General features: G+C 37.2%; 111 protein-coding genes, 6 tRNA genes and 1 riboswitch (1 of these 118 cut by a window edge). Of the genes, 80 read left to right on the plus strand and 37 right to left on the minus strand.

Going from position 1 to position 115,343, the window contains the following annotated elements; translation table 11 throughout:
- The 17 genes from HHL20_RS18225 to HHL20_RS18305 all read left to right on the plus strand — a co-directional run.
- A protein-coding gene (locus HHL20_RS18225; protein ID WP_027374773.1) for a YeiH family protein crosses the window boundary here: on the plus strand, positions 1 to 876 show its 3' portion. Its footprint begins 111 nt before the window's first position; only the last 876 of its 987 coding nucleotides appear in the window; its start codon lies off the left edge, out of view; its stop codon occupies positions 874 to 876.
- Between the two features lie 61 nt (positions 877 to 937).
- Positions 938 to 1,903, plus strand: coding sequence for a YncE family protein (locus HHL20_RS18230; RefSeq protein WP_027374774.1), 966 nt, complete (start codon positions 938 to 940; stop codon positions 1,901 to 1,903).
- A gap of 29 nt (positions 1,904 to 1,932) precedes the next feature.
- Positions 1,933 to 2,397 (plus strand): hypothetical protein, encoded by a 465-nt coding sequence (locus HHL20_RS18235; protein WP_027374775.1) that lies wholly within the window; start codon positions 1,933 to 1,935, stop codon positions 2,395 to 2,397.
- Between the two features lie 20 nt (positions 2,398 to 2,417).
- Positions 2,418 to 2,483, plus strand: a riboswitch (Fluoride riboswitch).
- Between the two features lie 32 nt (positions 2,484 to 2,515).
- The gene (locus tag HHL20_RS18240) at positions 2,516 to 3,820 is read left to right on the plus strand and encodes a voltage-gated chloride channel family protein (protein ID WP_185194837.1); all 1,305 of its coding nucleotides are present in this window, start codon (positions 2,516 to 2,518) and stop codon (positions 3,818 to 3,820) included.
- Between the two features lie 10 nt (positions 3,821 to 3,830).
- Positions 3,831 to 4,181, plus strand: coding sequence for a DUF190 domain-containing protein (locus tag HHL20_RS18245; protein ID WP_157761371.1), 351 nt, complete (start codon positions 3,831 to 3,833; stop codon positions 4,179 to 4,181).
- 95 nt (positions 4,182 to 4,276) lie between these two features.
- Entirely contained in the window at positions 4,277 to 4,951 is a 675-nt protein-coding gene (locus HHL20_RS18250; protein ID WP_027374778.1) for a response regulator transcription factor, read from the plus strand.
- Positions 4,939 to 6,216 (plus strand): sensor histidine kinase, encoded by a 1,278-nt coding sequence (locus HHL20_RS18255; protein WP_042723206.1) that lies wholly within the window; start codon positions 4,939 to 4,941, stop codon positions 6,214 to 6,216. The genes HHL20_RS18250 and HHL20_RS18255 overlap by 13 nt, the downstream gene beginning before the upstream one ends.
- A gap of 198 nt (positions 6,217 to 6,414) precedes the next feature.
- Positions 6,415 to 8,241 carry an LTA synthase family protein gene (locus HHL20_RS18260; RefSeq protein WP_228375279.1) on the plus strand — a complete coding sequence of 609 codons (1,827 nt, stop codon included), beginning with the start codon at positions 6,415 to 6,417 and terminating at the stop codon, positions 8,239 to 8,241.
- A 55-nt stretch (positions 8,242 to 8,296) separates the two neighbouring features.
- Complete coding sequence (locus tag HHL20_RS18265; RefSeq protein WP_042723207.1) at positions 8,297 to 9,049, plus strand: COG4705 family protein; 753 nt, start codon at positions 8,297 to 8,299, stop codon at positions 9,047 to 9,049.
- Positions 9,050 to 9,112: 63 nt separating this feature from the next.
- The gene (locus HHL20_RS18270; RefSeq protein ID WP_050009682.1) at positions 9,113 to 9,538 is read left to right on the plus strand and encodes a PepSY-like domain-containing protein; all 426 of its coding nucleotides are present in this window, start codon (positions 9,113 to 9,115) and stop codon (positions 9,536 to 9,538) included.
- A 53-nt stretch (positions 9,539 to 9,591) separates the two neighbouring features.
- A complete protein-coding gene (locus HHL20_RS18275) occupies positions 9,592 to 10,878 on the plus strand; it encodes a TolC family protein (protein WP_169232596.1) in 1,287 nt (428 codons plus the stop codon).
- A gap of 7 nt (positions 10,879 to 10,885) precedes the next feature.
- A complete protein-coding gene (locus tag HHL20_RS18280; RefSeq protein ID WP_157761370.1) occupies positions 10,886 to 11,806 on the plus strand; it encodes an efflux RND transporter periplasmic adaptor subunit in 921 nt (306 codons plus the stop codon).
- The gene (locus tag HHL20_RS18285; RefSeq protein ID WP_027374784.1) at positions 11,803 to 14,916 is read left to right on the plus strand and encodes an efflux RND transporter permease subunit; all 3,114 of its coding nucleotides are present in this window, start codon (positions 11,803 to 11,805) and stop codon (positions 14,914 to 14,916) included. Before HHL20_RS18280 ends, HHL20_RS18285 begins: the two co-directional genes overlap by 4 nt.
- Positions 14,917 to 14,919: 3 nt before the next feature.
- A complete protein-coding gene (locus tag HHL20_RS18290) occupies positions 14,920 to 15,618 on the plus strand; it encodes a phosphatase PAP2 family protein (RefSeq protein WP_042723208.1) in 699 nt (232 codons plus the stop codon).
- Between the two features lie 16 nt (positions 15,619 to 15,634).
- Positions 15,635 to 16,207 carry a phosphatase PAP2 family protein gene (locus HHL20_RS18295; protein WP_034722844.1) on the plus strand — a complete coding sequence of 191 codons (573 nt, stop codon included), beginning with the start codon at positions 15,635 to 15,637 and terminating at the stop codon, positions 16,205 to 16,207.
- Positions 16,208 to 16,210: 3 nt separating this feature from the next.
- A complete protein-coding gene (locus tag HHL20_RS18300; protein ID WP_027374786.1) occupies positions 16,211 to 16,627 on the plus strand; it encodes an EamA family transporter in 417 nt (138 codons plus the stop codon).
- Positions 16,628 to 17,128: 501 nt separating this feature from the next.
- On the plus strand, positions 17,129 to 18,706 hold the full coding sequence (locus HHL20_RS18305) for a recombinase family protein (RefSeq protein ID WP_169232597.1): 1,578 nt from the start codon (positions 17,129 to 17,131) through the stop codon (positions 18,704 to 18,706).
- Between the two features lie 425 nt (positions 18,707 to 19,131).
- Here HHL20_RS18305 and HHL20_RS18310 read toward each other — a convergent pair.
- The 3 genes from HHL20_RS18310 to HHL20_RS18320 all read right to left on the minus strand — a co-directional run bounded on the left by HHL20_RS18310 (position 19,132) and on the right by HHL20_RS18320 (position 19,426).
- Positions 19,132 to 19,205: transfer RNA gene (locus tag HHL20_RS18310), tRNA-Arg, on the minus strand.
- Between the two features lie 42 nt (positions 19,206 to 19,247).
- A tRNA-Pro gene (locus HHL20_RS18315) sits at positions 19,248 to 19,322 on the minus strand.
- 19 nt (positions 19,323 to 19,341) lie between these two features.
- Positions 19,342 to 19,426, minus strand: a tRNA-Ser gene (locus HHL20_RS18320).
- A 138-nt stretch (positions 19,427 to 19,564) separates the two neighbouring features.
- Here HHL20_RS18320 and HHL20_RS18325 point away from each other — a divergent pair.
- The 4 genes from HHL20_RS18325 (at position 19,565) to HHL20_RS18340 (ending at position 24,161) form a co-directional block, all read left to right on the plus strand.
- Positions 19,565 to 20,590, plus strand: a complete 1,026-nt coding sequence (locus HHL20_RS18325; RefSeq protein WP_169232598.1) for an N-acetylmuramoyl-L-alanine amidase — start codon at positions 19,565 to 19,567, stop codon at positions 20,588 to 20,590.
- Between the two features lie 111 nt (positions 20,591 to 20,701).
- Entirely contained in the window at positions 20,702 to 22,102 is a 1,401-nt protein-coding gene (aspA, locus tag HHL20_RS18330; RefSeq protein WP_169232599.1) for an aspartate ammonia-lyase, read from the plus strand.
- Positions 22,103 to 22,187: 85 nt separating this feature from the next.
- Positions 22,188 to 23,042: a glycosyltransferase family 2 protein gene (locus tag HHL20_RS18335; protein WP_169232600.1), complete on the plus strand. Its 855-nt coding sequence runs from the start codon at positions 22,188 to 22,190 to the stop codon at positions 23,040 to 23,042.
- Positions 23,043 to 23,093: 51 nt separating this feature from the next.
- On the plus strand, positions 23,094 to 24,161 hold the full coding sequence (locus HHL20_RS18340; protein WP_169232601.1) for a hypothetical protein: 1,068 nt from the start codon (positions 23,094 to 23,096) through the stop codon (positions 24,159 to 24,161).
- Here HHL20_RS18340 and HHL20_RS18345 read toward each other — a convergent pair.
- The 3 genes from HHL20_RS18345 to HHL20_RS18355 form a co-directional block, all read right to left on the minus strand.
- The gene (locus HHL20_RS18345) at positions 24,154 to 25,632 is read right to left on the minus strand and encodes a lipopolysaccharide biosynthesis protein (protein ID WP_169232602.1); all 1,479 of its coding nucleotides are present in this window, start codon (positions 25,630 to 25,632) and stop codon (positions 24,154 to 24,156) included. The genes HHL20_RS18340 and HHL20_RS18345 overlap by 8 nt on opposite strands.
- The gene (locus tag HHL20_RS18350; protein ID WP_169232603.1) at positions 25,629 to 26,429 is read right to left on the minus strand and encodes an FkbM family methyltransferase; all 801 of its coding nucleotides are present in this window, start codon (positions 26,427 to 26,429) and stop codon (positions 25,629 to 25,631) included. Before HHL20_RS18350 ends, HHL20_RS18345 begins: the two co-directional genes overlap by 4 nt.
- A gap of 100 nt (positions 26,430 to 26,529) precedes the next feature.
- Positions 26,530 to 27,195 (minus strand): DUF2461 domain-containing protein, encoded by a 666-nt coding sequence (locus HHL20_RS18355; protein ID WP_169232604.1) that lies wholly within the window; start codon positions 27,193 to 27,195, stop codon positions 26,530 to 26,532.
- A 239-nt stretch (positions 27,196 to 27,434) separates the two neighbouring features.
- On the opposite strand from HHL20_RS18355, the gene HHL20_RS18360 reads away from it, so the two are divergent.
- The 8 genes from HHL20_RS18360 (at position 27,435) to HHL20_RS18395 (ending at position 35,142) form a co-directional block, all read left to right on the plus strand.
- Complete coding sequence (locus HHL20_RS18360; protein ID WP_169232605.1) at positions 27,435 to 29,126, plus strand: DEAD/DEAH box helicase; 1,692 nt, start codon at positions 27,435 to 27,437, stop codon at positions 29,124 to 29,126.
- Positions 29,127 to 29,278: 152 nt separating this feature from the next.
- Positions 29,279 to 29,917, plus strand: coding sequence for a DUF47 domain-containing protein (locus HHL20_RS18365; RefSeq protein ID WP_002981301.1), 639 nt, complete (start codon positions 29,279 to 29,281; stop codon positions 29,915 to 29,917).
- A 20-nt stretch (positions 29,918 to 29,937) separates the two neighbouring features.
- Entirely contained in the window at positions 29,938 to 31,080 is a 1,143-nt protein-coding gene (locus HHL20_RS18370; RefSeq protein ID WP_169232606.1) for an inorganic phosphate transporter, read from the plus strand.
- Positions 31,081 to 31,562: 482 nt separating this feature from the next.
- Positions 31,563 to 32,534 (plus strand): polyprenyl synthetase family protein, encoded by a 972-nt coding sequence (locus HHL20_RS18375; RefSeq protein WP_169232607.1) that lies wholly within the window; start codon positions 31,563 to 31,565, stop codon positions 32,532 to 32,534.
- Between the two features lie 24 nt (positions 32,535 to 32,558).
- Complete coding sequence (locus tag HHL20_RS18380; protein ID WP_169232608.1) at positions 32,559 to 33,509, plus strand: GSCFA domain-containing protein; 951 nt, start codon at positions 32,559 to 32,561, stop codon at positions 33,507 to 33,509.
- 6 nt (positions 33,510 to 33,515) lie between these two features.
- Positions 33,516 to 33,836: a hypothetical protein gene (locus tag HHL20_RS18385; protein WP_169232609.1), complete on the plus strand. Its 321-nt coding sequence runs from the start codon at positions 33,516 to 33,518 to the stop codon at positions 33,834 to 33,836.
- A 12-nt stretch (positions 33,837 to 33,848) separates the two neighbouring features.
- Complete coding sequence (locus HHL20_RS18390) at positions 33,849 to 34,376, plus strand: DUF4269 domain-containing protein (RefSeq protein ID WP_169232610.1); 528 nt, start codon at positions 33,849 to 33,851, stop codon at positions 34,374 to 34,376.
- 4 nt (positions 34,377 to 34,380) lie between these two features.
- Positions 34,381 to 35,142, plus strand: coding sequence for a TatD family hydrolase (locus HHL20_RS18395; RefSeq protein ID WP_169232611.1), 762 nt, complete (start codon positions 34,381 to 34,383; stop codon positions 35,140 to 35,142).
- A 101-nt stretch (positions 35,143 to 35,243) separates the two neighbouring features.
- Here HHL20_RS18395 and HHL20_RS18400 read toward each other — a convergent pair whose 3' ends face one another.
- From HHL20_RS18400 to hpt, 6 genes are all read right to left on the minus strand, one after another.
- Complete coding sequence (locus tag HHL20_RS18400; RefSeq protein ID WP_169232612.1) at positions 35,244 to 36,554, minus strand: DEAD/DEAH box helicase; 1,311 nt, start codon at positions 36,552 to 36,554, stop codon at positions 35,244 to 35,246.
- 89 nt (positions 36,555 to 36,643) lie between these two features.
- Entirely contained in the window at positions 36,644 to 37,132 is a 489-nt protein-coding gene (locus HHL20_RS18405; protein ID WP_169232613.1) for a DUF6438 domain-containing protein, read from the minus strand.
- A 112-nt stretch (positions 37,133 to 37,244) separates the two neighbouring features.
- Positions 37,245 to 37,895 carry a porin family protein gene (locus tag HHL20_RS18410; protein WP_169232614.1) on the minus strand — a complete coding sequence of 217 codons (651 nt, stop codon included), beginning with the start codon at positions 37,893 to 37,895 and terminating at the stop codon, positions 37,245 to 37,247.
- A 115-nt stretch (positions 37,896 to 38,010) separates the two neighbouring features.
- Positions 38,011 to 38,994 carry a GTPase ObgE gene (gene obgE / locus HHL20_RS18415; protein ID WP_169232615.1) on the minus strand — a complete coding sequence of 328 codons (984 nt, stop codon included), beginning with the start codon at positions 38,992 to 38,994 and terminating at the stop codon, positions 38,011 to 38,013.
- 80 nt (positions 38,995 to 39,074) lie between these two features.
- Positions 39,075 to 39,656 carry an adenylate kinase gene (locus HHL20_RS18420; RefSeq protein ID WP_072884751.1) on the minus strand — a complete coding sequence of 194 codons (582 nt, stop codon included), beginning with the start codon at positions 39,654 to 39,656 and terminating at the stop codon, positions 39,075 to 39,077.
- 154 nt (positions 39,657 to 39,810) lie between these two features.
- Positions 39,811 to 40,365, minus strand: a complete 555-nt coding sequence (hpt, locus tag HHL20_RS18425) for a hypoxanthine phosphoribosyltransferase (RefSeq protein WP_062160495.1) — start codon at positions 40,363 to 40,365, stop codon at positions 39,811 to 39,813.
- Positions 40,366 to 40,616: 251 nt separating this feature from the next.
- Here hpt and HHL20_RS18430 point away from each other — a divergent pair, with 251 nt between their 5' ends.
- Positions 40,617 to 42,209, plus strand: a complete 1,593-nt coding sequence (locus tag HHL20_RS18430) for an ABC-F family ATP-binding cassette domain-containing protein (RefSeq protein ID WP_169232616.1) — start codon at positions 40,617 to 40,619, stop codon at positions 42,207 to 42,209.
- Between the two features lie 173 nt (positions 42,210 to 42,382).
- Here HHL20_RS18430 and HHL20_RS18435 read toward each other — a convergent pair whose 3' ends face one another.
- The 3 genes from HHL20_RS18435 to HHL20_RS18445 form a co-directional block, all read right to left on the minus strand.
- Complete coding sequence (locus HHL20_RS18435) at positions 42,383 to 42,778, minus strand: hypothetical protein (RefSeq protein WP_169232617.1); 396 nt, start codon at positions 42,776 to 42,778, stop codon at positions 42,383 to 42,385.
- 33 nt (positions 42,779 to 42,811) lie between these two features.
- Positions 42,812 to 43,399, minus strand: a complete 588-nt coding sequence (locus HHL20_RS18440; protein WP_169232618.1) for a hypothetical protein — start codon at positions 43,397 to 43,399, stop codon at positions 42,812 to 42,814.
- A 242-nt stretch (positions 43,400 to 43,641) separates the two neighbouring features.
- Positions 43,642 to 44,220, minus strand: coding sequence for a hypothetical protein (locus HHL20_RS18445; protein ID WP_169232619.1), 579 nt, complete (start codon positions 44,218 to 44,220; stop codon positions 43,642 to 43,644).
- Positions 44,221 to 44,413: 193 nt separating this feature from the next.
- Here HHL20_RS18445 and HHL20_RS18450 point away from each other — a divergent pair, with 193 nt between their 5' ends.
- The 29 genes from HHL20_RS18450 (at position 44,414) to HHL20_RS18590 (ending at position 67,234) form a co-directional block, all read left to right on the plus strand.
- On the plus strand, positions 44,414 to 45,700 hold the full coding sequence (locus tag HHL20_RS18450; RefSeq protein ID WP_169232620.1) for an adenylosuccinate synthase: 1,287 nt from the start codon (positions 44,414 to 44,416) through the stop codon (positions 45,698 to 45,700).
- Positions 45,701 to 45,964: 264 nt separating this feature from the next.
- Complete coding sequence (locus tag HHL20_RS18455) at positions 45,965 to 46,795, plus strand: energy transducer TonB (RefSeq protein WP_169232621.1); 831 nt, start codon at positions 45,965 to 45,967, stop codon at positions 46,793 to 46,795.
- Between the two features lie 163 nt (positions 46,796 to 46,958).
- Positions 46,959 to 47,732, plus strand: a complete 774-nt coding sequence (locus HHL20_RS18460) for a ParA family protein (RefSeq protein ID WP_169232622.1) — start codon at positions 46,959 to 46,961, stop codon at positions 47,730 to 47,732.
- A gap of 35 nt (positions 47,733 to 47,767) precedes the next feature.
- On the plus strand, positions 47,768 to 48,658 hold the full coding sequence (locus tag HHL20_RS18465) for a ParB/RepB/Spo0J family partition protein (RefSeq protein WP_169232623.1): 891 nt from the start codon (positions 47,768 to 47,770) through the stop codon (positions 48,656 to 48,658).
- Complete coding sequence (locus tag HHL20_RS18470) at positions 48,659 to 49,300, plus strand: DUF5683 domain-containing protein (protein ID WP_169232624.1); 642 nt, start codon at positions 48,659 to 48,661, stop codon at positions 49,298 to 49,300.
- Between the two features lie 137 nt (positions 49,301 to 49,437).
- Positions 49,438 to 50,139 (plus strand): 4-hydroxy-tetrahydrodipicolinate reductase, encoded by a 702-nt coding sequence (dapB, locus tag HHL20_RS18475; protein WP_169232625.1) that lies wholly within the window; start codon positions 49,438 to 49,440, stop codon positions 50,137 to 50,139.
- A 110-nt stretch (positions 50,140 to 50,249) separates the two neighbouring features.
- Positions 50,250 to 51,911, plus strand: coding sequence for a signal peptidase I (lepB, locus tag HHL20_RS18480; RefSeq protein WP_169232626.1), 1,662 nt, complete (start codon positions 50,250 to 50,252; stop codon positions 51,909 to 51,911).
- Positions 51,912 to 52,025: 114 nt separating this feature from the next.
- Positions 52,026 to 52,643 carry a WbqC family protein gene (locus tag HHL20_RS18485; protein WP_169232627.1) on the plus strand — a complete coding sequence of 206 codons (618 nt, stop codon included), beginning with the start codon at positions 52,026 to 52,028 and terminating at the stop codon, positions 52,641 to 52,643.
- A gap of 1 nt (position 52,644) precedes the next feature.
- A complete protein-coding gene (locus HHL20_RS18490) occupies positions 52,645 to 54,321 on the plus strand; it encodes a S8 family serine peptidase (RefSeq protein WP_169232628.1) in 1,677 nt (558 codons plus the stop codon).
- Between the two features lie 126 nt (positions 54,322 to 54,447).
- Entirely contained in the window at positions 54,448 to 54,942 is a 495-nt protein-coding gene (locus tag HHL20_RS18495) for a lipocalin family protein (RefSeq protein WP_169232629.1), read from the plus strand.
- A gap of 41 nt (positions 54,943 to 54,983) precedes the next feature.
- Entirely contained in the window at positions 54,984 to 55,673 is a 690-nt protein-coding gene (locus HHL20_RS18500) for an OmpA family protein (protein ID WP_169232630.1), read from the plus strand.
- Between the two features lie 106 nt (positions 55,674 to 55,779).
- Positions 55,780 to 56,667, plus strand: coding sequence for a decaprenyl-phosphate phosphoribosyltransferase (locus HHL20_RS18505; protein ID WP_169232631.1), 888 nt, complete (start codon positions 55,780 to 55,782; stop codon positions 56,665 to 56,667).
- On the plus strand, positions 56,664 to 57,980 hold the full coding sequence (locus HHL20_RS18510; protein WP_169232632.1) for an FAD-binding oxidoreductase: 1,317 nt from the start codon (positions 56,664 to 56,666) through the stop codon (positions 57,978 to 57,980). The genes HHL20_RS18505 and HHL20_RS18510 overlap by 4 nt, the downstream gene beginning before the upstream one ends.
- A gap of 4 nt (positions 57,981 to 57,984) precedes the next feature.
- Complete coding sequence (locus tag HHL20_RS18515; RefSeq protein ID WP_169232633.1) at positions 57,985 to 58,710, plus strand: SDR family NAD(P)-dependent oxidoreductase; 726 nt, start codon at positions 57,985 to 57,987, stop codon at positions 58,708 to 58,710.
- Positions 58,711 to 58,771: 61 nt separating this feature from the next.
- The gene (locus HHL20_RS18520; RefSeq protein WP_169232634.1) at positions 58,772 to 59,359 is read left to right on the plus strand and encodes an HAD family hydrolase; all 588 of its coding nucleotides are present in this window, start codon (positions 58,772 to 58,774) and stop codon (positions 59,357 to 59,359) included.
- 115 nt (positions 59,360 to 59,474) lie between these two features.
- On the plus strand, positions 59,475 to 60,650 hold the full coding sequence (locus HHL20_RS18525; RefSeq protein ID WP_169232635.1) for a cysteine desulfurase family protein: 1,176 nt from the start codon (positions 59,475 to 59,477) through the stop codon (positions 60,648 to 60,650).
- A gap of 81 nt (positions 60,651 to 60,731) precedes the next feature.
- Positions 60,732 to 61,049 (plus strand): thioredoxin, encoded by a 318-nt coding sequence (gene trxA, locus HHL20_RS18530; protein WP_029296722.1) that lies wholly within the window; start codon positions 60,732 to 60,734, stop codon positions 61,047 to 61,049.
- A gap of 126 nt (positions 61,050 to 61,175) precedes the next feature.
- Positions 61,176 to 61,249 (plus strand) — tRNA-Asp (locus HHL20_RS18535).
- Between the two features lie 30 nt (positions 61,250 to 61,279).
- Positions 61,280 to 61,353, plus strand: a tRNA-Asp gene (locus HHL20_RS18540).
- A 30-nt stretch (positions 61,354 to 61,383) separates the two neighbouring features.
- A tRNA-Asp gene (locus HHL20_RS18545) sits at positions 61,384 to 61,457 on the plus strand.
- Between the two features lie 141 nt (positions 61,458 to 61,598).
- The gene (locus HHL20_RS18550; RefSeq protein WP_169232636.1) at positions 61,599 to 62,192 is read left to right on the plus strand and encodes a sigma-70 family RNA polymerase sigma factor; all 594 of its coding nucleotides are present in this window, start codon (positions 61,599 to 61,601) and stop codon (positions 62,190 to 62,192) included.
- Positions 62,193 to 62,194: 2 nt separating this feature from the next.
- A complete protein-coding gene (locus tag HHL20_RS19485; protein ID WP_185194838.1) occupies positions 62,195 to 62,461 on the plus strand; it encodes a hypothetical protein in 267 nt (88 codons plus the stop codon).
- Between the two features lie 53 nt (positions 62,462 to 62,514).
- On the plus strand, positions 62,515 to 62,964 hold the full coding sequence (locus HHL20_RS18560; protein WP_169232637.1) for a YHS domain-containing (seleno)protein: 450 nt from the start codon (positions 62,515 to 62,517) through the stop codon (positions 62,962 to 62,964).
- Positions 62,965 to 62,971: 7 nt separating this feature from the next.
- Positions 62,972 to 63,400, plus strand: coding sequence for a DM13 domain-containing protein (locus tag HHL20_RS18565; protein ID WP_169232638.1), 429 nt, complete (start codon positions 62,972 to 62,974; stop codon positions 63,398 to 63,400).
- A 2-nt stretch (positions 63,401 to 63,402) separates the two neighbouring features.
- Positions 63,403 to 63,804, plus strand: a complete 402-nt coding sequence (locus HHL20_RS18570) for a DoxX family protein (RefSeq protein ID WP_169232639.1) — start codon at positions 63,403 to 63,405, stop codon at positions 63,802 to 63,804.
- Positions 63,801 to 64,289 carry a DinB family protein gene (locus HHL20_RS18575; protein ID WP_169232640.1) on the plus strand — a complete coding sequence of 163 codons (489 nt, stop codon included), beginning with the start codon at positions 63,801 to 63,803 and terminating at the stop codon, positions 64,287 to 64,289. Before HHL20_RS18570 ends, HHL20_RS18575 begins: the two co-directional genes overlap by 4 nt.
- The gene (locus HHL20_RS18580) at positions 64,277 to 64,993 is read left to right on the plus strand and encodes an NRDE family protein (protein ID WP_169232641.1); all 717 of its coding nucleotides are present in this window, start codon (positions 64,277 to 64,279) and stop codon (positions 64,991 to 64,993) included. The genes HHL20_RS18575 and HHL20_RS18580 overlap by 13 nt, the downstream gene beginning before the upstream one ends.
- Positions 64,986 to 66,020: an ATP-grasp domain-containing protein gene (locus HHL20_RS18585; protein ID WP_169232642.1), complete on the plus strand. Its 1,035-nt coding sequence runs from the start codon at positions 64,986 to 64,988 to the stop codon at positions 66,018 to 66,020. The genes HHL20_RS18580 and HHL20_RS18585 overlap by 8 nt, the downstream gene beginning before the upstream one ends.
- A gap of 176 nt (positions 66,021 to 66,196) precedes the next feature.
- Positions 66,197 to 67,234, plus strand: coding sequence for a L,D-transpeptidase (locus HHL20_RS18590; protein WP_169232643.1), 1,038 nt, complete (start codon positions 66,197 to 66,199; stop codon positions 67,232 to 67,234).
- Here HHL20_RS18590 and HHL20_RS18595 read toward each other — a convergent pair.
- From HHL20_RS18595 to HHL20_RS18605, 3 genes are all read right to left on the minus strand, one after another.
- Positions 67,231 to 67,755 carry a hypothetical protein gene (locus HHL20_RS18595; protein ID WP_169232644.1) on the minus strand — a complete coding sequence of 175 codons (525 nt, stop codon included), beginning with the start codon at positions 67,753 to 67,755 and terminating at the stop codon, positions 67,231 to 67,233. The two genes, HHL20_RS18590 and HHL20_RS18595, sit on opposite strands and share 4 nt — an antisense overlap.
- A gap of 1 nt (position 67,756) precedes the next feature.
- Entirely contained in the window at positions 67,757 to 69,082 is a 1,326-nt protein-coding gene (locus tag HHL20_RS18600) for a PDZ domain-containing protein (protein ID WP_169232645.1), read from the minus strand.
- A 109-nt stretch (positions 69,083 to 69,191) separates the two neighbouring features.
- Positions 69,192 to 69,830 carry an alpha/beta hydrolase gene (locus tag HHL20_RS18605; protein ID WP_169232646.1) on the minus strand — a complete coding sequence of 213 codons (639 nt, stop codon included), beginning with the start codon at positions 69,828 to 69,830 and terminating at the stop codon, positions 69,192 to 69,194.
- A gap of 242 nt (positions 69,831 to 70,072) precedes the next feature.
- On the opposite strand from HHL20_RS18605, the gene HHL20_RS18610 reads away from it, so the two are divergent.
- On the plus strand, positions 70,073 to 70,525 hold the full coding sequence (locus HHL20_RS18610; protein ID WP_169232647.1) for a hypothetical protein: 453 nt from the start codon (positions 70,073 to 70,075) through the stop codon (positions 70,523 to 70,525).
- A gap of 139 nt (positions 70,526 to 70,664) precedes the next feature.
- On the opposite strand, the gene tyrS is transcribed toward HHL20_RS18610, so the two are convergent.
- A complete protein-coding gene (gene tyrS, locus HHL20_RS18615) occupies positions 70,665 to 71,960 on the minus strand; it encodes a tyrosine--tRNA ligase (protein ID WP_169232648.1) in 1,296 nt (431 codons plus the stop codon).
- Between the two features lie 344 nt (positions 71,961 to 72,304).
- On the opposite strand from tyrS, the gene HHL20_RS18620 reads away from it, so the two are divergent.
- Entirely contained in the window at positions 72,305 to 72,865 is a 561-nt protein-coding gene (locus HHL20_RS18620) for an RNA polymerase sigma factor (protein WP_169232649.1), read from the plus strand.
- A gap of 87 nt (positions 72,866 to 72,952) precedes the next feature.
- Here the strand turns inward: HHL20_RS18620 and HHL20_RS18625 are convergent, their stop codons facing one another.
- On the minus strand, positions 72,953 to 73,585 hold the full coding sequence (locus HHL20_RS18625) for a hypothetical protein (protein ID WP_169232650.1): 633 nt from the start codon (positions 73,583 to 73,585) through the stop codon (positions 72,953 to 72,955).
- A 108-nt stretch (positions 73,586 to 73,693) separates the two neighbouring features.
- Between HHL20_RS18625 and lipA the strand changes: the two genes are divergently transcribed.
- Positions 73,694 to 74,560 carry a lipoyl synthase gene (gene lipA, locus HHL20_RS18630; RefSeq protein ID WP_169232651.1) on the plus strand — a complete coding sequence of 289 codons (867 nt, stop codon included), beginning with the start codon at positions 73,694 to 73,696 and terminating at the stop codon, positions 74,558 to 74,560.
- 281 nt (positions 74,561 to 74,841) lie between these two features.
- Complete coding sequence (locus HHL20_RS18635; protein WP_185194839.1) at positions 74,842 to 76,035, plus strand: MFS transporter; 1,194 nt, start codon at positions 74,842 to 74,844, stop codon at positions 76,033 to 76,035.
- Positions 76,036 to 76,092: 57 nt separating this feature from the next.
- Here the strand turns inward: HHL20_RS18635 and HHL20_RS18640 are convergent, their stop codons facing one another.
- The 5 genes from HHL20_RS18640 to HHL20_RS18660 form a co-directional block, all read right to left on the minus strand.
- A complete protein-coding gene (locus HHL20_RS18640) occupies positions 76,093 to 76,473 on the minus strand; it encodes a SpoIIAA family protein (RefSeq protein WP_029296622.1) in 381 nt (126 codons plus the stop codon).
- A 273-nt stretch (positions 76,474 to 76,746) separates the two neighbouring features.
- On the minus strand, positions 76,747 to 77,946 hold the full coding sequence (locus tag HHL20_RS18645) for a VWA domain-containing protein (RefSeq protein WP_169232652.1): 1,200 nt from the start codon (positions 77,944 to 77,946) through the stop codon (positions 76,747 to 76,749).
- A gap of 11 nt (positions 77,947 to 77,957) precedes the next feature.
- Positions 77,958 to 78,632: an SIMPL domain-containing protein gene (locus HHL20_RS18650; protein ID WP_169232653.1), complete on the minus strand. Its 675-nt coding sequence runs from the start codon at positions 78,630 to 78,632 to the stop codon at positions 77,958 to 77,960.
- 270 nt (positions 78,633 to 78,902) lie between these two features.
- A complete protein-coding gene (locus tag HHL20_RS18655; protein WP_169232654.1) occupies positions 78,903 to 79,256 on the minus strand; it encodes a hypothetical protein in 354 nt (117 codons plus the stop codon).
- A 125-nt stretch (positions 79,257 to 79,381) separates the two neighbouring features.
- A complete protein-coding gene (locus HHL20_RS18660) occupies positions 79,382 to 80,767 on the minus strand; it encodes a vWA domain-containing protein (protein ID WP_169232655.1) in 1,386 nt (461 codons plus the stop codon).
- A gap of 130 nt (positions 80,768 to 80,897) precedes the next feature.
- Between HHL20_RS18660 and HHL20_RS18665 the strand changes: the two genes are divergently transcribed.
- The 3 genes from HHL20_RS18665 to HHL20_RS18675 all read left to right on the plus strand — a co-directional run bounded on the left by HHL20_RS18665 (position 80,898) and on the right by HHL20_RS18675 (position 84,120).
- Positions 80,898 to 82,679 (plus strand): tetratricopeptide repeat-containing sensor histidine kinase, encoded by a 1,782-nt coding sequence (locus HHL20_RS18665; RefSeq protein ID WP_169232656.1) that lies wholly within the window; start codon positions 80,898 to 80,900, stop codon positions 82,677 to 82,679.
- Positions 82,676 to 83,410, plus strand: a complete 735-nt coding sequence (locus HHL20_RS18670) for a LytR/AlgR family response regulator transcription factor (RefSeq protein ID WP_169232657.1) — start codon at positions 82,676 to 82,678, stop codon at positions 83,408 to 83,410. The genes HHL20_RS18665 and HHL20_RS18670 overlap by 4 nt, the downstream gene beginning before the upstream one ends.
- 170 nt (positions 83,411 to 83,580) lie before the next feature.
- A complete protein-coding gene (locus HHL20_RS18675) occupies positions 83,581 to 84,120 on the plus strand; it encodes a lipocalin family protein (protein WP_169232658.1) in 540 nt (179 codons plus the stop codon).
- 62 nt (positions 84,121 to 84,182) lie between these two features.
- Here the strand turns inward: HHL20_RS18675 and HHL20_RS18680 are convergent, their stop codons facing one another.
- Positions 84,183 to 84,659: a DUF7832 domain-containing protein gene (locus HHL20_RS18680; protein WP_169232659.1), complete on the minus strand. Its 477-nt coding sequence runs from the start codon at positions 84,657 to 84,659 to the stop codon at positions 84,183 to 84,185.
- A gap of 115 nt (positions 84,660 to 84,774) precedes the next feature.
- Between HHL20_RS18680 and HHL20_RS18685 the strand changes: the two genes are divergently transcribed.
- The 8 genes from HHL20_RS18685 to HHL20_RS18720 all read left to right on the plus strand — a co-directional run bounded on the left by HHL20_RS18685 (position 84,775) and on the right by HHL20_RS18720 (position 97,941).
- Positions 84,775 to 86,025 (plus strand): CinA family nicotinamide mononucleotide deamidase-related protein, encoded by a 1,251-nt coding sequence (locus HHL20_RS18685; protein WP_169232660.1) that lies wholly within the window; start codon positions 84,775 to 84,777, stop codon positions 86,023 to 86,025.
- A gap of 90 nt (positions 86,026 to 86,115) precedes the next feature.
- Positions 86,116 to 89,520, plus strand: a complete 3,405-nt coding sequence (locus tag HHL20_RS18690; protein ID WP_169232661.1) for a polysaccharide deacetylase family protein — start codon at positions 86,116 to 86,118, stop codon at positions 89,518 to 89,520.
- Positions 89,521 to 89,587: 67 nt separating this feature from the next.
- Positions 89,588 to 91,615: a M13 family metallopeptidase gene (locus HHL20_RS18695; protein ID WP_169232662.1), complete on the plus strand. Its 2,028-nt coding sequence runs from the start codon at positions 89,588 to 89,590 to the stop codon at positions 91,613 to 91,615.
- A 508-nt stretch (positions 91,616 to 92,123) separates the two neighbouring features.
- Positions 92,124 to 94,223 carry a M13 family metallopeptidase gene (locus tag HHL20_RS18700; RefSeq protein WP_169232663.1) on the plus strand — a complete coding sequence of 700 codons (2,100 nt, stop codon included), beginning with the start codon at positions 92,124 to 92,126 and terminating at the stop codon, positions 94,221 to 94,223.
- A 257-nt stretch (positions 94,224 to 94,480) separates the two neighbouring features.
- Positions 94,481 to 94,927, plus strand: a complete 447-nt coding sequence (locus tag HHL20_RS18705; RefSeq protein ID WP_169232664.1) for a type VI secretion system contractile sheath small subunit — start codon at positions 94,481 to 94,483, stop codon at positions 94,925 to 94,927.
- Between the two features lie 20 nt (positions 94,928 to 94,947).
- Positions 94,948 to 96,309: a DUF5458 family protein gene (locus HHL20_RS18710; protein ID WP_169232665.1), complete on the plus strand. Its 1,362-nt coding sequence runs from the start codon at positions 94,948 to 94,950 to the stop codon at positions 96,307 to 96,309.
- A 67-nt stretch (positions 96,310 to 96,376) separates the two neighbouring features.
- Positions 96,377 to 96,829: a hypothetical protein gene (locus HHL20_RS18715; protein WP_169232666.1), complete on the plus strand. Its 453-nt coding sequence runs from the start codon at positions 96,377 to 96,379 to the stop codon at positions 96,827 to 96,829.
- 68 nt (positions 96,830 to 96,897) lie between these two features.
- Positions 96,898 to 97,941 (plus strand): A/G-specific adenine glycosylase, encoded by a 1,044-nt coding sequence (locus HHL20_RS18720; protein ID WP_169232667.1) that lies wholly within the window; start codon positions 96,898 to 96,900, stop codon positions 97,939 to 97,941.
- Positions 97,942 to 97,964: 23 nt separating this feature from the next.
- Here HHL20_RS18720 and HHL20_RS18725 read toward each other — a convergent pair whose 3' ends face one another.
- Entirely contained in the window at positions 97,965 to 99,053 is a 1,089-nt protein-coding gene (locus HHL20_RS18725) for an endonuclease/exonuclease/phosphatase family protein (RefSeq protein WP_169232668.1), read from the minus strand.
- A gap of 113 nt (positions 99,054 to 99,166) precedes the next feature.
- Here HHL20_RS18725 and HHL20_RS18730 point away from each other — a divergent pair, with 113 nt between their 5' ends.
- Genes HHL20_RS18730 through bla form a run of 3 tightly spaced genes read left to right on the plus strand, consistent with a single transcriptional unit; the run spans position 99,167 to position 100,878 of the window.
- A complete protein-coding gene (locus tag HHL20_RS18730) occupies positions 99,167 to 99,604 on the plus strand; it encodes a nuclear transport factor 2 family protein (protein ID WP_169232669.1) in 438 nt (145 codons plus the stop codon).
- Positions 99,605 to 99,612: 8 nt separating this feature from the next.
- Entirely contained in the window at positions 99,613 to 99,990 is a 378-nt protein-coding gene (gene gloA2 / locus HHL20_RS18735; protein ID WP_169232670.1) for an SMU1112c/YaeR family gloxylase I-like metalloprotein, read from the plus strand.
- Between the two features lie 12 nt (positions 99,991 to 100,002).
- Entirely contained in the window at positions 100,003 to 100,878 is an 876-nt protein-coding gene (bla, locus tag HHL20_RS18740; protein ID WP_169232671.1) for a subclass B3 metallo-beta-lactamase, read from the plus strand.
- On the opposite strand, the gene HHL20_RS18745 is transcribed toward bla, so the two are convergent.
- Both HHL20_RS18745 and HHL20_RS18750 read right to left on the minus strand, forming a co-directional pair.
- Entirely contained in the window at positions 100,859 to 101,242 is a 384-nt protein-coding gene (locus tag HHL20_RS18745) for a DUF1634 domain-containing protein (protein WP_169232672.1), read from the minus strand. The genes bla and HHL20_RS18745 overlap by 20 nt on opposite strands.
- Positions 101,242 to 102,072 carry a sulfite exporter TauE/SafE family protein gene (locus HHL20_RS18750; protein ID WP_169232673.1) on the minus strand — a complete coding sequence of 277 codons (831 nt, stop codon included), beginning with the start codon at positions 102,070 to 102,072 and terminating at the stop codon, positions 101,242 to 101,244. Before HHL20_RS18750 ends, HHL20_RS18745 begins: the two co-directional genes overlap by 1 nt.
- A gap of 85 nt (positions 102,073 to 102,157) precedes the next feature.
- On the opposite strand from HHL20_RS18750, the gene HHL20_RS18755 reads away from it, so the two are divergent.
- Entirely contained in the window at positions 102,158 to 102,709 is a 552-nt protein-coding gene (locus HHL20_RS18755; RefSeq protein WP_169232674.1) for a DUF1543 domain-containing protein, read from the plus strand.
- Between the two features lie 84 nt (positions 102,710 to 102,793).
- Positions 102,794 to 103,906, plus strand: a complete 1,113-nt coding sequence (locus HHL20_RS18760) for a 5-(carboxyamino)imidazole ribonucleotide synthase (protein ID WP_169232675.1) — start codon at positions 102,794 to 102,796, stop codon at positions 103,904 to 103,906.
- 51 nt (positions 103,907 to 103,957) lie between these two features.
- Here HHL20_RS18760 and HHL20_RS18765 read toward each other — a convergent pair whose 3' ends face one another.
- The 3 genes from HHL20_RS18765 to HHL20_RS18775 all read right to left on the minus strand — a co-directional run bounded on the left by HHL20_RS18765 (position 103,958) and on the right by HHL20_RS18775 (position 107,653).
- A complete protein-coding gene (locus HHL20_RS18765) occupies positions 103,958 to 106,081 on the minus strand; it encodes a cation:proton antiporter (protein WP_169232676.1) in 2,124 nt (707 codons plus the stop codon).
- Between the two features lie 6 nt (positions 106,082 to 106,087).
- Positions 106,088 to 106,651, minus strand: a complete 564-nt coding sequence (locus tag HHL20_RS18770; RefSeq protein ID WP_169232677.1) for a hypothetical protein — start codon at positions 106,649 to 106,651, stop codon at positions 106,088 to 106,090.
- Positions 106,652 to 106,747: 96 nt separating this feature from the next.
- Positions 106,748 to 107,653, minus strand: a complete 906-nt coding sequence (locus tag HHL20_RS18775) for a DMT family transporter (RefSeq protein ID WP_169232678.1) — start codon at positions 107,651 to 107,653, stop codon at positions 106,748 to 106,750.
- A gap of 146 nt (positions 107,654 to 107,799) precedes the next feature.
- Between HHL20_RS18775 and purE the strand changes: the two genes are divergently transcribed.
- On the plus strand, positions 107,800 to 108,303 hold the full coding sequence (gene purE / locus HHL20_RS18780) for a 5-(carboxyamino)imidazole ribonucleotide mutase (protein ID WP_169232679.1): 504 nt from the start codon (positions 107,800 to 107,802) through the stop codon (positions 108,301 to 108,303).
- 57 nt (positions 108,304 to 108,360) lie between these two features.
- On the opposite strand, the gene HHL20_RS18785 is transcribed toward purE, so the two are convergent.
- The 5 genes from HHL20_RS18785 to ahcY all read right to left on the minus strand — a co-directional run bounded on the left by HHL20_RS18785 (position 108,361) and on the right by ahcY (position 115,150).
- On the minus strand, positions 108,361 to 109,740 hold the full coding sequence (locus HHL20_RS18785; RefSeq protein ID WP_169232680.1) for a BspA family leucine-rich repeat surface protein: 1,380 nt from the start codon (positions 109,738 to 109,740) through the stop codon (positions 108,361 to 108,363).
- Positions 109,741 to 109,760: 20 nt separating this feature from the next.
- The gene (locus HHL20_RS18790; protein ID WP_169232681.1) at positions 109,761 to 111,314 is read right to left on the minus strand and encodes a BspA family leucine-rich repeat surface protein; all 1,554 of its coding nucleotides are present in this window, start codon (positions 111,312 to 111,314) and stop codon (positions 109,761 to 109,763) included.
- Positions 111,315 to 111,347: 33 nt separating this feature from the next.
- On the minus strand, positions 111,348 to 113,009 hold the full coding sequence (locus tag HHL20_RS18795; RefSeq protein WP_169232682.1) for a BspA family leucine-rich repeat surface protein: 1,662 nt from the start codon (positions 113,007 to 113,009) through the stop codon (positions 111,348 to 111,350).
- A 215-nt stretch (positions 113,010 to 113,224) separates the two neighbouring features.
- Positions 113,225 to 113,617 carry an inner membrane protein YiaA gene (yiaA, locus tag HHL20_RS18800; RefSeq protein ID WP_169232683.1) on the minus strand — a complete coding sequence of 131 codons (393 nt, stop codon included), beginning with the start codon at positions 113,615 to 113,617 and terminating at the stop codon, positions 113,225 to 113,227.
- Between the two features lie 219 nt (positions 113,618 to 113,836).
- Positions 113,837 to 115,150, minus strand: a complete 1,314-nt coding sequence (ahcY, locus tag HHL20_RS18805) for an adenosylhomocysteinase (protein ID WP_169232684.1) — start codon at positions 115,148 to 115,150, stop codon at positions 113,837 to 113,839.
- Positions 115,151 to 115,343 lie beyond the last annotated feature (193 nt).

Raw genomic sequence — 115,343 nt, forward strand, 5'->3', positions numbered from 1 at the left:
TCTCCTTTAATATCTCCGCCTATTGCATTGTTGATGGGGCTTGTCATCGCACAGTTCATTGGCCATCCTTACCTTCATCTCAATCATAAGGCGACGCACATTCTACTACAGGTTTCAGTGGTTGGTTTAGGATTTGGAATGAACGTGACCAGTGCAATGAAGGCTGGTAAAGAAGGAATCCTTTTCACTATAGTTTCTATTATTGGAACCTTGGTTATAGGATATTTGATGGGAAAATTCCTCAAAATTGACAAAAAGAGTTCCTATCTGATCTCTGCAGGAACCGCTATTTGCGGAGGAAGTGCTATTGCTGCTGTTTCTCCTGTCATTAAAGCTGAGGAAAAACAAATATCAGTGGCATTAGGTACGGTTTTCATTCTTAATTCAATTGCTTTATTCATTTTCCCAATAATTGGTCACGCCCTGAATTTGTCTCAGACCCAGTTTGGTTTATGGAGTGCCATTGCCATTCACGACACCAGTTCAGTAGTGGGAGCAGCAAGCAAATACGGAACTCAGGCTTTGGAAGTAGCAACTACTGTTAAGTTGGCGCGTGCTTTATGGATTATTCCTATAGCATTTCTATCTACATTCCTTTTCAAAAACAAAGGCAGTAAAGTGAAAATCCCCTACTTTATAGGCTTATTTGTTTTGGCTATGATTGTCAATACCTATATTCCTTTTGTTCAGAATTTCAGTCATTACCTTACCGGTATTGCCAAAGCAGGGCTAACCTTAACTTTATTTTTAATTGGCTGCGGTCTGAATAGAAAATTACTGATGAGCGTTGGTTTTAGACCTTTGATTCAGGGCGTTGTACTTTGGGGCATCATTTCTGCTGCTGCATTATGGGCGGTAACTTCTTTTGCCAGTTAAGAATCTATTGCTTAATGTATTTGAACAAATTAATATCATACTTCACTAAACAAGAAATAATATGAAATCACTACCATTTAAAATTTCACTGATACTTTTAAGCTTTACAATAAAAGCGTTCGCACAAGTTCCATTCGATGGGGATATTAAAAATAATTCACTTGCAGTTAGCCCTGATGAAAAAATAGCGGCGGCTTCTTACAGTGATTCTACAGAAATTAAAATTTATGACCTATCCAAAGCCGAGTTAAAAACTACAATCAAAGGTTTTGTCAACCCCAGAAATATCCTTTTCTCTCCGGATGGAAAGCTAATTTACATTACCGATAGTAGTCTTGGATATCTGATGGTTTATAATTCTGACAATTATCAGCTGATTAAAAAATACCCGGTTGGCTATGGTGCATTTGGGACTGCTATCTCAAAAGATGGGAAACAGCTGTTTATCAACAATGAAGCGACTAATACGGTAACCTTGGTCAATCCAGAAACATCTGAGGTCAAGAATATCATTACTGGCTTTCATCAGCCCAGGCAAGGGGTGAAATTTAATCCTGATAATACAAAGCTCTATGTGACCAATTTTGGAAACGACCATATCACCGTTGTTGATGTTAAAACGCTAAAAATAGAAGGAGAAGTGGAGGGTTTCAATAAAATCCGGGCCATCTCGATTAGTAAGGACGGTAAAACCTTATATGCAGCGAACAGCGGAACAAATGAACTGCTTATAGTAGACATCGCCAGTAAAAAGATTGCTTATCGCATTCCTGTTGGGAAAGATAATTACGGAGCAAGTTTGTCTCCAGATGGAAAATTTGTGTTAAGCGGTAACAAAATTGATAATACTATTTCAGTAGTTGACGTTAAAACCAATAAGAATATCCAAACCATCAAAGGTTTTAAAGAACCAAGACAAGCCATCGTTTTTTCGAAATACGGAAAGTTCCTTTATGTTTTGAACAACGATTTAAGTGTGGATAAAGTCAGCATGGCTAACTATAAAATCGTTCAGTCAATGAAATGATCAGGTGATAATAAATATTACTTTTTGAAATGCCAACAGAAATCTTACTGATCACAGAAGCAAAAGCTTCTGATACAAAATCTTTTTACAAATGTAATACACCTTTGTATAGGAGTGTAAAGTCTGCCTTTGAAATGCAATTTGGAAACTTTGAAACCGATATTGATTTTTTAGCATTTTTTAAGGAAATGAAATGCAAAATTGAATATTTGGTGACTGAAGTAATTGACCGAAAGGATAAAAAAATCAGACAAAAACAACGTTCTGAAAGTGTTGACTCGCTTTCGAAAAGATTAAGAATATACCGTCCCAAATGTATTATCATTATAATGAAGGATATTGAAAACTTTGTTTTAATGGCGGTAGAAAGAGCAAATTTACCAGAAGATTTATTTATTAAAAGTGTTCCATTCCCAGCAATGAGTGAAAAAAACAGAATCAATTGTGAGCTTGGAATAGCAAAAATTCTTAAAGATTATGTCGTAGGTCATTGATTTTTATTACCTTTGATTATTCAAAAAAAGGGAATGGTGTCTCCCTTACCCAACCGCCCTAAAAAGCTGATGGCGCCTGATTAAAATTGAATGTTCAATCATTTAGTCAGGATATATTATGCATTATCATCAAAAATCGAAAGGGCAAAAATCCTTTATCAGAACAAAAGCTTTTTTTAGAGCTTATCCATCACTTCCCTATATCATCAAATGGTTATTCATTAGCCTTGTAATAGGTGCTTGTATCGGAACTGCGTCCGCATTATTTTTAAAAACATTAGGCTGGGTTACAGATTTCAGGGAAAATCACCTTTGGTTGATTGCCTTACTTCCGGTTGCAGGGTTCGTAATCGGATATATTTACCATCAATTTGGTAAAGAAGTTGAAGCAGGAAATAATCTGCTGATTGATACTATTCACGACCCTAAAGAAATCATTCCTTTTCGGATGGCGCCTTTTGTTTATCTCGGAACTTTGGCTACCCACCTCTTTGGAGGTTCTGCGGGAAGAGAAGGAACAGCGATACAAATGGCAGGTTCTATTGCCGACCAATTTACCAAGCCACTAAAACTCAATCTAAATGAAAGAAAAGTTTTAATTATTGCCGCCATTGCTGGCGGTTTTGGTTCTGTATTCGGAACGCCGCTAGCCGGAGCCATTTTCGGTCTGGAAGTTTTTCTGATTGGCAGACTAAAATATGATTCGATTTTTCCGGCATTTGCATCGGCAATCATCGCAGACTTAGTCACCAAACTTTGGAAAACCGGACATACCCATTATCATATTCCGACCATTCCTGATTTTTCATTTTTAAATGGTTTATACGCCATTCTTGCCGGAATAGCTTTCGGGCTATGTGCTGCAATTTTCAGCAAAACCATTCATCGTGTGGGTAAAATTTTCAAAGCAAAAATTTCTTACCCACCTTTACGTCCTTTGGTTGGAGGTATTTTAGTTGCAACCGCAGTTTGGGCTTTAGGAACGACAAAATATATCGGTTTAGGAATTCCTACCATTGTTTCGTCTTTTGAACAGCAATTACCAGCCTACGATTTTGCATTAAAAATGATTTTTACCATTGTTACATTAGCCGCAGGATTTAAAGGTGGTGAGGTGACACCTTTATTTTTTATCGGAGCTGCATTGGGAAATTCGCTGGGCTATTTTATTCCTTTACCAACAGGGCTTTTGGCAGGAATGGGCTTTGTAGCAGTTTTTGCAGGCGCTACCAATACACCTCTGGCTTGTAGTATTATGGCAATTGAACTTTTCGGGAGTGATTGTGGGGTTTATGTAGCCATTGCGTGCGTTGTTGCTTATTTATTCTCAGGTCATAGCAGTATTTATGGCAGACAGATGATCGGTGAGCCTAAACACAACAGGTTTGGAAACTACACCGGAAAAAGACTAAATGAACTATAATTTTAAAATTATGAACGCAGAAAATTTAGCCATTGCAAAAATATACTTTAGATACGGACAATCAGTAGTTGGGCAGAACTTTTGGAGGAAACTTTGGAATAATAATCTTGGAGAATATCTTTTGAAAAAGGCGAAACAAAACGCTATCCATCAAGCCAATATTTTTACTGCTAAAAGCGGATATTTAAATAACGGTTCTATCCAATACAATATTTCTGAAATTCCGTCATCTGAAAATCCTGTTTGTTTAGAGTTAGTAGATGAATCCAGTAAGATAAAGGCTTTTTTGAACGAGAATAAAGAAGAATTACAGAAAGTATCTTTGATATTACTGAATGACATGATTATTGAATTAGCATAAATCTCATTTTGAAAAGCTATTTATCCATTCAGAAATACTTCAAAATCCATCGCTTACTTTGTTTATTAAATCGTTAAAATTAATAGAATGAACAGATGAAAATATTAATTATAGAAGATGAAAAGTTATTGGCTGAAAGTATTGCCACTTACTTAAAACAGGAACAATATAATTGTGAATTTGCTTCTACTTTTGATGAAGCTATTGAAAAAACAGGCGTTTACGAATATGATTGCATTTTGTTAGATTTGAATCTTCCTGATGGCGAAGGTCTGGAAATTCTGGAAGCGTTAAAAAAAGAAAGTAAACAGGATGGTGTCATTATTATTTCGGCAAGGGATGCTGTAGATGATAAAATTATAGGGCTCAAATTAGGTGCGGATGATTACCTCCCAAAACCTTTTCATCTTTCAGAACTGAGTGCCAGAATATATTCGGTAATACGAAGAAGACAGTTTTCCAGTACCAATCATTTAGAAATCAATGAACTTTCAATTGATTTGCTTGCGAAAGAAGTACGTGTAAACAATCAAGTGATTACACTTACAAAAAAAGAATATGATTTGCTTATTTTTTTAATTGGCAACAAAAATCGTATTGTATCTAAAGTAGCTTTAGCAGAGCATCTATCAGGAGATATGGCAGATATGTTGGATAATGTAGATTTTGTGTATGCACACGTAAAAAACTTGAAAAAGAAGCTGGCAGATGCTGGTTGCGATGATTATATCAAAACAGTTTATAAAATGGGCTACAAATGGGACGTGTGAATGGCTTACTAAACAAAACATTACTCTATTATACTTTTTTGGCAACATTCGTTCTGTTGTTGAGTGCTCCTTTTTTCTATCTTGTAATGGAAAAGCTATATACGGACGACGTGGATGAAGCGATATACCTGCGAAAAAAAGAATTTGAAATTGACCATCTTAAAACGATTCGTTCTTCTGATATTCATATATGGAACCGCTTCAACAGGGATGTAAGAATTATACCGGATACCATTTCTGGAAACCGCAAAAATAAGATTATTCAGGAAACTATATTCGATGAAGTAGTACCGGAATGGGAACCTTATCGGGTACTATATTCGGATGTGAAGATTGAAGGAAAGCCTTATGTATTAAAAATTCAGCTCAACCTGGTAGAATCCGAAGATTTGATTAAAGCCATTATTTATGTCTATCTGGTCATTCTCGGAGGAATGCTGCTGGTTATATTTTTCATAACCCGTTTTATTGCAAACCGTTTGTGGAAACCATTTTACGAAACATTACAACTGATTGATAAATTTAATATTGAACAACAATCGCTTCCATCATTCAATAAAACCGGAACAAAAGAATTTGACCAACTGAACACAGGAATTGAAAAAATGATTGTTTCTAATGTAAAATCATATAACTCCCAGAAATCCTTTACCCAAAATGCTTCACACGAGTTGCAGACTCCTTTGGCAATTTTTCAATCCAAACTCGATTTACTTTTACAGGATACTTCACTTACCCAGCAACAATCCGTTGTTTTGCAGTCTTTGTACGAAGCCTCGCTGCGTCTATCCCGTATCAATAAAAACCTATTGCTCCTCACCAAAATTGAAAACAGGCAATATGCAGAGGTTTCAACATTTACGGTAAACGAATTGGTCAATGATGTTATTGGCTATTTTGAGGAACAGGCAGAAAATAAAAATTTACGGATAGAAATCGAAGAAAATGCTATCATTGAAATTAACGCCAACAGGGTTTTAACAGAGATATTAATAAATAACCTTATACTAAATGCTATACGGCATAATTTAGAAAATGGAAATATTACCATTCTAATTGAAGATGCCAAATTCAGTATAATCAACACAGGAATTTATAAAGAACTTGACAATGCTATTCTTTTTAAAAGATTTGGCAAGGCAACCACCGATACACGAAGTTCAGGCTTAGGTTTGGCTATCGTGAAGGAGATTGTGGAACAATACAAATGGGATATCAAATACGAGTTTAAAAATAATCTGCATTGTTTTACAGTGCTTTTCTAAAAATTCAGAAAATCTACAAAATCATATATATACTTTGTTCGCATAAAATGAAAAAGTATGTATTTGTTAAAAATATTCAAAAGCCGGTTTTCTATACTCTTTTCCCTGTTCACGCTATACATTACCTTATCGCTGCTTTTAAGAGTAGGGTTGCTTTTATATTCGGTACACAATATTGATTTTACTGTTGCCAATATTATGAAAATACTTTTTTTAGGATTTTCATTCGATATCACAACGGGTCTGTTTTTCATAACAACATATAACATTTTTCTTCTTGCTCTTCCCAAAAAATGGATTGGTAGTTTGCTGGATAAAACATTCACCTATTGTTATTGCTTTATTGTTTTGTTATTGATGTATTTCAGTTTGATGGCAGAAATCCCATTTTGGGATGAATTTGGGGTAAGATTCAATTTCATTGCTGTCGACTATCTTATATACACTTATGAAGTTATTACTAATATCAATCAATCCTATCCACTTCCGCTGATTATAGGGATATTATTAATTCTGATTGTTCTAAGTTTCTATTTATTTCAAGAAAAAAAATTTTTCCTTTATAGTTTTACGAATAAAATGCCATTTCTAAAAAGATTGATAATGAGTGTAAGCCTATTAATATTAACCTTTAGCCTTGGCTTCTTTTTAAAAAATAATTGGGCTGATAACGGAAATAATCTTACGGTAAATGAATTAGGTAAAAATGGGGTGTTTTCATTTTTTGCTGCATTCAGATCGAATGAGCTTGATTATGGAACTTTTTATCCAACAATAAATCAAAGGCAAGCCTATCTGGTTCTAAGAAAAAAACTTTTGCAAAACAACCAGCACTATTTGTCAAAAAGCAACACAGAAATTTTACGAGAAACCGAAGGCGAAACACTTATTAGGCCTAATATTATTTTATTAACCATTGAGAGTTTTAGTGCTGAATTTTTAAAATCATTCGGTAATACCCAAAATCTTACGCCAAACTATGATGCACTATCCGCAGAAAGCATATTTTTTACCAATTTGTTTGCGACTGGTACACGTACTGTGAGGGGAATGGAAGCACTCACCTTATCCATTCCGCCCACTCCTGGAAACAGTATTGTAAGGCGTCCCGATAATCAACATCTTTTTTCTGTGGCCACAATTGTAAGAAACAAAAATTATCATCCATATTTCATTTATGGTGGTGATGGTTATTTCGACAATATGAACAATTTTTTCGGGGGTCAGGGTTTTGATATTGTTGACAGGGATCGTGGCAACACACTTTCAGAAGATATAGCTACCAAACGGTACCGTATTCCAGACAGTGAAGTAAGTTTTGAAAATGCTTGGGGCGTTTGTGATGAAGATCTTTACAAACAGTCCATAAAATATGCAGATATCAACTTTGAAGAAAAAAAACCTTTCTTTCAATTTGTGATGACAACATCTAATCATAAGCCCTATACTTTTCCAAATGGAAAAATAAATCTTCCTCAGGGAGAGCGTGACGCTGCCGTTAAATACACTGATTATGCTTTAGGAAAATTTATTGCTCTTGCAAAAACAAAAGCTTGGTTTAAAAATACAGTTTTTGTCATAGTAGCGGACCATTGTGCCAGTAGCGCAGGAAAATGGGAAATCAACATAAACAAGCATCACATACCTGCAATTATTTATAATTTAAATCAAAAGCCTGAGAAAATTGATAGATTGATGTCTCAAATTGATTTAATGCCAACACTATTCGGTTATTTAGGGTGGGATTACAATACTGCTTTATATGGTAAAGATATTAACCAAACGAAGATTGGGGAAGAACGTGCTTTCATAGGTAATTATCGTACACTTGGTTTGCTAAAAGGAGATATTTTTACCCAAATTAACGACCGTAAAAAAACAGTTCAATATAACTTTGATCAAAAATCCGGGGAGATGAGAGAGGATCAATTTAAAAATAGTGAACTTACTAATGAAACCATTTCCTACTATCAAACTGCAAGCGAAAGGTTTAAAGAAGGGAAAATGAAAGAAATTCAAAAATAAATTCTTCTAAAAATTCAGAAAATCTGCTAAATCCTGTGCGAGCTTTACAGGAAAAATGAAAACTTTAAATAAAGTTGCGTCTGTAACGGTTCTTTTCTGGCTGATGAAAATTGTCGCTACCACTTTGGGAGAAACTTTGGGTGATTTTATATCTATGACTTTGCAATTAGGATACGGAACCGGCATGCTAATTACTGCTATATTTTTCACCATTATATTGTCGATACAGCTAACCTTAAAAAAGTATATTCCGGTTGTATTTTGGATGGTCATCATTGCCACAACCACATTGGGTACAGAAATTTCTGATTTTACTGACCGAACCTTGGGCGCAGGATATTTTTTAGGAAGCGTAATGCTTATAACTTTTCTTTTTCTCACGCTCTTTATTTGGTACAAATCGTATCATAATCTTGAGGTGTATCCAATTTTCCAAAAAAGAAAAGAAGTTTTATACTGGATTGCAATATTGTTTTCTAACAGTTTAGGAACTGCTTTCGGAGATTTTTTAAGTGATAATCTCGGGTTGAGTTATTTAAATGGAGCATTGATTACAGGCTGCATTATTATAGTAGTTGTCCTGCTGCATTATTTTACAAGGCTCAATCACGTATTATTGTTTTGGATCGCCTTCATTTTTACCCGTCCCTTCGGAGCCACTTTTGGAGATTTTCTTACCAAACCCCTTTCAAATGGAGGATTAAATCTCGGAACAGCAAATGCTTCTATCGTGTCTCTGATTTTATTATCGATGATGGTAATATTTTCTCATCTGAATTCTTTCAGAAAAAAATCTTCTACCGTCTAAAATTCAGAAATATTGCTAAATCACTTATGAGCTTTGTACTATAAAATTTTAAAAAATAGTACAATGAAAAAGTTAGCATTTCTATTGGCAGCTACTGCAAGCATAAGCTTTACTTATGCGCAAAAAGTTTCAGAAAAGGAAGTTCCTGCCGTTGTAAAATCGGCATTGCAAAAAGAGTTTCCAACTATCAAAACCATTAGGTGGGAAAAGGAAAAAGACAATTTTGAAGCAGGCTTTATACAAGACCATAAAGACTATTCTGTTCTCATCAACCCTTCAGGCAATATTTTGGAAACTGAAAAGGCTATTCCCGTTAATATGCTTCCTGAAAAAGCCAGAGCGTATATCCATCAAAACTATCCCAGTAAGAAAATAGCGGAGTCCGCAAAAATTACTGATGCTAAAGGTAATCTTACCTATGAAGCCGAGGTAGGCAAAAAAGACCTGATTTTCGATTCTAAAGGCCACTTTATAAAGGTTGCTCAGTAGCCAGAACTGCTTTTTTCAAATCTTTTAAACTTGAATAAAAATGTATCCCGATAATGATTGTTCTTAGATTTCTGTTAGGTATAGCATTCCTATTTCCTGCAATGAGTTATGCTCAGCAAACCCTTGATTACTATATACAAACTGCGAAAAGCAATAGCCCGCTAATAAAGGACAACCAGTTTCAATCAGAAGCTGCACGTCTCGAATTAGAAAGGCTAAAGTCCGTGTATACCAAACCACAGGTAGGTATCGTAGCCAATTATCTTATGGCACCGGTTGTAGCCAATAATAATGGTAAAACTTCGCTTCAGTTAAGCCCGGGAAATGCTGATAGCTATTATGGTCAGGATGCAGGGCTTACGAATGGAGGCTTATACCAAGGATTGGTACAAGTAAACCAACCATTATTTATGAAGTCCAGGTTTTCTGCTATTGCAGATGAAGCCGGTATTGGCATAAAAATAAACCAAAATAATATACGCCTGACCAATTTTGAATTGGAAAAAATAATTACCGACCAGTACATCCTTTGTCTGCAGGATATGCACCAGATTGATTTCTTAACGAAATACATCAACATTCTAAAAGATCAGAAAGAGCTCACAACGAAGTTGGTAAACAGTAGCGTAATCAAGCTTTCAGACCTGTCATTGCTCGATATAGAACTTCAAACTCAACTTATTGCGCAGCAAACAATGCAGGCATCTTACAGCAAGAATATATTGGATATGAATGTACTTGCAGGTATACCAGATAGTAATTCATCAAAGAAAATAACACCTTTAGATTTGTTTTTAAACAATGATAATACGGAATCTTCATTTACCGAAAAATACAATCTAGATAGCTCCAGACTTGTTGCACAGCAAAAAATATTTGAACTTAAATATAAACCACAATGGAATTTGTTTGCAAACGGTGGGTTTAATACAACAGATGCTTCGCTCATTTACAGGCGTATCGGTATCAGTGCAGGGGTTTCCTTTACGATGACCTTATTTGATGGCGGGCAGAAAGCGATTAATCGTACCAGAACAAACTTTTTACTTCAAACTACGCAAGCGTATAAAGAAAATTTCCTTAATCAAAATTCGGTACGGAAAAACAATTTCTTACAGCAAATAAATGCTATCGAAGAAAGAATCAGGCTGACCGAAACCCAGGTAAAAGAATATGATAAGCTGTTAGGATACTATAAACAGGAACTGATAAGAGGGCAAATTTCTGTTATCAATTATGTCAATACGATAAAGAACGCTATTGGTTTGGAAAAAGATTTCATCACGATGCAGACCAACCGTCAGTTACTGATCAATGCTTACAACTACTGGAATAAATAGAAAAACAATGAAATATACCACTCTAATCCTATTGTTCTCAGGATTAATTATTACATCCTGTCATCATACAGCGGAGCAAAATCCAGCCGACATAAAACCCGTTGCTACAGTAGATTATACAACAATAGCTACCAGACCGATGGAAGAACAGACAAAACTCACCGCTACATCAGTTTACTTAAAACGCAGTCAGGTTATTGCGCCTATTGCGGGATTTATTACACACGTGTATACCAAATATGGAGATGCTGTCCAAAAAGGACAGGTACTCTTTGAAATAGAAACCAAAGAAAGGTCTGCCATTGGTAATGATGGTTTGAGTGGTGATAATATGTTAAACAATTTTGGAAAAATAAGCATCAAAGCGCCCACTTCAGGTATGGTTACTATAATAGACCGTCAACAAATCGGGGAATATGTGATGGAAGGAAATCCTTTATGCACAATTGTACAGAATAATGATCTTGCCTTTCAACTCAATATGCCTTATGAGTTTCATAATTCCGCAGAAAGAAACAGGAACTGTTTGCTGGTTTTACCCGATGGTTCTAAGTTAAATGCCACTATTGTAAAGCCGCTTACTACGCTAAATGCAATTGATCAAACACAGGCATACTTGCTAAAACCCTCAAAAAACATATTCCTGCCCGAAGGATTGGTCGCTTCTGTATTGCTTACTACCAACAGCAGACAGCACGCACAGGTGTTACCAAAAACAGCCGTTTTAAGCGATGCTTTACTGCAACACTTTTGGGTGATGAAACTGGCAAACGATACTACAGCCATAAAATTACCGGTTATGATCGGAATGAGAAACAAAGATAATGTAGAAATTATTTCACCTGCTTTTTCTTCAACTGATAGGATACTGACCGAAGGAAACTACGGATTGTCGGATACGGCTTTAGTCAAAATAAAAAAACGATGAACAATATGGAGTATCAGAACTATTTCCGCCAGTTTTCAAAACCCATCATTTTTATCGCGTTGATATTGTTGGTTGCTGGTGTTTATTCTTATACAAAGATGCAAACAGCGCTTTTCCCGGAAGTTACCTTCCCCAAGATCAACCTGATTGTAGATAACGGGCAGCAGCCTATTGACAGGATGATGATAACCGTAACCAAACCTATAGAAAGTGCGGTAAAAAGGGTAAAGGGAGTAACGACTGTGAAAAGCAGTACCAGCAGAGGGAGTTCTGTAATTGAGGTTTATTTCAACTGGGATGTGGATATCTATGCCGCCAAGACACAGATAGAAAGCCGTATCAACGAAATCAAAGCTATGCTTCCGCCGGGTGTTGTTATTTCTGCCGAAGCAATGAACCAATCGCTTTTTCCTGTATATGGCTATACCCTTGAAAGTAAGAGTACTGATCTGGTTACGTTGAAAGACTATGCTAACTTGCATGTACGGCCGCTATTTTCACAAGTACCTGGTATTTCAAACGCCATTGTTAGAGGAGGCAAAGTGAAAGAATATGTGGTAAAGCCAGATGCAGTTAAAATGTCTTCCTTGGGTATTACCCCCAGTACTTTAATTACGGTATTCAACAATACAAATTTTATAGAATCGAACGGCAACCTCTCTGATTTTAGAAGATTGTATCTCAGCCTTACCGAAACACGTGTCAATGATATCGAAGCGTTGGAGAACGTCATCGTCAGGTCCGACAGCAACAGGATTATCAAGCTGAAAGACATTGCTGCAATTGAATTGCAACAACAGCAAGAGTTTGTGATTGTCAATGCGAATGGAAACGATGCTGTATTAATAGACCTTGTAAAACAGCAAGGCATCAACCTGCTGGACTTTTCAAAAAATGTGCAAGCTAAAGCGGATGAAATCAGAAAAATATTACCTCCGGGTGTGGAACTGAAAACCTATTACGATCAGTCTGCTTTTGTGGGAGATAGTATACACAGCGTGGTAAAGACGATATACGAAGGTTTACTCCTTGCTATTTTAGTAATGATTGTATTCCTTCGTTCCTGGCGTGCAAGCTTGGTGGTGTTGCTTACCATCCCAGTTACGATAGCTACATCGCTGCTGTTTTTATACTCATCGGGACTTACCATCAATGTAATGTCGCTTGGAGGAATCGCCGCTGCCATTGGTCTAATTATAGACGATGCGATTGTTATCATTGAACAGATTTACCGCACCCACGAAGAACATCCCGAGAAAGATAATTACAGCATTGTAAAACAAGCCATCAAAGATCTGTTTCCGGCGATGGTGGGTTCTTCCTTATCAACCATTGTTATTTTTATTCCGTTCCGGATGATGAGCGGTTTGGCAGGCAGTTTCTTCAAAGAGTTATCAGATACAATGCAGATTGTATTGGTTTGCTCCTTCCTTGTTACCTGGTTTGTGTTGCCAGTATTGCACCTGGCTATTGGGTTTAAACATTCTTCAAAAACGCAACACCCGCATAGTGTCAATACCCATCAATTAAAATGGCTGACCAATTTATTTCATCGCCCCGTTTATGCTATTGTTTTTGTGCTTGTATTGGCTGGCGGTGCGTGGCTGGTTTCAGGCAAACTGGAAACAGGATTTCTTCCCGACCTGGATGAAGGTACCATTGTGATGGATTATTACTCACCAAGTGGTACCAGCCTTGAAGAAACCGACCGTATGCTGCGTGAAGTAGAGCAACTACTTATTCATCACCCAGAAATAGAAACCTACAGCCGAAGAACAGGGATGCGAATGGCATTCAGAACCGTTCCACAAAATTTCGGCGATTATTCTATTCAGCTAAAACCCAATCATCAGCATACAACGGTGGATGTGATTGATGACCTAAGAAAGAAAATCGAAGCCACGCAACCTTCATTGCACGTATCGTTCGGGCAAAGAATTTCTGATTTACTAGGTGACCTGATGAGTACGCCAAGCCCTGTAGAAATTAAAATCTTTGGTGATGACCAGAAGAAGCTGGAACAATTAGCCGCTCAGGCAGGAAATATCCTTACTCATATCAATGGCATTGCAGATATAGAGAATGGTCTGGTACAGGCAGGCCCCTCAATGGTATTTACTCCCAATGTGGAAAAGCTGGCACAGTTTAATATATCACTTACCGATTTTCAAACGCAGCTTACGGCATATACGGGTGGGGTTCCGTTAGGGATTAATGCCAATGGGCCAACGCTAAACCCTGCTCAGCTGGCGATGGCAGGTGACGTACAGTCCGGCAGTATTCAGGATGGAGAACAAATGCGGAGAATATTGATGCGGTTTACTGATTTTAAGGACAACAGCCTGGAAAAGATAAAAAATGACCTGATATTTCTTCCCGATGGTACGACTAAACCATTATCATTTTTCTGTGAAGTACGAATGATTGATGGTGAAACTGAACTGCGCCGGGAAAACCTGAAATCCAATGTAGTACTCACCGCAAGATTGAACAACAGGGATCTTGGTAGTACCATTCAAGAAATACAGCAAACATTTGCAAAAGAACTATCGTTGCCCCAAGGATATACCATAGAGTATGGAGGAGCTTATTCAGAACAGCAGTCTTCTTTCAAAGAATTACTGTTAATCCTGATTACAGCATCTTTATTGGTCTTTGCCGTATTGCTGTTTTTGTTCCGTCACTGGCTCATTTCATTATCGATTCTACTGGTTTCTGTATTAGGAATTTCAGGCTGCCTGATGGCGTTGTATGTTACGGGTATCCCTTTGAATGTGGGAAGTTATACTGGCATTATTATGATTGTAGGCATCATTGCAGAGAATGCCATTTTCACGGTAAACCAGTTTTTCGCCAACTTAAAATCGGGTGCCAGTGTTGACCAGTCCATTCAATATGCGATTGCTTTACGCATCCGACCAAAACTAATGACGGCTATCGGTGCCATCCTGGCATTAATGCCGCTCGCTTTAGGAATTGGTCTTGGAGCTCAGATGCAACAGCCATTGGCAATCGCCGTAATTGGTGGTTTTGTGGCAGGAATCCCTTTATTGCTTTTTGTTTTCCCAAGTTTTATCAGATTAATATACAGAACAAATAAAAGAGACTGATTTATGAAAAATATTTTGTCAAGATTATGTTTTACATTGATATGCTCCATTTTATTTACAGCAAATGTAGATGCCCAGAAAATGGATAGTATTTACTCGTACAAACCACTTCGCTTTCAACCTAAACAACTTATCATTCCATCAGGACTTATCCTAACAGGGATAGCATTTAATGGCAGCGGTCGCGAATCTGTAAAAAATGAATTTGTTGAAGAACGAAATGAAGCTATACCAAAATTCAGAACAAGATTGGATGACTACCTTCAATTTTCACCCATAGCACTAACTTATGGATTTGAAGCCATCGGAATGAAACCCAAAACAGATATTGCTAATCGCTCGGTCATTTTACTAAAAAGCGAACTGATTATGTTTGCATCGGTTGAACTTCTGAAAAACACAACAAAAACCTTAAGACCCGATGGAAGTGCTTACAATTCTTTTCCTTCCGGTCATACTGCCCAGGCATTTGCAGCTGCAACTTTATTATCTGAAGAATATGGTTATCGGTATAAATGGGTACCCTATGTTTCATACGGTTTAGCATCAGGAGTTGGTGCATTAAGAATGGCAAATAACAAGCATTACATAAGTGATGTATTGGTTGCGGCAGGTATTGGCATTCTTTCTACTAAAATAGCCTATTGGACACATCGGTACAAGTGGGGCAAACCTAAAAGAGTTTCTGATTATAAAGACTAACTAAAATATAAAGAGAATGATTGATTGGATATTAGAAAAAGATAAACAAATATTACTGTGGATCAACGGTCATCACACAGATTTTATGGATCAGATAATGTGGTTTGCCAGCGAAAAGTTGAGCTGGATTCCGTTTTATCTTGCTATTTTAATTATATTGATTTTAAAATATAAAAAGCAAAGCTGGTGGATTATTTTCCTTATTCTCCCATTAATTACGTTAAGCGACCAATTGGCAGCATCTATTATTCGTCCACTATTTGAACGCTTAAGACCCAGTCATACAGAAGGATTGCAAAATCTTTTGCATTACGTTAATGGTTATACAGGAGGGCAATATGGTTTTGTATCTGCTCACACATTAAATGTTTTTTCGCTTGCGACTTACCTTAGCAAAGCGACTTATAAAAATATAAGTTGGATGCCTTATATATTATTTCCGTGGGCATTTTTTGTTTCCTATAGCAGAATATATCTTGGAGTCCATTATCCCACAGATGTTGTTGTGCCCATAATGCTTGGGCTCTTGAATGGAACATTATTCTTTTGGATATATAGAAGCTTTAAACCGACCTTTTTAAAAAATTAAATTATGTGGTGGATATATGCATTGCTTTCTGCCTTGTTTGCATCGCTTACAGCAATATTTGCAAAAATCGGTATTACAGGTGTTAACTCTAACCTTGCGACTGCTATCCGAACTGTTATTATATTAATTGTTGCGTGGGGAATAGTTTTAGCCAGAGGCGAAACAAGAGGAATTACAACATTATCAAAACAGAACTTGATTTTCCTCGTGATATCTGGTATTGCGACAGGACTTTCCTGGATATTCTATTTTAAAGCGTTACAAATAGGCAAAGTGTCGCAAGTTGCACCAGTGGATAAACTTAGTGTATCACTAACCATAGTGTTATCGGTATTATTCCTAGGCGAAACATTGACCTTAAAAACGGCAATCGGGGCTTTATTAATTATTGGTGGAACTGTATTATTGATTTTGGAGTGAGCAATGTTTGATAACGTAATAAAATGAAAATATTTAATGATTAAATTTAGTGCTAAAAGAACTTGAGCGGTTAGCCCGTTATCATCGGTAAAAAGTTTGGTTTCATAGCTGTGTTTTATGCACATTGGAAGAAATGAAGAACTCCTCTTGTAGCACCCTCCAGTTGAGTATACCTGTCAACATTATTGATTCCAATGCGAATCGCAATTTTAGACATGGTTAATAGTATTTATAACTTAAAACATAACTGTTGATCAAATCATTTAGCTGTTACTTTGTCCTGTCATCCATTCTAATGTTTATGTAAATAAAGCTTGTCAGTATAGGTCAGATATGAGTCTTTTTCTCCATCGTTAGTCATACTATTCCGGTAAAACAGAATATAACCGAAGCATAAAATTTTTGTTAAAATATGTACATAAACTAGTCAAATAAATTCTTCTGTTTTTCGTTTAAATTATATAGGAACTTTAACTAAAGGACTTTAATTAATACTACGCCATGCAAGCCGTTTATCTGTACATACGAGTCAGTACTGATGAACAGGCTGTAAAAGGATATTCCCAACGCAGCCAGTTGGATCGACTTGTGCATTATTGTAAAGATCACAATCTCATTATTGCCAAAACTATTTTCGAAGACTATTCTGCAAAAACATTTAACCGACCGGAGTGGAACAAGTTGTTCGCTGAACTTAAGCTCACTAAGAACCAATCTTCACTTATTCTCTTTACTTATTGGGATCGATTCAGCCGCAATATTATGGACGCTTATAAGATGTTAGAAAGATTGCAGAATATGAAAGTCTCAATTCAGGCAATTGAACAGCAGATAGACTTCTCAATCCCGGAAAGTAAAATTATGTTGGCAATGTATTGGGCTACTTCTGAAGTAGAAAACGATAAAAGAAGCCGTAATGTACGTTTGGGAATGCAAAAAGCAAGACTGGAAGGAAGATGGATCAATAAGGCTCCTATAGGATATAGAAATAAAATCACATCTGATGGGAAAAAATATATAGCCCTCTACGAACCGGAAGCATATATTATCCGTGAGGCTTTTACAGCTATAGTGAGACAAAATAAATATTGTTTAACTGAAATATACAAGGATGCGGTATCAAATGGGCTTAGTTGTAGTAGAAGTGCTTTTTATCGGTTGGTAAGAAATCCTATTTATTGTGGTAAAATAAAAATTCCGGCATTCGAAGATAAATCTGAAAGAATTGTTGAGGGTACTCATGAGCGTCTTATACCTGTCGTTTTATTTGATCATGTTCAAAGAATAATAAAAGACGCAGATTTAAACCATCCTAAGAAACTAACTTCAAAAAGGATAGTCAATGAAAATTTAATTTTTAGAGGTGTCCTACAATGTCCTAATTGTGGAAATACGCTTACAGGAAGTGGCTCGCAGGGACATACTAAAAAATATTATTATTACCATTGTATGGGACGTTGTTCATACCGGGTAAGAGCTGACGTTATCAATTTGAGTTTTCTTTCATTCCTTAAGAATAATAGAGTGGTAGAACCATTTTTAGAACTTACCAATAGTATCTCAAAGGAAATTTACGGTGAAGAACATCATGATTATATTCAGAAAAAAGAGGAGATAAAGAAAGAAATGGAAAAATTGATTGATAGGGGATTCAATGCACAAAAGCTATTTTCAAATGGGAATATTGACTATGATGATTATATACTAATAAGAAGTCGTTGTCAGGAATCTTTAAAAGATAATACTGATAAATTGAGACAGCAGGCTTTAAAAATAGTGGCTGAAAAACATACAGAAAAGGGAACTGATTACATAATTAACCACTTAGGGGAGTTTTATGGAAATTCAGATACTATAACCAAACAGAGAATTATCAGGTTGTTTTTTCCGGATAAAGTAAAAGTAATAGAAGGGAATATTGAAAAAATGCTATCAGAAAGTGTTCAGACTATATTTGGATTAACTGCTTCAGCTTCGAAAATAAAAGAAATCCACGGTCAGCAGACAGAGCAAGCAATAGTTGAATTTTTTAAAGAATTATATTTTTTAGGGTATGAACAAAACTTAAAAAATATCTAAAAATTGATTGATTAGTTTTTGATTTTTCAGAGTAAAGCTGATATTTTAAATTATATTTATATAAAATGCTGGAAAACAGGTTTTTGTGGAACTTTTGAAGTGTTCGGAATCCTGTACAGATAACTTTGTGGGCTTGACTTTTCGAACCTTTTGTACCACAGAAACAAAATTATTTTAATATATAGTTGATTTTCAGTTATTTAATATTTTTGAAAAGGTTCGAATCCTGTCAGGTTCGTAGCAACGATATGGAGCTTTAATCGAAAAATCGTCTAAAAAAGATAAAATATTTGTTTTTTAAGAAAAAAATTTTGCTTTAAAAAATAAGGTAAAAGGGTGGAAAGTAATATAAATAGACTGAATAACAAGGATTTATAAATAAAATGACACCATTTGGCCTAAATTGTCCTAATGGTGTCATTAAGTGAGCGCGAAAGGATTCGAACCTTTGACCGTCTGCTTAGAAGGCAGATGCTCTATCCAGCTGAGCTACGCACCCATTATAAAGTTGATTCTCGCTTAGTAAATAAGCTTGTAAAAGTCGGGGCGGCAGGATTCGAACCTGCGACCTCCTGGTCCCAAACCAGGCGCGATGACCGGACTACGCTACGCCCCGAAAAAGATATATAGAAAAGCGGAGGGTAAGGGATTCGAACCCTTGCGACACTTTCGCGTCGACAGTTTAGCAAACTGCTCCGTTAACCACTCCGGCAACCCTCCTGTTTGTCTTTGTTTTTTAATGATCGTTGTTCCTTTATTGCGAGTGCAAATATAGAATAGATTTCTTTATTTACCAAATATTTTTCAAGAAAAATTTGCGTATTTTTGAGCTGATAAACTGCCATAAAAAATAAACAAATGCGTAAAACATTATATATCATCGGATTAAGTACAGTCGTTTTTTCCTGTACTTCACAGCAAAATGCCAAAAAAAGGCAGTACATCCCAAGAACCCCGTCAGTACAGCCTAAAACTACCGCTAATACCACAGCCGAAAAGCCAAAACCAAAGGTTTCTACGGAACATGGAGTCGACTTTTTTACAACCAATATTGCTAATGCGGCAAACAATGATAATACCGCAAGTTATGGGTCTATTGTTTCTGCAAAACCTGCGGGTTATAAAGTTGTAAAAGATTATTTTCCGGCTGTTGCACAAAATTTCAGACAGAGGTACCTTATCCTGCATTATACGGCTTTACCTGATGATAAATCCATTACGGTTCTTACCCAGCAGGCTGTAAGTGCACATTACCTTGTAAACAATACAGGAGATAACGAAATTTACCAGCTGGTTGATGAAAATAAGCGTGCTTATCATGCCGGTGTAAGCGCATGGAGAGCAGATAAAAACCTTAATGACACTTCAATTGGAATTGAAATTGTAAATACCGGTTATACAACCGATGCCTCCGGCAAAAGAATATTTGCTCCTTTTGACGAAGCGCAGATCAAAAAAGTAGCGGCCCTGGTAAAAGATATTGCAAACCGGTATCAGATTCCGGCCACCAATATTCTTGCGCACTCAGATATTGCTCCTACAAGAAAACAGGATCCGGGTCCTACATTTCCTTGGAAAAGACTCTATGATGAATATCAGATCGGGATGTGGTATGATGAAACTGCAAAACAAAGTTTCTACGACCTTGCCGTATCTACAGATTTTCAAACGAAATATAACGATTCAACGTTTATTTTCAACGTTCAGACGCAATTACAGAAATTCGGCTACGGACTGGATCTTAGCGGAAAATGGGATGATGCTACCAAGAAAACCATAGAAGCTTTTCAGTATCACTTCAGACCGCAGAATTATGACGGGATCATGGATCCCGAAACTTTTGCAATATTACAGGCTTTGATACTTAAATATCCGGTAAAATAAATATAATAATGTATTTTTATCAGTGTATATTATTTAAATTTTTAAAGATTTCAACTGCTTCTTTATTGTTAAATTAATACATTGCTAAACGGTTACATTAATCTATACATTATGGAAAATTTCAGAAAAGAAAGTGATTTATTGGGCGAATTAAATGTTCCGATAAATGCTTATTATGGAGTACAGACGCAGAGAGCGATTAATAATTTTAAAATTTCAGGGCAGCTGTTATCCTCCTATCCTCAGTTTATCCGAGGGTTAGCATACGTGAAAAAAGCGGCAGCAAAAACAAACTACGAACTTGGACTTCTTGATGAGACAATGTATTTCAATATTGCTGAAGTTTGTGATGAAATCATCAACGGTGAGCTTCACGAGCAGTTTCCTGTAGATATGATCCAGGGAGGAGCCGGCACATCCATCAATATGAACGCCAATGAAGTGATAGCCAACAGGGTTTTAGAAAAATTAGGTAAAAATAAAGGGGAATATCAGTTCTGTTCACCAAATGACCATGTCAATCTTTCACAATCTACCAATGATGCTTATCCTACAGCCATCAAAATGGGATTGCTGCAGATGAATGCAATTCTGGTGGAAAAGCTTGAAAAAATTGTTGAGGCATTCAGGGAAAAAGGAAAAGAATTCCATGATGTGATCAAGATGGGCCGTACACAGCTTCAGGATGCTGTTCCAATGACGTTAGGGCAGGAGTTTGAAGCATTCGCCGCAACTTTGGAGGAAGATATTTCTAAATTAAATAATAACGCCAATCTCTTCGTAGAAGTGAATATGGGAGCCACCGCCATCGGAACGGGATTAAATGCGCCGATTGGGTATGCTGTTTTATGTGCAAAAAATCTTGCACAGATTTCAGGATTTCCGGTAGTTTCAGCACCCGATTTGGTAGAAGCAACACCGGATACAGGATCTTATGTTATTTATTCTTCTGCAATGAAACGGCTCGCAGTAAAACTGTCAAAAATATGCAATGATTTGAGACTGCTTTCTTCGGGACCGAGAGCTGGCCTTTTCGAGATTAATCTTCCTCCGATGCAGCCGGGATCTTCCATTATGCCGGGTAAAGTAAATCCTGTGATTCCGGAAGTAGTCAACCAGGTTTGTTTTAAAGTTTTCGGAAACGATCTTACCGTTACTTTTGCTGCAGAGGCAGGGCAGTTGCAGCTCAATGTGATGGAGCCTGTACTTTCACATGCCATCATGGAAAATATTCATTTTCTTTGCAATGCAATCGACACCCTGCGTGAAAAATGTGTGGTAGGAATCACCGCAAACCGTGAAGTATGCTTAAATATGGTAAAACACAGCATCGGAATCGTAACCGCACTGAACCCATATATTGGCTACAAATATTCTACAGAAATTGCAAAAGAAGCTCTTGAAACCGGGAAAAGTGTTTATAATCTGGTATTGGAAAAAGGCATTCTTTCCCAGGAAAAACTGGATGAAATTCTTGATCCCAGAAACATGCTGAAACCGCATAACAAATAAAATAAACGATAAGTGATAAATAATAACTGACAGGTAAAACGGCAACATTGTTTATCACTTATCAATCATCATTTATAAATTTAAAGTGAGGTTTTTAATCATAATTCCTGCGCATAACGAAGAGAGTAATCTTCCTTTTACACTGGATTCTTTACAGCGGCAAAGCTTTAAGGATTTTAAAATAGTAATTGTAAACGACGGTTCTGCGGATAATACTTCAGAAGTAATTAGAAAATATACCGATCAGGATTCCCGGTTTGAAACCGTAAATCTGCAGAAATCTTTACACCAGCCAGGTTCAAAGGTTGTTAATGCTTTTAAAAAAGGACTGGAAACACAGGATGTAAATATGTTTGACGTCATTTGTAAATTTGATTCTGATGTCATATTTCCTGAAAATTATCTGGAAAAAATAGATAAAGCATTTCGTAGCAACCCAGAGTACGGATTGGTTGGTGGACTTTTATATGTCGAGAAAAACGGAGATTGGGTGTACGAAGGAAACTCTAATAAACATCATGTACGGGGTCCGGTAAAGGCATATCGGAAAGAGAGCTTTATACAAATGAACGGGATCAGGGAAACCTTAGGGTGGGACAATATTGATGCGATCCTTCTTCAGAACCTAGGCTGGAAAGAAGTTGTCTTACCAGAACTGCATGTGCATTTAATCAAAGTAAAAGGAACAGATTACACCATAAAACCTGCCGAATATTACGGTAAATATTTCTATTTTCTGGGGTTAAACAGGTTTTTAGCTTATATAGCTTCTTTTAAGGAGGCGGCAAAAAGCAAGTCCGTTTCTTTCTTTTTTAAGATTATCGGCTCCTATGAAAATTACCGCAGGAAAAAATTGGAATTAAAAATTTCTGAACAGGAAAGAAAAGTCATCAACCGCCAACGCTGGGAAATGCTTAAGCAAAAATGGCTCAAAATGTAATTCAGCATAAGCTTATCGCTTAAAATACAAATGTTATTTAAAAAACATCACTTGAAAAGAATAGCCTACATAGAAATTGATACCCACGCAGAAATTGCCCAGTCTTTCATGGAGATCATGAAGGGATCAGAGGCTTTTTCGGTAGACTATTATTTTTCAAAAAAAATTAAAGATCAGATTACTGATAATGCGCAATCCGTCTATCTTTCCGACAGTTCGATGATTTCCGATCAGCTGAAATCGAGGAAATATGACCTGGTTATAATAGGAACTGTTCACCGGTATTTTAATACATTTTCTGCTATTGCTGAAAAATATAATACAGCGGTTATTGTTCACAATATTAACTTTATCAGTGCTTCAAATTTCAGTCTGTTAAAAAATATATTCAAAAAAGACAGCATTTACCGGTTAAAACTTTTATGGAAAGAAGGATTGCTGTATTCATCAAAAATTTACGGGAAAGCAAAAGGCCTTTTGGTTCTTGATGGGGCGCTAAGCTCGGAACGCTTCAGATTTTTACCACTCTTCTATACAAAACAGTCAGTAAAAACCGATACGGATATCCTGACAATCGTTATTCCCGGCGGAGTAAGCCAGAAGAGGAGAGATTATAAAAAGGTATTTTCCGAGATCAAAAAAATTGAACAGCTGTATACTGATTCAGACATTCAGAAAAAGCAGATAGAATTTGTGTTTCTGGGTAAGGCTGATCATGCCGAATTAAATAAACTTACAGATTTGGAACGATCTTTACAATATGTTAATATTACGTATTTTCCGGAGAGAGTTTCCCAGGCAGACTTTGAGCAGTGGATGCAGAAAGCAGACGTTTTATGGTGCCCGATTCAACAGGAAACAGAGTTTTTTAGCCAAAAAGAAATATATGGAAGGACAAAAATGACCGGAAATATTGGCGATGCCATAAAATTTGGAAAGCTGGCTGTGTTTCCGGAAAACTATCGGTCTTCACTGGATTTCATTATTCCTGAGCAGTCCGATCTTATTCGACAGTTTGAAGAACTCAGAGGCCTTCATTTCGATTTTCAGAAAGATTACAGTAAGCAGACAGTAAGGCAAAACCTTGAAAATCTTTTAGACAGCTTGAGCTCTATTTAAATTTAAAGATACTTTTAATAAAATTTTTGTTCAAATAATCTTCAATCGGAAATACTTTCGTAAAATAATTACCGATAAAAATCAAAAGCAAAACCACTGCAGGTTTATAAATGAGATTGATGAAGTTATTGCTGAAATTCGGCAGCACAATTGCCACGGTAATGGCCAGTGTACAGATAATCGAAACAAAAATCATCTCAATCGTAAGCGGCGAAACTTTAAATACAAAATAATTAAAAACGATCTTCACTACATTATAAGTGGTCAGTGAAATGGCTGTAGAGAGCGCAATACCGATTAGTTTCAAATCCGTATTTTTCAAAAAATATAAATTTAAAGAAATAGTGAGCCCTGCAAGCAGAAGCATTACCAGAATATTGAATTTGTAGTACTTTGAAAGAGAAATAATATTCCCGTTGAAACCTGTTGCCAAATCAATTAAAACAGCCGAACCCCAGATCCAGACTACCGGCTCATATTCTCTCAGTAACATTCCGTTTTTAGGCATAAAATAAGTCAGGTAAGGAAAACCGACCATAATGCATGAGAACAAAACTGCTCCTAAAAAATACAGGGTAAGCGAGGTTTTCTTATGGAATTTATCCAGTCCTTCCATATCGCCGTCTAAAAGATGCTTACTGATAATCGGAGCTGAAATATTAAACAATCCCAGCTGCGGAATCGAAATCAGGGAAATCAAAGCATATAAAGTTGAATAAATCCCGTTTTCCTCCATTCCCATATATTCGCCGATCATAAAGCTGTTGATGGCAAGATAATTCCCGAAAGTGCCTAGGAAACCGAAAAAACTGTAATTCATAAATTCTTTCCAGAAGCCGTCTTTCTTAAAATAATCGGTGCTGAAATCAAGATTGATTTTATCCAGTTTATTTGTGTAATAAATATATCCAAAGAGCATCAGTGCAAAGATCCCGAAGAAAAAAGCCAGTGCCGTTTTCTGCGAAAGTGCAAAATAAAAAAAAAGGCAGAATGCGCCAAGGTTGGCTATTTTAGGAAAAAGATTGTCAAAAATATTGGAGACAACGATCCGTTTATAATTGGAAGTATATTTATTGAATATAGCGCACAATGACAACACCAGTATCAGCGGCAGAATAATTCCTTTGATGTTCCATGCCTGGGTCTGTAAAAACTGGGGATAAAAGTAGGGGAGTATTAAAAATACGCCGCAGAAGATCAGGAAATTAATACAGATCGTAAGCAATGACAGGGAAAGCATATTCTGGTTTTTGCCGTCTTTCTGTACATTGTGGAAAAATTTCACGTTTGCATAGGAGATCCCGAAAACAACAAAAGGAACCAGCATTTCTGCGGTCTGCATGCTGTATCTCAGTTTGCCATAAAATTCAAAATCGTTCGGGAAGATAAAAATTGCGGAAACGGTACCCAGCAGAAAACCTACATAGCCAATGATAGAATACTTAAACCCTTGTCTTGCAACTACACTCATTTTTGTGGGCTTTTGGGGATGAAGATAATATTATTGATGTATTCTTTTTTATTTTTTTCGTCACTTATATTCTTCAGCAAAATTTCTTCTGTTAATTTTTCGAGCTCAAAAGTAGTCCGGTTTAAATAATTGGCATCATATCCCCAGGATTCTACTTCGGAAATTTCATGCCAGATCGGGGTATTATGATGTCTCTGTTCCATTTCTACCATGAGAACGGGCAAGAATTTGCAGATTACTTCGCGGGCACCGGAAAGTGTTTTGATCTCGTTGCCTTCAACATCTATTTTGATAAAATCCAGTCTGTGGAAATTTTCAATAGCAGCCCAGTCATCAAGCCGTATTACTTTCACCTTTTCGGTATAGCTCCTTTCTTCGCCTCTTTCTTTGTAAGAAGTATTCAGTGTTCCTCGCGAAGCAATCGTTCTTCCATTGATCACCGGAACCTTAAACTCAGCTGTGGTATTTTCATCCGAGAGAGCCAGAGGGAAGACCCGCATCGCCGGAAAAAGTCTTTTAAGCCGTCTGTATAATTTTTTGTTAGGTTCAAAAGCATAGATTTGTTCATGATCCAGCTTGTTTTCAAGTTGGTACAAAAATGTTCCTACATTGGCCCCGATATCCAAAATCACAGATTTTTTATTCAGGAATTCCTTAATCCATACCAATTCCGGTTCTACATTTCTTGCAGAGAAATTGTCTTTACTAAGATTATTTAAACTCTTAAAAAATCTTTTTTTGTAAAAACCGGGACTTATATATTGCAGATTTTCAGCGATTCTTTGGTATAGAGACATTCTTTTGCTTTTGACAAGAGCAAATATACATAAAAATGTTAAATTAATGTTAAAACAGCTAAATTATAAGTGTCTGGCTATCAACGAATATAATTTCAAACTATAAAAAAGGTGCATTCAGAAAATCATTCAGAGGCTTCATCGCTTTAAAGATTTTCGCAAGGTTTTTTGAAGCATTTTTATCCGAAATTTCCTTATCCGAAAGATTATGTACTACAATAAAGCTTTTCAGTTTCAGATACTCAGCCATGGGATCTTCTTTTTCAAATCCCTGCGGAACTTTTTTAAGTTGATCATCCTGGTCCAGCTCCGGAAAATACTTTTTGAACTCCTTATCATTTAAAATATTTAAAAATTCCTGTCCATACAGTGAAATTTCTTTTCTCAGGGTTTTCAGAACAGAAGATTCCGGCATGTATATTCCTCCGGCAATAAAAGATTTTCCCGGCTCCAGATGTAGGTAATATCCGCCTTTCTGACTGCCTTTTCCCATTCCGAGAGAAGCGCCGATGTTGGTTTTATAAGGGGTTTTGTCTTTGGAAAAACGAGTATCCCTGTAAATTCTGAATAAGGATTTTTTAGCGTCAATTTTTCCCAGTTCAGAATCAAATTCAGACATCTCTGCAATCAGGTCTTCAAGAAATGCTACAATATTTTCCTGAGATTCGGTGTAAAGAATTTTATTCTCCGTAAACCATTCACGGTTGTTATTTTCGGCAAGTTGTCTTAAAAAATCAAAAACTTTTGGTGAAACTGCTACAGGCATATTTTTTTATTTTCATTCAAAATTAATCAAATTCGGGCAATACCGGAAATACATTTTTATTGCCTATGAGAGAGTGCACAACATAAAAGGCATTAAATTAAAATTAAAAATATGGCGGTTTTTCTGCGGAAATTATAAAAGCATTATCACTTTTAAATATTAAATTATTGTTTCTGTAATAATAGTTAAAATGTAATTCAAATAATAATCGTATCTTTGCAAAAATTTTAAAATATTTAATGAATTTATTTACGGAAACCAATTTAAGTCCTGATATTCTTAAGGCTATTGGCGAACTGGGTTACGAAAGCCCGACAGAAATCCAAAAACAGACTATCCCTTTTATTCTTTCAGATATTCGCGACTTGATCGCACTTGCGCAGACAGGGACAGGCAAAACAGCAGCGTTTTCGCTTCCGATTTTGGATATGATTGACGATACGAGTCGCAAAATCCAACTTTTGGTGCTTTGTCCGACACGGGAATTATGTCTTCAGATTACGAAAGACATTAAAAACTACTCCAAATACATGAAAGACATCAAAACGACAGCCGTTTATGGTGGAAGCAGTATTATGGATCAGATCAGATCGCTCAAGGATAAACCGCAAATCATTGTGGGAACTCCCGGAAGAGTAATCGACCTTATCAACAGAAAAGCATTAGACTTCTCCGCGATCCACTGGCTGGTTCTGGATGAAGCCGACGAAATGCTTTCTATGGGTTTCAAAGATGAGCTGGAAACAATACTCAGCGAAACTCCTGAAACCAAGCAGACTTTCCTTTTCTCTGCAACAATGAGCAAAGAAGTGGAAAGAATCTCTAAAAATTATCTTACTAAGCCGCACAGAATTTCTGTTGGTTCTATTAACGAAGTTAAGAAGAATATCAAACATGAATATTATGTGATCGGATATCGCCAGAAAAAAGAAGCTTTAAAGCGTCTTATTGATTCCAACCCGAATCAGTATTCCATTATTTTCTGCAGAACGAGAATGGAAACCCAGGAGGTTGCAGATTTCTTAATGCAGAACGGGTACGCAGCAGATGCGCTTCACGGAGATCTTTCTCAGGCGCAGAGAGATACGGTAATGAAGAAATTCAGACTGAAAAATATCGATATTCTGGTGGCAACTGATGTTGCGGCGAGAGGATTGGATGTTAACTCCCTGACTCACGTTATTCACTACTCTTTACCTGATGATCCGGAAGTATTCGTTCACCGAAGCGGAAGAACCGGAAGAGCAGGAAAAGACGGTATTTCTATTGCCCTGATCAAACCTGAAGAAAGCAGAAAGCTGAAGCAGATCAAATCGGTGACGAAAATTGAAATGCATGAAGGCAAAATTCCTACCGGAGAAGATATTATCAAAGCTCAGGTTGGAGGTGTTTTCGAAAGTCTTTTCGAAATTCACGAAGATTTTTTTGAATTTGATGACTCCCTGATTCCTGATTTATCAGCTTTTACAAAAGAGGAGCTTGCTCATAAATTGCTTCAGTTCCAGCTGAAAGATCTTGCCCTTTATTACAAAGACAGACATGATCTTATGGACCAAAAGCTGAGCAGCAGAGATGATGACGGTGGTTCCAGAAGAGACAGAAGAGACCGCGACAGAGACAGAGGTAGAGATCGTGACCGTGATCGTGGCGACAGAGATCGTGGTGGGAAACCAAGAAGAAAGAACGAAGATATGGTAAGATTCTTCTTTAATCTCGGTAAAAAGGATCAGCTGAAAAAGCTTGACGTATTGGATATCATTAATAAAGCAACGTCCGGCAAAAGCAAGAAAAGAGCAGAAATCGGTGATATCGAGATTCTTGAAAAATTCTCATTCTTCGAAGTTGAAAAATCATTCAAGGACAATGTTTTGAGCAACATCGGATCCATGAAGTTCAAAGGAAAGGAAATGAGAGCGGAAGTAGCAAACTAAGCTCCCGAAAAATATACTGAAAACCGGCCATACAGCCGGTTTTTTTATTTGATAGTCAGATCATCACGCAATGTTAACAAAACTTAATGTTGTACTCTTTCAGGTAAGGGTGTTTTTTAAGAAATTTGCACTCGAATTATAAATACTTAAAAATGGGAATTGGTAATATTTTCCACGCTTTTCAACCAAAAGATAAAATCTTCTTCGTACTGTTCGAAAAAGTAACCGAGAACCTTGTCGCAATGTCTGAGGAATTCAATACAGGAATCAAGGATTTCGATCTTAATGACGATTCTATGCTGAAAAAAATGAGTGACTTCGAACATAAAAATGACGAGCTTACTCACGAGATCTTCGTAGAACTGGGAAAAAATTTCATTACACCTTTCGACAGAGAAGATATTCATACCCTGGCAACAGGTCTGGATGATATTGCGGATTACATTTATGCTTCCACAAAATATATTTTCCTGTATAAATCTCCTGAAATGAAGGCATATTCAGATTTCTCATTATTAATCCACAAAGCTTGTCTTGAGATCCAGAATGCCATGAAGAACCTGAAAGGATTCAAAAATATGGAACAGGTAAAAGAAGCTTGTATTAAAGTGAACTCTATTGAAAATATAGCAGACGACCTTCTTTCCAATTCAATGGTGGAATTATTCGAAACGAATGATGCCATCAATATCATCAAAGTTTCATCTGTACTTAATTATCTTGAAGTCGTAACCGACAAAGCAGAAGATGTTGCCAATACAATTGAGAACATCATGATTAAATACGCTTAATTAATAATTATAATTAAACAATGGAATTTCCGATTTTACTTATAGTTATTATTGCCTTGGCTCTGATTTTCGATTACATCAATGGTTTTCATGATGCGGCCAACTCAATTGCGACTATTGTTTCTACAAAAGTTTTAACACCTTTCCAGGCTGTACTTTGGGCAGCACTATGGAATTTTGCAGCGTTCTTTATCGCTGCCTATATTATTGGCGAATTTAAGATCGGTAATACGATTGCCAAAACCGTCAATGAAAATTTTATCACCCTTGAAGTAATATTTTCCGGGCTTGTAGCCGCTATCGCATGGAATCTGCTTACATGGTGGTTTGGTATTCCTTCCTCTTCTTCGCATACGCTTATCGGAGGGTTTTTGGGAGCAGCCTTAATGCATGCTTTCATGATGGATTATCATAATGTTGTCGCAGCTCATCCGGAATTAGGAATGTGGGATACCATCAAAGAAGCGGCAAGCCAGGTAACGCAGCAAAGTGTCGTGAAATTCGATAAGGTAATTCCTATTTTCTTATTTATTTTCATGGCTCCGATTATCGGGATGATTATTTCAATCATTATTACATTGATTATTGTTCATCTTTATAAAAAATCAAATCCACATAAGGCAGATCAGTCCTTCAAAAGATTGCAGCTGGCTTCTTCAGCACTCTTCAGCTTAGGACACGGTCTGAATGATGCCCAGAAAGTAATGGGAATCATCGGTGCTGCATTGATCTACTACCATGTGCAGATGCTGCAGGATCCGGTTTACCTTGCTATACCTGCCGCAGGGCGTTTCGATTACTTTGCAGAGCACTATATCTGGGTTCCTTTAGTTTCATTTATTGCTATCGCTTTAGGTACAATGAGTGGAGGATGGAAAATCATCAAAACAATGGGAACTAAAATCACAAAGGTAACTTCGCTGGAAGGGGTAAGTGCAGAAACTGCAGGGGCAATTACTTTATTCATCACCGATCACTTCGGAATCCCTGTTTCTACAACACACACCATTACAGGATCCATTATCGGGGTTGGTCTTACCAAAAGAATATCTGCTGTACGATGGGGAATTACCGTCAGCTTACTATGGGCCTGGGTTCTTACCATTCCTATTTCGGCAATAGTTGCAGGAATTACCTATCTCGTGGTAACATTTTTATCTTAAAAAATAACTTTATAGTATAATAAAAAACTTTGCTCATCCGGGCAAAGTTTTTTTTGTTTTAACCTCTGATCACGGTGTATAAATTAATTTGATACATTTAAAAAAGATTTATTGTTTATTTGAAGCTTTTTCCTGCTTTCCGCACTCGCTATTTTTTGATTTCGGCGGCGCGGCGGAGCCACGCCGCCGAAATCAAAAAATGAGCTCAAACAAAGCTTCAATCAGGGCTAAGATACAGTCTGAATTTTCAGATACTTAGGCTTATTGTAAAGTGTGCATATTAGAGATCTTATGCATGAAGCAGTTGAGATGCTTCCAGCATGACAACTTAGCTCGACAGTTCAATCAAAATTAAATAATACGTTAAGAATATTTATCACTTTTAAATAAAGAAATAAAATTTCCTTCGGGATTAAACGGTGAGGATTTTTACTTTAAAAAGCCCCGAAAAAATTGTATTTTTGTTCAAACTATTAGAATTTATGGAATTTTTAGACAGATACCAGCAGATTGTTGCGGATGCTATTGCCAAATATACCTTTAAAGACAAGCCGGAAGAGTTGTATGAGCCGATGAATTATATCATTTCACACGGCGGAAAAAGACTTCGCCCGATCATGGTGCTTATGGCTTGCGATCTGTTTGGCGGTAATCTTAACGAAGCAATCAAGCCTGCACTGGCAATTGAGTTTTTCCATAATTTCACACTGATTCATGACGATATCATGGATGAGGCTCCACTGAGAAGAAATAAGCCCACCATTCATACCTTACACGGAATTAACGTCGGTATTCTTTCGGGAGACGGATTAATGCTGAAAGCATATAAGTTTTTTGAAGATCTTGAGCCTGAAATTTTTAAGGCATGTATCAGAATTTTTACGCACACAGGACTGCTTTTATGTGAAGGACAGCAATACGATATTAATTTTGAAACCCAGGAAAATGTAACGTTTGATGATTATATCAGAATGATTACCTATAAAACCGGAGTGTTAAGTGCTTCTTCATTCGAAATCGGGGCGTTGATCGCCAAAGCCAACTTTAAAGATGCCAAAGCCATATTCAATTTTGGAAAACACATCGGTATTGCCTTCCAGATAATGGATGACTACCTTGATGTATTCGGAGATCAGGCTCAGTTTGGTAAAAAACATGCCGGAGATATTTATGAAAATAAAAAGACCGTTCTTTATCTGATGGCAAGAGAACACGCCACGGAAGAAGAGAGAAAAGAGCTGGATTACTGGTATTCTAAAAAAACCGACAATATCGATAAAGTATACGGCGTAGAGAAAATCTTCAGAAGAACGAAAGTAGATGAGAAAGCATTACGACTGATAGAAAAGCACAATGAAATCGGACAGAGCTATCTTCAGAAAATTGATATTCCGGAAGAGAAGAAAAAGCCGTTTGCAGAGCTGGCTAATTATTTATTGAGAAGAGAAAGTTAATCTCAAGTCTTTCAAATTTAGTTAATGAAATTCAGGACAGAAGTTGAAATTAAAGAATCGGAGAAGAAAATAGAGCTTGAAGATAAAATATTTTCAATCGGATCTTGTTTTGCTTCTGAAATGTCAGATCTTTTCCGTCAGGGACAGCTGCAAACGCTAAACAATCCGTTTGGGACCGTTTTTAACCCTTTTTCCATTGGTAATGCTGTAAAAAGGCTCCATGATGCGGAATTTTATAATGAAGAAGAATTAATCACCTTTAACGACGAATTCATTTCACTCGATCACCATACCAGTTTTGATACGAGGTATATTCACCAGACGTTAGCAAAGATTAATGCTAAAATAGAGGAAGGAAATTCTTTTCTTCAGGGAACCGACTGGGTTATTATCACGTATGGAACCTCTTTTATATATGAATTTCTTCCCAAACAGAAACTGGTTGCCAACTGTCATAAAATTCCGCAGAAATTCTTTGAAAAAAGAATGCTGACCCATCAGGAAATTACGAATTCTATTTACAATACCATACTGAACCTGAATGACATCTGTAAAGATAACGTGCAGATACTTTTTACTGTTTCTCCTGTTCGGCATACGAAAGACGGAATGACAGAAAACCAGTTGAGCAAGTCTAAGCTGATCACGGCTGTTCATGAAGCCATACATCAGTTTGAAAACTGTCATTATCTTCCCGTCTACGAAATTCTGATGGACGATTTAAGGGATTACCGTTTTTACAAAGAAGACATGATACACCCAAATACTCAGGCAGTGAATTATGTATTTGAGAAATTCGGGAATGCTTATTTTGCTGATGAAACCAAAGACTTTATCAAAGAGAATTTCAAGATCAACAAAGCTCTGGAACATAGAACTGATGATGAGAAAGACCCGAAATATATAGAATTTAAAGAAAAATTAAATCAAAAAATTGAAGTACAGCAGCAAAAAGTAAAGCATAAAATATTTTAAAAACTAATGGCAATAATTAAAAACACAGAAGGATTATCAACAGATGAAATTAACGATGAACTAAGGAAAGGTGGAAGATTTGTGGTTTTTTCCTACACGATTTCGATCATCATTCTTACATTCAGAAGAGGAAGTGACATTTATTTTGTAAAATCGGATGAATCAACATTCAAATATAGCTGGAAGTATTCATTGTTGACGTTTTTTCTTGGATGGTGGGGTTTTCCTTTCGGTCCGATTTTCAGCATTGTATCATTTTATAAAAATTTTACAGGAGGTAAAGATATAACACAGGAGGTTCTCAATCATGTAAATGCACAGGCTTAATGAAATTGTATAATGGTCGACTTTACAACAATTGAATATCTGAAATCAGGAAATGAAAGGCAAAGAAGGGCCTACGAAGTTCTTTCAAAACATCATCTTTTTGAAAAGCTAAAAGAATATTCTCCTGTTCTGGCCGGAACAATCCCGATAGAAATTGATATTGAAGGCAGTGATCTGGATATCATTTGCGAGGTTGATCTCAGGTTTGAAGAAGATTTTTTAGAAGATTTAATGTTTAGCAAATTTATTCCTCACGATGCGGAAGTTAAAATAGAACATCCGGTTTTGGATGGTGAAAAATGCATAACGATAAATTTCAAGCTGGAGGAATTTCCTGTCGAAATTTTCGGGCAGAATAGACCCGTAAAAGAGCAGAATGCCTACCGCCACATGATCGCTGAATACAAAGTATTACAGGAAAAAGGAGAAAATTTTAAACAAAAAATAATAGAACTTAAAAAACAGGGAATTAAAACCGAGCCAGCCTTCGGGATGCTTTTGGGGCTTGAAAACCCTTATCAAGACCTGTTAAAATTATAAAGAAATGATTGATACGCATACACATTTATACGCAGAAGAATTTGATGAAGACAGAAAAGAAGCGATCCGGAGAGCGGTAGATAAAGGAATTACCCGATTTTATCTTCCTGCTATCGATTCTGAATCGCATGGAAAAATGCTTCAGCTCGAAGCAAAATATCCGGGCCAGATCTTTTCCATGATGGGACTGCATCCTTGCTACGTGAAACCCGAAAACTGGGAAAAAGAGCTCGAAATTGTTAAAAATTATCTTGATGAAAGAGACTTTCCTGCCATCGGAGAGATAGGAATTGATCTGTATTGGGACAAAACGACATTAGATATTCAGGTGAAAGCTTTTGAACAGCAGATTGACTGGGCTATCGAAAAAGATCTGCCTATTGTTATTCACACGCGAGAAAGTTTTGATGAGACATTTGACGTTCTCGAAAGAAAAAAACACCCGAAGCTGAGAGGGATCTTCCATTGTTTTTCCGGAAACCTTGAGCAGGCAAAACATGCCATTGATCTCAATTTTATCTTGGGAATCGGTGGGGTAGTGACCTTTAAAAATGGGAAAATAGACCAGTTTCTAAATGAAATTCCGTTGGAAAAGATTGTTCTGGAAACAGATTCTCCGTATCTCGCACCCGTTCCGCACCGTGGAAAAAGAAATGAAAGTGCCTATCTTGATCTTGTGGCCGGAAAACTGGTTAATATCTATGGAAAAGACTTTTCGGAGATTGAGAGGATAACCACAGAAAATGCCATGAATTTATTTAAATAGTAATTTCAACAGGAGCGGACTTTAGTCCGTTTTTTCAAACCCAAAAAGTTCAGCTGGCTTCAGCCCAAATATAAAAGTCTTCCCTATCGGAAGACTTTTCATTATTTTTTTCTTGTAAAGTTTTTATTCTTTGGCTTTTTAAATCCCGTAGGCGCAGCCGAAGAATCCGGTTTATTCCTGTTTTTCGATCTCGGAGCACCGCTGCCGGATCTTGCAGGTTTTGGTTTGTCTGAACCCGGGTTAAAAGGTTTGTTGTTAGAATCCCTTTTCTGAACCACAAGATCATCGGTATGAAACGGATGGTCCTTGATGATAGGGATTTTTTTCCCGATCAGTTTTTCCGTGTTTTTCAGGTTTAATAAATCCAGGCCGTCTACAAAAGAAATAGAAGTTCCTTCGGCGCCGGCTCTTCCCGTTCTTCCGATTCGGTGAACATACGTTTCAGAGACATCTGAAAGTTCAAAATTAATCACGAATTTCAGCTCATCAATATCAATTCCTCTCGCTGCAATATCAGTCGCAACCAAAACCCTTGTTTTACCGGATTTGAAATTATTTAATGCATTCTGACGTGCATTCTGCGACTTATTACCATGAATTGCTTCTGTGGTAATCTGATCTTTCTGCAGTTTTCTGGCTATTTTGTCGGCTCCATGTTTCGTTCTCGAAAAAACAAGAACAGAATCGGAAATATCATTCTTCAGAATGTGGGTTAAAAGATTCAGCTTATTGTCTTTTTCTACAAAATAAACCGACTGCTTTATCGTATCGGCAGTTGATGAAACAGGCGTTACCTCCACCTTTACAGGGTTGTTCAGGATAGAATCAGCCAGTTTCTGGATTTCTGCAGGCATGGTAGCAGAGAAAAACAGCGTTTGTCTTTTCTGAGGCAACAGCTTTATGATTCTCTTCACATCATGTACAAAGCCCATATCAAGCATTCTGTCGGCTTCATCAAGTACGAAGATTTCAAGGTTTTTTAAGCTGATGATTCCCTGGGAAATAAAGTCCAGCAATCTTCCCGGAGTGGCAACAAGAATGTCAACACCCTTTTTCAGGGCAGTTTCCTGGTTTCCCTGTTTTACACCTCCGAAAATAACAAGATGCTTTAGCGGTAAATATTTTCCATAAGCCTTGATGTTTTCTTCAATCTGAATGGCAAGCTCTCTTGTCGGTGTTAAAATTAAAGCCTTGATATGTTTGTTCGGAAATTTATTCTGAGCGAGATTCTGAAGGATGGGGATGGCAAAAGCAGCCGTTTTCCCTGTTCCTGTCTGTGCGCATCCTAAGAAATCTTTCCCTTTCGTAATTTCCGGAATTGATTTTTCCTGAATGGGGGTAGGATTGGTATATCCTTGTTCCTGAATTGCTTTGGCAATAGGTTCTATTAAGTTTAAATCTGTAAAATTCAAATGAACTGTTTTTTTATAATTACAACAAAAATTCCTTCATTTTGAAGGAATTATATTTTGCAAAGGTAGTTTAAATATTTTTAAGTAGCTTAATTCACTTTTGTCCACTGTTGGTTCTTTCTCAGATCCTCAAAAAATTTGTACAGTTCCGAAAGTTTTTCGCTTCCTCTTTTACCGTAATCTTCCACATGTTTTGAAGTTCCGTCCGCAAACTTAACTCTCAAATGGGAAGAAGGAAGGTCGGTTACATTCTTTTCTCCGTAATTGTCCTTCAGGTTTTTTACATCCAGTCCGTCAAGTAAAGAAATCAGCTTATTGTAATCTTCCTGTTTGATGGTTCCTTTAAAAGTTCCTTCCCGCGGTTTCGAAAATTCATCTTTCGATGGTCTGTCACTGAAATTAAAATGTTCCGCTTCAAAAACAGCCGTTCTATCTGCGTTGATGGTCATTTTAAAAACCGGACAAAATCCGAAACAGGGCGTTGCCTCATATTCAATGGTAGAATATTTTGAATTCATTTTCTGAGAATTACATGAAAATAAAAAGATAAAAGCAAAAAGGCCGAATATGTATTTCATAATTTTAAAATTTGAAGTGTGTTCTTCAATAATTATTCCAAAGGTCCATAATTAAAGGATGTTGTGAACATAAGTCAATTGCTAAGCTGACTTAATCAAACATATTGAATCATTATTTAAATCTGTACCCGATTCCAGCCTGCAGGAAACCTATTTTAGTAGGAATTCCTCCGGAATTCACCTCGATAAAATTGAAATGATATCTTGCATCTGCAAAGAAATTTGCATTGATTTTGTACTCCGCACCTAAGAACGGGAATAGATTAATTGTTTTCAGGTCAGAATAATTGTAAAAAATATTATTTTCCGGAATTGAGGTTGCTTTCACTTTTTCTGAAATATTAATTCCAACATTCATTCCCGCAGAAACTGAAAGCTCTGGTATTACATAATATTTTATTGAAACGGGAACCTGAATTTGGTCAAATTTATACTTGGCTTCAGTCTGAGAAGTCTGTACCAATTCATTACCGATCAGCTGCAGTGTCGGATAATAATAAATCCCACCCAACTCTGTATAAAGAATTTCAGCCTGTACTCCGAATTTGGATGATATTTTTTGCTCTCCTACAATTCCTACGTAGAAAAAAGATTTTGCATCTAAATTGTTGTTGTAAAACTTCATGTTGGATAAAGAATATCCTCCCTTAATACCGAAACTCATCTTTGAGTCTGATTTCCTAGTTATGTTTTCCTGTGTATCTTGCGCACTGAAAAATGCTGATACTGATAATAAAATAGCAAGTGCTAAGTTCTTTTTCATAGTTTTTAAATGATGGTTATTTATAAAATTCTTTAAAATTGATTAGTGTTTAATTTTTCTATATTAAAAAAGTATACTGAAAAGTATACTTTGTAAGTTTTTATTTTTTTTGAGTTTACCCATGAAGCTGTTTCCAGATTGCATCCTTCAGTTCGGTAAGTCCTTCACCCGTAACACCGGAGAAAAACAATGGTTGCTTGTTCTCGGGGAATTCTGCGGCAATTTCCTTTTTCAGCTCATCATCCAGAAGATCGGATTTTGATACGGAAACAATAAAATCTTTGTCCAACAGTTCAGGATTGTATTCTTTCAATTCATTTTCCAATATCTTAAACTCCTGGAAATGATCTTCAGAATCGGCAGGAATTAAAAACAATAAAATGGAATTTCTTTCAATATGTCGTAAAAAACGGTGTCCCAATCCTTTACCTTCCGCTGCACCTTCAATAATTCCCGGAATATCTGCCATTACAAAAGATTTGTAATTTCTGTAATCTACAATTCCTAAATTAGGCGTTAATGTGGTAAACGCATAATTGGCGATTTTTGGCTTGGCTGCAGAAACAGAAGCCAGAAGGGTAGATTTTCCGGCATTCGGGAAGCCCACAAGACCTACATCGGCAAGAATTTTAAGCTCGAAAGTAATATAGCCTTCCTGTCCGTCCATTCCCGGCTGTGCAAATCTCGGCGTCTGATTGGTAGACGATTTGAAATGTTCGTTTCCTTTTCCGCCCATTCCGCCTTCCATCAGGATGATTTCCTGTCCGTCTTCAAGAATTTCCCCGATGATTTCACCGTCTTCATTCTTCGCAATCGTCCCGATAGGAACTTCGATATATACATCAGCTCCATACGCTCCCGTAAGCTGGTTTTTCCCGCCGTTTTCACCGCGTTCCGCTTTTACGTGACGGGTATAACGAAGAGGAAGTAAAGTCCATTCATTGGCATTTCCTTTCATGATGACGTGGCCTCCACGACCTCCGTCACCTCCGTCAGGACCACCTTTTGGAATATATTTTTCACGGCGAAGATGGGCAGAACCTGCACCTCCGTGGCCGCTTTTACAATGAATCTTTACGTAATCTACAAAATTTGACATAATTTTAATTCAAGGTTTAATGTTGAAGGTTCAAAGTTTTAACCTTGAATTTGGAACTTTGAACCTTGAATCAAAAATTTTTATTTTTGAACCTTTTCTACCTCAGCAAAAAGTTTCTCAGAAATCTCGTCGATATCTCCGACGCCGTTGATCTCCACATATTTGCCCTGCTGCTTGTACAGTTCGGCAACTTCTGCTGTTTTTGCGTAGTATTCTTTTATTCTGTTTTCGATGATCTCTACATTGCTGTCGTCTGATCTTCCGCTGATTTCGCCTCTTTTCAGAAGTCTTTCTACCAGGATCTTATCTTCCACTACCAAAGAAAGGCAAATGTCGATCTCGTCGTTTAATTCTTCTTTTACGATTTTTTCCAGGGCTTCCGTCTGAACGGCAGTTCTCGGATATCCGTCGAAAATGAATCCTGCCGCATCGGTAGGTTTTCTGATCTCGTCAATCAGCATATCTGTTGTTACCTGATCCGGAACCAGCTCTCCTTTGTCGATATAAGATTTTGCCAGTTTCCCGAGCTCAGTATCATTTTTCATATTGAATCTGAAAAGGTCACCTGTTGAGATCTGCTTTAAATTGAATTTCTTAATCAGGTTCTGAGCCTGAGTTCCTTTTCCACTTCCCGGAGGGCCGAACAGAACAATGTTTATCATAATGTTGTTTTGCTTCTGGCGATTGGCAACTGGCTTTTGGCTTTTTACCTTGAGCTTGTCTGCTTTTTAGCCTTTAGCGTTTTTAAGTTATTATTAAATTTATTTTTTATTTTACTTTTTAAGCTAAAAGCTATCAGCTAATAGCCAACAGCGTTTAATGGTTGATTTGTCCTTCTTCCAGTTGATAAAGATTTGGTAAATTTCTTCCCAATTCATCATAATCCAGTCCGTAGCCGAGAACAAATTTGTTTGGAATTTCTTTTCCGATATAATCCAGCTTGAAATCTTTTTTATACACTTCCGGTTTTAATAAGAAAGAAGCGATTTTTACAGACTTCGGACGCTGGGTTTCATTAAAATATTTGAAAAGGCTTTCCACCGTATTTCCTGTATCCACAATATCTTCCACCAAGATGATGTGACGGTCTTTTACATCTTTCGTCAATTCCATTTTCTGGTAAACGATTCCCGTAGATTCCGTTCCGGCGTAAGAGCTCATCTGAATAAAAGCGATCTCACAATTTCCAGGATAATGTTTCAGCAGATCCGAGAAAAACATGATCACGCCGTTCAGTACTCCGATGAAAACAGGGACTTCATCCTTGTAATCTTCATAAATTTTTAAAGCGGTTGCTTTTACAATTTCCTGAATTTCGGCGTCCTCCAGATAAGGAACGAAAGTTTTGTCGTGAACTTTAATACTTTCCATAAAAATTTTAGTAGGCTGCAAAGTTAAGGATTTTTGATGAAAGTTTTCAATGGGTGGAAGAGTGATTGGTTTTATGACGACATTAAACCTTCGTGGTTTTTAAAACCTTTAAAGCCGGGCAACAAAATATTTTCCTTATCTTTGCCACTCACAAAACCCATAATATCAGGATGTAGGATACAGTTTCTTTCAGATTTAATCAACAATAACAGATGAGTTATTGCATTTTCAACTTAATTAAGAAAGAAATTATGATTTTTTTACACGATATAACTTTTGGGTTTCCCGCAGGAGATCTGCTTTTTAATTCTATTACTTTAACGATACCATCTCAATCAAAATCCGCTTTGGTGGGAAGCAACGGCATGGGGAAATCCACACTTCTGAAGATCATGGCAAAAGAAATGAAACCTTTGCAGGGAAATATCAATGCAGAAGGAGAGCTGTTTTATGTTCCGCAAATGTTTGGGAACTTTAATGAACTTACCATTGCGCAATGTCTTAAAATTGATGAAAAACTTGATGCCCTTCAAAAAATTACAAATGGGGAGGTAGATGAAATTTATTTTGAAACGTTGAACGATGATTGGGATATCGAAGAACGTTGTCAACAGGCTTTACAGTATTGGAAGCTTGGAAATTTAGATCTTAATCAAAAACTGGAAAACCTGAGCGGTGGACAAAAAACAAAAATTTTCCTGGTGGGAATTCAGATTAATCAACCCGAAATTATTTTGCTGGATGAACCAACCAATCATCTTGATCTGGAAGGCCGGAATCTGCTGTATGATTTTATTGAAAAATCAAATGCAACGATTACTATGGTCAGTCACGACCGGACTTTGCTGAATCTCGCAGATACAATTTTTGAACTCAGCAACCAGGGCATTTCCAGCTATGGCGGCAATTATGATTTTTATGCTGAACAGAAAGCGATTGAAAATGAGGCTCTGCAGAATGACATTCATGCTAAAGAAAGAGCTTTGAAAAAGGCCAAAGAAAAGGAACGCGAAACGCTGGAACGAAAGCAGAAGCTTGATGCGAGAGGAAAAGGAAAGCAGGAAAAATCGGGTGTGGCGAGAATTATGATGAATAGGCTGCGAAATAACGCCGAGAAAAATTCTTCGAAGTTGAAAGCGGTTCATACCGAGAAAATTAATAATATCTCCGGAGATTTGCGGGATTTGCGTTCGTCAGTGAGAAACTTGGATCAGATGAAGGTGAGCTTTAATGATTCGGATTTGCATTCCGGGAAAATTCTGATTTCAGCCGAGGATATGAATTTTAGGTATACTGATAAAAATCTTTGGAAAGAAAATCTCCATCTTGAAATCCGAAGCGGTGACCGGATCGCCATTAAAGGTTCGAACGGCTCCGGAAAAACGACTTTGATTAAATTGCTATTAGGAGATTTGTTGCCTTCTTCCGGGAGTATTTTGAGGTCGGATTTCAATACGATTTATATTGATCAGGAATATTCTTTACTTGATAAAACGGCAACTGTGTATGAATTTGCCGAACAATTCAACGATCACGCGATGCCGGAATCGGAAGTGAAAACCTTATTGTCAAGATTTTTATTCGGAAAGGAAACCTGGGATAAAAAATGTAATGTGTTAAGCGGCGGCGAACGTCTTCGGCTTTTGCTGTGCGGACTTTCCATCAGCAATAAAACTCCCGATATGATTATTCTTGACGAACCGACGAATAATTTAGACCTTCAGAATGTGGAAATCCTGACGAATTCTATTAAGGATTATCATGGAACGTTGGTGGTGATTTCGCATGATGTGTTGTTTTTGGAGGAGATTGGGGTCATGAATGTGATGTTGTTAAAATCATAATAAATATTCAGGTAGTTGTCATTTCTGCAGAAGTCTTTCTGGTAAAGTTTTAATCCACTAATCAATACTGTTTTTAAGAATTGGTAGAGTTGTTAAACCTCACAGGTTTCAAAAACCTGTGAGGTTTGGATAAATCTGTAGTTTCATATTGTAGCTAAAACCTTCAAGGTCTTTTATTTAATATCTATTAACCAATACTGTTTTTTAAGATTATATTTTTTTAAAATATTTATATTAGGAATAGTCCAGCCAAAATCTTTTTTATATTGATCCGTAAAAGTCAATGTATATGTTTTATTCTTTTCAAAAAAGTTTTCTCCGAAAAATTCAGGACATCTTACAATAATTGGAATTTGCTTATCCTCATAATTTTTTAAAGAAGTATCATTAATTTCGAACTCTAAAACAACAGCATAAGCAATATAACCACAATTCCCTGGCATTTTAAAATCGTTAACAATTTTTCCAGTAATCTGATATTGATTTTTTTTGAGTTTCTTATTTTGTGCGCCTGCTGATATGCTAGTGAATAGTAGTAAGAAAAGGAGTGTAAGGGTTGTTCTTTGCATTTGATTAAAATTCAAATATGCTTTTCAGGATGATTATTTTAATTTGACGTCAGGCAATTGATAGTTTCCGACAGATTCAACCATTTTTATGGAGTCTTTCTTAAGGTTTTTAAAAAATGCATCAATGTTTTCTTGATATCCCCTTTCGCTTACACCAAAAAGTAAAATCCCACTGTGATTTTTATCGGAGATTAATTTATAGCGGTAAACATTTCTTTCAGCAATTAAGATTTCTTTTCCATCATCTGAATTTTTGCTAATCAGGAAGTCCAGAATATACTCTCCATTGTTTTCGTACTTCGTATACTTAATAACAGGATTTGACTGCTTCATCTTCTCCAGTTCATGGATTTTTTGATTAATGGCATCTTCCACTTTAAAATCTCCTTTTACAAAATCAATCATGATAAGAGTTTTGTATTTTTCGATATTGTCATTGGAAGCTAAATATTCCTGTTTATAATAACTGTCATTCGGGTGAGAGCTCCACGCTAAATAATAGGTTTTGGAATCAATCGTGATGGGTCCGGGAATATTTAAATATTCTGTCACTTTACTTTGTGCTGTTAACGATAAAATAGGGATGAGAAGAAAAATAAGGGATTTTAATTGTTTATACATAACATAATTATTTTAGTTGAAATTTAGTCGTAAGTCTAATGTTTGTAGAAACAAAGCTAATATTTCTTCGTTAATAGAATTTGATTATTATATTTATTGTTTTCCAAACGTTTTGGTAGAATGAGGTAAGATTTTAAAATTTTTTAAACTTATGTTTTGGCCTTCAAAGTTTCACATTGCATAAAAGATACTTAACACCAAAAACGAGTGCCATTTGGCACCCGTTCATTTAGATTAAAAGATTATTTAGTGTTTTTCTTTGTCCAATCAATATAATAGTTGAAAACTGGATTAAACAAAGGTCTGTCTAAACCACCCCAATTAAAAGCCTGATGTTTGATGTCAAGAACAGTTTCTGCAGTTGCCGGGTTTTTAATTTTAAACGTAAACTGATAATTATAGCCTCCCAAAAATTCAACATTGCTTTCGCAGACCAAAAAATTGCCAACTTGTTTCTGGAGGTTTAATAATCCGATATTATCTGAAATGCTCGTTACTTTATCAGTAAGATTATTTTGGATCACATATTGCTCCAATTCCGCTTGTGTATAAATTTTCTTAAAGCCGCCGATGTTTTTTAAAGTTTGTGTTACATAACTTTCATACTTTTCCATATTTACACCACTCTTTTTAATAAATAAAAACTGGTTATAATCATTTAAATTGATACTTTTTTCAGCCAAAATTTCATTAGGCATTATTTTAGTTTCTGTTGGAAGCTGTCCTGTTTTTTCGTCAAGCTGCTTTACTTTAAGGGTAGGACTGCAGGAAATTAAGGCTAGGCCTGAAGCGGATGCTAAAAGCAATGTTTTAAGATTCATGTTTTGAGTTATTTTGATGCAAAAATATTAAAAAGTTTATCAAGATTTGTCAAGAGTAGTATAATTAAAATTAATTCTGTTTTTTCCTCTCAACCACATGATTTCCACATCCACCCAAAAATAAATTCCACACAAATTTGCCCACCCAATTTTTTAAAAGTAATTTTGCATGAATCTAAAATAAAAGTAAAATATGTCAACTTACGTAGTTGTAGGTCTTCAGTACGGGGACGAAGGGAAAGGAAAAATCACGGATGTTTTATCGGCGAAATCGGATTATGTGGTGCGCTTCCAAGGGGGAGATAACGCAGGGCATACCGTATATGTAGGCGATGAAAAATTCGTATTGCACCTTCTTCCGTCGGGAGTTCTTCAGTGCAAAGGGAAATGTATCATTGCCAACGGAGTAGTGGTAAACCCTAAATCTTTCATTAAGGAGGTGAATCAAATCGAAAGCAAAGGCTTGAGAACGGATCATATTTTCATCAGCAGAAGAGCGCATGTCATCATGCCTTACCACATTCTTTTGGATACCTACCGTGAAGAAGAACACGGAGGAACGCAGATCGGTACCACCAAAAAAGGGATCGGACCTTGCTACGAAGATAAAATCGCAAGAGTGGGAATCAGAATGGTAGACCTTCTGAACCCTGAGATTTTAAGAGAAAAAATTGAGAAAAACTTAAAAATTAAGAACTCTCTATTTGAAAAATATTTCGATAAACCTACACTGGACGTTGAAGAAATTTACAACGAATATTTAGAGATCGGAAAACAACTTCAGGACAGAATTGTTGATACGGAACTGGAATTGAACGAAGCCATCCAGGAAGGTAAAAATGTATTGTTTGAAGGAGCGCAGGCTTTGATGCTGGATATCGACTTCGGAACATATCCGTACGTAACATCATCTTCACCTTCAACAGGAGGTGTTTGTACCGGAGCCGGAGTGCCGCCAACATCCCTTCAAAACTTAATCGGTGTTGCTAAAGCATACTGTACAAGAGTTGGAAACGGACCATTCCCATCAGAATTAGACAATGAATTAGGAGAAAAGATCAGGCAGATCGGTGGCGAATTCGGAGCGACTACCGGAAGACCGAGAAGAACAGGTTGGCTAGATTTGGTTTCTTTAAAACATGCCTGTATGATCAATGGAATCAATAATCTGGTAATCACTAAATTAGATGTTCTTACCGGAATTGATACCATTAAAATCGCTACACATTACAAAACGGAAGACGGAAAAATCATCGATTATTTCACTTCTTCTACCACAAAATTATATGACTACGAAGCTATTTATGAAGAGCTTCCGGGTTGGACAGAAGACATCACCCAAGCAAGAAGCTATGATGAACTTCCGGAAACGGCTCAGAAATACATCGAGTTTATCGAGAAATATCTAGGAATCAACGTATACCTGGTATCCGTTGGCCCTGAAAGAAGTCAGAACATCATTAGAAAAGAATTATTCTAAAAATAATTATAGCACATACTGAAAAGACTGTCGAAAGACGGTCTTTTTTTATTTATTCTAAATAGCTGAAAATCAAAAAAATGTAAATCATTGTATGGATTACTGTTATTTAAAGCATAGTTAAATTTTACTATTTGCATATAATTTTTTAAATTATTGGTTTTTTAACAATAAAATGGCAAAAATTTTGATATTGAAATAATAACCATGGATTAAAGGTGATAACCTGATAATCTCAATTTAACAATTTAAATATCAAAAAGGATGAAACACATGCATCAGAATCAGGAATTTCGTTTTAACGAAGTTCTTTTCGAGCACCGCAACAAGCAATACGGTGCCTATGTCTTAAGAAATGAATCAGACAGAATTTTAACAAAAGCACTGTTTATCGGAGTTAGCTTTTTGGCAGCAGTTTCCTTTACGCCGTTAATTATTAATGCGTTTAAAAGTGAACCAATTGCATTACCGAACGGAGTTGAAATTAATCTCAAGGATCCAGTAATTCCTGATGATGTTATTGTTCCTCCAAAACCACAGCCTGTTCCTCAAACTACGCAGCCAGCAGTGAAGACTTATGATAGTACTATTAAGACTCCATCGAGAAATGCACCGGATACCAATACTGAAAAGATTCCTGATGACGCGGTAGCTGGATTGACTAATAACTTTAAAGCGGATCCTGCCCCTCCACATTATGTTCCAACAGCGCCTACTATTAATACAGGCCCAGTTTCAGTGCCTACTCCTCCGCGATCTGAAGTTAAACCTGTAGATGGGAATGCTGTTTCTGTAGTTGTAGATGTAGAAGCAAACTTCGTAGGCGGTCTGGACTCTTTCAGAAATAAAGTAATGAATAACTTCGACGGATCAGGATTTGATTCCGGTGAAGTAATGAAAACAATGGTTACTTTTATTGTAGAGAAAGATGGTACGATTTCAGGGATCAAAGCTGATGGAAAAGATGTGGACTTTAATAGTGAAGCGATGAGAACTATTAAAAGCATTAAAGGGAAATGGGTTCCTGCAAAAGTAAACGGACAACCTGTAAGAAGTTACTTTAAATTCCCGATTTCCATGAAGTTCGATAATTAAAAATAAAAACAGATCTTAAACAGTTATCCACAAATATTTTTTTTTGTGGATAATTTTTTTTATAGTTAAATGGCTTATTAACAATATTTTAACTCATTTTTCGTTTTATCGGTTCATTCAGAGCACGGAAAAATGTGTATTTTTGAAACTTAAAGTTCTAAGAATGGCAAAAATCATAGGTATCGCTAATCAGAAAGGAGGCGTTGGAAAAACAACAACAGCTGTTAATTTGGCCGCGGCATTAGGGGTATTGGAAAAGAAAATATTAATCATTGATGCTGATCCTCAGGCTAATGCAACTTCCGGTTTGGGAGTGGATGACGTTCAGTATTCTACATACAACTTATTGGAGCACAGTGTCGAAACGGAAAAATGCATCAAACAAACGGCTACGCCGAATCTGGACATTGTTCCTTCTCACATCGATCTTGTAGCAGCAGAAATTGAGCTTGTAGACAAAGAAGACAGAGAATACATGCTGAAAAAAGCGCTGCAGAGTGTAAGGGACAATTATGACTATATCATCATTGACTGTGCACCGAGTCTAGGATTAATTACAGTGAACGCCCTTACTGCAGCAGATTCGGTAATCATCCCGATTCAGTGTGAGTACTTTGCCTTGGAAGGATTGGGAAAACTTCTGAACACCATTAAAAACGTGCAGAAAATCCATAATAAAGACCTTGATATTGAAGGCTTACTGCTTACCATGTATGACAGCAGGTTGAGACTATCCAATCAGGTAGTGGAAGAAGTGAATGCACATTTCCCGGAAATGGTTTTTGAAACCATTATCAGCAGAAACGTACGTTTAAGCGAGGCGCCAAGCTTCGGAGAAAGTATCCTGAATTACGATGCAGAAAGCAAAGGAGCAGTTCAGTATATCCAGCTGGCAGAAGAAGTTCTGTTGAAAAATGAAAAATTAGTAAAGAATTAAAGGCCAATAGCCGTAAAGCTAAAAGCTAAGAACATATGAAGGATAAAAAAAGAGCGATGGGACGCGGATTGGGCGCTATTCTGAGTGCAGAATCCAAAGCAACGATCAATTCTGCCACTGATGAAGGAGCAGACAAGTTTGTAGGAAATATCGTTGAAATTTCAATAGAAGATATTTATCCGAACGCGACCCAACCGAGAACATATTTTGACGAAAAAGCATTAAACGAACTTGCCCAGTCTATCAAAAACTTAGGTGTAATCCAGCCGATTACGTTGAGAAAGGATGGAGAGAAGTTTGAAATCATATCCGGAGAAAGACGTTACAGAGCCAGCAAACTGGCAGGCCTGGAAACGATTCCTGCCTATATCCGTCTCGTTAATGACCAGGAACTTCTTGAAATGGCTCTTGTGGAAAACATCCAGAGGGAAGATCTTGATGCTATCGAAATTGCACTTACTTATCAGCGGTTAATGGATGAGATCGGTCTCACACAGGAAAATCTCAGCCAAAGAGTCGGGAAAGACAGAAGTACGATTACCAACTCCATCAGGTTGTTAAGGTTGAATCCTGATATTCAGAACGCTATCAGAAGCGGAGAAATTTCTGCAGGGCACGGAAGAGCAATTATCAGTCTTGAAAACGAAGAACATCAGCAGATTCTTTTTGATCTTATTATTAAAGAGAAGCTTAATGTCCGCCAGGCTGAACAGGCTGCTACAGCTTTAAAAAATCCAAAATCCCCTGCGGCAAAAAGAGCTAAGGCAGAACTTTCTAATAACTATAAAAGAGCTCAGAAAACGATCGCGGATCTACTGGATGTAAAAGTGGAAATCAAAACCTCCGGAAACGGAAAAAAAGGTAAAATTGTTCTGGACTTCAAAAATGAAGACGAACTGGAGTACATTTTATCTCATATTAAATAAATGAAAAAATTACTTTTCACATTTTTTCTGTGCCTTTCTTTGGCGGTCTTTGCTCAGGTGAATCCTAATGATACCATCAGAGTAGAATACCTTCCTAAAGACAGTGTCTCCGTAGAAAAAAACAATACGAAAACAGAAGAAAATGTTGTCTCGGATCTCGAGAAGGCAAACGGCCCGACCAATAAAACATTAAAACTTAATCCTACAAAAGCAGGGCTCTATTCAGCTGTTTTTCCGGGATTAGGGCAGTTTTATAATAAAAGATACTGGAAAATTCCCATCGTGTGGGGAGCCGTAGGAGCCGGAGTCGGAATTGCCGTCTGGAATGATAATCAATACAGAAAATACAGGGAGTACTACATCGCAAAGCTCAACGGGACTCCCAATGAGTTTGTCGATACGCATCCCTGGCTGGATAAAGTAGCGTTGGGGAATGCTCAGGACCGAGCCAAAAGACAGCGGGATTATGCTATAGCTATCACAGGCCTAATTTATATTCTGAATATTGTAGATGCCGTTGTGGATGCCCATCTTTATGAAAGCCGTCACGATCCGGATCTGTCGTTCACGCCTGCTGTTATTCAGGATCAGTTCGGAATTGCTCCTCCCAAAACAGGGATTAGTTTAAGTTATAAATTTTAATAAAAAATATAAAACTGCTTTAATTAAATACGCCTTTGCTGAGTGAAACGCTTTGCGAACGAAAATATAAAGAACGATTTTGAACAAAAACTTTGCGATCTTTGCGTTAAAAATACAAGCAGCCAAACAAATAAAATATGAAAATAGCACTTGTTGGATACGGCAAAATGGGTAAAATTATTGATGAAATTGCCACTAAAAGAGGACATGAAGTTGTTGCCAGGCTGAAAGAAACACCAACTGCTGAAAATCTTAATAATCCGGATGTTGTGATTGAATTCTCACTTCCGGAAGTGGCTTATGAAAACATCAAAGCCTGTCTTCAAAACCAAATTCCTGTAATCTGCGGAACAACGGGCTGGCTGGAAAAAAAAGCGGAAATTGAGCAACTTGCTGTTCAGAACGAAACAGCATTTTTATATGGCTCCAACTTCAGTTTGGGAGTGAATTTATTTTTTGCCCTAAATGAAAAACTCGCAGATCTGATGAAAAACGTAGATGAATATTCCTGTCAGTTGGAGGAGATTCACCACGTTCACAAAAAAGATGCACCCAGCGGAACAGCTATTTCCATTGCAGAAGGTATTTTTAAAAATAATCCGAAATTCAATTCATGGAAACTGGAAGAAACACAGGGCAGCCAATTGGGGATTTTTGCCATTCGTCAAGATGAAGTTCCGGGAACACACAGCGTATTCTACAGAAGCGAAGTGGATGAAATTGAGATCAAGCATACCGCTTTCAACCGAAACGGTTTTGCTCTCGGAGCAGTAGTAGCTGCAGAATGGATTAAAGATAAAAAAGGAAATTTCACGATGAAGGATGTTTTGGGACTTTAATTTGTAACAAAATTCCTACATTGCAAACTAATTAGCAGTAAATGTTCACCAATAAAATTACTTATTGTACATTACTCATTACTTATATTATAGATTAGGCACAAAAATTTATGAATTATTTTTTAACTTATACAGTTTACGTTCTCATTTTGTCTGTACTGATGGGAGTTTCAACCTGGAAACTGTTCAAAAAGCTGGGGTATAATCCGCTCTTCGCTTTTATTCCTTTTTACAATTATTTTATCATTTTAAAAGAAACCAAGCATCCGAAATGGTGGGCTATACTGTCGTATTTACCCATCGTAGGACCAATCATGATGTCTGTGTTCCATTTGTATTTGATGAAAAAATTCGGGAAAACCCTTTTCAAAGATCAGTTTCTTACAGTAATTCTTCCGTTTATCTACATGGCAACCGTTAATTACAGTAAAGATGTAGAGTTGGAAGATGAAAATGAAAATGAATTATTCCTTACAGACGAAGAAAAAAATACCAAAAAGAAAGATTCTTTCCTGGGATCAGTAACTTTTGCGGTAGTTTTTGCAACCATTATCCACGTTTTTGTAACACAGCCTTTCGGGATTCCCACAGGATCTATGGAAAGAACGTTACTTGTGGGAGATTTCCTTTTTGTTAATAAATGGAGCTACGGATACAGACTTCCGATGCGTCCTCTGGCAATACCGTTCCTGCAGGGAACAATCTTCGATGCCGGCGAAAAAGGAAATCCTAAAGATGACCCCAAATCATACGTTGAAGCCGTAAAACTTCCTTACGAAAGAATATTACAGTTCAATAAACCACAGAAACATGACGTTGTTGTTTTCAACTATCCTCAGGATTCAGTACATACAGCGATCGACAGAAAAGATCCTTATGTAAAAAGATGTGTGGCAGTAGCAGGAGATACTTTTGAAATGAGAGCCGGAAGACTGTTTGTCAATGGAAAGCCGGAAACCATTTTGGGAGATCAGGAAATTCAGCATGCTTATACTGTAAATACAGGAACCCAGCTTGATATTCCTGGAATGTACAATACATACGGATTCTTGCCTGTAAGAGAAATGCAGAATGAAAAAGGAGGGTTCACCTATATGTTCCAGGGACTTACGGATAAAACCGCTAAAGACATCAAAGCGTTGCCGAATGTCATCAGCATGGAAGAGAATATCTATCCTAAAGATTCCGCAACAATTTCTTATAAATTAAATGCCGATAAAACGGCTTATACAAAAAGTGTAGACACTACCCAATCTATTTTCCCGATCAATAAGCCATGGAACCAGGATTGGTACGGCCCGCTGAAAATTCCTAAAAAAGGAGATGTAGTAACTCTGAACCAGGAAACTTTACCGGAATATCAGTGGATCATTTCCAAATATGAACACAACAGGCTGGAAAACAAAAACGGTAAGATATTCATCAACGGGAAAGAAACCAATCAGTACACGATCAAACAGGATTACTATATGATGGTCGGCGACAACAGGGATGCTTCCTTAGATGCAAGGTTCTTCGGTTTTGTTCCTGAAGAAAATATTGTAGGGAAACCGATGTTTACCTGGATGAGCGTTCAGGGTGCCTTTGCAGATAATTCTTCCTCTTATCAGGCACCATTCAAAATACGCTGGGAAAGAATGTTTAAAGCAACGAATACAGGAGAGGCCAACAAAACTTCTTATTGGTGGATTGCTGCGATGATTCTTATCTTGTTCTTTGGATGGGAATATTTTGTAAAATTATTCAGAAAGAAAAAAGAGGACGACTTATAGCCACTTTGTCAAAGTTGAAAATCTTTGACAAAGTTTAAATAAAGTCAACATAAAAAATAAACTAATAAACAGAATGAAGTATTTGAAAAAATACTTCATTTTTGCAATATAGATATGAACAACGTATTACTTCCGGTATTTTATTTACCGCCGATCTCATGGTTTTCAGTATTTCTTAATCCTGAGAACGAAATTTTATTTGAACAGTTTGAAAGTTTTCCGAAGCAAACCTACAGGAACAGAGCCAATATTTATGGGGCAAACGGTAAGCTATCATTAATTATTCCTATTGCTCATAACGGCAAAAGAGAATTTAAAGATATCGAAATCTCTTACCGTGAACACTGGCAGAATCTTCATTGGAAGTCTATAAAAACAGCTTACCAAAGTTCTCCGTATTTCGAGTTTTATGAAGATAAGCTGAAGAAAATTTTTGAAATTAAAGAAAAGAGCCTGCTGGATTTTAACCTGAAGGTACTTGAAATCATTCAGCAGATCGTTAAAACAGAAAAGGCATACTCTTTGAATACGGAATACATCAAAAATCCGGATGAGATTAATTTCAGGGAAAAATTTTCAGCAAAAAATCCTTCAGAGTTTGAAATGGGAGAATATTATCAGACTTTCTCAGATAAACTGGGTTTCTTAAAAGATTTGTCAATTTTGGATCTTATTTGTAACAAAGGACCCGAATCTCTTACTTATATTAAAAATATTAAACAATCATACTAGCATGAAAAAAGTATTATTAGCCGCTGTTTTTTTAGTGGGATTCGGCTTCTCGCATGCGCAGGAAGCTAAGACGGACTCTGATCCGATGAAAAATAAGGATCTTATGACATGGTATCATAAAGATTTTGCTGCTACGAAAATTTATGGAGTCAATACAGACAACGCATATAAATATTTAGAATCTAAAGGTCTTAAACCCAAAACAGTTGTCGTAGGTGTTTTAGACAGTGGTGTTCAGGTAGATCATCCGGGATTGGTAAAAAATGTATGGACAAATCCAAACGAAGTTCCGGGCAACGGAAAAGATGATGACGGAAACGGATATATAGACGACGTTCACGGATGGAACTTTATCGGTGGAAAAAACGGAGATATCGATGTTGATAATATGGAAGTAACCCGTGTGGTTGCAAAATACAAGCCCATTTTCGAAGGAGAGGATTCTGCAAAAAACAAAGCAAATCAGGCAAAAATGCCGGAAGAATTTGCGATGTATATGAAATCAAAAGATCTTTTTGCTAAAAAAAGTATTGAGGCAAAACAGGGGGCTCAGACTTATACAATGATTAATGATCTGATTCCTAATATGGTAAAGCTCTTAAATGGTAAAAATGTAACACCTGAAAATGTAGCTACTATCAAGCCTTCTGAGCAGAAAGATGCCATTGCCGCACAGATTTTAACCCAGGTTGCCCAAAGCCCTGAATTCAAAGGGAAAACTCCTGCTGAATTTGAAAAAACAATGAGAGAGCAAATGAAAGAAGCTCTTGATGAAGTAGGTCCTCAGGCGAAACAATACGATCTTGCTTATGATCCAAGAAAAGAAATTGTAGGTGATAACTATGACGATTATTCTGAGAAAAATTATGGCAATAATCATTATGAAGGACCTGATGCAATGCACGGAACACACGTTGCCGGGATTATCGCAGGACTTCCTAACGGATCTGAAGTACAATATGGGGTCGCTTCAAAAGTTGCCAAAATCATGTCGGTAAGAACGGTTCCTAACGGCGATGAAAGAGATAAAGATGTTGCCAATGCCATCCGATATGCGGTTGACAATGGTGCCAAAGTTTTAAATATGAGTTTTGGCAAACCGGTTTCCCCAGGCAAAAACGTAGTTTGGGATGCTTTCAAATATGCTCAGGATAAAGGCGTTTTATTAGTTAAAGCGGCAGGTAATGAAAATGAAGATGTTGCTGAACATCTTGCATATCCTACAAATTTCAAAAATGTTACAGACGAAAAACCTTTTGTCAATAACGTTTTAGTAGTAGGAGCAAGCACCAATGATAATAATGCTTTAAGAGCAGGTTTCTCCAATTACAATAAAAAGATGGTAAACGTATTTGCACCGGGACAGGAGATCTATTCCACCGTTCCTCATAATGAATACAAATACCTTCAGGGAACATCCATGGCATCTCCGGTAGTAGCTGGAGCAGCAGCGGTTTTATTAGCTTATATGCCTAATCTTACGCCGGCTCAGGTTATCGAATCTTTAGTTAAATCAAGCAATCCGAGTACAGCAAATGAGTTTGGTACTTACTCGGAAGCGGGAGGAGTTATCGATCTTAAAAAAGCGGCAGAATATGCATATTCTAATTTTTATAAGGGTAAATCCGGCTCATCTAAAAAGGCTACAAAATCCGTAAAAAAGACTGTTAAAAAATAGTTTATCTGCTTGTATTTAAGCTTAATCATATAAAGTCCGAAATTTTCGGACTTTTTTTATTGCTATTTTGCATTTTTGGCACGGTTTTTTATAATGTTATTTTAACAAAAAATAATAAACTACAAAATGAAAAAGTTACTATTTGCAGGGATGCTCGGAGCATCAGTTTTTGCAGTGTCTTGTTCCGGAGTTAAAAACGCACAGACTGCCCAGAATCAAAGATCAGAATTCCTTAAAATGAAAGGTGACTGGCAGATCGTCAGTATAAATTATGATAAACAGTTCAAAGTAAAGCCATTTGACGATGGTATGGATGCTCAGTGTTTCGTAGGAAGCCACTGGAGACTGATTCCTAATAACTGGACGGGTGCTTATACCGTTAATGGCGGTGGAACCTGTGGTGCAGGCTTTACACAACCGATTAAAATCGACGTTGTCAGCGGAAATACTTTTAACTTCAAAAAAATTGCTGACGGAACTAAAGCAAAACAAAATACAGCAGGGTACACCCTTACTCTTACAAGCCAGACTACAGATCAGTTTTCACTGGAACAGAATATTCCTTTCGACGGAGAAAATGTAAGAGTAGTTTACAATTTTGAAAGAACCGGAATGAAATAATCAGTAACGGTATTAAATAATTAACATTAAATTAAAGAGAAATGAAATTTACAAAAACATATATAGGAGGTCTTTTTTTATCATCAGCTTTATTGCTTACAAGCTGTGAAGCCGTAAAAAATTCTAACCATCAGCAAAGAGGTACTGCTGTAGGAGTAGCATCAGGAGCTGTAATCGGCGGGATCTTAGGAAATAATGTAGGAAGAGGAGGAAACGGAGCAATTGGTGCGGTTCTAGGAGGCGTGATCGGTGGTGTAGCCGGTAATGTAATCGGTTCTAAAATGGATAAGCAGGCTAGAGAAATTAAAGAAACATTACCGGGAGCTCAGGTTGAAAGAGTAGGAGACGGTATCAAAATTACGTTAAATGAAAGTATCGTAAACTTCGATTTTGATTCTTCCGCGCTTACGGCTACTGCTAAAACTAACCTTGATAAATTGGCAGAAGTGCTTGTCAACAATCCGGATACCAATATCAATATTTACGGACATACCGACAGCAAAGGTTCCGATTCTTACAATATGTCACTTTCCGAAAGAAGAGCAAATTCCGTAAAATCTTATTTAATGGGAAAAGGAATTGCTTCCGGCAGATTATTTGCTAAAGGAGAAGGTGAGGCAATGCCTGTAGCTTCAAATGACACAGATGCAGGTAGAGCAAAAAACAGAAGAGTTGAATTTGCGATCACTGCCAACGAGAAAATGATCAACGACGCACAGCACGGACAATAGTAATTACATATAAATATTTTCTTAAATAACCGCTTTTGCGGTTATTTTTGTATTTTTATGGTGGTCTTCTGTAAAAATTATTATTTTTGTATTTGAAATAACATAAATGAAGAAATATTTTAAACTGCTCCGTATAGAGCAATGGGTAAAAAACCTGTTTGTTTTTGTTCCGTTATTTTTCTCCGGCAATATTAAAAATATCGATTTACTTTCCAAAAGTATTTTCGCTTTCATCATTTTCTCTCTTGCAGCAAGTGCAGTCTATATCCTGAATGATTACAATGACATTGAAGCAGACAGTAAGCATCCCGAAAAAAGAAAAAGGCCTCTCGCCAGTGGTGCCGTTTCAAAATCTCAGGCAATAGCTATTTTTATAGGACTTATTGCAGCAGATATTGCGCTTGTATTTTTTGCGCAGGCTTATTTTCAGCAGAGTCTCTGGAAATTTGCTGCCATCATCGGTTCTTATTTCGTAATGAATCTTGCGTATACATTCAGGCTGAAGCATGTTCCTATTATTGATATTTCCATTATCGCCCTGGGATTTGTACTAAGAGTATTGGCCGGAGGTTACATTACCGGAATCAGCATTTCACAATGGGCTATTTTACTGACTTTCGTTCTTGCTCTTGTCCTCGCTATCGGAAAACGAAGAGGAGAGCTTATCAATGCGCAGGTTTCAGGTAAAACAAGAAAAGCTTTGGACGGATATAATGTTCAGTTTGCAGATATTGCACTTTCCATTTCTGTTACTCTGGCTATTGTTTGTTACTTAATGTTTACCCTTTCCCCCGAAGTACAGGCTAAATTCCATCAGCGGGTTTTTTATACGGTAATTTTTGTTGTTTTTGCTTTTTTAAGATATTTACAGCAGACACTGGTATACAACAGAACAGAATCTCCAACCAAAATTGTATATCGGGACAGATACATCCAGGTTACACTATTATTGTGGGTCGCTGCATTTTTAATTCAAATTTATTTTAAAAAATGAAGCCGGATTTTATACAAAAAGTGACCAACTGGGGAAATTACCCCATTGTGGAAAAGGAAATGCGGTCTGAAGACAGCTTTCAAAAAATAAAAGAGTTTGTACTGACCCACAATGAAGTGATCGCAAGAGGCAACGGAAGATGCTATGGAGATGCTTCACTGGGAGAACATATATTTTCTACCAAAAAGCTTAATAAATTCATAAGCTTTGACCGATTGAACGGAATTATCGAATGTGAATCCGGAGTCTTGCTTTCCGATGTCCTGGAAATTGCGGTACCTCAAGGATATTTCCTGTATGTAACTCCCGGAACAAAATTTGTCTCAGTGGGTGGAGCAATTGCTTCAGATATTCACGGTAAAAATCATCATACCGAAGGATGTTTTTCAGAATATGTCATTGAATTTAAATTAATGATTGAAACGGGTGAGATTATTACCTGCTCTAGAGAAGAAAATTCAGAAAAATTCTGGGCTACGATCGGAGGAATGGGACTTACGGGAATTATTCTTACGGCAAAGTTCAGACTTAAAAATATTCAGACCGCTTACATTCGCCAGGAAAGCATTAAAGCAGAAAATCTCGATGAAATTTTCAGGCTTTTCGAAGAAAGCGAAAGCTGGACGTACAATGTTGCCTGGATCGATTGTCTCCAGAAAGGCAAAAACATAGGAAGAAGTATCCTCATGAGGGGAGAACATGCTTTCCAGCACGAACTGCCTCAAAAATTCAGAGATCAGCCTCTCAGACTGAAAAAAAAGTTTGAGCCCAAAGTCCCTTTTTACTTTCCGGGATTTGTTTTAAATGCTTTTACCGTTAAGATTTTTAATTATTTTTATTTTAAAAAACAGTCGAAAAAAGAAGTAACGGATTTTATCGATTACGAAACTTTTTTTTATCCGCTTGATTTTGTAAAAGACTGGAATAAAATCTACGGAAAATCCGGATTTATTCAATACCAGATGATGATTCCGAAAGACAAAGGCAAAGAGGGAATGAGAAGAATCCTTGAAACAATCGCCAATAGCGGAAACGGTTCCTTTCTGGCCGTTTTAAAACTGTATGGGAAAGAAAATCCGGAGGCCTACAATTCTTTTCCTTTTGAAGGATATTCTCTTGCATTGGATTTTAAGGTAAATTCAAAACTAAAGAAACTTATTGACAGGCTGGATGATATTGTAGAAGAGTACAACGGAAAGATTTACCTTACCAAAGACAGCATGAGCAGATCATCGCTTACCAATTACCTTAAAAATGTTCAGAGTTCAAAATTTGTGTCTTTGCAGCACAAAAGAATCATAAATAATAGTTAACCGGATGATTGTTTTAGGAAGTACATCGGAAGTAGCACAGGCATTTGTAGAAGAAGCTCTGAAACAGGGAGAAAAATTTGAAAAAATTTATCTCATCACCTCAAACGTAGAAACAACCGAAAGATTTGCCCGGCATATTGATGTGAAATTTCTTCAGCAGGCCGAAGTTATCGAACTGGATCTGATGAAAGAAACGGACTACAGCAGATTTGAGCATATTAATTCAAGCCTTTTGTTTTGTGCTACAGGATATTTAGGAGACGGTACGGAAGAAGGGTTGTACGATAATAAAAATACAGAAAAGATTATCGATATTAATTATGCGAGACTTGTTCCGGTCCTTAATTATTTTGTGCAGAAATTTGAAAGCAGGAGATCAGGAACCATTATTGGACTTTCATCCGTTGCAGGAGATCGCGGAAGACAAAGTAACTTTATCTACGGAAGTGCGAAGGCAGCCTTTACGGCTTACCTGAGCGGTCTCAGGAATTATCTTTCAGATAAAAAAGTCCATGTTCTTACAGTGAAACCGGGATTTATGGCTACGAAAATGACAGAAGGACTTCCTCTGAATCCCAGGCTTACGGCGAGCCCGAACCAGGCTGCGGAATATATTTTCAAAGCACATCAGAAAAAAAGAAATGTAGTATATGTGTTGCCGATATGGGGATTAATTATGCTTATCATTAGATGTATTCCGGAATTTATATTTAAAAAACTGAAGCTGTAAAAGAGTTATAGTTAAAATATCTTTTCGACATTTGCGTTAAGATAAATTAAAGAAAAATCCAATGAAGAAATTGTATTGTTTTGATTTTGACGGGACCCTTACATACAAAGACACCATGTTTATGTACCTGCGGTTTTACGACCCTGTAAAATTCAGATTACAGTTTCTGAAACATATTCCGCTTTTTGTTTTACTTAAATTAAAACTTGCAGACACCGAAAAGGTGAAGAAAAGCTTTATAGGCTCTATTCTTAAAGGCCAGACACAGGAAAAAATAGAGAAAAAATCCAGACAGTTTTTTGAGCACTGTTATCCGAAAATTATTCGGGAGAATGCATTGGATTTTATTCATAATATTGACAGGGAAAATACCGAAAGCTTTTTAGTTACCGCTTCGCTGGATATCTGGGCGAAACCCTTTGCTGAAGCATTCCAAATGCAGCTAGTAGCAACAAAAGCAGAATTTAAAAACGGAATTTTTACCGGCAATTTTATAGGCAGAAACTGCAACGGAAAAGAGAAACTCATCCGTATACAGGCAGAAATTATCAACCGTAAATATGATAAAATCATAGCTTTTGGAGATACCTCAGGAGATAGGCCTATGCTTCAATGGGCAAATGAAGGTCATTATCAATTTTTTCACTAATTTTGGGAAATGAAATTCAGGATGAAGATTTGGCTTTCACAGCTGAAAAATAAATCTTTATGCTGTGTTTTTCGGTAATAAACTGATTCCGTAGAAATAAAATCTTCAAAGTAAAATGAATAAAATATACTTAGATAACGCTGCTACAACGCCTCTTGCAGAAGAAGTTATCGATGCAATGGTTGATACCATGAAAATGAATTTCGGAAATCCGTCTTCAACACACAGTTTTGGACAGGAAGCTAAAATTCTTATCGAGAACGTAAGAAGGCAGGTTGCAGAATATCTTCACGTGACCCCGGCTGAAATCATATTCACCTCTTGCGGTACCGAATCCAATAACATGATTATCAAATCTGCTGTTGAGCATCTTGGAGTACAGAGAATTATTAGCTCGCCTCTGGAACATAAATGTGTTTCTGAGAGCATTCTGGATATGAAAAGCAGAAAAGGGGTAGAAGTAAACTATATACGTCCTGACGGAAAAGGAGACATTGATCTTGCAAAGCTGGAAGAACTGCTGAAATCTTCGGATAAAAAAACTTTGGTAAGCCTTATGCATGCCAACAACGAAATCGGAAATCTTATCAATATTAAAAAGGTAGCTGAACTTTGCAAGGCTAATAATGCACTTTTCCATTCTGATACGGTACAGACTATGGCCCATATGCAGCTTGATTTTTCCGATATTCAGGTTGATTTTGCATCTTGCAGCGCTCATAAATTCCACGGACCTAAAGGAGTGGGTTTTGCTTTTATCAGAAAATCAAGCGGATTAAAAGGAATTATTACAGGAGGCCCTCAGGAAAGAAGCTTACGGGCAGGAACTGAAAATGTGGCCGGAATTGTAGGTTTGGGAAAAGCTCTTGAACTTTCTCTAAATCATCTGGAAGAATATGCCGTTCACATGCAGGATATTAAAGCATATGCGGTACAAAGGCTTGCAGAAGCTGTTCCCGGTATTAAATTCAATGGCAGAAGTTCAGAAAAAGAAACCAGCCTTTATACGGTTTTAAGCGCTTTACTGCCTTATAAAAATCCTTTAATTGGTCTTCAGCTGGATATGAAAGGGATAGCCATTTCTCAGGGCAGCGCATGTTCTTCCGGAGCTTCAAAACCTTCAATGGTAATGATGATGGTTTTGTCTGAAGATGAGATGGACAACTGTACTCCTTTGCGGATCTCATTCAGCCATATGACAACTAAAGAAGATATAGATGCTCTGGCAGACGCTTTGCAGGAGATTTCTAAAGATTTTGTTATAGAAAATACAAATGTTGAGCATAGATAGCTCTATCAGTTAAATGGCGTAATTTTGGTGTAAGTTTATAAGTAAACAGGAATATAATATTAATTAAATAAAAAAAATAAAATGGCTTTAGAAATTACAGACAGCTCATTTCAGGAAACGGTTTTAAAATCAGATAAGCCGGTATTGGTAGACTTCTGGGCAGTATGGTGCGGACCTTGCAGAACACTGGGACCAATCATCGAAGAAGTTGCTACAGACTTTGAAGGAAAAGCAGTAGTAGGAAAAGTAGATGTAGACAACAATCAGGAGATTTCAATGCAGTATGGCATCAGAAATATTCCTACCGTTCTTATTTTTAAAAATGGTGAGGTTGTCGACAAATTAGTTGGTGTAGCTCCAAAAGATGTGATCGCTCAAAAATTAAGCGCACACTTATAAAATAATAAGTTTGATAATGAATGCCTTCCACTTTTGGGAGGCTTTTTTTTCTAAAATAATTTGCAGGTAAGGAAAAAAGTTGTAGTTTTGCAATCACAAAAAAGAAACAACGTTCTTTAAAAAATTGATCCGGTAGTTCAGCTGGTTAGAATGCCGCCCTGTCACGGCGGAGGTCGCGGGTTCGAGTCCCGTCCGGATCGCAGAAGTTTTATCAATTTCTTTAAAAAATTGATCCGGTAGTTCAGTTGGTTAGAATGCCGCCCTGTCACGGCGGAGGTCGCGGGTTCGAGTCCCGTCCGGATCGCAGAAGTTTTATCAGTTTCTTTAAAAAATTGATCCGGTAGTTCAGCTGGTTAGAATGCCGCCCTGTCACGGCGGAGGTCGCGGGTTCGAGTCCCGTCCGGATCGCAGCAATTGTACAAAGTCATCAATTAATTTGGTGACTTTTTTTGTTTATATCCGCAAGTTATTAAATAAAAAATAACCATTTTATTTTTAAGCAGCATCTTAAAGTTTTTCTGCTATATTTGTGGTATCTAAACAGAACAAATGATGAAAAACAGAGATTCCGGTTTAGCACCCGAACAGTGGGTGGATGCATTTGCTGATTTTCTTTACAGCTATGCCATAACCAGAGTAAATTCCAAGGAAGATGCAGAAGATATTGTACAGGATACTTTTTTGGCAGCTTTTAAAAATGCCGCAACGTTTCAAGAAAGATCGTCGGTAAAGACATGGCTTACCAGCATTTTGAAAAATAAAATCATCGATTATTACAGGAAAAAAAGCAACAGCAACCAAAGCTATGATGCTTATCTGGATGAAACGGAAGATTCATTCGAAAATGCCTTTTTCAATCAGGATAATTATGGCAGATGGAAACAGGATATTAATAAAAATTATTTGTCGGAGAGTACCGACGACTATATTCTAAGTAAAGAATTCTATAGAATAATGGATCTATGCCTGCAAAAACTACCCTCAAAATTAAGGCCGGTTTTTGTTGCCAAATATATGCTTGATGAAGATGCTGAAAAAATTTGTAAGGAATTCAATATTACTTCGTCTAATTACTGGGTGCTTCTCTTTCGGGCTAAAACACTCCTGAGAAGCTGCCTTGAAAAAAATGAAATTACTTTGTAACTATGGAATTTATTAACAACCTTTTACACAACTGCGAAGAGACTTCTCTTAACATTGTCAAATCTGAAGAAACTTCTTTGTCTGTTTCCGAATGGCTGAAGATGAAATTTCATATTGCTTTCTGCAAATGCTGCAGAAATTTCGGAAAACAGACCAAAGTGATGGATAAAGCGCTACATCACCATTTTCATACAGATTTTTCAGAAGATGCAACTAAAGCATCACCGGAACTAAAGGACAGAATAAAAGAAAATTTAAAAAAATTGTAAACTCTTGTAAGGAATAAAATTTTGTTTCGTCTAAGCTTAAAATTAAAAAAGCAATGAAAACAAAATTCTTAATTCCTGTTCTGTTGTTTATAAGCAGTTTAGGCTTTGCACAATCAGCAAAGAATATCAACCAACAAAACGGAGTAGCCAACTATGGTTATGATGTGGTAAGCTATTTTTCGGGAAGTCCTCAGCAGGGTTCATCTAAAAATTCCGTAAAATACCAGGATACTGAATACTATTTCGCAAATCCCGGAAACAAAGCTAAATTCCAGAAAGAACCCGGGAAATATCTGCCGCAGTATGGGGGATATTGTGCTTTTGCTATGGGAGATTACGGCGAGAAAGTTGATATTAATCCTAAAACCTACAAAATAACAGATGGCAAACTGTATCTTTTTTATAATAAATTTTTCAACAATACACTGACCAGCTGGAATAAAGATGAAAAGAATCTTATCATAAAAGCAGATAAGAACTGGAAAAAATTTACAACAAAATAAACAAATGATGAAAAAAATTATCCTAATTCTTGCAGCAGGCTTTTTTCTTCAAAGCTGTGTAAGAGAAAACACTTCCACAGAAGATCTTATGGAAATGGCGCCGGAAAACGCAAAGCTTATTTCCTCCGGAGAATTTATGAAAGGACCGTACGGAAACAATATTGGCGGTAAGGCAGAGATTTATGAAAAAGACGGTGTTTATACACTGGCTTTTGATAAAGATTTTTCAGTAAGCAACGGACCGGATCTTTATGTATATGTAAGTACTGAGCAACAGCCCAACAATTTTATTTCACTGGGAAAACTAAAATCGGTGAATGGAGGTCAGGTCTATACTTTTGCAACCAAACCTGATTTAGATAATTATAAATACGCTGTCGTACACTGTCAGCAATACAATCATATGTTTTCATACGCATTACTTCAAAAAAATTAAACATGAAAAAAATTGTAAACTGGATCATCAGATTGGTTCCCGTAGTCATAATGTTGCAAACCCTCTATTTCAAATTTTCCGCTGCACCGGAATCTGTTTATATTTTCTCGAAAATAGGTATGGAGCCCTACGGGAGAATAGGAATAGGAATTTTAGAACTTGTTGCCTCTATCCTTATTTTAATACCAAGAACAACAGTGTATGGTGCTGTTTTGGGACTTGGCCTGATGCTGGGAGCCATTAAATTTCATGTGACGGAATTGGGTATTGATGTACAGCATGACGGCGGAAAACTTTTTTATCTGGCAGTAACGGTAGCTGTATTTTGTACATTGTTAATTATTCTTTATAGAAAACAGATTTTATCAATATTCTCTAAAAATAAAATGGCTGTAACCAGATGATAAAAAGCATTGAAAATAATCTTTATGAACTGTCACAGATATTGAGTCCTGTTTCAGTTCAATTATATACAAGGGAGAGCAAATATCTTTTTGGAAGCTCGATAGGGCAGCACGTAAGGCATATTCTTGAAATGTATGAAGTGCTGCTGGAAGGCTATTCTTCCGGAAGGTTTTCTTTTGAAAACAGAAAAAGAAATCATACCCTGGAAGAAAATGTGAGAGAAATGCTCTGTACCGTTGAAAAAATCGCTGCTGAAATCAATAAAAAAGACAAGGAGCTGATCTGTGTTTTGTATGACCAGACAAACATTCAGCAGGAACTTAAAACGACCTATTTCAGGGAGTTATTATATTGCTTTGAACATGGTATTCATCATCAGGCATTAATAAAAGTGGCGCTTAAAGAATTTGAATGGGAAAATATACCGGAAAATTTCGGTGTGGCGCCTTCAACGATAAAATTCAGACTTACATGTGCACAGTAAGCTACTTTAAAATTAAAGATGCCATCATCTTTACTTCAAACCGTGACGAGAAAAAAGACCGGGAGAAAGCTGTATTTCCAAATGTCCTGGAACTGGAGAATGGTCATGTGCTGTATTTTCCTAAAGATAAGAAAGCATCGGGAACATGGTTTGCTACAGATGATAACGGAAATGTAGCCATTCTTCTGAACGGTGCTTTTCAAAAACATAAAAGCAATCCGCCATATAAAAAAAGCAGGGGAATCGTACTGTTGGATATTGTTAAAAGCAGGGATTTTTTGCAGGCTTTCCGGGAATATGGCTTGTCGGGAATAGAACCTTTTCAGTTATTGGTTTTTTTTGATAAAAAATTAATGCGGCTGCTTTGGGACGGAACAGTTAAATATGAGTTTTTCTTAAATGAAAATGAAAGCCATCTGCTTTCTTCCAAAACATTATACAATGATAGCATCGAACATGACAGGGAAAAAGATTTCAGAAGATTTCAGATTAATAGAAATATAGAATCCGGGGAAATACTTAATTTTCATAAAAAACATAAGATAGAAAAAGAACGCGAAATAGATTTATCAATAAAAGAAGAATTTCTTACCGTAAGTATTACGCAGCTTATTATTAAACAAGATAAGATTCACTTTGCATATCACGATCTTACAGAAAACACAATACAACATAAAAAAATTGAAAAGAGAAGCTTTGTTTAAGTTACGATACAAATGGTACCGGCTTACTCACTGGGAATTCTGGCCCATGTGGGCTGTATATCTTCCGTGTATCTTCTATTATTTTTGGATCAGTCTGAAGTCCCGTTCTTTCGGTTTTTTTAAAGCGGTGAATCCAGCAATCGTCCATGGAGGAATGACGCTGGAAGATAAACATTTCGTCAATCAGCTTTTACCGCAAAGGTACAGGGCAAAATCTTTTCTTGTAACAAGCGGGACAACTCATGATGCAGTTGAAAATATCATTAAGGAAAATGAGCTGAATTACCCTGTTATTTTAAAACCTAACAATGGATGCAGAGGTAGAAATGTCGAATTGATAAGAACCCGGGAAAAGGGGAAAAGATATCTTCGGGATTATGGAAATGAAGATTTGCTTTTGGAAGAATATATTGATTTCCCGAATGAAATTGGGGTGTTCTACATCAGATTTCCTCATGAAAAAAAAGGTTTTATCAGCGGTATTGTAGAAAAAAAGGGCATCATGGTTACAGGAGATGGCAGGCAGACTTTAAAGGAACTTGTAAAATATAATCTCCGGTATCACGCATTTTATTCCGAAATTTTTCTTGACGGTCAGCACAATGGCAACTATATTCCCAACGAAAATGAACAGTTACTCGTAAGCAGTATCGGGAATCACGCAAGGGGTGCGACTTTTTATGATGCATCCGATAAAATTTCATCAAAGCTCACGGAGTTGTTTAATGAAATCTGCTCATCGGTAAAAGGTTTTCATTACGGACGATTTGATGTAAAATTTAATACTTGGGAAGAACTTGAAAACGGAGAAAATTTTAAAATTATAGAATTAAACGGAGCCGCATCGGAACCTACTTTTATCTATGATCCCGGACACTCTTATTTTTTCGCGATTAAAGAAATCATGAAGCACTGGGATTATATGTACACAATTGCAAAGCTTAACAAACAAAGAGGTCACCATTTTACCAATATTGAAGAATGCTGGAAAATACTTAAAGAGTTTAATCCGTTTCTGACATCATAATATAGCTGAATACTTCCTGAAAAAATAATGGCTTTACGTCCTTAATATAAAAGCAATGTGAAGGGTTTTCGTAAAAGACCCCGTTTTTTTACGGTATTTTATATCCGGATTTTTATTATTCGGATTTAGGTCTGATATTTGTACTGAATAGCAAAACTATTCGGGTACTTTTATTTATGAAAAACATTCTGAAAAAAAAATCATTTCTTTATACATTATTTATAGCTTTAACAGTGGTTTCCTGTAAAAAAGAAATCGAAAAAGTCAGCGACAAAATCAATGATACGGCTTCATCCATAACTGAAGATTCTGAGAAAAAAGATTCTTTAACGGCAAAGAAAGACTCTGTTGTACAGAAAGAATCATTACCTCCTGCAATGCAGGAATACGGCTTTTACAATGCCTATATCTTTCCTAAAGATAAAAAAGTGAGAGATTCGCTTTTCGCTTTATTCAATAAAAAATATACTGAAAAAGAACGTTATGCTATTCTTGCCTTAAACAGGCTTGATTCTAAAAACAAGTGGAATGCAGACACGCTTGTTGTTCCGGCGAAAGTTGATACTACGTTAATGGAATATTCTCCGTTTCCCATGCAGCTTGATGTTTTAAGTCCGGTGAAAAAATTCGTTGTTTTTTCTTATCCAATCCAGGCATATGGTGTTTACTCCAACGGAAATCTTGTAAAATGGGGTCCTACGAGTATGGGAAAAAAATCGGCCAAAACAAAAACAGGACTTACTTTTGCCAACTGGAAAAAACAGCTTGCTATTTCTACCGTAAGCAGTGAGTGGAAGTTGCCTTATAATTTTAATATTTTCAATCTTGATGGGATAGGGTGGCACCAGTACGATCTGCCGGGATATCCTGCCTCACATTCCTGTTTACGATTACTGATGAATGATGCAAAATGGCTGTACAGCTATGCCGATACCTGGGTTCTGAATCCGGGAGGAGCAACAACCAAAGCAAAAGGAACGGCTGTGCTGGTATACGGGGATTATCCTTGGGGAAAACGTAAGCCGTGGAGAAAGCTGCTTAATGATCCCAATTCCAATAATGTTTCTGTTGAAGAAATGACAAAAATGATCGAACCCAATATTGAAAAGATATTGAAAGAGCAGGACAACAGGGAAAAGGTGGTAGACTCTATCAAAGCGGCCAAAGCTGTCCTGCAGCAAATGCCTCAGACCACCAGAACCGTAGAGCCTTAATCTTTTTTTTCAAACTGTAAAGTAGACTCTTCAGCAAATCTCCTGAGTTTCAACATTTCATCTTTAGCTTTATGCTGCCCGAATCTTGCTGCGGCATAGGTAATCGCAATACACAGCAGCATGAGAAAAGAAGCATTGAGCGCCCACGGAAATTCATGACTATGGATCTGATTTTCTACATAATACATAGAAAAAAATACCATCCAGAGAATGGAAAAAGAAAAATAAAGAAACATAAAAAATGTCCAGACGGCGGAACTCGGACCAAAAATACCCCGTATCGAAGTCTGGTCATCTTCTGTCTCTACACGAAGCGAAAGCCTTGGTTTCCAGTAGCCTTCATATTCGGTCTCTACACAAATAGTAGCGACTTCTTTATTGATGTTTCCCGAAAACTCATCTTTATGTTCGGCGAGGTACTTCTTAAGGTTTTCCGCATATTCTTCTTTAGTAAGATGGGTAAACATTGTGAATCGCGGTCTTGTTCTTATTTTGTCTATTGTTGTTTCTTCTGTATTCATATTACTCTTGATAAGGGATAGGATCTTCCAAAGTAAAACGCAGCGACAGTTCTTTGTTTTTCCGTACAATAACCATCTCTATCGTTCTTCCTTCTTCAGATTTCATAAGTTCTAAAATCTTTTGCAAGGTCATATCTGCAGTTTTCTTGCCATTAATACTGATAAGGCGGTCGTCTTTCTGTAATCCGGCTTTTGCTCCGGGCGAATCTTTCCGTACTCCGGCAATTGAAAAAATTGGTTTCAGGATAAAATTGTATTGCAGGCTGCTGTTGAACACTTCAGTGCCCGTTGAAACCTGAATCTCTTTTTTTGTAGTAAGGTTCACTACATCTTTCGTCCATTCCATTCCGTCCTGTCTGAAATCCAGTCCGCTCATATTGAAGTGAAAAGGATCGTCATAATTCCGGTTTTTTTTAAGATAAATTTTTCCGCCAGGATAATCAAAAGCTACCGTAAAGCGTCTCATGATATCGCCTCCTACAGAGCCTTTTCTGTTTTCAACCAGACTCACATGCTGAATAGAATATTCATCGGGCATTGCCGTAAGAGGTTTTTCAAATTTAAAATCGCCAAGATAAAAATTGTGAATCCGGCTTCTTTTCCCGTAGATATCGCCATTAAAACCTCTTCCGAGAAAATCATCAATATTAGGACGGTTATACACAAAATCTTTTATCAGTTTAGGAAAAAGCCAGATCGGATCGCTGTTTCCAAGGTCAATCAAAAGCTTGGAGCTTTTTCTTTCCGTTGTCATTTCAACATCAGCAAAAATATAAGGTTTATTTTTTTCAATACTAATGTCAAACTGACTGAAGTTTTTTGTCTTTTTTCTAAACAGATTCTCATCTTTATAAATAGTGATTTTTTTAGATATATAGTCGATGATAACCGGATGGTTCTTGAAAAAATGATAACCTATAATACCGTTGACGGGGATTCCGACATGTGAAGAGATATTGAAATCCTGATCCATAATAATGTACACGGTCATTGAGTCATTCACGAAGTTTTTTCCGATTTTTCCAATATTATTCTCCGACCGGAATCCGTCGATATTTCTGTCGCCGCCTAATCCTGAGAACTTTATTTTTTCGATGTTTATGAGTTTTAATTCTTTATTTTCAAGGCTGAAGATCGATGTTTCGGCAACTCCAGTATCCAGTAAAAATGTAAGTTCCGCACCGTTGATATTGATCGGAATAAATATAAGATTGTTAATTAATTTGAAAGGAATGACGATTTTTTTTCCGTCCTGAATTTCAAAAGAGTTTTGGGCATTGATAAAGATGCCCATGAAAAAAATCAATAAAAAACGTAGCAGTTTCATGTATTGAATTTAATCATTTTATCCGAATGGTAATGAAAAAGCATCCTTAATTTTAAGAATGCTTGAGTATTTTTTAAATAATTAATCCAATAGATGAATTATTGTGAAATTATTTGGAGAAGAAATCCATAAGGTCCATGTAATTTTTCTGATTTACTCCGTGGCCGCTCATATATTCTCTGAAAGAAAAGTAGCAGCCCAGATCATACAGCAAATCGGCAGCTTTTCTTCCCCATTCCAAAGGAATCACAGCGTCATCGGTACCGTGTGAAATGAAAAAGCGTAATTTTTCCAGTTTTTTCTTATCCTTTACAATATCATGCAGTAGCTTTTCTTCCGGATAGCTGCTCAGGCAGGCAACAAGATTAAACATTTCCGGATATTTCAGGGCAAGAGCATAACATAGGATGCCTCCCTGGCTGAAGCCGCACAGATGCGTTTTTCCCTCGGTAATACCATAACGGTTGACAATGCCGAGAATACTCTCCAAAATGCTGTTGAGCGATTCATTAGCCTGCTGTACCTCTACGAAACGTTCGGGATCATTAAAATCTATATCGTACCATGAATATCCTTCAAACTGTGTTGTTTTCGGCGCTCTGAAGCTTACGATGATCCAGTCGGCAGGAAGTGTTTCCCTGAAGCTGAAAAGATCCTGCTCATTGCTTCCGTATCCGTGAAGCAAAAAAAGAATGGTTGTAGCTGAAGTGATATGTTCGGGTTCTCTTACAATGTAATCTAGGTTCATTATGCAAAGATATATAATAAAGGTTTATGATGATTTAATAGCATAAAAATGGGACCACCTGTAACGGAGTGACAAACTGTCTTCTCTTTGCCGCAAGAGTTTCCCGGGAAAGTAAGAAAAAAAGAAATAGTATTTATTAAATCGATATTTTTTAGAAATTTTTGTTGGAAAATTTTCATGAAACCTATTTTTATATTGATAAAAAACCTATATTTGAAACATTAAAAATCTATTTGGAAAAAATGAAGCAATTTTACAAATCAAAAAGTTTACTCAAGCTTTCTTTTTTATTCGCCGTATTATTTTCGGTAATTTCTGTTCTTAACTCCTGTAAGGAGGATGACGATGAGGAATTCACAGATCACATTATTAAATTTGAAGCAAAAATAATTGTTAACGGACCAAGTACGCCACCTACTTCACCACCAGCTGCAAATTTTAAAACTGTTGTAACCCAGATAGGAACAAGTCCGAGTACTACTTTCAATCCTACCGGAATTACATGGACATCAGGTGACCAGTTTGTAAGCTCAAGCCAGTCTCAGCTTAACCTTGCTGCCAATGCTGTTCTTCCGTATGCTGACTCAGAATTGATCGTAAACATCTATGTTGACGGAGAGCTTGCCAAAACAAAGAAAGCAGTAGGATCAGGAGAGAAAAATGCTTCTACCTATTACAGCTTCTTAGAATTATAGAATATATTCAATAAGATATAAAGACCGCTCACGCGGTCTTTTTTTTGAAAGAAAGAGATCAATTGTTGTCTTAAAAACGCATTGGGCGCGGATTGAAAATCCGCGCCCAATGCGTTTAATTATAATATAAATAAAGATATTAAATTACTTTTACAATAAAGTAATTTTTCTTTCCTTTCTGTAGCAATAGAAATTTCCCGTCAATAAGATCGCTTTCATTGGCTGTAAAAGTATCATTCACTTTCTGCTTGTTCACAGAAATTGCATTACCTTTTATTTCTCTTGAAGCTTCGCTTTTAGATTTCAGGAAACCTGACTTTTCAGATAGAAGCTCAATTATATTGATTCCTAAAGCATCAGCTTTTGTCATTTCCTTTTGCGGAACTCCATCAAAAAGCTCAAGAAAAGTTGCTTCGTCCAGACTTACCATATCTTCGGCAGTAGAACGTCCGAAAAGAATCTCGGAAGCTTTTAGTGCTTTTTCATATTCTTCTCTCCCGTGAACCCAAACCGTAACTTCTTCAGCAAGTTTTTTCTGAAGTTTTCTTTCATTAGGAGCAATTTTATGATCCTCAATCAGTGATTCTATTTCTTCTTTTCCCAGGAATGTATAGAATTTGATAAATCGTTCAGCATCATCATCCGTTGCATTCAACCAGAACTGGTAGAATTTGTACGGAGAAGTTCTGTTTTTGTCCAACCAGTAATTTTCTCCGCTTTCCGATTTTCCGAATTTAGATCCGTCAGCTTTGGTGATCAAAGGAACCGTCAATGCAAACGCTTCACCCTGTGCTTTTCTACGGATCAGTTCCGTTCCTGTAGTTATATTTCCCCACTGGTCGGAACCTCCCATCTGAAGCCTCACGTTATTGTTCTGGTACAAATGAAGGAAATCGTATCCTTGGATCAGCTGGTACGTAAACTCTGTAAAGCTCATTCCTTCGGCTCCGGCTTCTCCCGAAAACCTTTTCTTTACAGAATCCTTTGCCATCATATAATTGACGGTGATATTTTTCCCGACATTTTTAGCAAAATCAAGGAAAGAAATATTCTTCATCCAGTCATAATTATTTACGAGCTCCGCTTTATTAGGTTCGTTTCCTGAAAAATCAAGAAATCTTGACAGTTGGTTTTTCAGGCAGTTTACATAGTGAAGAAGCGTTTCTTCATCCAGGAGATTTCGTTCCGCAGACTTTCCCGAAGGATCCCCGATCATTCCCGTAGCACCTCCTACCAATGCAATCGGTTTATGGCCGTGCTGCTGAAAGTGGGCAAGAATTTTTATCTGAATAAGACTTCCAATATGCAAAGAATCTGCGGTAGGATCAAAACCGATATAGGCAGTTGTCATTTCCTTATCCAGTTGTTCATCCGTTCCGGGCATCATGTCTGCAAAAAGACCGCGCCATTTCAATTCTTCAATAAAAGAGTTCATTATTTCTAACTTTAAAATTAAGGTGCAAAGATAATCATTTCAACGAAATAAGGACAGGCGAACCATCTGTCATTTAATGCTGATAAGTCTGTCATTTATTTTTGAAGAGCACTTTGATCTTATAGAAAGGCTGTATTTATTTTTTAGAAGCTTTTTCCTGCTCTCCGCACTCGCTATTTTTTGTTTTCGGCGCGGCAGCGAAGCTGCCGCGCCGAAAACAAAAAATGGGCTCAGACAATTGCTGCGATCAGGGCTAAACCTCGGTCGGCGATGCAAATTTTGTGTAATAATTCATTGTTTCGAGCCGTTGTATTTTAAGCCAGAATCAATTATATTTGTTAATAATGAATGACGAACAATTATTCCAGCTTATTACAAAAGCAAAGGAAAAGGATCAGAAAGCCCAAACCAGGCTCATCAATATTTTTTGGGTTGATGTTTTCTCTTTTGTGATGAAAAAAGTGCATGATGAAAATGATGCAGATGAGATAACAGTGAATGTTTTTTCAAAAGTATTGTCGAAGCTGGATATGTATGATCCTCACTTTCAGTTTAAAACCTGGGTGCTTACCATTGCCCAGAATACCATCATTGATTTCTGGAGAAGAAAAAGCAGGGAAAATCAGGATCCTACCGAAAATCTGGAAGAAGTAAAAAATCAGTATGCAAAATCCCCGGAAGAGCTCATGATTTCTGAGGAAGAGCAGAAAAAAATTATTAAAACCATAGAATCTCTGGATGCCAATTATCAGGATATTATCAAGCTGCGTTTTTTTGAAGAAAAAAGTATTAAAGAAATTGCAGAAGAACTGGGTATTTCCGTTGCCAATACAAAAGTCCGTGTCATGCGGGCAAAAAAAGTATTGGCTGAATTGTTGAAAAATAATGAATTTGAAGATAATTAGTTTTGGTCATAAGATTATTCGTTCAGATTGTCATCTTTAGAATCTAAACAATGCTTAACCTCAAAATCGAATAATTCATTTTCATAATCATAAATAAACTTTCTCCTTTGTTTTCGGAAGTAAGATTTCTCTTTGTTTTTCCTGATTTCTGTTTTGCAAATTTATTTTCATTCCTTTTTTAATGAAAACTTCTCTTTTAGAATTTCCGTATTCTTCTGTATTTTCAACTTCTTTTTCAAAAATAAGTTGTCCTGTGGATAAGTTAAAATCAACGTCAATCCAGTATTCTTCAGGCTTTCCACTGTCGGATGAATATCCGATCAGCTCAAAGTGCCCGTTCTGGAATCGATACTTGTCCGTATAACCCCATTTCCAGCTGCTTCCTCCGGCTTGGGTAATCATCAAAATTCCATTTTTAATTTCGGTGCTCTGATAAGGATCACCCATCATACCGCCATCTTTGCTTTTTAGAATAGCATTCCTTGACTTTTCCAGGATTGTCCATTTTTGATTGACCTTCTTCAGTATCTGGATTTCACGGATATTTCCAAAATCCGTAGTGTCTTTTGTATTGTAAATAATCACTTTTTCAGGAATATGGTCACCATCCAGATCCCCGTCTACAGTTTCAATAGCTGTGGCACCATTCGGCTGAAATTCTTTCTGAGCAAAGCACAATATATTCAATATAACAGTTAAAAAACATAAGATAGATTTCATGAGATGATAATTATATCTAAAAATACAAAATTATGTGTTTCATCAATCTCTGTCTTTGATTGTTTCGATAAAAAAATCACTAACTTTGACCCTCAATTTGAGATGTACATGGAGGATTTAATTCAAAATACAACCGTTCAGAAACCAAAATGGATCCGTGTAAAACTTCCTACCGGCAAGAATTACAGAGAACTGAGAACTTTGGTTGATAAATATAAATTAAATACAATCTGCCAAAGCGGAAGCTGCCCGAATATGGGCGAATGTTGGGGAGAAGGTACGGCAACCTTCATGATCCTCGGGAATATCTGCACCAGAAGCTGTGGATTTTGCGGAGTGAAAACCGGGAAACCGCTTGATGTAAACTGGGACGAACCTGAAAAAGTTGCCCGTTCTATCAAATTAATGAAGATAAAGCATGCCGTTCTTACTTCGGTAGACCGCGATGATCTGAAAGATATGGGATCAATTCTTTGGGCGGAAACTGTAAATGCCGTAAGAAGAATTTCTCCGGGAACTACTATGGAAACGCTGATTCCGGATTTTCAGGGGATCACGAAACATATTGACCGTTTGGTAGATGTGGCACCTGAAGTAATTTCTCATAATATGGAAACCGTAAAGCGTCTTACCAGAGAAGTGAGAATCCAGGCAAAATACGAAAGAAGCCTTGATGTGCTGAGATATCTTAAAGAAGCAGGACAAAGAAGAACCAAAACCGGAGTAATGCTCGGCTTAGGAGAGACCAAAGATGAGGTTTTCCAGACGATTGAAGACATCAGAAATGCAAATGTAGATGTTATTACGTTAGGACAGTATCTGCAGCCGACCAAAAAACATCTTCCTGTGAAAAGATTTATTACCCCTGAAGAGTTCGATGAGCTGGGAGATTTTGCAAGAAACTTAGGATTCAGGCATGTGGAAAGTTCACCGTTGGTGAGAAGTTCTTATCACGCAGAAAAACATATTCATTAAAACATACATCGCTTCAGTTTTGAAGCGATTTTTTTAAGCTGTCGTTCGCCTTTTTATTAAAGGTAACTGCAGCTGTAAAGCCTGTGTTTAATTTAGAGTATTCCCGGTTTTTAATTCTGTAAATCGGAATAATTACAGTTTATTACAATTTAAAATTACTTTTTATGTACTCATATTAAGTTTTAAATTATGGAACAGGTTAATATAGAAGAAATTTATGTCATTTTGGTTAAAGCGTAAATAATTATTTGTGCCGAATTTTGCACGTTTAAAGAAGGATAATGAAAATAGATAAAAAAATAATACCTCTTGCCATTGGAGGATTGGGAATAGGGACAACGGAGTTTACGATTATGGGATTGCTTCCGGATATGGCAAAAAGTTTACAGATCAGTATTCCTCAAGCAGGACATCTCATTTCTGCTTATGCATTTGGAGTGGTGGTTGGTGCACCTATCCTGATCGGATATTCAGTAAAGTTTTCTCCTAAAAAAGTATTGATGGCATTAATGGTGATTTTTACTTTGTTTAATGCTCTCTCTGCTATGGCGCCCGACTATACGACGATGATGATCATCCGTTTTCTTTCAGGACTTCCTCACGGAGCGTTTTTCGGAGTGGGAACTGTAGTTGCGGCAAGGATGGCTGAAAAAGGGAAAGAAGCATTCAATATTTCATTGATGTTTACAGGACTCACCATTGCCAATCTTGCTATGGTTCCTCTCGTTACTTATATTGGTCATACTTTTCACTGGAGGTGGTATTTTGCCATTGTTTCTGTAATCGGTCTATTGGCACTTTTATTTATCAAACTCTGGCTCCCCGCTGTAAAGGCTGACAAAGAAACGCATTTTATGGAAGAACTCAAATTCCTTAAGAAAAGACAGGCGTGGCTGGTTTTAATGATTACGGCGATCGGGTTTGGCGGACTGTTTACCTGGTTCAGTTATATCACGCCGCTGATGACTATTGTTTCAGGAATACCGGAAAGCTACATGGCGTATGTGATGATTCTTGCCGGTGCCGGAATGGTGGTCGGAAATCTTGTGGGCGGGTATTTATCCGATAGATTAAGCCCCGAAAAAACATGTTCTTTACTTTTGCTTTTGATGATGATCTCGCTTGCAGGTGTATTTTTCTTATCAGAATACCGTACTGTGTCACTCATTCTTACTTTTATATGCGGGGCGTTGTCTATGTCTGTTGCGGCGCCTATTAATATCATGATGATGAAAGCCGCACCGAAAAGCGAAATGATGGCAGCTGCGTTTATGCAGGCAGCTTTTAATATTGCCAATGCCATGGGAGCCTTCCTCGGCGGCATTCCTTTACAAAAAGGCTATGAATTCAACTATCCTTCTTTAGTAGGGGTGGGGATGACGCTGATAGGGCTTATCATCAGTGTACGGTACAGATATCTTTATGCTTCAGAAGATCAGCAAGCGGTAGCGGATTGTGTTTCATGTGAAAAATAGCAAAATAAAAAGACCATCTTTTTTGATGGTCTTTCTGTTGTTTTTATAATAAGCTTATTACGCTTCGACTTCATTACCGTTTTTACACCAGTAAAGAGCATTGTAAAGATTCCCTTTAGGAAAAGATTTAAATTCTCCCGGCATAAGCACACTGAAAATATCAGTAAAATTCTGCACTCCTTCTTTATCGGTAACAATAGCGGTTCTGTTCCACTTTGTTAGGTTTTTTAATCCTAAAAGCGCATCCTGCAGCCAGGCTCCCATGGTAAAATTATCCAGATCCGTATCCAGATACAGCAGGTAGTTCAGTTCATTAAACTGATCGACCTTTTGCTTTACTCTTGGGATTACCAGGTTTTCAAAATCTTCTTTTGTTACTTCTCCCGTTGCATTGAAAGCGGCAACATTCTCCGGAGCTTCTGGAATAATCGTTATCATATTGTAATATTTTATTGTGGTTTAGATTTTAAGTTGATAACAAAAAGTAAACCATTATTTAATATTTGGTTAATAAAATATTCAATTAGTAGTGATTTAATATAAATATTTCTAAAATCTTACCTTTACCAAAAACCCCCGCAATCTGCAGGGGTTCACACAAAATATACTGTGACTTTCATAGTTGCGTCACATCTTATGAATATATTTTCATGGTATTAGTTTATCAATTATCACTTTAAAGTATTGTAAATTCAAGAAATAGATTGGTGATTAAAAGCTGTATCCGTTTTTCTTTGCCAGTTCAATAACCGATCTTTCAATGGCTTTTCCCAAATCATCAGCATCAGCATTTCCGCGTTTTTTCATTTCTTTGTCAATATATTCCTGACGTTTCTTTGAAAGTTCTTCAATCTCTTTTTGAATTTTTTCCCTTTGAGCAGACTTTTGAGACACCGCTTTTTTGATTTCTTCCCGGCTCTTGCCTTTCAGTTCTGCAGGAAGTTCAGATTCTTTTACTTCTGATATAAAATCTTTGTCTTTTTCCACGCGGTCTACCAAATCCCAATGCTCATTTTTGTAAGCGTTTTTCTTAGACTTGGCAACTGTTCTTTCTACTGCATTTGAAGCGGACTGTACTTCCGCATTTCTGTCCTGCAGCATTTGTTTGGACTTAAATTCCGAACCATGACTTCCGTAGTAGATGTACGTATCATTCAGCTTGGTATTGCATTCAGAAATTCTTACATCGTAAGGAGTTTCAATATAAATAACCTTCTGATCGCTGTCGATATTGAAATATCTGCCGTCTCCCAGTGATGCTCCGTTTTGCCAGAAAGTACGGATTCCTTCATCCCGGTTTCCACAAAAAATAGTGTTGGTGTAAATATTTTTCCTTTTTGCATCCGGAATCACATTTTTATAGCTCACTCTTCCCTGATCGAAAGCTTCGTTTCCGGCGATATAGATCAGCTTCATGCTTTTTTCATTGCTGTCCCAGTTTAAGTTCATTGAAGCGTCCCGAATTACCGCTCCGCAAAATTCATTACCGCCATTGGTTCTCAGCGCAAACAGCTTTTCAGAAACCAGATCCAGATCCTGGGTGAGAGGAGTGACCTGACGGATATAATTTTCGTCACTGATTCCGTCATTTCCGTATTCGTACAACGCGATTTCAACTTCCGGCGCTTTTCCATTGTACTTCAAAGTCGTTAGTGTATTCACGATATTCCAAAGCCTTGATTTTGCCTGGTCAATCAGTCCGTCCATACTGTTTGAAGTATCGAGAAGCAATGCCACCTGAATTTTATTTTCTTTAGCTGCAGGTGTTGTTGCCGTTGCATGCTCAATAAATCTTCTTTCAGTGGGAGGAACCCGTCTGCCTTTGCTGCACATTAAGTTTTCACCGGATTTCTGAGCACTCAGAAGAGCCAAAGTTCCTACGGTCAATGTTAAAATTTTAAAAGTTGTCATGATATACGTTTTTAAAGGATTTCGTATTTAGTTTTGATGCTGTATTTGAGCTTGATATTATCAATATTGTCAAAAGAATAATCTACATTGGCATCGGCAGCTTCAAGCTGAATATTGGATACTTTGGCTCTGAAGTTCATCGGCATAATCATATCGCTGGTGTAATCTTCAATTTCAATGATCTCAAGCGGAGTTCCGGTTCTTTTGCCCATACTTTCCAACAGGTAGTCTGCTTTTTCCTTTGCTGCTTTCAACGCATTGATTTTTACAGTTTTTCTGAAATCTGTGATCTTCGTATTCTTAATTTCCGAAATGTTGATGCTGGTGATCCATTTTTGGTTCAGACTTTCAAAAAGATTTCCCATATCGGTTTTCTTGGTTACTTTAAACTGAAGATTCTTAGTGAAAATTTTCGTTTTGGAATAGATGTTCTGGTACATCGATTTGAATTTGATGTCTTCGTTTTTTACACCGTTGCTTTTAAGAATTTCAAACAGCTGTTTTTCATTGTCTGCAAGCTGGTTTTTATTATCACCTTTAATTCCTACATTGAAAATAATTTCATCCGGTTCCACTTCCATTTCTGCAATCCCGGTTACTTCAATGAAATTTTTCTTTGTTTCCTGTGCGTTGATCAGTCCTGCTATAAAGAATAACCCGATCAGTAAAAAATGTCTCAGTTTCATAATTTTCTTTTTTTAATTTTAAACTTCTGAAGTAAAATTACCCAGATTTAAAACTGAAAATCGGGAGACTTGGTGAAGTGAAGGTTTGACTTGGTGAGTCGTGGAAAATACTTAAAATGAAGGACTGTAAGCATAGCCCCGATTGCAACGACATCCTTTTTGGTTTGGCGTAGGCTTCGACAGGCTCAGCCTGCGTGTTGGAAAAACCAAAAAGATACAGTGGAAAGCGGGATCAAGCTTCAAATAAAAAAACAGTCCTGAGAAGAACTGTTATCTGTTGGTAAGAATAATTGATTTTCCGTTTCGGGTGACGATTTTTGTTACTTCGGAAAAAAGTTTGGTTTGGATAATCAGCTCATCATCATTTTCTGAAATGGTATACGTTTCGGAAGTTGCAAACGAATCGTCGATATCATGTTCAAAAAGTTTGGTAGAGCCCGACTGATCCACCGAGTAAAAATCTACTTTGTAATCATTAAGTCCGGTCTGATAGAATTTGTACACAATTTTTTCATTGAGACTACTCGAAATAATTTTAGTCTCCATGAAATTATTCTGCTCCAGAAAAGAACAGCTCTGAAGCAAAATAATGCAAATGGCAGAAAAATAAATTTGTTTTTTCATGGTTATTTTTGGTTTTAAACAAATGTATGCAATGCTAAATGGTTGACTGTTAACGGAATTTCAATTTTCATGTTACCATTTTTTCATATAAAAATGTGATAAAGAATTGAGGTAGTCTGAAAACTTTACTCATAAGACCTTGAATTTTGTCTTGGTGAATATTGTAAAGCAATATCATAAATTCTCCTCAAGTCTTCGTCTTTTTTATCGCAGAACGACTGATAATAATTGATGATGTTCTGCATGGATCTTGTAGTATTTCCTATGTTGGTCTGAGAAAAATCCTTCGCTGCTTTTTTAAGCTCCGTAGCCATTTTAGCAATCTGAAAATTTTTCTTTAGTTCCTGTTGCGTTGTTTCCGTCATTGCATCATATTCTTTTTTTGACGAAATATTTTTTATTTTATCATTCTTTTCATAAACCAGCGAAGCTGAAATTGAAGAGTTTTCCATTTCATTTTTTTCAACTTCCATCAGGAAAATTTGGGTTTGCCCGCAATCCAGATTTTCAAGTTCTACTTCAATCTGATGATTGGAAATATAAGTAGGCTGATATCCGTAAAATTTATTAATTCTCATGCCTTCAGGAAGGTTAATTGTTAATTTAGGCTTTTTCCCAACATTATATAAAAGGCTTTCTAATTCATCCTTAAATGTTTTTTGAATATCTTTTTCAGCATCTCCTATAAAATAATTGGAACCTCTTCCGTACGTTGCAATTCTTCTTAATAAATCGAAATCCAGCTGCTGTCCGACTCCGATGGTACTGATGTCAATGCCTTTATCGTTAAATTCTTTTGACTGTCTTAAAATCGTCTCAGGATCTGTAATTCCTGAATTGGTCATTCCGTCGGTAAGGAGAATTACTTTACTGTTGTAGTCTTTGGTATTGTGTTTTTGTGCTTCCGAATATCCCATCATCATTCCTGAATGAATATTGGTAGAGCCTGACGGATAAATACTTTCGATAATTGGATCCAGATTTCCGGCAACATCTTTTATTTTTGATGATTTCAAAACAAGATTAGCGGTATCATCAAATTTGACGATTGAAATCATATCTTCGGGTTTTAATCCTTTTACAAAAACTTTAAGTGCATTTTTTACTTTTTCAAGTTTACCTCCACCCATAGAGCCGCTGTTGTCGATAACCAGAGAAACATTTACTTTGTTTGAATGTTGCCTGTCTGAAACATTCTGTGTTGCGAGACCGATTTGAAGTAAAAAGCTGTCGTCTGAGTTAAGAATAGTATTGTCATAATCAATACTTAATGCCACTTCATTTTTCTTTGGAATTTTAATCTGATGTTTGTGGTAGTTCATAAAATCTTCCACGATTATCGTGTTTTCATTAAGAAATCCACGCTCATTTGTACTCGAAAGTCCGTTGCTTACGGTGTGTGAAACAGAACCTGACGAAACTCCGAACTGTGCTTTTGAGATATTGAAAATTAATGTTGAAGAGAAAAGATAAATCAAGGTGTTTTTGTTTAAAACAGATAAATTTTTCATGATAATTAAATTTGAATTATGCTGCAAACTTAATCCTGTAAAGTCCGCAGAAAATATTAAACTTGGTGAATGACGAATTTCACTTGGTGAATAGTTTTTGCCGGACTATATATATGTATATCTTTGTTTTATGAAAATGATAAAGCTTTTTGTGCTTTTTTTTGTAATGGCTTTCGGGAATACGGCATATTCCCAGAGTAAGGTTGTGGAAGATGTTCAGGTGCAGAGCAAAAGGCTAAAGAAAGCAGTGGATACAAAAGATGAATCTGCGCAGGCAGATTCTTATTACAATATCGGTGAGACATTTTTTAATGACGGAAACTTCAGGAAAAGTGAAGAATATTATACCAAAGCAAAAAACATCTACGAAAAACTGAATGATAAACCGAATATTGAAAAAGCCAGCCGGAAACTAGCCCAGTCCCAGGAAAAGCAGAATAAAATAACTCCGGCAATCAGCAATTACAGCCGGGCTGCAGAAGTGGCGCCCTCGAAAAGCCGCGCGCTTAATACCAATGATGTGACGAGGCTTTCCGTCAATTCTCCCGAAGCAAAGGAAGAGGCGATCCAGAACAATATTCAGCTTAATGAAAAAGATAATGATAAAGGAGATCTGGCTGCAAGTTACAGCCAAATGGCAGATGTGAATATTCAACAGAATGATATTCCTAAAGCGGAAGCAAATCTTAAAAACGCTTATAAAATTTCTAAAAAGGAAGCGCCGCAACAGGCATTGGAAATTAACCAGAAGTTAACGGACTTTTATGTTGAAAATAAAAACTACGATAAAGCTATTGAAGCCAAAAAGACCGTTTTAAAGGAAGGTTTTGTTAAGGATAATTCCAAAAAAGAGGTTGAGCAGATTCAGGAGCTTGCAGATATTTATATTAAAAAAGATGATATCGGAGAAGCCATCAGTCTGTTAAAAAAATCATACGGAATCGCACTGGAAAAAGGCCACACGCTTGAAGCACAGAAAAGCGTAAGAAAGCTCGACAGCCTCTACAATGTTTCTGAAAACACCAATGCTTCCGTACAATTGTACCGCGACTTTTTAGGAAAACTTCCGGATCTGGTGTCAAAAGATAAAAGTCTGGTTGACGAAAAGATCCTTGAAGATACCGAACAGCGGATTGCCCAGCTGGAAAAGGAAAAACAGCTGAAAGATGAACTTATTCGCAAGAAAAATGTATTCAATTACAGTTTAATCGGAGTTTTACTGGTTTTAACCGCACTCATCATCTTTATTTTCAGGACTCTAAAAAAAGTTCAGATAAAAAATAAGAAAATTGCATTGCAATCGCTGCGCCGCGAAATGAATCCGCATTTTATTTTTAACAGCTTAAATTCGGTCAATCATTTCATTGCTACGAACAATGAACTGGAAGCCAACCAGTATTTAACCAAATTTTCAAAATTAATGCGCGGCGTGATGGAAAATTCCACCGAAGATTTCATTCCGTTTCAGCAGGAGCTGGATCTGCTGCAGAATTATCTTGCATTAGAAAAAACACGTTTTGCAGATAAATTCGATTATGAAATTGAAGTGGATGAAAGCCTCAATACCCAAAGCCTGAAAGTGCCCGGAATGTTGGTGCAGCCGTTTCTTGAGAACGCCATCTGGCACGGACTTCGTTACAGAACCACAAAAGGATTTTTAAAACTGTATTTTGAAAAAGAAAATCAGCATTTAAAAATTATCATTGAAGACAATGGCATCGGGATTGAAGAAAGCAAAAAACAAAAAACGGAGCATCAGAAAGCAAGAAAAGGCCGCGGAATGAAAAATACCCTGGAAAGAATCGCTTTGCTGAATGATCTTTATCACCAGGAAATTCAGTGCAATATTACAGATAAACAAAATACACAGGGCGTTCTTGTGGAAATCAGATATAAATTGGTGAACAAATGAAAATAAAAGCCGTCATCGTAGACGATGAAGTGATCGCAAGAGAAGTTTTGAGGAATTACCTCAACAAATATTGTCCGCAGGTAGAGATTTTGGGCGAGGCGGAGAATATTAAGGAAGCCGTTCCGCTGATTGCCGAAAAGCAGCCGCAACTTGTTTTCCTGGATGTCGAAATGCCTTTCGGAAATGCCTTTGACGTGTTGGAAGCAACAAAAGAATTTTCCTACGAAACGATTTTCATCACTGCCTTTTCACAGTATTCGCTTCAGGCGCTTAATAAATCGGCGAGTTATTATATTTTAAAACCGATCGATATTCAGGAGCTGATTCTGGCGGTTAATAAAGTCGCGGAAAGCATTGAAAAAAAAGAAGAACTCAACCGCAATAAAATTCTCCTTGAAAACTTAAAGTTAAAACCCGAAAAACAACAGCTGATTCTCCCGACATTACAGGGATTTGATGTCGTGAAAACGGAGGATATTGTAAGGCTTCAGGCAGACGGAAACTTTACGCAGGTGTTTCTTACAGACGGCTCCAAAAAAATGGTGTGCCGGTTTCTGAAGCATTTTGATGACCTGTTGGAGCATCCTTTTGTAAGGGTTCACCGTTCCCATATTATTAATATCAATTTCGTGAAATCTTATCACAAAAGCGGAACGGCAACACTTTCCGACAACACCGAAATTGAAATTTCCGGAAGCTTTAAAGATAATTTCCTGAAAGTTTTTTCTTAATTTTTGGGGCAGCTTTTTCCGCCTTCCGCTCCCGCTTTTTTGTTTCACAAAAAGAGCTCCGCTCAAGTCGGGCTGCAACAATCTATGGCATAAGTACAATTTCCGGGAAAAAATTAATCTCGTTCAGGCATCATTTTTGAAGAATTTAGGATACCACAAAAAAATCTATTATGAAGACTTTTCAGAAAATTGCAATCCCGGTTTCTTTGGGTGTTTTAGGACTTCTTATTTTAAATTCATGTTCGGTAGGAATTCCTAAAGGTGCAACTGCAGTTCAGAATTTCAACGCAGACCGATATCTCGGGACATGGTATGAAATGGCCCGCTTCGATTATAAATTCGAAAAAAATATGGATAATGTGACGGCAACTTATTCCAAAAATCCCGACGGTACCATCAAGGTGGATAATAAAGGTTACAATTACGTAAAAAAAGAATGGAAGGAGTCTGTAGGTGAAGCCCGATTCGTGAATAAAGAAACAGAGGCCCGTTTAAAAGTTTCTTTCTTTAAACCCATTTGGGCAGGTTACAACGTGGTTGACATTGATGATAATTACCAATATGCATTAGTCATGGGGAATAATTTAAAATATCTTTGGATTCTTTCCCGCACCAAAGAACTTCCCGAAAGCATAAGACAGCGATTTCTGGAAAAAGCTAAAAGAGTAGGATATAATACCGATGAATTAATCTGGGTTAAGCACAATTAATTATAATAAACCTTAAAAATACAAACCTCACAGGTTTTCAAAACCTGTGAGGTTTTTTTGTATCAGTCTGAATTTTTATACTCTTTCCATTCCTCGAAACGATAGTCAATGATCTGCTTCATCAGATCATAGTTTTCGTAAGTATCTTCTATATGATAGAATGTTTCATATTCATAATCATTTTCTTCTGCTTTGGTGTCAAAAAGATTGACATAATCATCAGCAAATGAACTGTAACGGTTTCCGAAATCCGTTTCATCCTTATAATAATCCTGCGCAAAGTTATTTCCAAGAGCATTTAGGTCATACTCTGAGAATTTTCCGTCCATTACTTCCATAAGAAATTCTGCTCCCGTACTTTCGCGGCGCTTTAATTTTTTAATTTCTTCAGCAGCGCCTTCTCTCAGTTCATCAGAAATAAGATCATTGTGAATACACCAGTTCAGGAACATTCCGGTGTGGGTGGCTCCGTTTTTTTCAGGAAGTTCATCAGGAAAATCGCCGCTGTAATGCCATGAAGCATCATCGTATTTAGACATAGCTTTTAATTATAGTTTTAAACAATTTGATCCAAAAATAGAAAAAATCAATTTATATTGTCGGGAACAGAGAATTTTCCGTCATTTGTGTAGAAATTTTTTCGACAATTATTATATGAAAAATGCCGTTCTGATTACCATTGGTGACGAAATCCTTTCCGGAAACACTGTGGATACCAATTCTAATTTTATTGCTGCCGAACTTAAAAATATAGGGATAAAGGTTTCTCAGATCTTTACGATTTCAGATGAAATTGAAACCATCAAAAATACCATTCAGTCCGCTTTTGAAATAGGAGATATCATTATTACAACCGGAGGGTTGGGACCTACAAGGGATGACAAAACCAAGAAAGCCATCGCAGAATTCTTCAATGATGAAATTGCACTGGACGAAACTACCTTTAATCATCTGAAAGCGTACATGGAAAAACGCGGCCGGCTGGAAATCCTCGAAAGAAATCGCGAACAGGCTTTTGTTCCCATCAGATCAACGGTTTTTCAGAACCACTATGGAACAGCGCCCTGCACAATGATGGAGGAGAGAGGAAAATTGCTCTTCAGCCTTCCGGGAGTGCCTTATGAGGTAAAACCATTGATTAAAAACCAGATTGTGCCATATTTGAAGGAAAAATTCAGTCTGAATTATATTTCTACAAGAATAGTTTCCGTAGTGGGAATTCCCGAAAGCATTTTAGCTGACCAGATAGAAGACTGGGAATTGGCATTACCGGAAAATTTAGCATTGTCTTATCTTCCGGTAGGAACACGTGTAAAACTTCGGCTGACAGCGACCGGAGAAAATGAGCCAGCTCTTCAGCAGCAGCTGGAGGAAGAAATTCAGAAACTGCTGCCTTTAATTAAAGACCATGTCATTGCCACTTCCGAAGATAAAATTGAAAAAATTCTGGCGGAAATTTTAACGGAAAGAAAACTGACCATTTCAGTTGCAGAAAGCTGTACGGGAGGAGAATTGGCTAAATTGATTACTTCTGTTTCAGGAAGCTCCAGGTATTTTCTTGGCGGAATGATCGCTTATGCTACGGAAAAAAAGATTGAAATCTTGAAAGTTAAAAAAGAAACGGTAGAAGAGTTCACGGTGGTCAGCGAACAGGTTGCTGCCGAAATGGCAGACGGATGCCAAAAGTTGTTTAATACCGATATCACCATGTCAACAACCGGAGTGGCAGGCCCGGGAAAAGGTGAGGACGGAAAAGAGGTAGGAACCGTTTTCTATACTATAAAAGTGGGAGAAAACGCTGTTACGTCAAAATTATATATGCCGCATCTGGAAAGGCTGGATTTTATGCATTTCGTGTCGCAGAAAATCATTCAGGATTTAGTCGGGATTTTGATAAGCAACTAATTAATAACCAGTTAATTTTTTAATTTTTTTTTAATAGATTTTGGTATGGTTTTTCACAGTTTTTGACGTCCATCAGGAAATATCAGAACTGTGGAAAACTCAAAACAGATTTTTCAGACCGACAGCAAAAAACGCTGGAGGAACATACAATGGGGAAGCCGTATTTTTATCTTTGTAACCTTATTGCTTTTTCTCGCATTAGCCTTAATGATGAAATGGGACAAAAATCCCAAAATTCCTTTTAAAGAAGATTACAAAGCAGTAATAACGGCCAGCAAACCTTTTCTTCAGGAAAATAAGATCTCCAAAGAATACAAAGGATTCCGAAGCTTTATTTCAGAAAAAACAATGCACACCAATCTTGCTAAAATTGAGAAAGCAAGAGCCGAAAGACGTAAAAATCAAAATAAAAACTGGCAACAGTTTCCGGGAGGCATTCGTTCTGCATTCTATGTAGCGTGGGACCCGCAGTCCCTTATGTCTCTGAAAAGAAACATGAGACATATTAATCTGGTCTTTCCGGAATGGTTTTTTCTTGATCCCAAAACGGGTGATCTGAAAACCAATGTTGATAACGAGGGGTATAAAATCATCAAAAGATCAGGTGTCACCGCAATGCCTATTCTGAGTAATAATTTCGAACAGGAATTTCATTCGGAAGGTTTAGGCAAAGTATTAAAAGATCCACAGAAGAGAACACAGCTTATCCAAAAATTAAGGCAACAGTGTCTTAAACTGAATTTCAGAGGAATTAATATTGACTTTGAAAACATTGATCTTGATTATGATGAGTATCTGATTGCTTTTATGAAAGAGCTTTCCGCTACTTTTAAGCAAGATAATCTGCTTGTATCCATGGATATCATGACGGATAACGATGATTATAATATTCAGAAAATTAATCCGTATGTCGATTATTTTGTATTGATGGCTTATGATGAATATACTGCGGATAGTGACGCGGGGCCTGTTTCCTCTCAAAAATGGATTGAAGCACAGACCGGAAAAATCTTAGCAAAAACCTCACCCGGTAAAATTATTCTTGGCCTTGGAGCGTACGGATATGACTGGAGTACAAATAGTGATGATAACAGTTCGCTTACCTATATGCAGGCCATTACAAAAGCGAGTGCGAGTAAGGCAGCTATTAATTTTGATGATAATACTTTTAATCTAAATTATTCCTATAAAGACTCAAAGGACAATACCCACACCGTATTTTTCAATGATGCCGCATCTATTTTCAACACTATGCGCTTTTCGTCGGAATATCCTTTGGCAGGAACCGCTCTTTGGAGATTGGGAAGCGAAGACAGCAGAATCTGGAATTTCTATGATAAAGATCTCACCTTTGCAGGATTATCAAATTTAAATTTAAAATCACTGGAAAATGTAAAAGGACAAACCATGGTCGATTATATTGGCGACGGTGAAGTGCTGGATGTCCTGAATACACCGCATGACGGGAAAATTAAAATGGAAGTCGATCCGAAAGAAAAGATCATTACTGACGAAAACTATATTACCTATCCCAGCTCTTATGAAGTAAAAAAATACGGCGAAGCTCCGCAGAAAGATCTTGTACTTACTTTTGATGACGGACCGGATGAAACATATACTCCACAGATTCTGGACGTACTTTCAAAATACCATGTTCCTGCAGCTTTCTTTTTAGTAGGGCTTAATGCAGAGAAAAACCTTCCTTTAGTAAAAAGAATTTACCGTGAAGGTCATGAAATCGGAAATCATACTTTTACCCACGAAAATGTTGCGAAAGTGAGTAAGGAAAGGGCTTTGCTTGAATTTAAACTTACAAGGTTGCTGATTGAATGTATTACAGGACACAGTACGATACTTTTCAGAGCGCCCTATAATGCCGATTCGGAACCTACAACTTCCGAAGAGATCATTCCCGTAGCTTTGGCAAGACAGCAGAATTATCTTGATATCGGCGAAAATATTGATCCCGAAGACTGGCAGCCGGGCATAAAAGCAGATGAAATTGTAAAACGTGTTTTAGACGGAATAAAACAGAGAAAGGGAAACATTATTCTTCTTCACGATGCGGGTGGAGAAACCCGTGAAGAAACAGTGAAAGCTTTGAAAATATTAATTCCGGTACTGCAGAAACAAGGTTACCATTTTACCAACCTTTCAACAATTCTTCATAAGAATAAAGCCGAATTAATGCCCGAAATTCCAAAAACGAGATCATATTATATCATGCAGCTTAACCTTGTTCTCGCTGCAGTCATTTACGGAGTCAGTCATTTTCTGGTTGCTTTGTTTACAATTTTTATAGGATTAGGGCTAATCAGGTTGATGATTATGCTGTACTGGGCATTTTCAGAAAGGAAGAAAGAAAAAAAGCTTGGGGAGTTTCCTGTTATGGACGCTTACCCTAAAGTATCCATTATCGTTCCGGCTTATAATGAAGAAGTGAATATTGTTTCTTCGTTGCATAATCTTCTCCGGCAGACCTACCCGAATTTTGATATTATTCTGGTGGATGACGGCAGCAGAGATTCGACGTATGAAAAAGCAAAAGCCGAATTTTCCGGTCATCCTAAGCTTAGGATTTTAACTAAAACAAACGGCGGAAAGGCAACAGCATTAAACTTCGGTATTGCTCAGTCGGATGCAGAATATGTTGTTTGTATTGATGCAGATACAAAACTGGAACAGAATGCTGTAAAATACTTAATCACCAGATTTTTAAACTCAAATCCGGACGAAAAAATTGCAGCTGTTGCCGGAAACGTAAAAGTAGGAAATAAAGTAAACTGGCTTACCAGATGGCAGTCTATAGAATATATTACCAGCCAGAATTTTGATCGTCTGGCATATGCCAATATCAATGCGATTACAGTTATTCCCGGTGCCATAGGTGCTTTCAGAAAATCTGCAGTAACTGAGGTAGGAGGGTATTCATCCGATACATTGGCAGAAGATTGTGATATTACTGTAAAAATTCTGAAAAAAGGATATACCATTGCCAACGAAAACCGCGCCGTTGCCATTACAGAAGCTCCTGAAAGCATAAAGCAGTTTTTAAAACAACGCTTTAGATGGACGTATGGAATTATGCAGATGTTCTGGAAGCAGAAGCATACTTTCCTCAATCCGAAATATAAAGGTCTGGGATTATGGGCAATGCCGAATATTTTACTGTTTCAGTATATCATTCCGTTTTTTTCGCCACTGGCCGACCTTATCATGTTTTTTGGAATTTTATCAGGAAACGGAGAAAGAATATTCAGCTATTATCTCATCTTTCTTTTGGTGGATGCATCCTTAGCCTTAATTGCTTTTGTCATGCAAAGAGAAAAACTGGTCAATTTACTGTACGTTATTCCGCAGCGTTTTGGCTACAGATGGCTGATGTACATTGTTTTATTCCGAAGCCTGAGACGTGCTTTAAAAGGAGAAATGCAGTCATGGGGATTTCTGAAACGCACAGGAAACGTAAAAGAATCGCAGTTTCTTAATATTTGATTAAATTTGTTTTTTAAAAGTAACAAATTAAAATAAAGTTACACTTATTGTATAAATTGTAATTATAATGAAAAAATTAACGCTTTCTCTACTTTTATTAGGAGGAATTTGTTCGCAGATGGTGAACGCTCAGGCGACAGATAAAGGTCTGGACCTTAGCCTGATGGATAAATCAGTACGTCCTCAGGATGACTTTTATAGCTATGTAAGCGGAACATGGATGAAGACCGCTAAAATTCCTTCCGATAAACCAACTTGGGGAAGTTTCAACAAGCTGGCGGAAGATACGGATAACAACTCAATGACTATTCTGAACTCTCTTTTGAAAGATAAATTTGCAGACGGTACCGAAGGTAAAAAAATTCAGGACCTGTATGCTACCTATATGAATATCCAAAAGAGAAATGCAGACGGAATCAAGCCAATACAGGCAAACATTAACAAGATCGACGCCATTAAAAACCTTAAAGATCTTCAAAATTATTTAACTTCTGTAACCAAAGAAGGCGAAAATACTTTGTACGGTTGGGGAGTTGATGCAGATCTGAAAGACTCTAAAATGAATGCCGTTTATTTAGGAAATGCATCGCTTGGATTAGGTAGAGATTACTATCAGAAAGTGAATGATAAAAACACGGAAGCTCTTGCAGAATATACAAAATATGTAGCTTCTATGCTGAAAGAATTAGGATACAAAAATGCTGACGCGGCTGCAAAAGGTATTGTAGACTACGAAAAAAGCATTGCTAAAACCTATCTTACCAACGAGCAGAGCCGTGACAATACGCTTCAGTATAACCCAAGAACAATGGCTGAGCTTAAAACATTGGTAAAAGATGTCGATCTTCCTGCTTATCTTAAAGCAGTTGGTGTAAATACTGATAAAGTAATCATCGGAGAAATCGGCTACTATAAGGATTTTGATAAACTGGTGAATGAGAAAAATCTTCCTGTAATCAAAGATTACCTTAAATTCCATATGATCAACGGAAGCGCTTCTTATCTAAGCGAAAAGCTGGGAGATATGAGGTTTGCTTTTTATGGTAAATATCTGAGAGGTCAGCAGGAGCAGAGAGCATTGAACAAAAGAGGATATGAGCTTATCAACGGGACTTTAGGAGAAGCTTTCGGAAAATTATATGTTGAAAAATATTTCCCTGCAGAGGCTAAAGCTCAAATGGTGGAGCTGATCGATTATTTGAAGAAAAGCTTTGCCGTACACATCAACAATTTAGCATGGATGTCTTCTACTACCAAGGAAAAGGCAATGCAGAAGTTAAATAAATTCACGGTAAAAGTTGCTTATCCTGATAAATGGAAAGATTATTCTAAATTAACGATCGTTCCTGAATCAAAAGGAGGGAATTTATATTCAAATCTTCAGAACATTACAGAATGGCAGTATAGCAAAGATCTGGCTAAAATCGGGAAACCGGTGGATAAATCAGAATGGGGAATGACTCCGCAAACGGTAAACGCTTACTACAATCCTGTAAACAATGAGATTGTATTCCCTGCAGCCATTCTTCAGCCGCCTTTCTTTAATCCTAATGCAGACGCAGCGGTGAATTTCGGTGGAATCGGTGCTGTTATCGGTCACGAAATGAGCCACGGATTTGATGACTCGGGAGCACAGTTCGATGCAGACGGAAACCTTGTAGACTGGTGGACTCCGGAAGATAAAGCCAACTTCGAAAAAGCTACGAAAGCGCTTGCCGCACAGTACGATAAATACGAGCCGGTAAAAGGAACTTTCGTAAACGGAACCTTTACAAACGGTGAAAACATCGCCGATTTAGGTGGAGTAAATATTGCGTATGATGCACTACAAATGTATCTTAAAGACAAAGGAAATCCCGGGACTATCAGTGGTTACACACAGGATCAGAGATTCTTCCTAAGCTGGGCAACCGTTTGGAGAACATTATCCAGCGAAAAATACATGATCAATCAGGTGAAAACAGACCCGCACTCTCCTGGATATTTCAGAAGTTTCGGACCTCTTACCAATGTTGATGCTTTCTACAAGGCATTCGATGTGAAAGAAGGTGACAAGCTTTACAAAAAGCCGGAAGAAAGAATTAAAATCTGGTAACAGCATTTTATCCAAAATAGCAACCGTTCAGTAATGAGCGGTTTTTTTGTTTTTAGATTTTTTTGGAGCTGTTTCGCGCTTTCCGCACTCGCTATTTCTTAGGTTTCGGCGCGGCAGCTTCGCTGCCGCGCCGAAACCTAAGAAATGAGCTCAGACAAATGCTGCAATCACGGCTAAGATGTCAGTCAATTTTTTCAATATCATGAAGATAGAAATTATCCCTGGTTCAGAAAATCCCTCTATCATTTGTTGAGTGAATAGTTTATGCTGATCTTGTCAAAATATCTTTACGAACAAAAAAAATCAACGGAAAAATTTTGAAAAGAACAACTTCGTACTCTTTGCATTAAATAGTAAAGAATTTGTTGTTTCAGTCAGTCAAAAATCAAATGGTAAGAATATAAAATCTTTATTTACAGGCTTTTTATCAATTATTATTTATCACTTATCATTTATAATCAAAATTCGTATATTTGGTAAGTTTGTGTAAAATCAAAAAATATTTTTAATGAAAAAGCTAAATATCGGAATACTTGCCTTTTCGGGGTTGGTATTTTTAAATTCGTGTGGTACGGCTAAAACTGCAGATGCTCAGAAACCAGAAACTATGAAGGAGGTTGCTGCAGAACCGGTGAAAAAAGAGGAAATAAAAGAAGAAGGGATCAATTTGTCATATATGGATAAGTCGGTTCGTCCGCAGGATGATTTTTTTAGCTACGTGAACGGAAATTGGGTGAAAAACACTCAGATCCCGTCCGACAAAGCGAGTTGGGGATCTTTCAATGCTCTGAGAGAAAACGTGGATGATGCTTCTTTAGATATTTTAAATACCATCTTATCAGAATCTTATACCGCAGGAACAGAAGGAGAAAAAATCCAGAATCTGTACGCTTCATTTATGGATACCGGTAAAAGAAATGCAGAAGGACTGGCTCCCATTAAAGCAGATCTTGCTAAAATAGATGCCATAAAAAACCTGAATGACCTCCAGAAATACCTTCTTGAAGCCACGAAATTGGGAGATAATTCTTTCTATGGCTGGAGAGTAGGAGCAGACATGAAGAATTCTAAGATGAATGCCGTGTATCTCGGCGGCCCTGATCTCGGTCTGGGAAGAGACTACTATCAGAAAGTAAACGAAGCCAATACCAAAACACTTGCTGAGTACCAATCATATGTTGGGAAACTGTTCGGGGTTTTAAGCTATAAGAATTCAGAAACGGCTGCAAAAAATGTAGTGGATTTTGAAAAGCAGCTGGCCAACTATTTATTAACCCTGGAACAAAACAGAGATGCAAATCTAAGATACAATCCTAAGAATGTTTCTGAGCTTCCGGCCCTTGTTAAAAACGTAAATCTCCAGAAATATCTTAAAGATGCAGGAGTCAATACAGACAGGGTAATTGTTGGTGAGCTGAAATATTATCAGAATATGGATTCTTTCCTGACTCAAAAAAATCTTCCTTTGGTAAAAGATTATCTAAAATATCATTTAATTAATGGGAATGCCAGCAATTTAGATGAAAACCTGGAACAGATCAGATTTGATTTCTATTCAAAATATCTTCAGGGACAAAAAGAACAGCGTCCTATGAACAAGCGCGGACTTTCTCTTGTAAATGGTGTTTTGGGGGAAGCATTCGGAAAACTGTATGTTGAGAAATATTTCACTCCGGAATCCAAAGCGCAGATGGAAACATATATTGATTATATCTTAAAATCATTTAAGCAGCACATCAATGATATGGACTGGATGTCTCCGGCTACAAAAGTAAAAGCTCAGGAAAAATTGTCCAAATTTACAGTCAAAATTGCTTACCCTGACAAATGGAAAGATTATTCCCAACTGAAAGTAGAATCTCCGAAAGGAGGTGCTACCCTTTATTCCAACCTTCAGAATGTTTCTGCATGGCAGTATCAGAGAAGTCTTGACAAAATCGGGAAACCGGTTGATAAAACAGAATGGGGAATGACTCCGCAAACAGTAAACGCCTATTACAACGGCTCCAATAACGAAATCGTTTTCCCTGCAGCAATTCTTCAGCCACCTTTCTATAATCCGAAAGCGGATGCAGCGGTAAACTTTGGTGGAATAGGTGCCGTAATCGGACATGAGATTTCCCACGGATTCGATGACAGTGGTTCCAGATTCGACGGCGACGGAAACCTTAATAACTGGTGGACGGATGAAGACCGTAAAAACTTCGACGCAAAAGTAGCGCAGCTGGCAGCACAGTACAGTGCTTATGAACCGGTAAAAGGAAGTTTTGTGAATGGTAAATTTACAAGCGGCGAAAATATCGGGGATCTTGGAGGGGTAGCTGTAGCTTATGATGCACTCCAGATGTACCTTAAAGACAACGGAAATCCTGGACTCATCAGTGGTTTCACACAGGATCAACGGTTTTTCATGAGCTGGGCAACGGTTTGGAGAACAAAATCTACAGATCAGTATATGACCAATCAGGTGAAAACAGATCCGCACTCTCCGGGTGTTTTCAGGGCGTTTGGTCCGTTGGTAAACCAGGATGCATTCATTAAGGCATTTGATGTAAAGCCGGGCGACAAAATGTATAAAGCTCCGGAAGACAGAATAAAAATTTGGTAAACAGCCAAAAATTGTTAGAAAAGAGAAACGCATCAGAAATGATGCGTTTTTTTATTTATTTTTTCATAGATTAGTGACATCGTAAAATGTTGATTTTTGATTAATATTTGTTTATTTAAATTAAATATTAAAGAAAATTCTTAACAAAATTTTGTATGTTACAGTTTTTTTTTAAATTTAAACATTGGATTGGTCAGCTATTTGATGCTGATAAATACGATTCACACCAAAATAAAAAATCTCAAAATAACAATAATATGGCAATGTTTAATTATGGCGTTGGCGGAAACGAAGTGAAAGTGGATGCCAATGAAGCTATTCAGAACATACAGGAGAATAAGTCATTGATTGTGAGCCAGCTTACTACAGACGAGCCTTACATTCCTGAAATTGTAACAGGATTAAAGACTGTGGAAGACGTCTTCAAACATTTTCAGCCTTCTGTAAACGTACAGCACGAAACACAAGACGGCAATGTAGTCGAAGAAGAATTCCGTTTTCAGAATCTTGCAGACTTTACCCCCAAAAATCTTACCCAGAAATCAGCGTACCTCCAGCAGCTCAGCATGGAGCAGGAGCAGTACAACAAAATCGTACGCCAGCTGAAAACCAACAAAATTCTGCGTAATATGCTCGAAAACGATCAGACAAGAGCTGCGTTTATCGAGGTATTGAAGGAAGTGGCACAGGAACTTGAAAAATAATCTAAAGACTTACACTAATCATGGATAGTAAATTACAGGCAGCTGAAAACCAACAACAGGGGCAGCAGCAACACGCAGGTCAGCCGAAAGGTAATCCGCTTGCCGAACTCAATAAAATAGGAGGTTTCGGTTTTGTAGAATCCGTTGTAGACGGTATCGCCAATATGAACCCCACCCGAAAAGCAAGGAAAGAAATATTCCTTACCGACAACAACAAAGAAGAAGAAAGAAAAGAGCTTCTTCAGAAAATAAATCTCTGGGTAAACCTGCTCGAAAGTAATGATTCTGCTGATAAAATGGCTGAAACATGCAAATCAAAAGCACAGGCAGCAGACCAGAGTTTAAGATCCAATCTAAAAAACACACTGGATGCTGTACGCCAGCTGGAAACCAGCTACAGAACGGTAGCGCAATTTTACAAAAATACGGAACTTGATAAAGTAGACAATGTAAGTATTGTAAATGCAAGTCTCAATCAGGTAGCCGATCTGGATAATCCTATTTTTATCGATGCAATCGCCGAAGAATTCAAAAATTATTATGACCGTCTTGATCTTCGCGACAACTATTCGATTTTGGCAATTCCAGGATATCTGGGATCCAATAAAGTGATCGAAAAATGGGCGAAAATATGTAATGAAAACAAAGTCATGATGGTGACCGATTTTGCCAACCTCGACAAGCCGGATGATGTTGTAGATCTTTTCCATTCTGCAAATCTTACAGGAGGCGAGCTGCACAGAAGTAATGTAATCATGACCTGTAACTGGCTTGTAGGCCGTGGAAAAGCGGAAGAAGTAGGAGAAGAAGAAAATGTGGAACTTCCGCCATCAACATCATTAGCAGGAAAGATCCACAAAACATTGATGTCTCAGGTGGCAGCAGGAAAAAAGCACGGAAATATCAACGAAGTGGATGCTGTAAAATTTGAATTGAAAAAGAGCGAGATTTCCCAGCTTGAAAAAATGGGTCTTGTTCCGATGGTCAATGAATACGGAAAAATCATGGCATTCTCTGCAAAAACTCTTTTCACGGGAGACAATATCGGGCTTCAGACTTATTCTGTTGTTCGTGTATTCGATTATGTGACCAAAGTTTTACTGGATTTCCTGAACAGAAGAGCTTTCGAAAACTGGAATGCCAAAAATGAAGATGATTTGAGAAGACAAATTGTTCAGTTCCTGGATAACATCAAAGGTCCGGACAAGCTGATTGAAAAGTTTAAGATCGTTCGTTTTGAGCAGGACAGGGTCAATAAAGACAGGGTTTGGCTGGACATCCGCCTTACACCGTATTTCCCTACGAAAAGTTTTGTGATCAAATTAGACGGTCATAAAGGAGACGACGGAAATGAATGGGATGCAGAATATTCCCAGGAATAAAATATTATCATAATAAAACCGGTGCTCATACATCGGTTTTTTTTATCAAATCATTAAATATTTCATTATGAAAGGCAGATTATCTTACTTTTTGCCATTGATATTATTGGTTTTCAGTTGTGAAGAGAAAAAACTTCAGAACCAACATACAATTGATCTTTTTGCAGATGAAAGACAGGAGGGGAAAGCATATATCATGAAGCCTCAGGAATGTTTTGACGAAAGTGATATGGTGGTTTCTTCGGGTAATGTAAAATTGATTGATCAGTCATCAGGACGCGGAAAATCTATTTTTATTTACAGGGTTACTTCGGGCGAAGTGATGAAGACAACGAGAGATTCGGTGGTGAATTTCCCGGTTCAGTTCCTTTCTAATCAGCGGCTGATGTTTAAAAAAGATTCCATCTCATATATTTATCTCAAAAAGCTTGAGGGCTATCGCTTTATTGCAAAAGAAATGAATCTGAAATATCAATGGCTTAAGGCGGCTCCCGTATATTCAGCGAAACAGGAAAATTAGATTATCTTTGTACTGCAGATTCATACCTGTCAGGTTTTGATACAAGCATCAAAAATGAAGACGAACTTTTGGAAAAAATAGAAAAAACAGATTTTAAATATATCGGTAATAAACTGCTGGGCTGGTACAAAACAAACGCCAGGGACCTTCCGTTTCGACAGACAAAAGATCCTTACAAAATCTGGATCTGTGAGATTGTTTTTCAACAGACGCGAATTAGCCAGGGGCTGAATCATTACAATAATTTTATTGAAAGATTTCCCGACGTAAAAACGCTTGCAGAAGCTGAAGAGAATGAAGTTTTACTGTACTGGAAAGGACTTGGATATTATTCCAGAGCAATCAACGTTCATAAGGCGGCACAGCAGATTATCAACGACTATCATGGCGTTTTTCCGAGTGAATATGAAGAGATTCTCAAACTGAAGGGTGTAGGGAAATATACTGCAGCAGCAGTTTCAAGCATCTGTTTCAATGGCAGGATTCCGGCTGTGGACGGTAATTTTTACCGCGTTCTGAGCCGGGTTTTTGCGAATGATTTTGATATTTCCAATTCAGGAGCTTTTAATTATTTTTCTGAGCTGGCTCATTTAATTTTACCCGATAATGCGGGAGATTTTAATCAGGCCATGATGGATCTGGGTTCCGAGATCTGCAAGCCAAGAAATCCATTGTGTGGAGAATGTCCTTTAAATAAAGACTGTATCGCATTTCTTACCCATAAAGTTTCAGATTTTCCCGTTAAAACAAAAAAAGTGAAAGCTTCAGGTCTCGAACTGAAATATTACTTCGTGCACCGGAACGGAAAATTTTTAATTCAGCAGAGAAAAGACGATTTTATCTGGAAGAAGCTGTTTGAATTTGCTCCTGAGATTTCAGATGAGCTGGTTCCTTTTATTAAAAGTGTAAAAACAGTACAGCACAAACTCACCCACAAAAACCTCAGCATTGAAATTTATAATGTGGAAGTAGATTCGGAAGAAGCCTGGAATAATTTCGTTTCTGACAATGATTATATCATCAGCGATTACGAAAGTTCACACCAAAAATCTTTTCCCAAACCTCTGGAAAATTATATCGAAAATTATCACACGGCGTACCGGATTTTATAGCTGAATATAAATTCCTGTATTCTTTATCCTTCTGTGACTATAGCATCCCGGTTTCCGTCTTCTTCTTTTCCTTCTTCAATCATTTCCTCGGCTTCAGCCTTTTCCTCTTTTGAAGCGTGGTCAATTCGTTCTTCCTGTTTTTTATCCTGGATATGATCTATAAAAAATTCGCAGTATACGGGAAGATGGTCCGAACCGAAATTTTCAAGGGTTTTCATGTCTTCAATAAAGATTTCTTCGCTGTGAAACATCAGGTCGATCGGAAATCTCAGCAGGCGGTATCTTGCATGAAAGGTTGAAACAAACGAACGCCCGATCCTAGGATCAATCAGGTGGCTTGTTTTTCTGAACAGAATAGAAGATTTTGACCATGCTACGTTATTAAAATCACCTACAACAATAATAGGCTTTTTAATTTCCCTTACTCTTTTTGCCGTACTCAGCAGATCACCGTCTCTTTCCTTGGAAGTTTCTTCTTCCGTAGGACTTGGCGGCGGCGGATGAACTCCGAAAAATACAAATGAAAACCCGTCTTCGGTCTTTAAATGGGCTTCGATACTCGGGATGTCGTCGGCCACAAAATAGTGTGTCTGCGCACTTTCTACTTTTATTTTTGAATAAAAATGCATTCCGTAGGTGTTTTCCAGCGTTACTTTATGCTGATACGGATACTCTTTTTCGATGGATCTCAATGCTTCTTCCCAGTCGCCGTTACTTTCCATGGTCAGGAAGACATCCGGCCGGTATTTTTCTATCAGTTGAATGAAACGGTTATATTCCTTATTAAACTGATAGACATTTGCCGATATAAAACGCAGCTTTTCCGAAGACTGGTTCTTTTGAGTATATTTTCTTACAGGATACAGAGGCGTATACTTGATAAGGATGATGCTGTGATGAATCAGCATAATCAGCAAAAGCCCTTGCGAATACCAGAAATATTGCGGCTTGCCAGAAGCGGCAAAACCGAGAATTAAGGTAAAGAGTATGAATACGGTGATCTGTATTTTACCGAACTCCGGGACCCGGAATATCCAGTGAGAATGTTGAATTTTCGGCAGTATGGTTAGAATCAACAACAATACTGTCAGAATCAGATAGGCTATCCACATATGTTAAAATAATTCTATAAATTTAAATTATTTTTTATTATTGCTCAAATCAAATTATCTTTAAAGCATATCTTAACAACAATTAAAACCATTCCAAATACCTATTTTTTACCATGAATAAAATTTTTGCAGGCGTGTTACTTTTAGGAAGCTTTTGTTTTGGGCAAAATCAGCAGGAAATAGAGAAGCCTGTGAGAACTTTATTTACCGCCATGAAAAATGCGGATGCAGAATTGCTGAAGTCGGTTTTTTCAGAAACGGCCATTCTTCAGACCATTACCAAAGACGGTGTGAAAAATGAAGATATCAATGATTTTATAGCCTCGGTTTCAAAGATGCAGAAAAATGATCTTGATGAAAGAATTACTATTGAAGCGATTCATGCCGATGGGGAGTTGGCGAGTGTATTTACGCCGTACTCTTTTTATTTTAAAGATAAATTTTCTCATTGCGGAGCAAACAGTTTTCAACTGGTAAAACAGAACGGAGAATGGAAAATCCAGTATTTAATTGATACCAGAAGAAAAGATAACTGTAAGGAAATACAATAAATTTTAAAATGAAAATCCATCATATTGCCATAATCTGTTCAGATTATGAAATCTCAAAAAAATTCTATACCGAAGTTTTAGGATTAAATATCATTCGTGAAGTATATCGCGAAGAAAGACAGTCTTTTAAACTTGATCTTGCAATAGGGGAACATTACGTTATTGAGCTTTTTTCGTTTCCGGATCCTCCTGAGAGACCTTCACGTCCAGAGGCTTGCGGGCTGCGGCATTTGGCTTTTTCAGTGGAAAATGTCAATGAAAAAAGGGAAGAATTAATACGGAAAGGTTTAAACTGTGAAGAAATCAGGATTGATGAGTTCACCGGAAAAGAATTTTTCTTTACGCAGGATCCGGATCAATTGCCACTAGAATTCTATGAAATTTAAAAATTTAATATCATGAAAAAATATATTATAATCTTGGGACTGCTAATGGCAGTTCCGTTTACGGCACAGGTTGTAAAGGAACCCAAAAAACTCGAAGAATGGTCACGGGCATATGAGCCGTTTCGCATTGCAGGAAATCTTTATTATGTAGGAACTTATGATCTCGCTTCATATCTTATTGTTACGAATAAAGGAAATATTCTCATTAATACAGGATTGGCAGATTCGCTTCCGATTATCAAAAGTAATATTCAGAAACTGGGTTTCAGGTATAAGGATACCAAAATTTTGCTTCTCACCCAGGCGCATTTCGATCACTTAGGGGCAATGGCAGACATAAAAAAGGAAACGGGAGCGAAATTATACGTTGATGCCGCCGATGCCGAAGTTTTAAGAACCGGAGGTAAAACAGATTATGAGATGGGAAAATATGGGGTGACCTTCAAACCGGTTAATCCCGATTATACTTTGAAGGATAAAGATAACGTAAAACTTGGCAATACAACTGTTACAATGCTTCATCATCCCGGACATACGAAAGGCTCCTGCAGTTTTATTTTTGAAACCAGCGATAATAAGCGAAGTTACAAAATTCTTATCGCCAATATGCCTACCATTATCATTGATAAAAAGTTCTCTGAAGTTGCTGCTTATCCCAATATTGAAAAAGATTATCAATATACCTTACAGGCAATGAAGAAGCTGGATTTTGATATCTGGGTGGCCTCACATGCAAGTCAGTTTGACCTTCATGAAAAACACAAACTGGAAGATTCTTATAATCCGGCCGTATTTATGAACAAAAAAGAATATTTTGACCAGCTTGATTCGCTGGAGAAAGATTATCTCAAGAAAAAATCAGAAGACCTTAATGGGCATACCCCGTAAAAAAGCTGATGGCCATAATAACCAGAACGATGGAAGAAATGACTACATATATGTAGTCTTTTTCTTTTAAATATCCGATCAGTGCAAAAATAATCCTCATTAAAGGCGTAAAGATCAGAAGCAGTATTCCCAGCTGAATGATCGCCATTCCTTCACCTTTGCAGAGCGAGTTCCAGAAATGTCCCCAAACCTTTTCAGAGGAACTTCCCATGTCTAAAGACGTATATTTTTTTGGCATTTTAAAACCTTCTGTAAAAAGCTTTACAAAACCAATCAGTGAAGTAATTACGGAAAGAATAACGCCGAGTCTCAATAAATTACCTACAGAACGGTTCAGATCTATATCCGTGAAATTCTTTTTCATTATCTGAAGCTTTTATTGATACCGTTATACATCATATAAACAGAAAGGATGGTAATGACAATGGCAAAAAATACCTTTAGTTTTTTTGTTTTCGAAACCATCAGTGTTTTTGATCCGATAAAGCTGCCTACCACAACCCCAATCAGAACAGGCGCTACAATCACAGGAACAATTTCTCCTCTCTGGAAATAGATCAAAGCACTGGCAACCGCCGTAACACCGATCATAAAGTTACTCGTGGTGGTAGAAACCTTAAACGGAAGTTTCATCATATTATCCATGGCCAACACTTTCAGGGCTCCCGAACCGATTCCTAATAATCCGGACATAGCTCCGGCGAACATCATCATTAGAAATCCAGGAACAGTGTTTCTTGCAGAATAACTTTTTACCACACCTTTATCCGGAAAAGTTCCGTACAGTTTCAGCTTCTCCTCAAGGCTTCCTTTAATAATAGGCTCCTGATGGTCAGGTTTTCCTTTTAAATTTAAAATAACCGTTAAAAGAAGAATACTGGCGAAAATAATTCCGATGGTATTGGGATTAAGCATTCCGGATACCAAAGCTCCAACGATAGCGCCCGCTGTAGTGGCAATCTCCAGAAACATTCCGATTCTCATATTAGTGAATCCTTCTTTCACAAAAGCAACTGCTGCGCCGGATGAAGTTCCGATCACAGAAATGAGAGAAGCGCCAATGGCATAATGCATAGGAACGCCGAAACCCAGCGTTAATAAAGGAATAATAATGACTCCTCCTCCCAAGCCGGTCAGTGACCCAAGAAGTCCTGCCGAAATTGCTCCAAGGAAGAGAATAATGATTTCTGACATGCTACAAATATAAAACTATTGCGTTAGTCTGCCAAACGTTTAAAAAAGATAAATTTGATGTATTTTTGCGTAAACAAAATTGAATATGAAACTTTTTTATGTCATTCTGGGAGCTACGCCACCCGGCAGAAACATTGAGCAGCACGATGTATTTTTCGGAATTGCCGAAAGTCTGAAAGATCTTGTGGAAGATATGAAAGCCTTCTGGAAAGAAGCAAAAGGGAAAATTCATATCGACTGCTATCAGGAAGTGAAATTTGTGGACGGATATGAAGTAAAGATTGTTGAAAGGGGGGAGGAAACTTCCGAAGAACAGTTGTATTTCATTAATCTCGGAGGCTACAAAAGAGGATTTTTTGAAGAGTTTCATGAGCAGCATATTGTCGTGGGAACTTCAATGGCAGAAGCTGTAAAAAGAGCAAAAGCAACGGAGTTTTATAAAACTATGGGTTTCAAAGGAGCAACCAGCCATATTGATGAAAAACTCGGGGTGGATATCGATGATATTTTCCCGGTAAAGGAAATCCTGCCTTCGGAAATGAAACAGAAATATGCAATATCACTGGTAAAATCGGATGCTGAAAATCAGGAAAATTTCGTAAGTCTAGGCTATCTGAAGATTGATAAAATCCAGTAAAATAATTATATCTTAAACGAAAGCTTTCAGGCTTTGATTTAAAATATTCATTAAAATAAAATACAACAAAAAATAAAGGTAAAAATGAAAATAGGAATTTTAGGTGGCGGACAGCTTGGAAGAATGCTGATTCAGGAAGCGTTAAAATACGACGATGAGTTTTATACACTGGATCCGGCTGCTGATGCACCCTGTCATAATATTTCTTACTTCACACAGGGAAGCTTTAACGATTATGAAACGGTTTTGAATTTCGGTAAAGATAAAGATGTCGTGACCATTGAAATCGAGCATGTAAATGCAGATGCATTGGCCGAGCTTGAAAACCGGGGAATAAAAGTTGTTCCGAATTCCAATATCATTAAAACCATTCAGCAGAAAATTCTTCAGAAACAATTTTATAAAGCCCACGATATTCCAAGCCCGGAATTTGAAGTGATGGACGGAAGTTCCGACGAAATAATAATGCCGCTGCCTTTCGTACAAAAAATGAATACGGGTGGCTATGACGGAAAAGGAGTACAGGTGATCCGAACAGCAGAAGATATGAAGAACTTATGGACGCAGGATTCGGTAATTGAGAAACTGGTGGATATCGATAAAGAACTTTCCGTTATTGTAGCCAGAAATGAAAACGGAGAAACCAAAACTTTCCCTGTAACGGAAATGGTGGCCGATCCCAAATTGAATCTGTTGGATTTCAATATTTGTCCGGTTTTGTTGTCAGACGAGATTGAAGACCAGATCAATTTCATCACAGAAAAATTTTTAAATGCCATCAATTCTCCCGGGCTTTTCGCTATTGAATTATTTTTGGATAAAGAAGGAAAAGTGTGGGTGAATGAAACGGCTCCCAGATTACATAATTCGGGTCATCAAAGCCAGGAAGGAAATGCCAATTCGCAGTTTGAGCAAATGTATCGTGTTGTGAAAAATTTACCTTTGGCAGATACCGACGCCATCATCTACAGCGGAATGCTCAATCTTGTAGGGGCAGAAGGCTACTCCGGAAAAGTAGTATATGAAGGAATGGAGGATGTTTTAAGACTTCCCGAAACGTATATTCACCTGTACGGAAAAACAGAAACCAAACCCGGAAGAAAAATGGGACACATCAATGTTCTGGCGGAATCCAGAGAGGAACTGATGGAAAAATTGGTGATGGTAAAAAGTATGGTGAGAGTGATTGCAGAATAATGCTGGTGAAGCCCTGACAGAGTTCCAAACTCTGTCAGGGCTTTGCAACATCTACTTAAAAATCTTTTTAATAATATTTCCGATTTCCATAAAATCATCATGATTTCCTACGGATCTTTTTTCAGAATTATTTTTATCGTATTCAGAATAAGGAAAAATCAATAAGTAATTTTTATCCGGCAGACTTTTGTTCAGTAGGTCCGGGATCAGTCTCATTCTTGGAATGTAGGAATGCATTCCGCGTTTTGCCATAAAAAGGATCAGTGCCTCATCATCTTTCAGCTGGGAAGCGGTTTCTTCACCATCTTTCCATGTTTTCATAATGATAAATTCGGCTTCAATATTGGCTTTTTTAATAATTCGCTGAAGGATATTCAGAATATTTTCATCGGCATAAAAAACAACCGTAGCTCCTGAATTTCTGGCAATGTTCCATACCCTTAAAAGCGAATGGAAAAATCCGGCTTCCTTATGGGCATTTTCAGGAATCATTACTGCATACTTCTTAATAGTTGATAAAGGTTGTGCAGCATGGTAAACAAGCACATTGACATCGTCGTTCTGAAGATAGCCATTATAAAGATTATACACAAAGGCAGGGGAGAAGCCTTTCTCATCTTCCAGCCCTATAATAAGATCTGTGATATTCTGTTCTTTAATAACATTATTGATTCCGTTCACCACATCATTATCATATCTTTTTAATGACTGCATTTTCACATCTGCTGCGGCTGCAGTATCCGTAGCCTGATGAAGAAGCTTCTCTGCATTTTTTACGGAAGATTCATTTTTATCTTCATTAATAACATTTAAAGCAAACAGATCTTCCGTATTGGAATGTGCCTTGATCATAATGCCCAAATTCACCATTCTTTCCACCGTTGCTTCATAATTTAAGGCTAAAAGAATATTTTCTTCTTCATGGTTTTTACCGGAAACAGTGTCTTCATTATCCTGTTCGGCAATCTTTTGCGCACTGGACATGGAGATAAATGAGGAGATCGTACAGGAAATAAGAATCAGCAGAATACTTCCGTTCAGAACGTGTTCATTAAGCAAACGAACGGGCTCACCGGTTTCGGTTTCAGAAAGGATAATATTATAACCTACCATTACCGTTGCCAGAGTTGCAGCAGCAGATGCAGAGCTGAGTCCAAAAATAAGCCTGCCTTCTTCTTTGGTAAACCCAAATGTTTTGCGCGCAATAACAGACGAAATATATTTTCCGCCAATAGAAGCAATCAGCATAATAGAAGCGACCTTTAATGTTTCAAAACTGCTGAAGAATACTTTAAAATCAATCAGCATTCCGACACTGATCAGGAAAAAGGGGATGAAGATCGCATTTCCCACAAATTCTACACGGTTCATCAGTGATGAGGTATGCGGAATGAGCCTGTTTAAAGCCAGACCGGCAAAGAAAGCCCCGATAATCGCTTCTACACCGGCTAATTCTGCTAAAACTGCGGCGAAGTAAATCATTACCAGAACAAAGATATACTGTGATATTTTATCATTAATTTTTTTAAAAAACCAACGTCCTATTAATGGAAAAATCATTAATACAATAAGTGCAAAAACAATAAAAGAAACCGATAGTTTTACCCAGAAAGAAACACCGACATCACCCTGAACCATTCCTACAACTATCGCAAGAACAAGTAATGTTGCTACATCCGTTATCATTGTTCCGCCTACTGTAATATTAACAGCCTGATTCTTCGCCAGTCCCAGTTTACTGACGAGTGGATAAGTAATAAGGGTTTGTGAAGAAAAAAGACTGGCAAAAAGTACGGAAGTGAGTACAGAAAAATCAAGTAGATAATAAGATCCTAAATAACCTAATATAAAAGGAAATATAAATGCATACCCGCCATATCCAAGACTTTTCCATTTGTTCTTTTTGAAATCGCCCATATCAATTTCCAGGCCTGCAAGAAACATGATATACAGAAGCCCTGTGGTTCCGGTAACGACAATGCTGCTGTCTCTTGCCAGAATGTTAAATCCATTAGGGCCGATTACGGCTCCGGCAATGATAAGGCCAAGCAGATGCGGAACTTTTATTTTGTTCAGCAGCAGGGGAGCGGCCAGAATGATAATCAGTACCAGCAGAAACTTCAGAACAGGGTCTTCAATGGGAAAACTCAGGTTATGTATACTCAGTAAATTCATAAGTGTTTATTTGGTTGAACGGATAAGTTCTACAGAGAATTTTGCCATACAGTTGTCTATGGTAATGGTTCTTGTTCCTCTGATTTTACTCGGCGAAATATCATTCAGTAAGACATTCATTTCTACCTGTTTTTTTGCAGTTGAATCTGTTTTATAGTTAAGTTTGATCTCATTATTTTCAAACTTCCCGGAATAAGCTCTTACGAGATTGTTATTATTGATAATTTTTGTTGAAAGCTGTAAAGAATCACTGTCGAATTCCCAGGTATCGGTACGCTGGTCACCCACGACGTAATCGGTGCAATTGGATTCGGTGCAGATTACTTTCCCCGTCCATTCGCCTGCAATTTCTTTTGGCCATACCACAATTTTCACCGAATCTTTTTTTGAGAAAATACTGTCTCTCATTTTTAAAAGCGACTGGTATTCAGATTCTTTCTGGGCAAATAATTTTTCTTTTTCAAGCAGCTGTTTTTCTCTCATCATAAGCTCAGTTTCCTTTTTCTTATCGTCGCAGGCAACTAAAAGAAATGAAATGGTAATGATAATAAATAGTACGTTTTTAAGCATATTGTAATTTTGGATTAAACAATATAATGAAAAATGAGGAAAATGAGAAATTATACGGACTTAAATCCTCCTTCGTATGTACAACATCGGCCTAATTTATCCGATTTTGTGTCTTTTAAACATCTCACGGTTATAATTGATCACAAAAACGCCAAGGATGATCAGAAGAGCGGCAATGATAAATTTTGCAGAAATATCTTCATCAAGAATCAGCCAGCTTAAGAATATGGAAATAATAGTGTTCACATACGCCAAAATGGAGACCTGAACCGGGGAAACTCTCGTTAAGGCGTAATGATAGGCAAAAAATGCTGCTACAGAACCGAATAGTGCCAAATATAACATGGCAGAAACACTTTTCACCGACCAGTTTCCGAAATTATAATCTTCGGTAAACAAAAAAGCAAAAATGATCTGAATGATTCCCGCAAAAGCAAACTGATAAAAAAGGTTTAATGAAATATTTTTACTCTGAATATTCATTTTTTTTGTAAAAATAGTTCCGGAAGCCCATCCGAAAATCCCGCAAAAGAGGAGTAATATTCCGAATCTGTAATCGGGATTAGCCAGATCATGGATGCCATCCCAGAAGATGAATGTTATTCCTCCGAAACATAATAAAACACCAATCAGTGCACGGATCGTGAATTTCTGTAAACCTAACCCCACGCTTCCGAGGAAAACAATAATAGGCGAAGTGGCACTGATCAATGAGGTAAGGCTGCTGGTAAGCGTTTCTTCGGCTACAGTGGTTAATCCGTTGGCAATAATCAGCATCAAAGAAGAAAATACAAGCTGATACCCCAGGTTTTTCCACCCGATCCATTGAAACTGACCTCTGTACAAAAGAATCATAAGCATAATAAGGGAAGCCAGGAACTGACGAATTCCCGCTACAAACCACGCAGGAATTGTTTCTACGGCAACCCGAATGGATAAAAATGTGGTTCCCCAGACAATAGCAACAGTAAGAATAGCGAGCGTAAGTTTATAATCTTTCAAAATGGTGGTATATGGTTAACAAAAATACTTAATTTAAAATTGGCTGTTGTCTAAGCCGGCTTGTATGCATGGATGAGAACAACTTTTGCGCCTTTTTGGATGTCGCTTATTAATTTTTTATCTTTGGGCATCTAATAAATAGAAGAATGGTAGGAATTATTATGGGAAGTCAGAGCGACTTGCCGATCATGGAACAGGCTGCAAACTTTTTAAAGTCTCTTGATATTCCGTATGAATTAACGGTAGTTTCCGCGCACAGAACGCCGGAAAGAATGTTTGATTACGCCAAAACGGCTAAAGAAAGAGGTCTGAAAGTAATCGTGGCCGGAGCAGGAGGCGCCGCCCACCTTCCGGGAATGGTGGCAAGCTGTACCACCTTACCTGTAATCGGGGTTCCTATTTTATCAAGCAATTCCATCGACGGATGGGATTCTGTTCTGTCAATTCTCCAGATGCCGGGCGGAATTCCCGTGGCAACCGTAGCACTAAACGGCGCTTTGAATGCAGGAATTTTAGCAGCTAAAATCATAGGCAGTGCAGATGAAATGGTAGCTGAAAATCTTCAGAAATATCAGGATTCCCTGAAAGATAAAGTTTTGGGAACTGTTGATGATATTAAAACAAAGCATCCTAATCATTTCGATCAGTAGCATAACAAAAATACATAAAAGTTTCGCGGCTCACGAAAATCGTGAGCCGCGAAACTTTTATTGCTTAATAAATTTAAAATTCTGTCTTTTATTTTCGGTAATGATCTGCAGCATGTAATTCCCCTTTATTAAAGAACTCACATCTATCTTATTTTCATTTAAGGTATGCTGAAGAATAATTCTTCCTGCTGAATCAAAAATAATATAGTCGGTTCCTTTCATATTTTTAAGATAAATAATATCTGTCGCAGGATTCGGATAGATTCCGATTGGGTTTTTCACGGAGCCCTCTGAAGTTGATAACAATTGTTCGCATTCCATGATATAATTATCGCCCGACATTAGCCATCCTTTATTGTTTAATAAATAATTCCTGGCGACTAAAGATGATGATGAACTGTAAACAAGCGGTGCAACACTGTATAAATTAATTCCGGAAGGAGTCGCGGGATTGTTTGCCCATCCCTCCAATGTATTCCCATAGTTCGAACAATCTATCCCGGAGCCGGTGATCATTCTTGCGGCCATAGAAAGCAAACTTAAATTCCACTTTCCTAAGCTATAATTAAAAGCAGTTGCGTCTTCTAAGATGCACCGCATATCCGTAACTTTTGAAGTGTCCCAATCTGTAATATCCTGATTGAACTCCGAACAAATATGAAGCATATGTGTCATGCTGGTAACCTTTGAAGTATCCCAGTTTCCAATGGGCTGATTAAATTTTGGGAGATAATGAAACATCCAGTCCATATTTATTACATTCGATACATTCCAGTTTCCAACCGGCTGGTTGAAATTTCCTGCGCTGGCAAATAAATGGCTCATATTGTTTACGGAAGCTGTATTCCAAAGATTGAACGTCGGGTTTCCGATAAGAGATGTGCAGTTGTAGAACATGGCCAGCATGCTTGTTACGGATGAGAAGTCAGGAATATCTGTAGCTGTTATATCCAGATTGATACAATCAGAAAATCCCCATTCCATATTGGTCCAGTGAATATTTCCCCATTGTGAAACTTCTAAGATTTTTTTTGCATCTCCATTATAGGATACTATGGTAGGGATGCGAAGGCTTGGCGAAATAAAAGCTTCATTAGGAAATTTTACATTATGGAAATTTCCGTTGCCATTGCTTATTTTAACTTTATAAGTAGCATTTCCGGGATTAGAATTAAAGGGAGCGCCGAAATCTATCAAAAAATGATCTGCAGAAGTTATGGTAAAGCTGTCATTGTGAGCAGGAAATCCTATTTCTTCCCACGATACATTGAAATTATCTCCTGATCCGGGAAACCAAATTTGGTTGACAGTAGAAGAAGGTGCCGAAAAAATAGTCGTGCTTGGATTGCTGGGTTTCCAGATCGTGATAAATTCATTTTGTGCTGCCAATATCTGACAGAAAATCAAGCATAAAAAAGTAAAGATATATCTTAACATAAGTAATATTTCAGGTTTTTTTATTCTTTAATGAATTTATAAGTTTGAATTTTATCTTTTGTTACGATCTGTAAAATGTAATTTCCTTTTAATAAAGTGCTGATGTTGATGAGCTCATTTTCTATATTCCCTTCCCTGAGTAACCTTCCCGATGCATCAACGATTCTGTATTTTTCTGCGCCATGTAAGTGTTCTGTATGGATATTATCTTTTGCGGGATTAGGATAAATTGAACCTCCTTTTGTGGCTTTAATATCAGAGGTTGCAAGAAAACAGCTTCCAGCTGAGTCTCCTGAGATGATCCAGTTTTTATTGTTAATGAGAAAGTCTCTTTCGTTGGTAATATTTGAGGCATATTTTGCTGGTGCTGTAGACCCTAGATTGACATTGTTTGCCGTATTGGGATTGTTTGCCCAGGCCACAAGTGTTTTACTGTAATTGTTGCAGTCGATAGCAGTATTTACAATCATACTTGAAGCATCACTAACTGATGCTAAATTCCAGTTTTCGAATGATTGATTGTAGCTTGAAGCACCCGTTAAAAAAGTATTTATTGTTGTAACGTTACTTACATTCCAGGAATTTAAATTTTGATTAAACGAGGTACAGCCATGAAATACGTGTCCCATATCTGTAACATTTGCTGTGTTCCACATATTTAAAGGCTGATTAAATACGGGAATCATATGAAACATGAAGTGCATATCCTGAAGACTTGAGGTATTCCAATTGTCCAATCGCTGATTAAAGCTTACACACTGACCAAACATCCAGGCCATATTGGTAACTTTTGAAACATCCCAATTGTTGACACTTTGATTAAATACTGTTCTTCCGGCCAGCATATAGCTCATGTCGGTAGCTGAAGAAGTATCCCAGTTTCCTATAAAAGGTGAATTGAACTGATGAGGAATATTGGATGTGCTCGTAAGACAGGAAAACATAAAACTGAAATTCTTAACTCGGGAAGTATTCCAGTTTTGCATAGAAGGAGCTCCTGTAAATTGCGGAGTTCCATGAAACATGAAAGATACATCCGTTACAGCGTTAAGGTTCGGGCTGTCCGTTGCAGTGAGCTGTAGGGATAGACAATTGGTAAAAGCAGAATTCATAGAGATCCATGAGATGTCTCCCCATTGCTCTACTTCCAGTATTTTATCAGCGCTGCCAAACATTTGCCAGATCGGTATAACCAGTTCTGCAGCAGAAAATAATTGTGCTGTTCCAAATTTTATTTGTCTGAAAATACCGTTTCCGTTGGAGACTTTTACCCTGTAAGTAGCACCGGAAGCATCTCCGCTTGATGCTCCGAAATCAATTAGAACCTGATTGGTAGAGGTTACATTCGTCATAATTCCGTTATGAAGCGGGTACCCGATTTCTTCCCACTCGATTGTGTAATTTTCTCCATTACCGGGAAACCAGATTTGATTTGAATTGGCCTGAAAAGGAGCGTCTACCGTTACGCCAGGATTTAATACAAGACCAGGCTGCCAGATAGTGATAAACTCATTCTGTGCTTTTGCTATCTGAAAAAATGTAGCAAAAATAAATAGTATAATAATATTTTTCATGTCAGTTCTTATAAAAAAGATAAAAATAAATGATTATTTTTTAATAAACTTAAAATTCTCGGTTTTGTCTCCTATTTTAATTTTTAAAATATAATTTCCGGGAACCAAATGCTGAACATTGATCATTTCTTGATTAAGAAGATCCTTATTGATGATTCTTCCGCTAAAATCTATAATCTGATATTCCTTTGCTTCTTTCGGGAAATTTTTAATAAAAATAAAATCTGTAGCAGGGTTTGGATATATAGAAATGTCTTTTTTAATGTTGTTTTCTGAAGTCGAAAGTACAGACTGGCATTCTCCATCATATGAATCTCCCGCTATTGACCAGCCTTTGGATGTGATTAAGAAATTTCTTGCATTCACTGCTGCCTGATGAGAATATTTAAGAGGTGAGATATTGGAAATACTTATGTTTTGCGGAGTTAAAGAATTGATACTCCATCCTAAAAGCGTGCTGTCGTAGTTTTGGCAATTTAATCCGGAATTTAAAAATAGATTACTTGCAGACGTAAGGGAGGAAAGATTCCAGCTACCCAGATTTTGATTAAAACTTGTTGCTCCATCGAACATATGATCCATAGTCGTTACCTGACCTGTGTTCCACTCACCGATATTTTGGTTGAAAGACGTTGCATTCTGAAACATTGAAGTCATTAATGTTACATTGGAAGTGTTCCAATTCTTTATATCCTGGTTAAACGCATTTGCATTTTGAAACATTCCATTCATATAAATTCCATTAGCAGTGTCCCAATTTCCTATAGGCTGGTTAAAAGTGTGCGCGTTTAAGAAAATTTTTTGAAAATCTGAGACATTTGCAGTATTCCAGTTCCCTATAGGTTTATTGAATGCAAGAGCTCCTGAAAACATTAGTTCGATCTCTATTGCACTAGACATGTCCCAATCTCCTAACGGTTGGTTGAAAGCAAATGCATTAAAAAACATCGCATTAAAAGATTGAACATTCCCCGTATCCCAAGTATTAATATTTTGGTTAAATGATGTAGCGAATGCAAATGTCAGAATCATTCGGGTCACATTAGAGGTATCCCAATTACCAAGCGGTTGGTTGAATAAAGGGCAGTTTGCAAATGCAGACTGTAAGTCCGTCACAGTTGATGTGTCCCAATTGTTAAAACTGCTATTGCCAATAAGAGAAGCACAAGAATTAAATATGTTATCAAAACTTGTAACATTGGTTAAATTGGGTATATCTGTTGCGATCATATCCAAATTTGAACAAGATGAATAAGCAAAATCCATATTTTCCCAAATAATATTTCCCCAATGCTCAATTTTTAAAATTTTATCCGGATCTCCAAAAAAAACAGAAGTCAAAGGATCATAAAATTTCACTCTTTTAAAAGTTCCATTTCCGTTGCTTACTTTCACCCGGTAAGTCGCATTGGCTGCCACAGCATTTTGTGGATTTCCAAAATCAATCAAAAAATGCAGAGTAGAAGTAATGTTTGATAAGCTGCCATTATGAGAAGGATACCCTACTTCTTCCCAAGACACATTAAAATTATTGCCTCGTCCAGGAAACCAGATCTGCGTAGAGGTGGATGTAACACCACCTGATATATTCTGTGCAGATGTATTGCTTGGCTTCCAGATGGTGGTAAACTCATTCTGTGCTTTTATAATCTGAAAGAAAAAAATACAGAGTGTAATGAGTAATAATTTTTTCATGGTATATAATTTGGTATAAGAAATAAGAGTAATTTTATTAATCTAAAATATCTTTGGTTTATTTTTAAGATTAATATATTATTATTAAATATTCTTTATTAAAAGCAAATATAGTATTTTTCTATAAATATCTCTATAATTTGTGAATTAATATCGTTGAAATAAAAATGCTCATCACATCTGATGAGCATTGTATAATTGAATGGATAGATTGCTTAATCTTCCATCATATTATCCCGCGTATTCTTTTGTACGGCAATAGCACCGAACAGCGCCAATAGAAAGGCAAATGCATAGAACCCTTTTTCGCTTGGTAAGATGGTTGCATTAAACAAACCAACCGTCAGTAAAACAATTGATGATAAGGTAGCAAACCAACATATCCCGTAATAAATGTCGGTAACTTTGATGTTTTCCATTCTGTCACGAACGGCTTTCTGCAAAGAAACTACAGCAAATAAACCATAGAGAAGAATGGTAAAATAATATCCTTTCTCATTAAGTTCCATTTCTGCCCTTACAAGACCTGTAATATAACCTATCATTCCTGCGCCTAAAGCAACCCATGATGCCGCTACAAAGGCGGTCGATACATTTTGTTTTTTCATGTTAATGTTTAATAAAGCGCTAAAGATATTAATTTTAATTCAATGCAAACCATAACTTAATTTTTGAAATTTTATTGCTTTCATATTATCAATGAAGCTTCGTACGCTATGTTTAATACTTTTTGTTAGGTTCCGCGGCGGCGAAGCCGCCGCGGAACCTAAACAAAAAAACTCTCCTGAAAGGAGAGTTTTTTTAAATATCTAAATGCTGATCAGCTATTAATATCTGTAATATTCCGGTTTGAAAGGACCTTCAACATTTACCCCGATATAATCAGCCTGCTCCTGAGAAAGAGTTTCCAGCTCAACGCTTAATTTCTTAAGGTGAAGAGCAGCTACTTTTTCGTCAAGATGCTTCGGAAGCATATATACTTCATTTTTGTAAGCTGCAGAATTATTCCAAAGTTCGATCTGAGCCAATGTCTGGTTAGAGAAAGAGTTGGACATTACAAAACTTGGGTGTCCTGTAGCACATCCTAAGTTTACCAGTCTTCCTTCCGCAAGAATGATTACTTCTTTACCTTCAATCGTATAAATATCCACCTGAGGTTTCACTTCAGATTTTGTATGACCGTAGTTTTCGTTCAACCAAGCCATATCAATCTCGTTATCGAAGTGGCCGATGTTACAAACGATCGCTTTATCCTTTAATTTTAAGAAATGTTCTTTTCTTACGATATTAAAGTTACCTGTAGTCGTGATTACGATATCTGCGTTATCTACTACCGTATCCAGTCTCTTAACTTCATATCCGTCCATAGCAGCCTGAAGCGCACAGATCGGGTCAATTTCTGTTACCGTAACAATTGATCCTGCTCCTCTGAACGATGCAGCAGTACCTTTACCAACGTCTCCGTATCCGCAAACTACAACTCTCTTACCAGCCAACATAATATCTGTAGCTCTTCTTACAGCATCTACTGCAGATTCTTTACATCCGTATTTGTTGTCGAATTTAGATTTGGTTACAGAATCATTTACGTTGATCGCAGGCATTACTAATGTTCCGTTCTTCATTCTCTCGTAAAGTCTGTGAACACCTGTTGTGGTTTCTTCAGAAAGACCTTTGATTTCTTTGGTTAATTCCGGATATTTATCAAAAACCATGTTTGTTAAATCTCCACCATCATCAAGGATCATATTTAATGGCTTTCTGTCTTCACCAAAAAATAAAGTCTGCTCAATACACCAGTCAAATTCTTCCGCATTCATCCCTTTCCATGCATACACCGGAATTCCGGCAGCAGCAATAGCAGCAGCAGCATGATCCTGGGTAGAGAAAATATTGCAAGAAGACCAGGTAACTTCAGCTCCCAAAGCTACAAGCGTCTCGATAAGCACAGCTGTCTGGATCGTCATGTGAAGACATCCCGCAATTCTTGCTCCTTTTAGCGGCTGAGATGGTCCGTATTCTTCACGGATGGCCATAAGACCAGGCATTTCAGCTTCTGCAAGATTGATTTCTTTTCTTCCCCATTCTGCCAGGGAGATATCCTTAACTTTATAAGGAAGGTATTGTGTTGTAGTACTCATATGCAAATGAATAAGTTTAAATTCAATAATAAATAGTATGCAAAATTACAACTAATAATTAAGATTAAAAAACGCCGGTAAATTTTATGAATATGAAATTATACAGGTTTGTTTCTTTCAATCTGATTAATATTCATATAATTCCTGTAATAACATAGTCTGTTAGATCAAAACTGAGTTTTTGACAGAATTA

The sequence above is a fragment of the Chryseobacterium cheonjiense genome (assembly GCF_012927265.1).
Lineage (GTDB): Bacteria > Bacteroidota > Bacteroidia > Flavobacteriales > Weeksellaceae > Chryseobacterium > Chryseobacterium cheonjiense.

Coding starts and splice junctions, on each gene's coding strand:
- HHL20_RS18230 (WP_027374774.1), top strand. CDS start 938: ATGAAATCACTACCATTTAAAATTTCACTGATACTTTTAAGCTTTACA.
- HHL20_RS18235 (WP_027374775.1), top strand. CDS start 1,933: ATGCCAACAGAAATCTTACTGATCACAGAAGCAAAAGCTTCTGATACA.
- HHL20_RS18240 (WP_185194837.1), top strand. CDS start 2,516: ATGCATTATCATCAAAAATCGAAAGGGCAAAAATCCTTTATCAGAACA.
- HHL20_RS18245 (WP_157761371.1), top strand. CDS start 3,831: ATGAACGCAGAAAATTTAGCCATTGCAAAAATATACTTTAGATACGGA.
- HHL20_RS18250 (WP_027374778.1), top strand. CDS start 4,277: ATGAAAATATTAATTATAGAAGATGAAAAGTTATTGGCTGAAAGTATT.
- HHL20_RS18255 (WP_042723206.1), top strand. CDS start 4,939: ATGGGACGTGTGAATGGCTTACTAAACAAAACATTACTCTATTATACT.
- HHL20_RS18260 (WP_228375279.1), top strand. CDS start 6,415: ATGAAAATACTTTTTTTAGGATTTTCATTCGATATCACAACGGGTCTG.
- HHL20_RS18265 (WP_042723207.1), top strand. CDS start 8,297: ATGAAAACTTTAAATAAAGTTGCGTCTGTAACGGTTCTTTTCTGGCTG.
- HHL20_RS18270 (WP_050009682.1), top strand. CDS start 9,113: ATGAAAAAGTTAGCATTTCTATTGGCAGCTACTGCAAGCATAAGCTTT.
- HHL20_RS18275 (WP_169232596.1), top strand. CDS start 9,592: ATGATTGTTCTTAGATTTCTGTTAGGTATAGCATTCCTATTTCCTGCA.
- HHL20_RS18280 (WP_157761370.1), top strand. CDS start 10,886: ATGAAATATACCACTCTAATCCTATTGTTCTCAGGATTAATTATTACA.
- HHL20_RS18285 (WP_027374784.1), top strand. CDS start 11,803: ATGAACAATATGGAGTATCAGAACTATTTCCGCCAGTTTTCAAAACCC.
- HHL20_RS18290 (WP_042723208.1), top strand. CDS start 14,920: ATGAAAAATATTTTGTCAAGATTATGTTTTACATTGATATGCTCCATT.
- HHL20_RS18295 (WP_034722844.1), top strand. CDS start 15,635: ATGATTGATTGGATATTAGAAAAAGATAAACAAATATTACTGTGGATC.
- HHL20_RS18300 (WP_027374786.1), top strand. CDS start 16,211: ATGTGGTGGATATATGCATTGCTTTCTGCCTTGTTTGCATCGCTTACA.
- HHL20_RS18305 (WP_169232597.1), top strand. CDS start 17,129: ATGCAAGCCGTTTATCTGTACATACGAGTCAGTACTGATGAACAGGCT.
- HHL20_RS18325 (WP_169232598.1), top strand. CDS start 19,565: ATGCGTAAAACATTATATATCATCGGATTAAGTACAGTCGTTTTTTCC.
- aspA (WP_169232599.1), top strand. CDS start 20,702: ATGGAAAATTTCAGAAAAGAAAGTGATTTATTGGGCGAATTAAATGTT.
- HHL20_RS18345 (WP_169232602.1), bottom strand. CDS start 25,632: ATGAGTGTAGTTGCAAGACAAGGGTTTAAGTATTCTATCATTGGCTAT.
- HHL20_RS18350 (WP_169232603.1), bottom strand. CDS start 26,429: ATGTCTCTATACCAAAGAATCGCTGAAAATCTGCAATATATAAGTCCC.
- HHL20_RS18355 (WP_169232604.1), bottom strand. CDS start 27,195: ATGCCTGTAGCAGTTTCACCAAAAGTTTTTGATTTTTTAAGACAACTT.
- HHL20_RS18360 (WP_169232605.1), top strand. CDS start 27,435: ATGAATTTATTTACGGAAACCAATTTAAGTCCTGATATTCTTAAGGCT.
- HHL20_RS18365 (WP_002981301.1), top strand. CDS start 29,279: ATGGGAATTGGTAATATTTTCCACGCTTTTCAACCAAAAGATAAAATC.
- HHL20_RS18370 (WP_169232606.1), top strand. CDS start 29,938: ATGGAATTTCCGATTTTACTTATAGTTATTATTGCCTTGGCTCTGATT.
- HHL20_RS18375 (WP_169232607.1), top strand. CDS start 31,563: ATGGAATTTTTAGACAGATACCAGCAGATTGTTGCGGATGCTATTGCC.
- HHL20_RS18380 (WP_169232608.1), top strand. CDS start 32,559: ATGAAATTCAGGACAGAAGTTGAAATTAAAGAATCGGAGAAGAAAATA.
- HHL20_RS18385 (WP_169232609.1), top strand. CDS start 33,516: ATGGCAATAATTAAAAACACAGAAGGATTATCAACAGATGAAATTAAC.
- HHL20_RS18390 (WP_169232610.1), top strand. CDS start 33,849: ATGGTCGACTTTACAACAATTGAATATCTGAAATCAGGAAATGAAAGG.
- HHL20_RS18395 (WP_169232611.1), top strand. CDS start 34,381: ATGATTGATACGCATACACATTTATACGCAGAAGAATTTGATGAAGAC.
- HHL20_RS18405 (WP_169232613.1), bottom strand. CDS start 37,132: ATGAAATACATATTCGGCCTTTTTGCTTTTATCTTTTTATTTTCATGT.
- HHL20_RS18410 (WP_169232614.1), bottom strand. CDS start 37,895: ATGAAAAAGAACTTAGCACTTGCTATTTTATTATCAGTATCAGCATTT.
- obgE (WP_169232615.1), bottom strand. CDS start 38,994: ATGTCAAATTTTGTAGATTACGTAAAGATTCATTGTAAAAGCGGCCAC.
- HHL20_RS18420 (WP_072884751.1), bottom strand. CDS start 39,656: ATGATAAACATTGTTCTGTTCGGCCCTCCGGGAAGTGGAAAAGGAACT.
- hpt (WP_062160495.1), bottom strand. CDS start 40,365: ATGGAAAGTATTAAAGTTCACGACAAAACTTTCGTTCCTTATCTGGAG.
- HHL20_RS18430 (WP_169232616.1), top strand. CDS start 40,617: ATGATTTTTTTACACGATATAACTTTTGGGTTTCCCGCAGGAGATCTG.
- HHL20_RS18435 (WP_169232617.1), bottom strand. CDS start 42,778: ATGCAAAGAACAACCCTTACACTCCTTTTCTTACTACTATTCACTAGC.
- HHL20_RS18440 (WP_169232618.1), bottom strand. CDS start 43,399: ATGTATAAACAATTAAAATCCCTTATTTTTCTTCTCATCCCTATTTTA.
- HHL20_RS18445 (WP_169232619.1), bottom strand. CDS start 44,220: ATGAATCTTAAAACATTGCTTTTAGCATCCGCTTCAGGCCTAGCCTTA.
- HHL20_RS18450 (WP_169232620.1), top strand. CDS start 44,414: ATGTCAACTTACGTAGTTGTAGGTCTTCAGTACGGGGACGAAGGGAAA.
- HHL20_RS18455 (WP_169232621.1), top strand. CDS start 45,965: ATGAAACACATGCATCAGAATCAGGAATTTCGTTTTAACGAAGTTCTT.
- HHL20_RS18460 (WP_169232622.1), top strand. CDS start 46,959: ATGGCAAAAATCATAGGTATCGCTAATCAGAAAGGAGGCGTTGGAAAA.
- HHL20_RS18465 (WP_169232623.1), top strand. CDS start 47,768: ATGAAGGATAAAAAAAGAGCGATGGGACGCGGATTGGGCGCTATTCTG.
- HHL20_RS18470 (WP_169232624.1), top strand. CDS start 48,659: ATGAAAAAATTACTTTTCACATTTTTTCTGTGCCTTTCTTTGGCGGTC.
- dapB (WP_169232625.1), top strand. CDS start 49,438: ATGAAAATAGCACTTGTTGGATACGGCAAAATGGGTAAAATTATTGAT.
- lepB (WP_169232626.1), top strand. CDS start 50,250: ATGAATTATTTTTTAACTTATACAGTTTACGTTCTCATTTTGTCTGTA.
- HHL20_RS18485 (WP_169232627.1), top strand. CDS start 52,026: ATGAACAACGTATTACTTCCGGTATTTTATTTACCGCCGATCTCATGG.
- HHL20_RS18490 (WP_169232628.1), top strand. CDS start 52,645: ATGAAAAAAGTATTATTAGCCGCTGTTTTTTTAGTGGGATTCGGCTTC.
- HHL20_RS18495 (WP_169232629.1), top strand. CDS start 54,448: ATGAAAAAGTTACTATTTGCAGGGATGCTCGGAGCATCAGTTTTTGCA.
- HHL20_RS18500 (WP_169232630.1), top strand. CDS start 54,984: ATGAAATTTACAAAAACATATATAGGAGGTCTTTTTTTATCATCAGCT.
- HHL20_RS18505 (WP_169232631.1), top strand. CDS start 55,780: ATGAAGAAATATTTTAAACTGCTCCGTATAGAGCAATGGGTAAAAAAC.
- HHL20_RS18510 (WP_169232632.1), top strand. CDS start 56,664: ATGAAGCCGGATTTTATACAAAAAGTGACCAACTGGGGAAATTACCCC.
- HHL20_RS18515 (WP_169232633.1), top strand. CDS start 57,985: ATGATTGTTTTAGGAAGTACATCGGAAGTAGCACAGGCATTTGTAGAA.
- HHL20_RS18520 (WP_169232634.1), top strand. CDS start 58,772: ATGAAGAAATTGTATTGTTTTGATTTTGACGGGACCCTTACATACAAA.
- HHL20_RS18525 (WP_169232635.1), top strand. CDS start 59,475: ATGAATAAAATATACTTAGATAACGCTGCTACAACGCCTCTTGCAGAA.
- trxA (WP_029296722.1), top strand. CDS start 60,732: ATGGCTTTAGAAATTACAGACAGCTCATTTCAGGAAACGGTTTTAAAA.
- HHL20_RS18550 (WP_169232636.1), top strand. CDS start 61,599: ATGATGAAAAACAGAGATTCCGGTTTAGCACCCGAACAGTGGGTGGAT.
- HHL20_RS19485 (WP_185194838.1), top strand. CDS start 62,195: ATGGAATTTATTAACAACCTTTTACACAACTGCGAAGAGACTTCTCTT.
- HHL20_RS18560 (WP_169232637.1), top strand. CDS start 62,515: ATGAAAACAAAATTCTTAATTCCTGTTCTGTTGTTTATAAGCAGTTTA.
- HHL20_RS18565 (WP_169232638.1), top strand. CDS start 62,972: ATGAAAAAAATTATCCTAATTCTTGCAGCAGGCTTTTTTCTTCAAAGC.
- HHL20_RS18570 (WP_169232639.1), top strand. CDS start 63,403: ATGAAAAAAATTGTAAACTGGATCATCAGATTGGTTCCCGTAGTCATA.
- HHL20_RS18575 (WP_169232640.1), top strand. CDS start 63,801: ATGATAAAAAGCATTGAAAATAATCTTTATGAACTGTCACAGATATTG.
- HHL20_RS18580 (WP_169232641.1), top strand. CDS start 64,277: ATGTGCACAGTAAGCTACTTTAAAATTAAAGATGCCATCATCTTTACT.
- HHL20_RS18590 (WP_169232643.1), top strand. CDS start 66,197: ATGAAAAACATTCTGAAAAAAAAATCATTTCTTTATACATTATTTATA.
- HHL20_RS18595 (WP_169232644.1), bottom strand. CDS start 67,755: ATGAATACAGAAGAAACAACAATAGACAAAATAAGAACAAGACCGCGA.
- HHL20_RS18600 (WP_169232645.1), bottom strand. CDS start 69,082: ATGAAACTGCTACGTTTTTTATTGATTTTTTTCATGGGCATCTTTATC.
- HHL20_RS18605 (WP_169232646.1), bottom strand. CDS start 69,830: ATGAACCTAGATTACATTGTAAGAGAACCCGAACATATCACTTCAGCT.
- HHL20_RS18610 (WP_169232647.1), top strand. CDS start 70,073: ATGAAGCAATTTTACAAATCAAAAAGTTTACTCAAGCTTTCTTTTTTA.
- tyrS (WP_169232648.1), bottom strand. CDS start 71,960: ATGAACTCTTTTATTGAAGAATTGAAATGGCGCGGTCTTTTTGCAGAC.
- HHL20_RS18620 (WP_169232649.1), top strand. CDS start 72,305: ATGAATGACGAACAATTATTCCAGCTTATTACAAAAGCAAAGGAAAAG.
- HHL20_RS18625 (WP_169232650.1), bottom strand. CDS start 73,585: ATGAAATCTATCTTATGTTTTTTAACTGTTATATTGAATATATTGTGC.
- lipA (WP_169232651.1), top strand. CDS start 73,694: ATGGAGGATTTAATTCAAAATACAACCGTTCAGAAACCAAAATGGATC.
- HHL20_RS18635 (WP_185194839.1), top strand. CDS start 74,842: ATGAAAATAGATAAAAAAATAATACCTCTTGCCATTGGAGGATTGGGA.
- HHL20_RS18640 (WP_029296622.1), bottom strand. CDS start 76,473: ATGATAACGATTATTCCAGAAGCTCCGGAGAATGTTGCCGCTTTCAAT.
- HHL20_RS18645 (WP_169232652.1), bottom strand. CDS start 77,946: ATGACAACTTTTAAAATTTTAACATTGACCGTAGGAACTTTGGCTCTT.
- HHL20_RS18650 (WP_169232653.1), bottom strand. CDS start 78,632: ATGAAACTGAGACATTTTTTACTGATCGGGTTATTCTTTATAGCAGGA.
- HHL20_RS18655 (WP_169232654.1), bottom strand. CDS start 79,256: ATGAAAAAACAAATTTATTTTTCTGCCATTTGCATTATTTTGCTTCAG.
- HHL20_RS18660 (WP_169232655.1), bottom strand. CDS start 80,767: ATGAAAAATTTATCTGTTTTAAACAAAAACACCTTGATTTATCTTTTC.
- HHL20_RS18665 (WP_169232656.1), top strand. CDS start 80,898: ATGAAAATGATAAAGCTTTTTGTGCTTTTTTTTGTAATGGCTTTCGGG.
- HHL20_RS18670 (WP_169232657.1), top strand. CDS start 82,676: ATGAAAATAAAAGCCGTCATCGTAGACGATGAAGTGATCGCAAGAGAA.
- HHL20_RS18675 (WP_169232658.1), top strand. CDS start 83,581: ATGAAGACTTTTCAGAAAATTGCAATCCCGGTTTCTTTGGGTGTTTTA.
- HHL20_RS18680 (WP_169232659.1), bottom strand. CDS start 84,659: ATGTCTAAATACGATGATGCTTCATGGCATTACAGCGGCGATTTTCCT.
- HHL20_RS18685 (WP_169232660.1), top strand. CDS start 84,775: ATGAAAAATGCCGTTCTGATTACCATTGGTGACGAAATCCTTTCCGGA.
- HHL20_RS18695 (WP_169232662.1), top strand. CDS start 89,588: ATGAAAAAATTAACGCTTTCTCTACTTTTATTAGGAGGAATTTGTTCG.
- HHL20_RS18700 (WP_169232663.1), top strand. CDS start 92,124: ATGAAAAAGCTAAATATCGGAATACTTGCCTTTTCGGGGTTGGTATTT.
- HHL20_RS18705 (WP_169232664.1), top strand. CDS start 94,481: ATGGCAATGTTTAATTATGGCGTTGGCGGAAACGAAGTGAAAGTGGAT.
- HHL20_RS18710 (WP_169232665.1), top strand. CDS start 94,948: ATGGATAGTAAATTACAGGCAGCTGAAAACCAACAACAGGGGCAGCAG.
- HHL20_RS18715 (WP_169232666.1), top strand. CDS start 96,377: ATGAAAGGCAGATTATCTTACTTTTTGCCATTGATATTATTGGTTTTC.
- HHL20_RS18725 (WP_169232668.1), bottom strand. CDS start 99,053: ATGTGGATAGCCTATCTGATTCTGACAGTATTGTTGTTGATTCTAACC.
- HHL20_RS18730 (WP_169232669.1), top strand. CDS start 99,167: ATGAATAAAATTTTTGCAGGCGTGTTACTTTTAGGAAGCTTTTGTTTT.
- gloA2 (WP_169232670.1), top strand. CDS start 99,613: ATGAAAATCCATCATATTGCCATAATCTGTTCAGATTATGAAATCTCA.
- bla (WP_169232671.1), top strand. CDS start 100,003: ATGAAAAAATATATTATAATCTTGGGACTGCTAATGGCAGTTCCGTTT.
- HHL20_RS18745 (WP_169232672.1), bottom strand. CDS start 101,242: ATGAAAAAGAATTTCACGGATATAGATCTGAACCGTTCTGTAGGTAAT.
- HHL20_RS18750 (WP_169232673.1), bottom strand. CDS start 102,072: ATGTCAGAAATCATTATTCTCTTCCTTGGAGCAATTTCGGCAGGACTT.
- HHL20_RS18755 (WP_169232674.1), top strand. CDS start 102,158: ATGAAACTTTTTTATGTCATTCTGGGAGCTACGCCACCCGGCAGAAAC.
- HHL20_RS18760 (WP_169232675.1), top strand. CDS start 102,794: ATGAAAATAGGAATTTTAGGTGGCGGACAGCTTGGAAGAATGCTGATT.
- HHL20_RS18765 (WP_169232676.1), bottom strand. CDS start 106,081: ATGAATTTACTGAGTATACATAACCTGAGTTTTCCCATTGAAGACCCT.
- HHL20_RS18770 (WP_169232677.1), bottom strand. CDS start 106,651: ATGCTTAAAAACGTACTATTTATTATCATTACCATTTCATTTCTTTTA.
- purE (WP_169232679.1), top strand. CDS start 107,800: ATGGTAGGAATTATTATGGGAAGTCAGAGCGACTTGCCGATCATGGAA.
- HHL20_RS18785 (WP_169232680.1), bottom strand. CDS start 109,740: ATGTTAAGATATATCTTTACTTTTTTATGCTTGATTTTCTGTCAGATA.
- HHL20_RS18790 (WP_169232681.1), bottom strand. CDS start 111,314: ATGAAAAATATTATTATACTATTTATTTTTGCTACATTTTTTCAGATA.
- HHL20_RS18795 (WP_169232682.1), bottom strand. CDS start 113,009: ATGAAAAAATTATTACTCATTACACTCTGTATTTTTTTCTTTCAGATT.
- yiaA (WP_169232683.1), bottom strand. CDS start 113,617: ATGAAAAAACAAAATGTATCGACCGCCTTTGTAGCGGCATCATGGGTT.
- ahcY (WP_169232684.1), bottom strand. CDS start 115,150: ATGAGTACTACAACACAATACCTTCCTTATAAAGTTAAGGATATCTCC.